Raw genomic sequence first — 115,343 nt, forward strand, 5'->3', positions numbered from 1 at the left:
CATCGCCCCGGCGCTCATGAGCGCGGGCGTCAAGGGCATCCTGGCCGTCGGCACGGACCTCTTTCACATTTTCGCCAAGGCCATCATGGGCAGCGTCCTGCATCGCAAGATGGGCAACGTGTCCGTGCCCCTGGCCTTCGTCTTCCTTATCGGCGCCATCATCGGCACGACAGTGGGCGCAGGCATCAACCGTGCGCTTTACAATATCAATCCGGTTTTGAGCGACGCCTTCATCACCACCGTGTACACGGTCATGCTCGGCTTCCTGGGTTTTTACGGCATGTACGACTACTGGAGCGCCAAGAAGGCCGGTCATTCAGGCGGCGCGCATGATACCAGCGAAGGCACCGGCATGACGGGCATCGCCAAGAAACTGCAGTCCGTCAATTTGCCGCCCATGGTCTCTTTCGACCAGGGCCTCATTCCCGGCGGGCGCAAGATCTCCTGGATATTCCTGGTCCTGTCCGGCATCCTGGTGGGCATGGCCGCCGGTATCATGGGCGTTGGCGGCGGCTTCCTGACCTTCCCCATCTTTGTTTACATCCTGGGCGTCTCTTCGCTCACCACCGTCGGCACGGACATCTTCCAGATCGTGTTCACGGCCGGTTACGGCGCCATCACCCAGTACGCCATCTACGGCTTCATCTTCTACACCCTGGCCATGGGCATGCTGCTCGGTTCCCTGATCGGCATCCAGGTCGGCGCGCTGGTGACCAAGGTCGTTCCCGGCATCACCATTCGCGGCTTCTTCGCCCTTTCGGTCATGGCCGGTTTCGTCAACCGGTTCTTCGCCCTGCCCAAGAAGATGGTCGCCATGGGCTATCTGCCCGAATCCATGGCCGGTTTTACCAAGGTCATGGACACGGTGGGCATGTACCTGTTCTTCATCGTCATTGCCCTGTTCGGCGTCTGGGTATTCGGGGCTTTCTTCAAGAACATCAAGACACTGAAGTACGAGGACTGATCTTATGATTCACAATAAAAAGGAATTCACCGGGGGACTTGTCCTGATCGTGGCCTTCTTCATAGTCCTTATCGCCATGTTCCAGCCCCTTTTCGACGGGCACAACGCCATGGGCTATCTGGACAACCTGTACAACTCCATCTCCAAGGGTTCGGCCTACTATGTCGACAACCTGAAGGAAGAGGCCAAGACCGTGTCCGGCTACCAGGTCAACGTGACCATGAAGATGGAAAGCGAGACGCAGGCCGCCGACAGCGTTGCGCTGATCACCACCGCCGGGGCCACGGCTTCCGCCCAGGGCAAGGAGCTGACCGTGAGCGGCGACTACCTCGCCATTCTGAGCGCCAGCCTTGAGGACGCGGACAAGATGTATCATAATGACGGCGCTGCCTTGAAGGCCAAGTACCCCATCTATGAATCCAAGGATGACCGCCAGGCTCTCTACAATTGGAACAAGATCCTGTCCGGTTTAGACAAGGGGTTGACGGAGCAGGAAGCTTTCGCGGAAGCCAAGGTTGCCTTCAACATCAACGCCAAGGTCGTTGAGACCGCCTACAATTACTACAGCATCGTGCCTGAGCAGATCAGAGACAAGGCCGGAATAGTTATCTTTTCCCTGGTTTTCTATGTCTTCTACACCATGTGGTACGGCTTCGGCATCCTCTTCATGTTCGAAGGATGGGGGCTGAAGATCAGCGGTCATTAATGTGCAATGCCTGCAGGGGCTTGCCCTGCACGTGATTCATCATTTTCGGCGTGGCCTCTTAGGGGCCGCGCCGAATTTTTTTGGGCCGGGCGAATGTCCTTTGCCAGGTGAGCCGGCTCAAGGTACGGGAGCGGTTATGAATCTTTCCGAGTATTACAATACGGTCATGGAGCTCAGCCACGGTATCGTCATCACCCTGGACGAAAAGGGGCTGATCATCCATGGAAATTCGCGCTTCGAGGCGCTTTCCGGTTACGAGATAGGTTCCATCGCAGGCAAAGACTGGTTTGAGCTTTGCGTGGATGCCAAGCGCGCGGACACGTCCAGGGAGATTTTCGCCGCGATCGTCGAGGCGGGGACGCTGGCGTTCATGAAAGGCTCACTCATGGCCAGGGATGGGCGCAAGATTTATATAGATTGGAACATGAAGCCTCTGTTCGATTCCCATCACAGTCTGGTCAGCGTGCTTTGCGTCGGCCAGGACGTCACGGCCCATGTGCTGCGCCAGCATGAACTGCTGCACGAACACGGCCGGCTGGTGGCCCTCAACAAGGAATTGTCCTGCCTGCACGCCATGAATCGCATCGTCTCGAACATGGACAGCGAGCTGCCGGACATCCTGCGCGAGATACTGGCCATCATCCCCCCTTCGTTCCAGCATCCCGAGTCCACGGGCGTGCGTCTGCAGCTTGACGGCCAGGTGATCATCAGCGGAAAGTTCACGCCCGATGCCTCGTGCCGCCTGGAGCAGGAGGTGGTGGTGCAGAGGGTGAAGCGCGGGCATCTCAGCGTCAGCCTGTCGGGCAGCGCCGAGGATGGAACGGCCTATGCCTTTTTGCCTACCGAATCCGAACTTCTTGGCGCCCTGGCCAAGCATGTGGGCTGGATCATCGCCAAGCGCGAAGCCCTGTCGACCAAGAGGAACCTCGAACGCCAATTGCAGCATGCCGACCGGCTGGCCAAGATCGGCCAGTTCGCGGCCGGAGTGGCCCATGAATTGAACGAGCCCCTGGCCAACATCCTCGGGTTCGCGCAGCTGGCCGAACAGACCCCGGGCCTTCCGGCGCAGGCCATGAAGGATCTGGACAGCATCATCAAGGCGGCCCTGCACAGCCGCGAGGTGATCAAGAAGCTGATGATCTTCGGTCGTCAGGTGCCGCTGCGAAAAACGCTCATCGATTTGAATCAGGTCATCCGTGATTCCCTGTACTTCATCGAGATGAGCGCATCCCGGGGCAAGGTCGAGGTGCGCATGAACCTGGCCGAAGGTCTGCCGACGATCATGGCCGACCCGCAGCATCTGAAGCAGGTCATCGTCAATCTGGTGGTCAACGGCATCCACGCCATGCCCGGGGGCGGGGTCTTGACCATAGAAACCCTGTCCTTCAAGGATGACGTCTACCTCCTGGTCAGCGACAGCGGAGTGGGCATGACCCCGGACGTTTTACGGCAGATTTTCAATCCGTTCTTCACGACCAAGGACGTGGATCAAGGCACGGGCCTTGGCCTTGCGGTGGTGCACGGGATCGTCCATGCACACGGCGGGGTCATCGAAGTGGAGAGCGAACCGGGCCGCGGCACGCGCTTCGAGATCACTTTTCCCTGCGGCGGGAGCGGGCGTGAAATGAATCCGGCCATGGACGACAAATAAGGACGAAAAAGCATGCAGGACAAGGCTACGACAATTTTGGCCGTGGACGACAGCCCCGCCACCCTTGAAGTCATCTCGCGCAACCTGACCGGGGCGGGATATGTGGTCCATACCTGCGGCAGCGTCGAGGAGGCCGGAGCCTTTCTGGACGAGACGCCCGTGGACCTGATCATCACCGATTACAAGATGCCTCGGGCAAACGGTCTGGAGCTCATCAAATATGTGCGGGACAATTTCAAGGATACCGAGATCATGATGATCACGGGCTATCCGACGATCAGCGGGGCCGTGGAGGCCATGCGCGACGGAGCCGGAGAGTACCTGGCCAAGCCTTTCACCGGCGAGGAGCTCTTGGCCGTGGTCCGGCGGATTCTTGAAAAACAGGTCAGGAGGCGCGCCGCCCATGCAGGCGGCCAGGAACTCAGCGCTTTCGGGATCATCGGCAACTGTCCGGAGATGCAGGCCGTTTACGGGCTTATCCGCAAGGCCGCGCAGACCAGCGCCAATGTATTCATTTCCGGGGAATCGGGCACCGGCAAGGAAGTGGTGGCCCGCGCCGTGCACTATAACAGCGACCGCAGGGCTTCGGCCTTTGTGCCGGTCAATTGCTCGGCCATTCCCGACACCCTGCTTGAGAGCGAACTCTTCGGCCATGTCAAGGGCGCCTTCACCGGCGCCAAGGACAGCCGGGCCGGTTTTTTCGAGATCGCCAACGGCGGGACCATCTTTCTGGACGAAATCGGAGACGCCAGCCCGAGCTTGCAGGCCAAGCTGCTCCGGGTCATGCAGAGCAAGGAATTTTGCATGGTCGGGTCGTCACGCACCCGCACCGTAGACACCCGCATCATCGCAGCCACGCACAAGGATTTGAAACGGCTGGTGGCGCAGGGCCTTTTTCGGGAGGACCTCTTTTACCGCATTCACGTCGTGGAGATCCGCCTGCCGTCCCTGGCCGAACGCGGGGACGACATCCTCATGCTGGCCAATCATTTCCTGCGCAAATTCTCCGCGGACATGAATCGCGAGACCCCGCGCATGACCGACGAGGCTCTGGACGCCATGGCCCAGTACGCCTGGCCCGGCAATGTCCGGGAATTGGAGAACCTGTTGCAGCGTCTGGTCATCGTCGGTGACGGGCCGGTCATCGACATCACCGACCTGCCCGAGTCCATGCGCTTTTCCATCACCCGTGGCCGGCACGGAGACAAGACCCTGGCCGAGGTGGAAGCGGACCACATCCGCGCGGTCCTGGCCCGCACCGGCGACAACAAAACCCGCGCCGCCGAGATCCTGGGCATCGACCGCAAGACATTGCGGGAGAAGTTGAAGCGTCTGGGGTTGGGGTGATTTTTTTTCCGACCCAACCCGGCCCGCTCGTGCGGGCAGGTCAGTCAACGGGGAAATACCCCCTCCCCCTGCGGGTACTCCCCCTTGGCAGGGGGAGAATGAGATAGCGCTTTGAGCTCCAACTCCCCTCCTGCCAAGGAGGGGTGCCCGCAGGGCGGGGTGGTCGCCTCCTGTTTCATGTCTTTAATTCTTTAAGGCGGTGCCGCTCGGCAATATCCGCCAGTAGCCGCTCCGACTCCCCTCCTGCCAAGGAGGGGTGCCCGAAGGGCGGGGTGGTTGCCTCTTAATCCATGTCTTCCTACAAGAACTTCTTGAACACCGCCTGCAAACTTTCCGCCGTGAAGGGCTTGCGCAGGATGTCGTTGACCCCGGCTTCCAGGGCGGCCTTGTTGTCGTTGGCTTCGTCCTGGGTGGTGACCATGACCACAGGCAGGTCCTTCTTGGAGAAGGATTTGCGGATCGCCCGGGTCAGGTCGATGCCGGTGATGTCCGGCATGTTCAGGTCCGTAAGCACCATCTCCGGGGTGTTCGATTGCAGCCATTCCAGGGCGCTGGCCGGGAATTCGAAGAGCACGGGCTCGAAGCCCAGTTCGTGCAGGGTCGATTTGTAGATGCTCAAAATCATGCGCGAGTCGTCCACGGCGCAGATGCGTTTGCGGGCCGCCGTCTTTTTTTCTTCCGGGGCCAGGAGTTTCAATGCCAGCCCAGAGTAGCCGTGCTCTTTCAGAATGGCGTAAAAGAAGTCGCGGATGTCCTGATGGGCCCGGCCAAGGTGGCTTAACGCCATGGGCTGGAAGCTTTCCTCTTCCATGAGACTTAAGAATATCTCTTTGGCCTGGGCGTTGATGGCTGTCTTTATGATGCGGTGGGCATCCTCGTCCCTTTCGCTGGCCAGGTTCTTGATTCCGGCGGCCATGATCTCGTTGAAATTGCGGTCGATGGCCTTGGCCGCGGCGATGCAGACATGGTCCACCGGATCGCTGAGACCCTGAGTCAGCACGTACGCCCCCCGGTCCAGCGGCAAGAGGCCCAGGGCTTCGTAGGCGGCGAAACGCACGTTGGCGTTGGCGGGGTGGGTGTGCAGCAGTTTGCGGATAGGCGAGATGGCGGCCGGGTCGCCGATGTCGCCCAGCACATTTAATGTATGGATGCGCAGGTCGGCGTCGTCGAAGAGCAGATTCTCGGTCAGGATGGGCACGGCCTTTGGGCCGATACCGACCAGGGTCTTTTTGGCGTAGGTGCGCAGATGGGCGTAGTGGGAGCGCATGGCCTCATTGAGTTTGTCCAGGGAGATGGAGTCCTGAACCTTGGCGAAAATGTCGAGGATCAAGAGATCGAGCTGGTTGTCCGTGCCCATGCGTTCGGCCAGCCGCAGCATGGCGGTGGGCGTGGCCAGCTTGCCCAGAGCTTTGGTGGCGCTGATGATAAGAATCCTGTTGCCGGAATAGAGGAACTCGCTGACGGCGTTGGTGGCCTGCGGGTCGCCGATTTCTCCCAGGGTGTCGAGGATCTGGTTGATCTCGCTCACGTCAGAGGCCGCGAGCAGGGCTTCGATCAGATTGTCGACCACTTCTTCCAGACGCAGCTCTCCGGCCATGGCAATGTACATGCTGCGGCAAGGGGTTTGCGGGTCGCTTATGGCCTTGGCAAGCAGCTCCGGCTGGGCGAGAATCTTGACGGCCAGGATTTCCCGGACCAGCGGCAGGCCCGCGACCATGTCCCGGTGTTCGGCAATGAACCTGCACAGGACCGGCACGGCAAACTCGGGCGCAGCCTCCCGGAAAGCGCCAAGCACCTGCTCACGGATTTTTTTATCCATGTTCTCCAGGTATCCCAGTACCAGGCGTGCCTTGATGGGGTCTTTTTGGTGGATGTTGTCCTTGATCTCGGCGAGCAAATGGGCGTGATCAGCCATGGCGGCCTCCCAGGTTGGGGATGAGGGCGGACAGGAGCGAACCCAGGGCGTCGGCGGATGCATTGGCCTGACTTAGGATTTCCGCATGCGATGTTTCGGCCATGCAATCCGGCAGGTTTTTGTTGGTCAGGCAGGAAATTCCCAGCACCTTCAGGCCCATGTGATGGGCGGTGATGGCTTCGGGCGCCGTGGACATGCCGATGGCGTCGGCTCCCATGATGCGATACATACGAGTCTCGGCCGGAGTTTCAAGGCTCGGGCCGGCTACCGCCACGTACACGCCCTGCTCCAGGCGCTGTCCGCAGGCCAGCCCGGCCTGCATGGCCTGCTCCCGCAACGTGGGGCAATACACCTGGGACATATCGGGGAAGCGCGGTCCCCAGGCGTCGACATTGGGGCCGGTCAGCGGGTTGTGCCCGGTCATGTTGATGTGGTCGGTCAGCAGCATGAGCCCGCCGGTGGCAAAGAGGGGATTGAGTGCCCCGGCGGCATTGGTCAGAATCAGGTTGCCGGCCCCGAGCAGGGCCAGGCAGACAATGGGCAGAGTCACTTCCTGCGGACGATAGCCTTCATAGAGGTGAAAGCGGCCGGAAAAGATGAAGACCGGCGTGCCCTTGATCTCGGCCACAAGCAGCGCCCCCGCGTGTCCTTCAACGGTGGAGACCGGGAAGCCGGGGATGTCAGAGTAGGGGATGCTTTTTTGAATCCACGCGGGCTTGATCCATTTCCCCAGGCCGCTGCCGAGCACAAGGCCGGTTTTGGGTGCGGACGGGCAGTTGTTTTTGATCCACTCGGTGGCGGTCAGGGCTCTGGTCTGTATATCGGTCATTGTCGTTATCCTTGTATTTTTAGTCTGGAAGCTCGTCGGCCCGTGAATCTGGACAGTTCTCCAAAGGCTGTTATAGGGTTTCCAGAAGCTGGTTTTTTTGAAATTTTGCAGCGTGTTTCGGGGCTGCCGCGATTTAAAGAAATCATACTCATTTTGTATCTTTCTTGCGGATTGTTTCTGTTTTGGCAAGGATTCCGAAGAGTTTATTTCCATTTTCAGCGAGGATGGCCCCGCCGGCCGGACTTGCCCCGATGCGATTATGGATATAAGCGGGTCCGGCTTTATGAAGGAGTTTCGTCTTTTTTCAACGCCCAACAGTTCATACAAGGAAAGGCTCTTTTAAACATGAAGAACCCTATCGAATTCAAAAAACATAAAGTTCTCATTGCCAACCGGGGTGAGATCGCCATTCGCATCATGCAGGCCTGCCGCAAGCTGGGTCTGGCATTTGTGGCGCTTTTCACCGAGCCGGACAAGGACAGCGAGCACTGCGTCCTGGCGCGCAAGCTCGGCGGGGAAGAGTCCCTGTACCGGGTCAGTTCATATCTCGACGCCAACGAACTCTTTGCCGTGGCGGATGAGGCCAAGGCCACGGCCATTCATCCCGGATACGGCTTCTTTGCCGAAGATTACCGTTTCGCCCGCCGCGTGGCCCAGCGTGAGCATAAGCTCATTTTCATCGGGCCTTCCTGGCAGGTCATCCGCGAGCTTGGCGACAAGATCAACACCAAACGCCTGGCCCGCAAGCTCGGCGTGCCCACGGTGCCAGGATCGGACAAGCCCGTGACCGACGATCTCGAAGCCGAGCACATCGCCAAGTCCCTGTTCGATTTTCAGAAGGAACAGGGGGTGGCCAAGCCCGTCATCCTGGTCAAGGCTTCGGCCGGAGGCGGCGGCATGGGCATCGAGGAAGTGGAGGATCTGGACAAGTTCCGCAGCGTCCTGCGCCGCATCAAGAGCTACTCCAAGCGCCAGTTCCGTGATGAAGGCGTGCTCATCGAGCAGCGCATCTTCGACTTCAACCATCTGGAAGTGCAGGTCGTGTCCGACCGCACGGGCCAGAATCCAGTCCATTTCGGCACCCGCAACTGCTCGGTGCAGTCCCCCGGGCACCAGAAGCGCATCGAGGTCGCGCCCGGATTCGACCCGTCCTCCCTGCGCTACGCCTTCGACGCCAAAAAGGTGCTCGAAGACATCACCGAATACTCCCTGCGCATGGCCCGCGAAGCCGGCTACGACAACGTCGGGACCTGGGAATGGATCGTCAGCCCCACGGGCCAGCCGTTCCTGATGGAGGTCAACACCCGCATCCAGGTCGAGAACGGGGTTTCGGCCCGCATCGCCGCCATCAAGGGCAAGGGCGACGTGGACCTCATCGCCGAGCAGATCCGGGTGGGTTTGGGCGCGCCGCTCGGGTACACCCAGAAGGACATCACCCTGAACGGCGTCGGCATCGAATACCGCATCATCGCCGAGGACACGGACAACAAGTTCTCTCCCTGGGTCGGCCGCATCACCTCCTTTGGCTGGCCGGGGCAGGATTGGCTCAAGCTGCACAGTCAGGTCCCCACGGATCGGGAATACGAGATCCCGACGGATTTCGACCCCAACCTGGCCCTGGCCATCATCTGGGGCAAGGACCTGGCCGAGGCCAAGGCTCGTGGCGTGGAATTTTTGAATTCTCTGAACCTGCAGGGCGTGAACGCTTCCGGCGAGGCCTTGAAGTCCAATGTCGAATTCCTGAAGCGCAAGACAGAGGGCATCCTGGCTTTCTAGAATTTGAGCCGGCTTCGGGATCAATTCCGCGCCGGGTATTGATTAAGCGCTCAAGCTACGCCGGTTCGTCCGGTATGATAGTGAATAATTACCAATGTTCAGGCTGTTCAAAAATGGTGAAATGCGAGAAACAAAGAAAATCCAGGACCGAAGCGTACGTGTGCCCGCAAGGGTATTTTACAGACGCGAGGGTCCGGGTTTTCTGCAGTGACGAAGCAGATCTCCGTTTCGGGGCAGCCTGATAACCCAAGCCTGCGAGGCAATCGCGAACTCTTATGGATATCGAAAAACGCATACAAGAACTTCGGGACCGTCTGAAATATATTCTGGACATCTTCGGGCCCGATGAAAATACCAATGTCATCATGCTGGAGGCCAAGCTCGGCGAGTACGTCGCCCGCGAGCCCGGCCTGCCCAAGCAGGAAGCCGTCCGGCAACTGGAAACCCTGGAAGAGCTGTTCCGTTTTCTGGAGAAGAAGCTCGAACGCGAACTGACCCCCATGAACAAGGTGCGCATCGTCCGGCATCCGCAGCGTATCTGTCTCAAGGATATTCTTGAGAACGTGTACGACAACTACACCGAGATCGGCGGCCAGGACGACTACAGCATCGACCCGAGCATGCTCATTGCGCGGGCGTACATCACCCGCAGACGGGGCAACAAGGTCCACAACCAGGCGGTTATGGTCATCGGCCAGGAAAAGGGCCACGGCCAGGAGTTCCGCAACGGCGGCTCGGTCAAGCCCTGGGGCAACGCCAAGGCCTTGCACTATATGAAGGTCGCGGAGACGGAAAACATCCCCATCCATACATATATCTTCACCCCCGGCTCCTACCCCATCGAGGATTATCCCGGAGCGGCCCAACAGATCGCCAAGAATCTCTATGAGATGGCCGGTCTCAAGGTGCCCATCGTGGCCGTCATCTCCGAAGGCGGCTCCGGCGGAGCCGAGGCCATCGGCCTCGCCGACACGCGCATCATGATGTCGCACGGCTACTACTCGGTCATTTCCCCTGAGGGCGCGGCCGCCATCGAAGGCCGCCTGCGCGGCGGGCAACGGGCCGAACCCAAACTCATCGAGCACTGCGCCAAGCAGCTCAAGATGACCGCTGACGACAACCGCGCCATGGGTTTCGTGGACTGGAAGATCAACGAACCCGAGCTTGGCGCCAGACCCGAGCATTACGATTTCTTCCGCAAGCTGCGCAAATCCGTGATTTCGTCCACCGACGAGATTGTATTGAACGTCCGGGGCATGCGTCTTTTCCGGTCGTTCGCATTGCGGCGACACAAGGGCGCGGACGTGTACGTGCGCTGGAGTCTCGACAGCCGGGCCAAGGAGCGCCTGCTCTGGACCCGCTACATGAAATTCCGCCGCATGGCCCAGGACGCCTACCTGGACAAGCGCCACTGGTTCAGCCGGGGCAGCGAGTGGACCAGCGAGTTCTTTTCCTCCCTGTACTCCTATTTCCGCTACGACCTCTTCGGCAAACAGCACAAGAAGGTCACGGAGCTGGCCGAGGACGTGCACGCGGAGATGCAGGTCGTGGTCGGCCGTTCGACGAGGTATTGGAAGAACGTCATGTCCAAGCTGTCGTTCGGCAAGGCCAAGAAGGACGTGGACAAGGCCGGGCTGACCTCCCTGTCCGCTTGGGACGACGGTGCGCAGAACAGCGGCAAGTGGCAGTACGTCAGCCCCCAGGCCAAGTCCGACCGGGCCGTGGTCTGCCCCAACACCGCCGTGCATGGCTGCCTGGACCAGTGGGCTCCGGATCTCTTCGGGGAATGGGCCGGGGTATGCAGCTTCTGCGGACACCATTTTTCCATGGAATATCAGTGGTATCTGCACAACATCTTTGATCCGGGTTCCATCTACGAGGTCTTTAGCGAGATCGAGTCCACCAACCCCCTCAAGTTCGACGGGTTCGACCTGAAACTCGACGAAGCCAAGCGCAAGACCGGCCACAAGTGCGGGTGCATGACCTTCGAAGCCCGCATCGAGGGCACGTCGGTCATGGTCGCCATGTTCATGGGCGCTTTTCGCGGCGGCAGCGTGGGCGCGGCCGAGGGCGAGAAGTTCATGCGTGCCATGGAGCGTGCGCGTAAAAAACAGCTGCCTTTCCTGTCCTATGTGCACGGCACCGCGGGCATCCGCATCCAGGAAGGCGTCAACGGCGTCATCCAGATGCCGCGTTGCACCATGGCCGTGCGCCGCTACACGGAAGCCGGCGGCCTGTACCTGGTGCTCTACGACACCAATTCCTACGCCGGTCCGGTGGCCAGTTTTCTGGGGTGCTCGCCGTACCAGTTCGCGGTGCGTTCGGCCAATATCGGTTTCGCCGGTCCCGGGGTCATCAAGGAGACCACGGGCATGGATATCCCGCCCAATTACCACAACGCCTATCAGGCGCTGTCTCGCGGGCATATCCAGGGCATCTGGGATCGCCGGGAAATCCGGGGCAACCTGGTCCAGTCCCTGCAGACCATGGGCGGCCGCAACCTTTATTACCGTTAGGAGTCACCAGTGATCGACGTTAAAGAATTGTTGCGGGAGCTGCGCGAGGAGCCTTACGAGAAAATCTCCATCCGGGCTCCCCATAGCGGAAAAGTGGAATTCGTGGCCAAAGAGCCGGGAGTGCGGGTCGTCGGCCCCAGCGGCACGTGGAAAGAGGTGCCCGGGACGCTGCTGGTCCGCATGGAACGCGAGAATGTGAAAAAACCCCTCTTTGCCCCGCAGAAGGGCGAGGTCATGTCTCTGGGCGAGGTTAAGGACGGCCAGTTCGTGCAGGCCGGTCAGGAGCTCATGACCATCCGGCATTATCTGACCCGCGAAGAGGTCATCGCCCGCATCCTGCGCCGCTCCCTGTCCCTGTTTTTGGCTCCGGAGAAGGGGAAGTATTATTTTTTTCCCGACGTGGACATCAAGGTGAAGACCAAGGGCAGCCAGAGCGTGCATATCGAGGACGGGATGGAGCTCTTTATCCTTTCGCGCATGAAGCGCGAGACCTCGATCCGTTACAGCGGTCCGGCCGGCATCATCTATGCCGTCTATTTCGAGACCAACGATTCCGTGGACCGGGACAGCCCGCTTATCGGCGTTTGTCCTGAAAATCAGCTTGGCCAGATTCAGGAAGTCGTCAGCCGCGTGCAGAGCGACTGGGAGGAGAGAGACTGATGGGCAAGGTCCTGCAAGTTCGAGTGTACGCCTACACCTACAACGAGGAAGATGTCCGCAAGACATGGCCACGGCTCTGGAGCCTGGCCTTCGAGGAGACCAAACCCGGATTTCCGTACGAGATGGCGGGGGTGCTCGAGCTTGTCAGGGCGCTTGATGACCTGTATCAGTTCGGAGTCATGCCTGAGGCCTTTCGCGCGGTTGTGGCCTCGGGACTTCCCAAGGTCGTGAAGGCGGTGGAGGACTTGCAGCGGCACCTTGCCGATTGGAATCCGCAGGCAGCCAACCAGGCCTCCGACCGGATCGAAGAGGGGCTTGGCGAGCTGGAAAGGCAGGTGGCCAATCCATGACCGAATCAACATACACGAGGAGACGACATGGCAGGTAGTCTGAACAAAGCAATCTTGATCGGCCGTTTGGGCCGTGATCCGGAGATGCGCTACACTCCGTCCGGGCAGCCGGTGGCCAATTTTTCCATCGCCACGGATGAGACATACACGGGCAAAGACGGCCAGAAGGTCGAGAAGACCGAATGGCACCGCATCGTTGTTTGGGGCAAGCAGGCGGAATTTTGCGGAAACTATCTCGCCAAGGGCCGACTGGTCTACATCGAGGGCAAGATCGAGACCCGCAAGTGGACCGACAAGGACGGCGTGGAAAAATACACCACCGAGATCAAGGCCGACCGCGTGCAGGGGCTTGATTCCCGTCCAAACGAAGGTGGCTACGCCGCAGCCCCGCAGTACCAGCAGCGGCCCCAGGCAGGACCCCAGAGCGGCAGCGCGAACGCAGGCTACGACGACGACATGGGCCCAGCCTTTCCCTCCGAGGCCAGCGGGATGGACGACGCGCCGTTCTGAGTTGGAACGGTTTTAACTGTGTTAATAATGAAGGCGAAGCCACTGAAATGGTTTCGCTTTTTTGTTATTGACACTTTTTTGTAGATGGGAGGCTCTTCTAGAGCTCTGAGTTAGAGCTTTTTAAAAAAAGTAACATACTAATATAAAACAGTTTTTCAATTTTGCACTTTCTGCACGAGAAATAGTATTATGACTGCTGTGTACCTAAAAATATGTCAACAAAGGTGATCCGATACATCATCTTTTACTTTACTGTGAAAGGACGGATTGGTTTGGCCCGATTCGTCCTTAATCGTTCATTTGGCCTAATCCGCCAGTGCAGGTCACATGTATAGCTGTTTCCTTGTGCGAAAATAATTCAGGCAATAAGTATTCTCAGAAATCCTCCGAGAGTTCAATATCATTCACGTTTCTTTTTCAAAGAAGATGTCATTGCAAAAAAGCGTCATCCGTTTCGCCCGGCTCGTAGAGAATGACGTTGGTGATAAGGGGGAGGGAAGGAATTGTTCCCGCACGCCACATCAATAATCCGATGCGGCGTGCGGTTCGTAAGAGCTGATTGAAATCAATGCGGCGCTGATGTTATTTGCGTATCTCGGATATCGTTTGTGCAATAGCCTCGCCCAGTTTTTCGACATTGAGCTGCTGGGCCGCGACCCACTGGGCCACGTCCGGCCCGGCCGAAACTTCGCGCAGGTCGATGCGACGGGTGCTGGACCCCTCTTTTCCGGCCTTGTTTATGATGTTCCAGCGGGCGCTCAGTATTGCCTCTCCGCCTGGTTCGCCGCCCATGAAAAGCACGTCGACCAGCACCTGATACGTCGGCGTGAAGTCCTGGTCCCAGGGGAACACGGACACTCTCTGGGTTCCAAGCGCTTGGGCCAGATGCTCGGCCAAGGCCCGGGCCAGGTCCCGGTCCACATCCCCGCTCCAGCGGTGGTACTCGGTCAGGTCGTAGCTCCCGTCCGCTCCGCCCGTGGCAATGCGCGTCTGCTTGAGGATGTCCGGGATGATCACCGGGCCAACGCTCACGGAGATGTCGCCGTCCGTCATGGAGGCCTCCGCGCCGTGAAGCGTCGGTGCGTAGAGGCTGTAGTAGACTGTCGGCGTCTTTGAACCGGCGCATCCCGCCAAAAGCGTCGCGCATGCCAAGGCGAGCAATGCCGTGAATCGGAACCGGCTATTTTTTCGTGTCATCTTTGTCATCTCCTTTTCCGAACAAGAAGGATTGCGGATGCCGATCGATGGCTCCGCTCAGTTCGCGCATGGCCCGCAAGGTCAGGGTCAATTCCTCAAGCGTCTTCTTGGCGTTGTAATTGAGCGCGGAATCCTGCCCAAGGGTTTTCTGCAGCTCTTCCAGGGTCTTTTGCAAGGCGATCAGGTTGGACTGCAAGAGGGGCGACGTCTCGCTGGTGAGGCTGCGGGCAAATCCTCCGGCCTCCTTGACCGCGACGGTGATTTCCCTGATCGCGCCGGTAGTCTCCTTGAGCAGCGAATCAAGATTGTTCCCGATTTTCTCCAGCGGCACCTTTTCCAGGTTGCGAGTGATCTTGGCGATGCTGTCCTGGATCTGGTCAAGAGAACCGGGGACACTGGGGATGACCGCAAAGCCGTTTTCATATCCCATCACGGCTTTGGGCTCCTGGGGATAAAATCCCAAATCGACGAGCATCTGTCCGGTCAACAGATTGCCGGATTTGAGCTGTGCCTTCATGTTGCGCTCTTCCACGAACCATTTGAGCACCGGCTCCCCTTTCATCGATTCAAGGTTGGGAACGGCAGTGAGAATGTTGGCGATTCGTTCCGGTTCGATGGACACGATCACCGGAACACGCATTTCCTTGCGAGTCGTGTCATAGATCAGATCGATCTTGGCCACCTCGCCGATCTTGATCCCGTAGACTTCCACTGGTGCTCCAATGCTGAGCCCCCGGACCGACTGGTCGAAATAGATCAGCCAGTTCTTGCGCACGGTATAGAGCTGTTCATGAATACTGTCGAAGTCCTGATACAGCGAGAAGACGTGATCCTCGTCGACATCGCCGCCTGGCTCCGCACCTTCCGGAACATCAAAGGCCAGAGCCCCGGAAACGATGGAGATCAGCGACTGGGTGTCGACTTTGAGTCCCTCGGCGGACAGGGAGACATCTACCCCGCTGGCGTTCCAGAACCGGGTGTTTTGGGTGACCTTGGCATGGTGCGGGGCCTCGATGAAGATCTGGACGTCGATGGCCTGCCCGTCCGGGGCAAAACCGAAGCTGACCACCTGTCCGACCTGAATCTGGCGGTAGTAGACCGGCATGCCGATGCTTAGAGAGCCGCGCTGCATGGAGCGCAGCCAGAAGTGGCGTCCCGGCAGACCCGTGGTCACGACCGGAGGAACCTCAAGACCGGTAAAATCCTTCGTTTGCGCTCCGCCGAGGGCGGGATCGACGCCGATGAAGGCACCCGAGAGCAGGGTGTCAAGGCCCGAGGCCGTGCCGCCCCGTATCTGCGCCCGCGTGATCCAGAAGCGGGTCTTGTCGTTCAAAAAGCGCTCGAAATCCTTGGACAGATCCGCTGTGACCACCACGTGCTGGAGATCGTCGCCAAGGCGGATCTCGGTGACCTGACCCACGATCACATCCTTGAACTTGATCTTGGTCTTCCCGGCCTCCAGGCCGTCGGCCGAGGGGAAGGAGATGCTGATCACCGGCCCCTTCTCGCTGTAGGCCTTGAAAACCAGCCACCCGCCGATGACCAGGGCCACGAGAGGGACGATCCATACCAGGGGGATGCCGCTTTTTTTTCTGATCTGTGCCGGGGCCGCATACTGCTCGGCCTGATTGATATCGGTCATGAATCCTCCTCGATGACATCCCAGATGATGCGCGGGTCGAAACTCTCTGCCGCGAGCATGGTCAGCACCACCACGCAGGCGAAATATACCGCGGCCGGTCCGGCCTCGATGCTGGCCACAGCGCCCAGCTTGACCAGGGCCACCAGGATGGTGACCACGTAAACATCGACCATGGACCAGCGTCCAGCCAGTTCCGTGATGCGGTACAGCACGGTGCGGTCCCTGGGTCGCCAGTGGGAGCGCAGCTGCACGCTCACCAGCAGGAAAATCAGAATGGCAAGCTTGGCTATGGGCACGAAAATGCTGGCAATGAAGATGACGGCCGCGATTTCCCACGATCCGCTGTGCATGAAATAGATGACCCCGCTCATGATGGTGTCGGCCTGTACGGAGCCGAGAGCCGAGGTGATGGTCATGGGCAGGACGTTGGCCGGAATGTACAAAATGGCCGCCGCCAGCAGCAGGGCCCAGGCCCGGGCGATGCTGCCGGGCTTGCGCGGGTGCAGGCTCGCGCCGCACCTCGGGCAACGGGCAGCGCCCGGGGCCGGCGGGTCTCCCTTAACAAGCAGATGGCAGTCGTGGCAGCTGACCAGACCAACGCTTTTCGCCGATGTCAGGCGGGCGGTCATCGGCGCGGGTCCAGCCGCTCCCACATGAGGGGCGGGTCGAGGGTGGTCATGGCGGCGGTCATGACAATGGTCAGAAGACCCAGCGCCACGACCGCGATTCCGGGGATGATGGTCGCCATCTTGGCGAGTTTGACCAGCGCCACCAGAATGCCGATGAGAAAAACCTCCATCATGGCCCACGAATCAAGATGGCGGATGACGCGGAAGATGAGTATGGAACCGGGCGCGCAAAGCTGCAATCGCAACGGAACGAGAATATACATGAGCCCCACCAGCTGGGCCAGCGGAATGGCCACACAGGTCAGCAGCACCAGACCGCCAAGACCGTAGAGGTGCTGCTTCCAGAGTTCGAGGATGCCGGTCAGCAGCGTGCTCTCCTGCACGAACCCGCCGCTCTTCATGGCCAGGAAGGGGTTGGTCAGGGCGATGGCAAAGAGCACCACCCCGCACAGGGCGAAGGCCAAGGGCCGGTCGATGCAGTTTCTTTTCCGCCGGTACAGTACGGCCCCGCAGCGCGGACACAGCGAGGTCGATCCGGGCGGACCCGAGACCTCGGTCAGGAGGTCGCAATTGTGGCAGGCCAGCACGCGTTTCGGTGCTTCACACAGCGCCTCGGCATGCGTCACGTTGCCGTGGTCTTCTGTTTCTCCCCGCAGAGGATTTCCGTTTTCAAGGGTCATTTGTCATCCTTGTTGCCAGCCATGCGTCAGTCGATGATTTCGGCGTCCCGGATGACCCCGTCCGGAAGGACATCCGGTTGCGGAGTGACCTGGATGTACTTGATGCTCGAAACAGGCATGACGATCAGGCTGCCTGCCGTCTCGACGACGATCTTGTCCTGCTCCAACGCCTTCTTGACCTTGGTGGCCAGGGTGGCGGTGTCCGTGACCTTCGGGTACCTGAAGGCGATTTTCGACCCGTCCGTGAAATGAACGTTCATAGTTGCCATTTGAGTCATGATGCTTTTCCTCCGGTGGAACGTTCACATCCCCGGCCTGACGGAATACGCCGGCAGGCCGGGGATGAAAAGTCAGGGTTTCTCGACGCTGAGGGTCGGCCTACCGGCCGGCGTTGTATCCGATCTGAGGCGGCTTCCTTACTCCACATCGGCTGCTGCGCATAGAGCTGTACTCCAGCCTCCACAAATTGCATACCATGCCGAACAGGCTAACGCCAATGTCCGCGCTGTGCCGCATCGTCCCCTTTTTCGACGACACTGGACCCATGAAACCCGGCGCACGTTTGACCCCGGGACGAAATATCGTCTCGGATTACGCACTGGAGTTCCGGGGAAACGTTTGCCACATTCGATCATGCGTCGACCTGTCATGGGTCATGGTGCCGGTGTATGGGGTTGAATGTGAGAATTTTTCACTTTGCCAATAGTCGAAGCCACCGTGTTGATTCAGCTCCGCTTTCAAACGTATTGAAGTGAGATGTCGCGGACGTCTCCACGGACATGGTGATCCGGCTCGGCCACTTGTCCTGTTTCATTCAGTTCGGTGGCAAGGGCGACGGTCAGTCTTCTGGCGCTTTTGCCTTGTCGGCAGCAGCGGCCGCGATACGGGCCTTCTCCTCTTCGTCCAGGAGCACGGCGGCAGCGGCGCCGCTGATGGCGGATCCGGCAGCGTTCTTTGGGCCGTCACTCATGGCCAGGATAGACTGGACTTCAGGCGGTAGATATACGGTCACGTTGCGGTGCGCGAACTCGATCCCGTTCTTGTGGAAAGCTTCCTGGATGCGACGATAGACTTCCTTGCGCGTCACGAACTGGCGTCCGGGAACGGTCTTGAACTTGACTCGCAAGATCATGGCCGAGTCTTCCATGCCACGCACGCCGTTGGACTTGATGTCGCTCAGCATCCCGCCTTTCAGTTCCTCGTTGGCCTGGATTTCCTTGTTCACGCGTTTGATGACCTTGCGTATTTTTTCGATATCGGCGTCATAGCGGATTCGGAAGTCGAGTTTGGTGATGATGTAGTCCCGGCTGAAGTTCTGCAGGATTTTGAGCCCACCGAAGGGCACCGTGTAGATCATGCCCCTGGGGTGTCGAAGTCTCATGGAACGCAACGAGATGCGCTCCACGGTTCCCTTGGCCGAACCGGTCTCAACGTAGTCTCCAACACGGAAGGCGTCGTCGATGAGAAAGAAGATTCCGGAGAGGATGTCTTTGACCAGGGTCTGGGCCCCGAAACCGATGGCCAGCCCAATCACTCCTGCACCGGCGATAAGGGGTGCGATGTCGACTCCCAGCGCGGAAAGGGCCATGAGCGTGCCCATGATCACCAGGACGGCCATGAGGAATTTGCGCAAGAGTACGAGTAGCGTCGCTTTGCGCGACCCCCCGGCGCCTCCGCCTTCGTCCATTTCCTCGAGATTGGCGCCCGACAGGGCCAACTCCTCCTGCAAGTGACGGTCGATCCTGATGCTGATGATTTCCCAGATGAGAAGGCAGGCCACGCCCACAAACAGTATGCCAAGCAGATCGCGCGCGAAAAGCCAGCCCATGGGGATGTTGACCCCCCATATCTTGAACATGAAAAAGACTGGGAAGACGATTAAAACCACCCGCAACATCTTGTGGACGACCGGATAGTATTCCTTGATGCCCTGCTTTTTCGGCAAGGGTTGAAATGCGGTCCGGGACAGCGCCGCGCCTGCATCGTCAGCGTCGCCGTTCAGGGAAAACGACACGCGTTCGTCCCGGGAGGCCATTTCGAGCAGTTTGCGGCCCCAGAGATCCAGGCCGATGCACACGGGGATCAGAAAAATTCCGAGGACCAGACGCACAAGGGATTCCTTGACCGTCAACGCTCGGATGCTCCAGAACACTCCTAAAAACAGGGCATACGCCAAGGCCGGATAGTGCCAATGACGGACCAGCAGCGACTGTAACGAATGGGTGGAGGCAATTGTCGGCATGGCTTCCACAACGCGCCGCCTGTTGAAGAGGATCATGGCGCAGAGGAGAAGGCTTATCGTGATTCCGGCCGAAGCGTGCAGGATCGTACCCAGGGCTGCCGCTCCTCCGACATGCTCCAGGATCATGCTGAATACGCCGAGAACGGCCGCCAGCCAGGTCATCGCCATCAGCCAGCGGTACAGGCTTGATGCAGCGGCATCGGTCAAGGGAACCGGGCGCACCTCAGGCGAATCGGGGGCGAGAAGGATCTTGGCAAAAATTTGCAGGATGAGAGCGTATGTGAGTCCGATGAAGAAAATACTTCCCATGATCCGCTCTGGACCGGATCCTGGAAACGCAACAAGCAGAAGAATGAAGAAAATCCCGAAATAAACTCCAAGGGAGAACACGTTGAGAATGATTCTCAAAATGAAGACGTTGATTACTCCAAACCCTTGCACAGGATTTGAGCACATTTTCAGTTTCATTTTCTTATCAAAAAAAAGTCTAAGAATCAGAAGAATGAAAAGCGAAAATATTGTAATTCCCATTAAAGTGAACGTGACGCTAAATAAATGCTCACGTCCTTGATTATTGCATAGGCGATTTTCGATTTCGCGCGAATTCGAAATTTCACGCAATGCTTCTGTTTTGAGGGACTCTATACTCGATATGAAACCAAGGCTTTTATTTTCCATGGAGGAAAGCAGCATCTGGAGAGCATTGTTTTGAGCGGGAATGCGCTTGAGGCCTTGGAGCGTTTGCTCCGTTACGGGCAAGGACGAGGATGGGTTGGGATTAACACCCGTGAGCGTGCCGGCACGTCCTGCCGCATGGCTTTCCTGCACCACTGCGGCCTCTTCCGCTCCGTAACCGCATGAAAGGGACAGCAGCAGAAGAAAGACCGGCAGGAACCATCTGAAGCATAGGGACGGCATGTCGACTCCATTATTGTTTGAGGTAACGGGACCTCTCCTGATCACGACGTCACGCCGGGTCTATCATACTTCCCCCGCTCCAGTGCTCACTGCGTGGGAACATACCCGTAAAAATCGGGCATCCAGAGAGGTTCGTGACCAGGACAAACCGCCAAGGGGGACCGCAGGGCGATCTTGTCTACACGGGAATTAATGACTTCGAACGCGGTCATGGGGAACGTGGCGAGCCGCTGTTCATACTGCGAACTGTTTTCCAGCAGGTGCACAAGTTTGTCGCGCATATCCTCGGCCGTGACCGTCTCCTGCGGAATGTATTCGAGAAGACCCTGCGCCGCGAAAATCTGCGCCCGCATGAGCTGCTCCCTGCGAGGGATGCTGCGGGGGATGATAAGCATGGGGCGCGCCGCGCAGATGAGTTCGCACATGGTGTTGTATCCGCCCATGGAGACCACGCAGTCGGACGCGAGCATGATCTTCTCGATTTTGCGGTGGAACTTGACGATGCGTATTTTGAGTCTGCGGGCCCGGGAAGCCAGCTCATCGTAAAGGTTCGCTTTCAGCATCGGGCCGGTGACGATCATGGATTTGAAACCGCAGTCCGGCCTAGCCTCCAGCATGGACAGATACGTATCGATGACCTTGAAACCGTCGCCTCCACCGCCCGCCGTGACGAGGACGAATTTTTCCCCGTTGCAGAGCCCGAGTTCACGGCGGATGCCCGGACGGTTTCTCAATCGTGGAATCTGCCTCGGGATGTATCCCGTGAAATGGGTTTTCGATTCGATGTTCTCCGGCATGGCGTATTGTCGGACGGCGTCGAAGATATGCTGGCTCCCATATACCCATATTTCGGAGTAAAGTTGCTCAAAGACTGCGTACATCTTGCGCTCCTTCCACTCCTGGATGGTGCTTTCCGGAGTGTCCATGATGTCGCGCAAACCCAGTACGACCTTGGTTTTCGGAGAGTTTTCACGCAACCAGATCAGCGTGGCCGTGATCTCAAGCTTGAGGCCGAGGGGCGCCTTGTCGACCAGAAACAGGTCCGGTCTGAATGTCTGGGCTGTAGCCAGGATGATGTTTTGACGGATGGCCAGGATCAGTTGCGGGGCTATCTCCATGGAATGCGGAACGTAGACCTCGTTGCTCTGCTTGATCATGCCCGGGATTCGCACGAAATCGATGCCCTTGGGGATGTCGAACCGCCCCACAATGGGCGAACCGGTCAGGATGAGAACCTGATGACCTTTGGCCAGCAGAGTCTGGGCCAACGTCATGGTTCGCCGGATGTGGCCCAAGCCATAGGTATCGTGTGAGTACATGAGTATTTTCATACGTATCTTGGATCAGGTATCATTAATAGCAACCGCTAGAAACAACAAACCGAGCAGCATGATACGGACAAATCAAATCCCACACCAAAAATGCGCACAAAGCGATGATGTCAAAATATACTGAAGTTATTATTTTTTTCTATCTAGTCCCCTCTTGGAATGACTAGTCCCAACAAAATGTGGGTGAAATATAAAATCCGGGTCGCAATATCGACCATTTCCTGTTCTTTTCACCGCTCAAAGTAACCTCATCCGAAACATTGACCACCAGATTGATCCGCTTGGTCTCCTGAAACGAACACATCGCCACGGAGCAAAATGCGGCATAAGCAAGAACATCCTGAAAGCCCGAGAAACGGCGGCATTTTTTTGGGCTTTGATTTTTTCAGCTCCGTGAGTGAAGAGAACAGGTATGTGATCGAGTGAAGGCGGGACAAGGACGTGATATATCCAGCAGATGCGCGTAGCGTCTTGTGCAATCAATACATTGGGAAGCAAAGGTGAGAGAAAATGGAGAAAGCAAAGGTTTATTTTACCGATTTCCGCACTGTGGCTTTCGGAGACGGGCTGCCCACCAAGCTCAAGAAGATGATCAGGAAGGCCGGGATCGGGGAGATCGACATGGATGGGAAGTTCGTGGCCATCAAGCTGCATTTCGGCGAGTTGGGCAACGTCAGCTATCTTCGTCCCAATTACGCGAGGGCCGTGGCAGACCTGGTCAAGGAGCTGGGCGGCAAGCCCTTCCTGACCGACTGCAACACCATGTATCCGGGCAAGCGCAAGAACGCCCTGGAGCACCTGGAGTGCGCCTGGGAAAACGGGTTCTCGCCGCTGTCGGTCGGGTGCCCCATCCTGATCGGGGATGGGCTGAAGGGGACCGATGATATCGCGGTGCCTGTCGTGGGCGGGGAATATGTGAAGGAAGCCAAGATCGGGCGGGCCGTCATGGATGCGGACGTGTTCATCAGTCTGACCCATTTCAAGGGGCACGAGATGACCGGTTTCGGCGGGACCATCAAGAATATCGGCATGGGCTGCGGCTCCCGTGCCGGCAAGACGGAGCAGCACAGCGGCGGCAAGGCCTCCATCGACGAGGCCAAATGCCGGGGCTGCATGGCCTGCCTGAAGGAATGCGCCAACGAGGGGCTCTTCTTCGATGAGGAAGCGGGGAAAATGCGCGTCAACGTCGACAATTGCGTCGGTTGTGGCCGTTGCCTCGGGGCCTGTAATTTCGACGCCATCGCGTTCAAAAACTTTGCGGCCAATGAGCTCCTGAACAAGCGCATGGCGGAATACACCAAAGCGGTTGTGGACGGTCGACCACACTTCCACATCTCGCTTATCGTCGATGTCTCTCCCAACTGCGACTGCCACGGGGAAAACGACGCGCCCATTCTGCCCGATCTGGGCATGTTCGCCTCCTTCGACCCGCTGGCCCTGGACCAAGCCTGCGTGGACGCCTGCATGAAGGCGAGTCCCCTTCCGGGTAGCCAGCTCTTCGAAAACCTGTCGAAGCCGGATTTCCTTGACCAGCACGACCACTTCAAGAACTCCACGCCCCAGTCGGAATGGCGTTCCTGCCTCGATCATGCGGAGAAAATCGGCTTGGGCACCCGGGACTATGAGCTGATTTTCGTCAAATAAGCCATGCGCATGAAGCGCAGGCACCTGTCGACAGCTGACCGCATAGCCGAAAAGATTTTTTTTCGGCTATGTTTTTTTTACCCCGCCCCGAAACACGGCGCGAAATGCTCGAAGGTGCGCATCCGATGCCTCGGCCTGTTGGCCACGGCATGTTCCGGGCCCGACACGTGCGGTCATTATTCCGGTTGGCGCGGGCTCTCTTGACAGTCCCCGGATGATGATGCCTAGTCCACTGCATGCTCGGAGCAGAGTGCTCCTGGATTGCCATGGGTTTGTAATGTGTGCTGCTGTGCTTGAGCTTCGCTTTAAAAAAATGATGGAACCACCATGAACGAGCTGAAAATTTTAATTGTCGATGACGAAACCAACATTCGCAAAACCCTTTCCTATTGCCTGGCGGCGGAGGGCCATACGGTCATAGCCGTGAGCAATCCAGCCGATGCCATGGAGGAGAGTCGTTTGCGTGTCTTTGACATGGCCTTCGTCGATCTCAAATTGGGCGAAGAAGACGGAATGGATCTCATCCCTGCCTTGCTCGCGGATTCTCCGTGGATCAAGGTTGTCGTCATCACGGCTCATGCCTCAATCGAAAGCGTTGTCGATGCCATGCGGCGAGGGGCCGCTGATTATCTGGCCAAGCCGTTCACGCCGAGCCAGGTCAAGTTTCTCACGGGCCGGATTGCCAAGGTTCGCGAATTGGAAACGCAGATCGTTGCCCTCAAGGAGAACATGCAGCGTCTTGGGCCGGAAGATAGGCTCCAGAGCAACAATGTCGGCATGCAGCGGGTCATGGAACTGGCCAGGAAGGCGGCGCCTTCGGAGGCGACCGTTTTGCTTCAGGGCGAAAGCGGGACCGGCAAAACCGTCTTTGCCAGAGCCATTCACAACTGGAGCGCCAGGGCCTTGAAACCGATGGCGGTTGTGCCGTGTCCGGCCATTCCGTCGGAGCTGCTTGAAAGTGAACTCTTCGGACATGCAAAGGGGGCTTTTACCGGAGCCGTTCGGGATAACCCCGGACGGATTGCCGCCTGTGAGAGAGGGACTCTCTTCCTGGATGAAATCGGAGATATGCCTCCAGCCGTTCAGGCCAAGTTGCTGCGCTTCATTCAGGACAAGGAATATGAGAGGCTGGGAGAATCGGTTTCCAGAAAGGCGGATGTGCGCATCATAGCGGCAACCAACGCCGAGTTGAAAGACCGGGTCGCGGATGGACGATTTCGGGAAGACCTTTTCTATAGACTGAACGTGATCAGCCTGACCGTTCCTCCGTTGCGAGAGCGTCCAGAGGACATCCTCGCTCTTTCGCTGGATTTTCTTTCCTACTTCAGTCGCGTCAATCGCAAAACGATCCTCGGATTCACGGACGAGGCCACGCACGCGCTCACGCAATATGTCTGGCCCGGAAACGTTCGCGAATTGCGCAATGCCATCGAACGCGCCGTAATACTGGGCAGCGGCGACAAGCTCGATAAAAATGATCTGCCCGAAAGCATCATCCCCGCCACCAGCACGCTGAAAATCGGTGACGCGGTATCACTCGCCACGATCGAGGAGCTGCATATTCGTAGAGTCCTGGCCACGTCATCGTCGCTACAGGTCGCTGCCGATATCCTGGGTATCGACCAGGCAACGCTGTGGCGCCGAAGAAAGACCTACGGAATCTGATTAGAGTTCCATCGCGCCTCTTGCATTTTGCAAGGCGGCAGTTCCGCCCTCCTTTCAGTTTTCAAGCCTCGCATGTGTCGCTCCTTTGTAATATCCTGAAATATATATACATATAAATGGTCCAGCACTTGCTGTCCTGCTTGTGTGTGCACACCGCGTGGAGAGGTTCGCGATTATGACTTTGAAAAAGAAAATCCTGATCGGCTATGGGCTGTCGTTTGCTTTCATGGGCCTTGTCGTGGCTTTGGCCGTGATCAATCTGGTTGCCCTGGGCAAGGCGACAGATGCCATTCTCAGCGAGAACTACAGAAGCATTCTCGCAGCGGAAAACATGGTCGATGCGCTTGAGCGTCAGGATAGCGGCACTCTTCTTGTTCTCATGGGAGAAGTGGAAGAGGGCACGGCTCTTTTCCAAAAAAACGAAGCGATTTTTCTCGAATGGCTGGGCCGCGCCAAAGACAACATCACCATCAGCGGGGAAGCTGACCTGCTGTCTGCCATAGAGGTGGACTATGCATCCTATCAGCAGGTCGCCGCAAGTCTGGCCGCGCTGCAGGCAGATTCCGGCGGGTTGACCTACAGACGGATGATATTCCCGATGTTCATGCAGGTACGCGAGGCCTGCATCAGCCTGCGCAATATCAATGAAGAGACGATGTATGCGGCCAGTGTGGATGCGAAGAAAGTTGCCCATAACGCCATCGGGTCCACTGTGCTGGTTGCATCCTTGGCATTGGTGGTCGCCTTGATTTTCAGCATGATCCTGGCGGAACGGATAGTTCACCCGATCCGTCGCTTCATGGAGGCTTCGCGCCACATTTCCGCAGGCGACTATGATGTTCAGGTCCCAGTGGGAGGGTCCGACGAGTTGAGCCGTCTTGCAAGCGAGTTCAACCAGATGGCCACTCAGGTCGGTCGATACAACGCCATGAACATCGAAAAGGTCATTGCCGAAAAGAACAAGAGCGAAGCGGTGCTTGAAAGCATCGAGGACGGCCTGGTGATCTTCGATCTCGAACTCAAGGTCGCAGGCATCAATCCAGCGGCATGGAGGATTTTCGATCTGCCGCCGGTTGAAGATCCCGGTTTGCGTTGCGGCGACATAATTCCCGACTCCAGACTGTGCGACTTGATTCGAGACACCGTCGAGACGGGCTGGCCTCCGACCATGCCGGACGAACAGCGCGTTATCAGTTTTCAGCACGCTGAGGGCGCGGCACACTACCTGTTCTCGATCACGGTCATACGCGGGATTGAGCGCGACCTGTCAGGTGTTGTGTTGCTCCTGAAGGATATTACCCGCTTGAAGCAGGTCGAGCAGCTCAAGAGCGACTTCGTCATGGCGGCATCTCACGAATTGCGCACTCCGCTGACGAGTCTGGGGATGAGTGTGGACCTGCTGCTCGAACATGCCTCCCACAATCTTGCCGAGAAGGATCGCGAGCTGTTGCTGGCAGCGCACGAGGAAGTGCATCGGATGAAGTCCCTGGTCAGTGATCTGCTTGATCTTTCCAAAATCGAAGCCGGCAGGATCGAGATGGAATTCGAGGACGTCCCGGTGGCAACCTTTTTTGAACACATGCAGTCAGTTTTCAAAAGCCAGATGGAATTGAAGGAGGTCGCGTTTGTATCGGGAATCCAGGGGGATTTGCCGCTTGTCCGAGCGGACGCCAACAAGATCGCCTGGGTACTCAGCAATCTGGTTTCCAATGCGTTGCGCTACGTGAACAGGGGCGGTTGCGTGGCGCTTATGGCGCAGCAGTTCGGGGCGCATGTCCATTTGTCGGTCAAGGATGATGGTTTGGGCATCCCGGAGGAATATCAGGCCAGGATTTTTCATAAATTCGTGCAGGTAAAAGGGCAGGAAGCAGGCGGTTCGGGTCTGGGCCTTGCGATTTGCAAGGAAATCGTCCGCGCCCACGGCGGAACGATTTGGGTCGAATCAGTTCCCGGTCGGGGGAGCACCTTCACGTTCACACTGCCTGTGGTAGGCGCGGGGAATTTAATGACATGACAGTTCAAATACGAAACGACGCAGGGTCGAGCACTGCACAAAAGGGTCGATGTCTGCTTTTGGATCCAAGTGGCGGGGCGGGGCGGAAATGTCAGAACGAGGAACGTGTGCTGACTCCCGCCCGCTGTCTGGAACGAGTGGGCGAGGGTGATGTGCGCGCCGTCGCGATAGTGTTCGGCAGCGGTTCCGATACGCGACGAGCGATCTTGCTGGAGTTCGTCTCCATCTTGAAAAATAACGCCAAGACCGGCGATTTGACTGTTGTGGCCGTGGTACCCGCGCGTCATCGCCTTCTGCTTGAGGCACTCAAGCGTGAAGGAGCTGATTTTGTTTTTATTTTTTCTGAGAGCACAGCTAATTCATTTTGTGTTGACGATATGCTGGGCGGGTTGACGGCCAAAAATCGTCCGGAACATATTCTGAAAGAAATTTGTCCGCATCTCAATTACAGCGCGATTGATTCCCGTCGTGAAATTTCACTTTGCGGCGCGTACAGAAACAGAATGGTGCTGGGAGGATCACGGTTGCATAATATATGTGAAACAAATGAGCATATCGGATGCGAATACTATCTCAATCCGAGGCCAAGTGCATGACGTTTCAGTCCAAGGTTCTAAAAATGCACCCTGCAACCCTCGTGCTTGCCAGTTTTCTATTGGTCATTTCTGCCGGGACAATACTGCTCATGCTTCCTGTGTCCACGCATGACGGGCACATACCCTTCATCGATGCACTCTTTACCGCTACATCCGCAGTTTGCGTGACAGGACTTGTTGTTGTGGACACGGGAAGTTATTACACATTGTTCGGGCAGTGTGTGATTCTTGCTCTCATTCAGATAGGCGGACTTGGTTTAATGACAATCTCTGTTGCCCTTTTTCAATGGCTTGGGCGCAGTGTTTCTTTTCGGCATCGAATGGCCATGCAAGATCTCTTTGCGCATACTCCGCGCGAAGACATTTTTGTTCTCGTCAAGAGTATAATTTTGTTTACACTTGCAGCTGAATCAGTAGGCGCGATTTTTTTAACTTTGCATTGGATGAATGAATATTCAATAAAAGAAGCATTATATATGGGGTTATTTCATTCTGTTTCAGCATTTTGCAATGCTGGTTTCGCATTGTTTTCTGACAGCATGGTTCGGTACAGTGATAGTATAATTTTGAATTCCACGATATGTTTCCTCATTGTGTTGGGAGGGATCGGATTTCCAGTGCTTTATGATATTCAAATTTGGAGTGCCGGACGCAAGGGAGCCAGAGGCCGCTTGTCGATACAGAGCAAAACAGTGCTGCTGACCACGGTAGTGCTGATATTGTTTGGTGCAATCATGTTCGCATTTCTCGAACAGAGTGGTGAAAATTTGCAAACCTCGCTTGTACACAGAATTCTATCTCCGTTATTTCAGTCGATCACGTGCAGGACGGCGGGGTTTAACACTGTGGATATAGGATCTCTCAAGGATGCCACGTTGACCATGATGATTTTTTTGATGTTCTTTGGTGCATCCCCTGGGTCGTGTGGAGGAGGAGTCAAAACCACGACTCTTGCACTATTGCTCGCTTTCACCATTGGTCGGATTAAAAAAAGACGGCGAGTGAACATGTTCAAAAAAAGTATCCCCAATGAAACTGTTACTCGCAGTGTCTCGCTTGTGCTTGTTTCTCTCGTAGTGATTGGCGTCGCGCTTTTTTTGCTCCTCATTGGTGATGCAGTGGGCGGGCATGAAACAGGTGGGTCGAATGGAGCGTTTTTGTCCTATTTGTTCGAAACTGTTTCCGCTTTCGGCACGGTGGGGCTATCCATGGGTATCACTGCGGACCTTACCACTTGGGGAAAAATTATCATTATACTCATGATGGTGGTTGGCCGCGTTGGAGTTCTGACGTTTTCGTACATAATTGTAGGGTCCGTGGCGACGAAAGGTTTTGAATATTCTGAAGAAAATCTCATGATCGGATAGATTTGCGGGGTGATTATATGAAGCGTTTCGCGGTAATAGGCTTGGGCAATTTTGGTTTTCATGCAGCCAAAGCCCTCTTTGAAGAGGGTAACGAAGTGCTCGCCATGGATACAGACAGGGTAAGGGTTCAAGCCATTGATCCGTATTCTACCGAAGCAATGGTGATCGATGCTACCGACAAGGAGGTTTTGAAATCATTATGCTTGGAAGAGATGGATGCAGTGATTGTTTCAACAGGAACGAAAATAAGCAACAGCATTCTCATTTGCCTTCATTTGCTGGAGTCTGGAGTGAAGAAAATATTGGCCAAGGCTCTTGATGATGACCATGCCAAGATTCTCAAACGAATGGGAGCCACCGAAATCATTCATCCGGAAAGGGATATGGCGATCAGGGTCTCCCGTAACCTTTCAAGACCGAATGTTCTGGATTTCATTCCGCTGGCTGAAGAGTTCGACATGATTCAAGTGGGCGCCCCCAGAGATTTCGTTGGGAAATCCTTGATCGATCTGAACTTACGGGCGCGGTATAATGTTCACGTCATTGCGATAAAAGAAGTGGTTCCGGAAAATTTCATCCTCGTCCCCCCGGCGGATTACGTTCTCAAAGATAGCGATATCCTGGTCATGCTTGGCAGATCTGCGGATATAAGGAAGATCAAGGAGCTAAAATGAGACTCGTCATGCCTTGCAATACGCCACCATTTTAGAAATAACTGGAAGCGCAGGGGCCGTATCTTGCCGGACGGCAATGGGCCGCTGTGCGCGAAGACAATCCCGCCGAGGGCGAGATCTGGACATTCTTTCCAACAACCATGCAGGCAGCCGGGAAAAGGTTTCCAGCGGGTTATTTGGCCAGCAACGGCAGCAAAAATCTGGCCTTTTCGGATACGCTCGATGCTGATAATCTGTTTGGCCGGGAGACGGTCAACACACGCGGCCGTTGGTCAGGTCAGGTTTTTTGAATCAAGGCATCGAGCAGGACGCCCCGGCGGTGATCAGCAATCTTCTCTACAGTATCGACGCCAGGCGGGCCAAACACGAAATCGAAAGCCGGAGGGCAGATGAGCAGCGATACATTGGCGGACATCGGAATGGTCGGACTGGCGGTCATGGGCGAAAATCTTGTGCTCAACATGGAGGGCAAGGGCTTCACCGTGGCCTGCTTCAATAGGACCGTGGCCAAGGTTGATGCGTTCATCGAGGGACGCGGCGCGAATAAAAACATCATCGGCTGCCATAGCCTGGAGGAGCTGGTCGGGACGCTCTCCAGACCGCGCAAGGTCATGTGCATGATCAAGGCCGGTGAGGCGGTGGACGCGCTGATGGCATCCCTTATGCCCCTGCTTGAACCCGGCGACATCATCATCGACGGGGGAAATTCGCATTATCTGGATACCAGCCGCCGCGTCCGGGAAGCGCGGGCCCACCAAATACTGTTCGTCGGGACCGGCATTTCAGGTGGAGAGGAAGGCGCCTTGATCGGCCCTTCGATCATGCCCGGAGGGGCCATCGAAGCCTGGGACAGCATCCGGCCCATTTTTCAGAGTATCTGCGCGGTGACCCCGGACGGGGCGCCCTGCTGCGAATGGGTCGGCCCGGACGGGGCCGGGCACTTCGTCAAGATGGTGCACAACGGCATCGAATACGCCGACATGCAGCTCATCTGCGAAGTCTATCAGATGATGAAGGAGGGATTAAAGCTCTCGAACGAGGAGATGCACGGGATCTTCTCCCGCTGGAATAAAGGCCGGCTTGATTCATATCTTATTGAAATCACTTCTGAAATTCTCGGATTTCGCGACGAGGACGGTTCGTACGTGCTCGACTTGATTCTTGACTCCGCGCAGCAGAAGGGGACGGGAAAATGGACTGTGAACGCCGCCCTGGAGGCAGGTCAGCCCCTGACCCTGATCGGCGAGGCGGTTTTTGCGCGCAGTCTGTCCGCGCTCAAGGATGAGCGCGTCCTGGCATCGCGGGTTCTGGAGGGGCCGGTTCAGCCCGCAGGCGAAGCTGGCGGCATGGTCGATGATCTTCAGGAGGCGCTCTATGCCTCGAAAATCGTTTCCTACGCGCAGGGTTTCCAGATCCTTAGCGCCGTGAGCCATGAAGAGGGCTGGGACCTGGATCATGGTGGCATCGCCAGGATGTGGAGAAACGGGTGCATCATCCGCTCCGTGTTTCTCGGCGACATCGAGAAGGCTTTCATCCGCGATCCAAAGCTTGCCAGCCTTCTGCTGGACCAGTTCTTCAAGGATGCGGTTCATCATGCCCAGGCGGGCTGGCGGCGGGTCGTCGCGGCGGGTGCGCTGCGGGGCATTCCCATGCCGACGCTTTCCGCAGGCCTGGCCTATTTCGACGGCTATCGCTCGGCCAGGCTGCCTGCCAATCTGCTGCAGGCGCAGCGGGATTATTTCGGCGCGCATACCTACGAGAGAATCGACCGGCCCCGAGGCCGGCATTTTCATACCAACTGGACTGGCCACGGAGGCTCCACGTCTTCCACCGCCTACGAGGTTTAGGCAAGGAACCGACACGTTTCACATTTCATTACACGCGTTGCGCCACAGGCGCCTGCCGGAAAAAATTTCATCGCAAGGAGCTTCAACGTGTCCGAAAAATCAGGTCATTCCACCACGATCGAGCCGTGGGATGTGCACAACAAGACCCTCGTGTCCCATGTCCGCCCGTCGCAGTGGCCCAACCCCAGGCCGCAGCCCCGCTACAACCTGGTGGTCATCGGCGCGGGTACGGCCGGGCTTGTCTGCGCGGCCGGGGCTGCCGGGCTGGGGGCCAAGGTGGCCCTCATCGAACGGGATTTTCTCGGGGGCGACTGCCTGAACTTCGGGTGCGTCCCCTCCAAGGCGCTGCTGCGGGCAGGACGCGCCGCGGCGGCGGTGCGTGATGCCGGGGAGTTCGGCGTGCACGTGCCGGACGGGACCCGCGTCGACTTCGGGCAGGTCATGGAGCGCATGCGCAGGCTGCGGGCCTCCATCGCGCCCAACGATTCTGCGCAGCGCTTCCGGGACCTCGGGGTGGACGTGTTTTTGGGCGCGGGCCGTTTTGTGGATGCGCATACCGTGGAGGTCGGCGGTGAACGCCTGAATTTCGTCAAGGCGGTCATCGCGACCGGCGCGCGCGCCGCCGCGCCGCCCATGGAGGGGCTAGAGCAGGTCCGCTATCTGACCAACGAGACGGTCTTCTCCCTGACCGAACTGCCCCGGCGCCTGGCCGTCGTCGGGACGGGGCCCATCGGTTGCGAGATGGCCCAGGCTTTCGCCCGTTTCGGGTCCGAGGTGCTGCTGATCGAGTCCTCGCGTGGCCTCTTGCCCAAGGAGGACCGGGACGCCGCGGAGTTCGTCCGGCAGGCGCTGCTCAAGGATGGCGTGAAATTCCTGTGCTGCGGCAAGGAGGTCAAGGTCTCGGCTGCCGAAGGTGGCAGGATACGCCTTGTCGCAGGGTCCAAGGCCGGAAGCTACGACGAGGTCGTCGACGAACTGCTCATCGCCGTCGGCCGCAAGCCCAACGTCGAGGGGCTGGGGCTGGAGGAGGCCGGGGTGACGTACTCGGCCAAAGGGGTGCAGGTCGACGACAACCTGCGCACCACAAATCCCGATGTTTTTGCCGCCGGGGACATCTGTTCCCCTTTCCAGTTCACGCACGCGGCGGACTTCATGGCCCGCACGGTCCTGCGCAACGCCCTGTTCAAGGGGCGGGCCAAGGCCAGCGCCCTGACCATCCCCTGGTGCACCTACACGGAGCCGGAGATCGCCCACGTCGGCCTCACCGAGAAGGACGCGGTGGAGAAGGGGATCGCCGTGGACACCTTCACCCGTGAATTGCGCGAGGTCGACCGGGCCATCCTCGAAGGCCACACCGACGGCTTGGTGCGCGTGCATGTGCGCAAGGGCACCGACACGATCGTGGGCGCGACGGTCGTCGCGGGCAACGCCGGCGACATGATTTCGGAAATCTCCCTGGCCATGACCAGCGGCCTCGGCCTCGGCAAGATCGCAAGCACCATCCACCCCTATCCGACCCAGGGCGAGGCCATCCGGCAGGTCGCCGACGCCTACAACAGGAGCCGGCTGACCCCGCTGGTGAAGACCTTGTTTAAATACTGGCTTTCCTGGCAGCGCCGGGGGAAGTGAAGCCAAGGCAAGGGGCATGCCCTGTCCGAATTTTTCATTTTTTAAAATCCGGTAACAGTAATCTTTTACGCCTCTGTTCAGAAATTCCGTGGCATTTTGAGGAAAATATGGCTTTATGAAGCATGCATTGGCCCGCACGGACGTGCGGGTCCGTGCGGGCGCTGCAGGTTCGGAAAGCATGAAAAGGGGGGCGGGATCAATGAAACGAACGCAGATGGAGAGCGGTGGAAAATCGTCCGAAAACGTTCCGGTGCCGCGATGAAGTGGAGCCTGATCGGCGTGTTGCCGCTCATGGTTCTTTTTTTCGGGTGCGCCGCGCACGGGGAGCCGCTCAGGCTGGGCACGCTCGAATGGCCTCCTTTTGTTGGCCTGGAGCTTCCAGACCAGGGAACGGTCAGCGCCCGTGTGCGCAGCATCTGCGCCGCCGCAGGAATGGACCTTGACGTGTCCTTTCTGCCCTGGAAGCGGGTGCTCATGGAGGCACGCACCGGGATCGTCCAGGGCTACTTTCCCGAATATCGATCGGCGGAGAGGGAAAAGGAATTTTACTTCTCGCAGGCGGTCGGATGCAGTGTGGTGGGGTTGGTGCATCGGCGTGATATGACGCTGGACTGGACCCGTCTTGAGGATCTGGCCTCCTACCGGATCGGCGTCGTGGACGGGTACGTGAATACCGAGGAATTCGACCGCCTGGTGGATATGGGCGTCCTGTATCCCGTCAAGTGCAACTCCGATGAACTGGCCTTGCGTATGATCGAAGCAGGGCGGATCGACGCGGCCGTCATGGACCGGGCCGTGTTCAGGCATCTTTCAGGCAGGGCGGCATCGTCGCAAACGTCATCCGGGCTGGTCTTCGGCGCAAACATCCTCGCCGTGCATTCGCTGCATGTCTGTTTTCCCCGGACTCCCGCCGGAAAGGCGCTGGTGGAACGCTTCAATCGCGCAATCGTGTCCGGTGGTCTTGCGCTGCTATGCGCCTCCGAGTTTGAGGCGGCTCCCTGAATTCCTGCCGCGCATCCTGCCCTGTACATGGTTTTTTCCGGATCGATGTAACGCGGAATTCGGCGGCTGTGTCAGCGCAGCCCCAGGATGCCGCGTTGTCCGAGTTGGCGGATGAACATGGCCACGGCTTGCTGCGCCTCTGCCGGAAGGCAGGAGTAGTGCTCCGCGACCTGATGCGCCAGATCGTCCACCGTGGCCGTGCCGTCGATGTTGTTCCAGACGAAGGTGCCCATGGCGTCAAGCTCCAGGGTGCGCAGGGGCAGCGCGACCGAGGCGGGCAAGAGGCGGGCCAGCCAGGGCTTCAAGGTGGCCGGATGGCTGATGCGGACCAGCCCCTGGTCCGAGACGGTGGCCCGTATGCCGGGCATGGGCACGGGCACGGCGCAGAGGGCGTCAGCCTTGGATTGCGGTTGTTGCATACGCCGAAAATGTCCTTTCAAAGTCCGGTGCCGGGATGAGGCGGCCGCGTTCGGTGAGAATCAGGATCCTGTTCCCGGCTTCGTCATGCCGGACGCCGCCCCGGACCTGCCCCGGGTTGAAGGGGAGCCTGGCCAGGATGCGCCGCCATGGCGAGACCGGGTCGGCAAAGCGCGCCTCCGTGGATCCGCTTGAGGTGATGCCAAGCTCGCGGCCGTGACCACGCAGGACATTTTTTTCAAGCCACGCTTCAAGCTTTGTTTCGGCCAGGAGCACGCTGGCCGGTGCCAGACGTTCAAAGACAAGAGTTGTGTGGCCGAGGCTGAACTCCAGCTTGAATGCCCCCGGCCGAAATGAAGCCTTGCCCAGGACCGCATGTGGCGGAGTTTCAAAACGCAGGTCGTAGCAGCGCCAGCTTCGCCATGAGTCGGGGGGCATCCAGTCCAGTGACGTTACGATCGTGCGGAGCAGCGTTGCCGGCGGCGGAGCGGAAAAGAGTGCGGCGAAAACCGCCTTTTTTTCCGTCGAACGGAGCACGAAAAGCCTGGCTTCGGCTGATGGGGCGGCCCAGATGTCGTCTCCCAGCCTGCCGGTCCAGGGAGCGCGAAAGGGAACCAGTCTGGCACCGCCGATCCCCGAGGCCTTGAGCAGCCGCGGTCCGTCCTTGTCCGGAGTGAAGGGCGCCTTTTCCGGTCCGAAGCGCAGATCAAGGACCGGGAGGTCCGGTCCGGCAATCCTCACAAAACCCCGATCCAGGATCATCGGCTCCATGTTGGCCGGGATATCCACCCGCAGTCCATCCCAACCGAGCGATTCGGTCATTGCGGGACGAGCAGGCGGTAGTCGAGCTTGTTCGCGGGAGTCGGAGCGCGATCGTTTTGAGCTCCGGAATCATTCTTGGCGTCCTGACAGGCGTCTTCGCGCAGCCACAGGGAGCGCAGGGTGATCTTCACGAAATTGCCGGTCTTGTAGTCTTCGTCCCTGCTGTGGGTCAGTTCTAGATTGACCTGCTCGCCTTCGGGGTTGAGGAAGCTCCATTTCCAGGACATGACCGTCTGAAAGGGATCGCCGCGCCATTCGAGAGGCTTGCCGAACCGCGCCCGGTAACGTTGCAGCAGTTCGTCGAAGAACTCTTTGGTATTGTTGTCGAATTTGAGCTTGATGCGCACGATCCGCCCGATCTGGTCGCAGTTGGCGTAGGCCACGGTGCCGCTTTTGATGCCGGGGGCGTGATGGGGGATGAGTTGGACCTCCAGCAGATGACGCTCCTGGGAGAGAGGAATTTCCGTGTGCATGCGGCATATGTTGTGGATGCTCGAAATGTCTTCGCCCAGGGTGATGCCTCCAAGGGAGGTCGGAAAAACTTGGGCCTGGACAGAGGAGGCCATGAAAAGCCAAAGAAGAAACATGCAGTATTTCATCTGGACATACTATTCCACCCGCAAGCCGATTGTCCAGTTTTACCGCCACGCGCAAGGAGTCTGAAATGACTCGAATCCTGCTTTACTATTTTTTCATGCTGGTGGTGCTGACCTTTTACGGGGGCGAGGTCTGACCTCTGATCGCCACGCTTCCGGTCTGGAAGTTTTTCTTGGTGCTCGGCGCACATCTGGTCGGGGCCCTTTTTTTGCGGCACGTCCTTGTGCGCCTCTTCGTCCGCCCTTTGCCTGTCCAGCGTCAAGCCACGCGTCTGCTGTTCCTTGATTTCATCGTCTTTGTGGGCACGGGCCTCGGCGTTGGAGTGTATCACAATCTGGTTTGGGGCTTTCCGGTTTCAAGCGGTCTGGAGGTCGTCATCGGTTTTGCCACCATCGGCCTTTTTGCCGCCCTGGATCTGAGCCTCGAATGGGAATATCGGATCATCAAACAGGCGCATTTTCTGGAACAAAGCCTTCCGGACTCGAAGGCGTTCTTCCCGCAGACCCGCAGGTTTGCGCTGCTGGCTTCCGGGATCATCATCTTTGTGACCATTGTCCTGCTTCTGCTTCTGGTGCGCGACATCTCCTGGCTCAAGGCGCAGGATCAGGCCGCTGCCCTGGGTTTGTCCTTTCTGCTGCGGTCCGTGGTGCTGGAGGTTCTGTTTGTCATGGGCGTCCTCTTGGTGCTGACCATGCTGCTCGTTTTTTCCTACGCCAGAAACCTGGACATCCTCTTCGAGAATCAGACCAAGGTTCTGGAGCGGGTCAGTCAGGGGCGCCTGGACAGCAAGGTTCCGGTGGTCACCAATGACGAGTTCGCGGTCATCGCCGGGCACACCAACTTCATGATCGATCGCCTCGTGGAGCGAGAGCAGATGGCGCAGGGACTTGAATTGGCCAGGCAGATTCAGACCAGCCTGCTGCCGACGTTCACCCCCTTTCTGCCCGGGGCGCGGATTTTCGGGACCAGCCTTTTCTGCGACGAGACCGGGGGGGATTTTTACGACTACATGGTGCGCGACGGCGAACATGGCCCGCAGCTTGTGATCATGATCGGGGATGTCACCGGGCATGGAGTGGGATCGGCCCTGCTCATGGCTTCAGTCAGGGCGTACATGAAAGCTCATTTGTTGCAGACGAGCGATCTGGCCGAGGTCATGAACCGGACAAACACGCTCATTTCCAGGGATGTCGCAGGCAGCGGTCATTTCGTAACGGTCTTCCTGCTGTCTTTCTGCCCGATCGGCCGCAGGGTCGAGTGGGTGGGCGCGGGGCATGACCCGGCGATCTTTCAGCCTTTTGACGGCGGCGAAGTCCGCAGCCTTGCGGGTCGGGATATACCGCTCGGCGTGGACCCGACCTGGCGGTATGGGGTAACCGAGGACCGGCTTGGCGAGGGCGTCCTGCTGATGGGAACGGACGGAATCTGGGAGGCGGTCGACGCGCGGAAGACCATGTTCGGCAAGGAGCGCATGCTCAAAGTGCTGCGTGAAAACGTCATGGCTTCGCCGCAGGAGATCGCGGAGCGGATCTTGACGGCGGTGGATTCGTTCACGGGCAATGCCCGTGTCGAGGATGACCGGACCGTCGTTATTGCCCGTTTGACGGAGAGTTGATGGACTCCAGCGCCTGCGCCGCATCGTGGCACATGATGAAAATGCGGTTGTAGCCGGAGATTTCAAAAATTTCGGCAATGTAGTCCCGGACTCCGCAGACCATGACCTGGCCGCCTCGGGAGTGCAGGCGCTGGTAGCTCATGACCAGGATGCGCAGTCCGGCGCTGTTGATGTATTCGAGTTCCGAAAAATCCATGATCAGGTGCGTAACCCCTCGATCCAGTCTGAGCAGGACCTTTTGCTCCAGTTCTGTGGTGGAGGTGGCATCGAGACGTCCCTTGATGCGGAAAACGGTGGCCGTGGGGTGGTCTATTTCCTGGAGTTGCATTCCGGCTCCTGTGAGGCTTTGGCGAGGGTGATGCGGAGATGGTTGGACGACTGTCCGCGTGTGTAGACAAAGTCGGCAGCCAGATTGCGCACCAGGCACAGGCCCATTCCGCCGATGGCGGCGGGTCCTTTTTCGGGGCATCTGGAGATTGGATGCGTGCTTGGATCGAACCGTGGCCCGGTATCGATGATCTCGATCACGACTTTGTCTTCAAGGTCGGTGATGAAGACCCGGATGGTCGTATCCAGACCTGGAACGGTGCCGTGGGCTATGCAGTTGGAGATCAGTTCGTCCACCACCAGCCCCAGCCGGTAGCGCAGCGGCGGCAACAGCTTTCTCTTCTCGCCGAATCGTTCGAGGGCGGCAAGCAGCGCAGCCTGCTCTTCGGCCGGACGGGCTAGGGTAAAATCGAATGAAGCTGTCATGGCGTCCTTTTCTCTTTTCATAGAGTAGGGTAGGCGGGAGGTCAAACTGCGACAGGTGGGAAAGGATCAGTTCATGGTGACCAGGCGGACCCTCTATTCATGGGTTTTGAAAAAAAACGTGCGCTGGCAGCTCCTTCTCGTGCTGCTGGTCGTGGTCACCGTGGGCATCCGCGTCGCTCCGCTGGAGTTGCAGAAGCGCATCGTCAACCAGGCCATCGGCCTCGGCGACATGGATCTGCTGGTTTTCTACTGCCTGCTCTTTCTCGCTTCCGTGCTTACGGCCAGCACCCTCAAGTTCTGCATCAACCTTCTCCAGGCCTACATCGGGCAGCGCACCCTCAAGCGCATGCGCACCAGTCTTTACGAGCACATCCTGAGCCTTCCGCTGTCCTTTTTTCGTACCATCCAGCCCGGCCAGGTCATCAACTCCCTCATCAATGAGCTGGCGTCCATTTCGGGCTTCGTCGGCAGCGCGGTGTCCGTCCCGCTCATCAACGTCTGTACTCTTTTGGCCATGGGCGGATACCTCTTCTACCTCAATCCCCTTCTGGCGGGCCTGAGTTTCGTCATCTACCCTTTGCAGATCGTCGTCGTGCCGCGTCTCCAGAAGCGCGCCAACGAGGCCAACCGGCATCGGGTCAATGTCAGCCGCGCCATCTCCGGCAGCATCGGCGAGGTCATCACCGGTGTGCACGAGGTGCACGGGCACGCCGGTTTCGGCCTGGAAAACGAGAAGTTCTCCGGCCAGGCCGGGCAATTGCTGCAGGCCAACGTGCGCATGAACGCCTACCGCTACGGCATCAAGTTTGCCAACAACTTCTTCGAGCACCTTGGCCCCTTCATTCTCTTCCTGGTCGGCGGCAGCATGACCATTCGCGGCCTCTTCGACCTCGGCGCCCTGGTGGCCTTTCTGTCGGCCTATTCGAGCCTGAGCGAACCCTGGCGGGAGATGATGGATTTCTACCAGCTCAAGGAGGACAGCCAGGTCCGCTACAAAAACGTCATGGCGGCCTTCGATCTGGCCCCGGAGCATCGCCTCGTACCCGTGGACCGTGACCTCTACCGCTTTCGCGGAGAAATCGAGCTGCGGAACGTGTCTTTCCGCACCCCCGAAGGCGCGAGGCTGATCGAGGACATTAACCTGCACGTCAGGCCGGGGGAAATGGTCGCCCTGGTCGGCTATTCGGGCAGCGGCAAATCGACTCTGGCCAAGGTCGTGGCCCAGCTCATGCCGTACACCGAGGGGCAGGCGCAGCTCGACGGTCACGATATCCGCGACCTGACCAAGCTCGACGTGGCCGAGAACCTGGGCATGGTTCCCCAGCACCCCTTCATCTTCAGCGGCACGGTCCACGACAATCTCTTGTATGCGAGCCATTCCAGCGTAATGAACCGCGTCCCGGGCTTCACGCCGCCTGACCTGGACCGCGTCATTGAGGTCGTGCAGCAGGTGGGGCTTTTCGCGGACATCCTCAAGTTCGGAAGCCAGGCCGTGATCTCGCCCGCCGAAAGGCCGGAACTGGCCGAACGCTTCCTGGCCATGCGTCGCCTGTTCCGTGAGCGTTTCGAGGCCGGCTTCGAGGGCGACATCGAGTTTTTCGATCCCAAACGTTACCTGGATTTCGGATCCATTGCCCAGAACATCGTCTTCGGGGATTTCACGGACCGCCTGGCCAGATTCGAGGATGCCTTTCGCAACAAGCGCTTTCTGGCCTTTCTGAACCAAACGGGCCTGGACCGGATCCTGGTCGATTTCGGGGCGGTTGTCGCCGCCGCCACGATTCCCATCCTGCGCTATGCGGCGCAGACGCCGGAACTCTACGCCGATAGCCCCATCGCCCGAGAGGACATGGATGCGTACACGCAGGTCGTGGCCGAAATGACAACCCGCAGTGAGACGGAATTTAAAGCCGCGTCCCGGAGCCTGCTTCTGCGCCTGGCCCTGAAATTCGTCCCCGGCCGTCACAAGACCGTGCGCATGCCGGAGCAGCTCAAGGAGAGAATCCTTTTGGCCCGGGCGGAATTTCCCGAGCATCTTGCGCGTTCGGGGCCGTCGACGCTGCAGTTCTACAAAGAAGACCGCTACATCGAGTCGCGCAGCATCCGCGACAACATCCTTTTCGGTCAGCCCCGGCCGGGCCGCGGCGGAGCGCTGGAGCGCATCAGCCAGCAGTTGATTCAACTGCTCATCGAGGAGGGGGTGCTGGAGAGCATCGTCGAGCTTGGCCTTGGCTTCCAGGTCGGGAGCATGGGCGAGTATCTCTCGGGCGGCCAGCGTCAGAAGATCGCCCTGGCCCGTGTCTTTCTCAAGCAGCCCGCCATATATGTCCTCGACGAAGCCACGTCCGCCCTGGACAACGCCTCCCAGGCCCGGGTCCAGAATTTCCTGAGGACCGTGCGCGGCAAGCACACGGTCATCTCCGTGGTCCATCGACTGGACACGGTGTCACACTACGACCGCATCGTGGTCATGAAAGCCGGTAAGATCGTGGAGAGCGGTCCGTACGACGAACTCATGGCCGCCAAGGGGGTGCTCCATGATCTCGTCGGAACAGTCTGAAAACCACGAATGCGAACTGGATTGCAATCTGCGCGTGCTGCGGGACCTGCCGTTTTTCTCCGGTCTGCCTCAGGAGCTGCTGCGGGTCATGGCCTACCTGTGCGAACGGGAGACATTTGCCACGGGGCAGGCCGTATTCGAGGAAGGCCAACTGGCCGAAGGGGCGGTGGCCGTCATCGGCGGGTCCATGGCCATCGAGCGCGAGGGGCGCAAAGTGGGCGCCGTGACCACGGGGATGTGCGCGGGCGGCCTTGCGCTTCTCGGCCATTACCGCTGGCTCTATACCCTGCGGGCCGAAAGCGAGACCGATTGCCTGTTCTTGCACCGGCGCAGACTCCTGCCCCAGCTCGTGGCACAGCCCGCGTCTTTGTCTGCCGTGGCCCGGGAGCTTGTGGAGAGCGTCGTCTTCTGGGATTTGCAACGCCTTGAACGTGGCCTCGACGGGAACGTGCATGGACCCGGGGTGTTGTGAGGACACGAGCTAGTACGGCAGCCTGTTCAAAGACTTGAGTATCAGCGTGCATCCCATGGCGAACATTCCTGCCAATCCCATGCCGCAGGAAAATCCCGCCAGCAGGACCGGGGCGTACTGACGCCACTTGGTCCCGAATTTTTTCAGGAAATAGTACCGCCCCAAGAGGGCTCCCGCCAGTTCCAGGATCAGCCCGTGGGGCGTCGACTGTCCCAATCCCCGTACCACTCCGTAGATGAGGAGCACCGGCAGCCCGGCAACGCTGAGCAGGCCGTAGATCACCACGCCGAAAAACACCCCGCACGACACGTACAGCGAATTCAGGGCCTGAAAGAAGAGGGAATTGCCTTCCAGGGTGGCCGTCTGCATGAGCAGCGAGTTGAGCGCCTGCAGATGCCAGAGTTCCTGGGCATAGGGGTAGCTGGCCGAGGGGATGGGCGCGAGCTGCCACAGGAACTGCGAAAAGAGCAGGGAGGCGATGAGCACGATGGGCAGGGTCACGAACTCGGCCTTGATGATGCCGCGCAGGCTGGTGCCGGTCAGCTCGATCTGGCGGAAGCTGACCGTGGCCTCTCCGTAGTTGTGGATGGGGATGGGGGCGTACCAGATTTCGATGCCGTGGTAGCCGAAGTATTTGGCCCCGGCGATGAAGCTGGCCTCGCGCACCAGGGGCAGGCTGACGTACTGTCCGGCGATGCCCTCCATGCGGGCCGTGATGTAGGACAGGATCGGCGTGTAGATGAATCCGTAGATCAGGAAGAATATCCACGGAAAGCTGGGCACCAGCCACGCGCAAAACGCCACGTAGGACAGGGTGGAGAACACGTAGATGCCGAGCGACAGCCAGATGGAGATGTCTCCCCGGCCAGGCGGCGGGTTGAAGAGGACGCTGAAGTCCAGGCGATGGCCGGTTTGTTTGCGGAAGGATTGCCCAACGTGCCAGAAGCCGATCAGCCCGATGGCTAGGCCCAGGCCGATGCCGAAGCTCATGTAGAAGTCGAAGCTGTTGGAAAAGACCGTGTCCACCGTGCCCATGCCCGGATGCCAGCGGTGCAGGATGCCGTTCTCGTACAGGATGGGGTTGGCCACGATGGTGATCAGAAGCCCGACGAAGCCGCCGATGACGGCCCAGAAGGGCAGAACCATGCCGATGAAGATGAGCCCCAGATCAAGCTGGATGCCCGTGGCCACGGCGGGCAGAAAGCTCTCCGTGTTGCGGGTCAGGTCGAGCCAGGGAATGGGGATGAGGCGGATGGATTCGGTGAAGAAGAGGCCGGACAGCGCCGGCAGCAGGACGTACACAAAGCCGAAGGCCAACCCGATCATGGCCCCGATGGAGAAGACCCGCCATTTCCAGCTTTCCTTTTTGTCCTCGGTGGATTCGGCCAGGGCCATGGTCCCGAGCGCGGCGACGGGGGCCATGGGGAAGGGCAGCTTCTCCACGTCCGAGGTCAGGCGGTACAGGGCGTATCCCAGCCCGAACTGGTCGATGCGCTGGATGATCATGGCCCCGCACATGAGCAGGATGGGGATGAGCCAGTCCCGGTGCAGGAAGGTGCGCTCGACATAGGACGCGGAATCCAGTGCCGGGGCCACCCAGGAGGGTATGAGCTCGGTCAGTCCGAGCATCTGCGCCGCGTCGGACTGGATCAGGTACTGGCTCCAGAGCAATCCCTGAAAGGGCGAGGCCAGAGCCGCTCCGGCCATGTAATAGAGCAGGAATATCTCCTGCTGCTTGAGTTCGGTGTACGAGCGTTTGGCGATCTCCGCGAAGAGGATGATGGTCACCCATCGCGCGGCAGGGCCGATGCCCGTGCCCAGCACGAGTTGCAGGTACATGGACCCCGGCATCATCAGGAAGCCTATGAATATGGCTCCGACAACGGTTTTCCAGTCAAAGCCTTCCTCGAATTTGGCCGGGGGCTTCAGGAGGTCCCGATATTCTTTGAGTTCGCGATCGTCGTACATGGCTTTCTCAGGATGGCAGAACCAGGTAGCTGATTCCTGTTTTAAGGCTGACCAGCGCCCAGAAGGCACCCATGCAGAAGTCTCCGATGATCAGCCCGATGAAGATGAGGCGAACGCGACGGTACAAAAAGGTGCCTCCGTAACGCAGACAGACGGCGTTGCAGGCCCATCCCACCAGAAAACTGAACCACAGCACGCGCATGGAGGCGCTGTAGGCCAGCAGATACCCGATGGGATGGATCGGCCACCAGGGAAAAAGATAGTAACACATGACCAGCATGAGCATGACCGCGGCGCCTGCCAGAACAAAGAAGAGAACCCAGTTGTCGGGAGTCTGTACCGTTTCGAGCAGGCGCTGGGAATTTGCGTAGACGGTCTGGGTCGTGCGCGTGGCCCAGTCCATGTCAAGCTCCTGGATGCCGTAGCGGTAGCACAGGTAGAGCATGCTCAGAAACGATACGGCCACGGCCAGGACCAGGCTTGCCCCGATGGTCAGGGCCATGAGTTTGCGTGCGCGCATGCGCTCCGTGATTTTTCCGGCATGCAGCAGCGACGGCAGCAGGGCTTCGCGCACATCGACAAAGAGCATCTTCTGTAGGCTCATGCCCAGCACCAGCCCGATGCTGCCGAAGGGCTTTGATCCGAAGAGGCTTAAAGCCGCGTCGGAGGGTGCCGCGTTCAGGGACGCAAAGGGAATTCCGCCCTGGCAGATCAGCTTGGCCACGACCAGCATGGCCGCAAAGAAACAGGCGTAGAGCAGAACCGCGGTGCCGAGCCCCATGCCCCAGAAGGTGGACCAGGCGCACAGGGCCGCAAGGCCGAAGATGGCTCCCAGCATGGAGGCGCGGGCCGATATCCAGCCGGCTTCCTGAAAGTTCGGGTCGGGGCTCAGGCACTGCCGGGCGACACCAACGATGTATTCACGGGCCAGCCAGATCATGAATCCGAAAAAGACCAGACTCGCTCCGATGCTCTGGGTTTCCTCGGGCCGGGAAATGACCGGGCCGAAGAGCGTGCCGAGGGCCGAGTCGGGAATCTGCAGTCCCGATGTCTGCAGCACTCCGGCCAGCAGTCCGGCCAGCAGGAAAAAAAGCCAGAAGCTTAAAGACACCTGCCGGGTGGTGATGAAGGCAAAGCCGATGAAGGCAGGATACAGGAAGATTTTGAGCTTCTGGAAGCCGGACAGAAAGCCCGTGGACGGAAAGTAGGAGCCGGCCAGGATTTCTGTCGGCAGGGCCGGGATGGACGGGATGTGCGCGGAGAGTCCGCCCAGCAGATGGAGCACCACGGGGATGCACAGGCCGCAAAGCAGGAAGGGGTCCGCCAGAAAGGAGAAGAGCCTCTGTTCGTCATAGGCCTCGGCCAGGAGCTTCGGCATCTGCAACAGGGGGAAATTGATGCGTTCGTTGACCACCCATTGGGCGGTGAAGAGATTGGCCAGACAGAAAAGCGTCGCATACGTCAGCAGGATGAAGACGCTCCATGCTCCGAGCACTGGCAGCCAGAAGGACCACGGGATGAGTTCCCAGGCCTGTACGAAGGACAGTCCGGATTTTCCGGACAGCCCGTTGTAGAGCGCTTCCAGGATCGCCGGGTCGCGCGGGTACAGGGCCTCGGGCAGGAGCGGCAGCAGGCTGTCCGCCCAGCCGTTGGTGCTGTCCGCGAACTGGGCCGGGGCCGTGATGTTGATGAAGAAGGTCCGCACCAATCCGGTGAAGCTGATCCCGGAGACCACGATCATGAGCGCCCAGGCCGTGAGCAGCTCCATGCCGCTCAAAAGCGGCGCTCGCCGGGAAACCCTGGCCACCAGGGTCAGCACCACGGCCGATGCGAAAAAGACGAAAAAGGCCGCCAGGGGGAAATGCCCTCCGGCCAGGGGCGTGGTCTTCAGGTAGCTGTTGGCGAAAGGGGTCACGGCGCAGATGGCCAGGCCGGACAGCATGCCGCTCAGAAGCGCCCTGGGGCGTATGGAATGCATCATGTCCGGGCTCCCTGTTTGGCGCTAAGCCGCGTCTGCATGCTGGTGGCGAAGAGTTCCTTGTCCGTGGAGTCGAGGGATCGCCAGATGAGCAGCTGCTTGCGCAGGTCGTTCAGGAAGGACCGGCACAGCCGCTGCCACGCGTTCTTTTCTCCGGCTTCCCGGGTCAGGGTGATGCGCATCTCCAGAAATTTGGGATAGTCCGGCGACGGGCACGACATGATGTGCACCCGCTGGCGGATGCCGAAGTCAAAGGGCGCGAGCCAGGCCCGAAAGGAAATGTTGAAGCAATCCGGATGCTCCTTGCTTGGCGCGTCCAGCGGGCAGGCATATTCCACGTCAAGCTCGTCGGTGGAGAAGAGTCCGTGGGAGATGTCCGCGTGGGCCTGGTAATACTCGGCCAGAAAGCCTCCGGCGCAGTCCTGTTCGTGAAACTTGATCAGGAAGGGCAGGGTCACGACCATGGTCGCGCCGTCGGTTTTGGGCAGATTCCAGGTCCGGGTCACGTCGGGGATGGCGATGCGGGAGGCCACCCGTGAGGGGTAGATGACCGACAGAAGCACCACGACCATGACCATGAGCATGGCCCCGACTCCGGCCAGGGAGGAATAGTTGGCGGTCATCCCGGCCCACAGCGCCGTCCCTGCCAGGAAATGCGAGGCGATCTGGGCTGCAAGATAGCCGGTCACGGCGCTGATGACTCCAAAGGCCAGGGCTTCGGCGATGAAAAGGGAGGACACGTGCGGCGGGGCCAGTCCGACCGAGGTGTAGACCGCGATCTCGCGTTTGCGCTCGACCACGCTGCCGACCATGGTGTTCAGGACGATGAGGATGGCGATGACCGACGGGATGAGCACGTTGCCCATGCCGCTGTAGGACAGGGCGCTGGACGAATAGTGCAGCCATGTACTGTTGCCGCTGCCGTGGAAGAGAAGCAGCTGGTAGCGGTCGGCGAGCTGGGCCGAGATATTGCCGTGATGCAGTTCCGTGCCGGGGACCAGGGCCAGGCTTTTCAGGCTCCCGCCCATCTGCAGGAGGGTCTGGGCCGGGATGACGAGGGTCTGGTCTCCGCCGACATGCTGGTAGCGGCTCGACATGCTTGCGATGTCCTGACCCGATTCCGCGGCTTCGGCTTCGGCTTCGCTGAGTTCCGAGGACGTCTCGTTGGGGTAGACCACGGGCGTAAGCGGTTCTCCGTCCAGGTCCAGGGACTGGTCATGCGCATTGCCCCGAAATATTCCCTGCACCCTGAAGGGGATGCCCCAGATGAGCACGCGCGGGGACTCGTCCAGGGTCCGTATGCCCAATTCGGCGGCAGTCTTTTCCGATAGCAGGACCTGATGGGCCTCGGCGCCGTCCAGCCAGGCCCCTGCCAAAAGCTCGGTCCCGTGCGCTGCGAGCCGTATCTCTTCGGCATCCAGGCCGATCATGCCCGAAGCCACGGCGAGCTTGTTTTCGAAGGTGACGGTTATGGCCGGGGGGCGCGTGCGGTCCTGGGTTTCCCACCACACGCGGCGGGTCAGCAGTCGGCTGTCTGGATGGGTGGTGAGGATCTCCGTGCCGAGCCCCACGGGCAGGGATTTCCATTCCAGGGCCTTGAGCATGACGCCCTGATAAGGGGCGTGGGACGTGTAGCGGGTCGCTCCCTGGTCCAGGGAGTGCCGGACCGATGTGAAATTGAGCAGGGTGTAGGTCAGGATGACCAGCGTGGTGCAGGTCAGGGCCGTGCGCACCTTGCGTCGCCGCAGGTTGGTCACGCCGATGGAAAAGGCGGCCACAAAGGCGCCCCAGAGGGAGATGGACTGATCGCGGGTGATACGGGCGCGACGCTGCAGGTTCTTCATTTCCTGCTCGAAGCGCGTGAACAGAATGAGCGAGACCAGCACGGACAGGCCGAGGATGAAGAAGGCCAGGACCACGACCATGGGGCTGTAGGTCAGCTCGAAGGCCGGATGCACGTTGTAGATGATGCCGATGACCACGGCCAGGAGGCCGAGAAAGGCCGCGATGCGCTTGTGGATGGAGACGTAGGCGAAAAAAAGCCGCTCCAGGCAGTAGGCAAAGGGCACAAACAGGGCGATGTAGAAAAGCACTCCGCCGAGCACGTCCTTCTGGGTGCGTTCGACGTCGTTGTAGACCCGGGCGATGACGGACAGACTGGCCCTGGCGTGCTGGTCCGCCACGCTGTGGTTCAACGCGTCGCGGGCTTCAAGGGACTGGCGCAGATGGTCCTGGCCCTGTTGCAGCAGGACCCGGATGCGCTGGTTGATGATGGAGTGTTCTTCGAGGTTTTCCACGCGCGGCACGACTAGGTGCATCATGTCCTGCGCCGCCTGGATGGACGTGTTCAGTATGGCCGGCGTGGCCGAGGCCAGATATCCCTGCCCGAGCATGTCGTCTTCGCTGTTGCCGAGCAGAAGCAGTTTTCTTTGCAGAACGGTGTCGGACAGGGTCACCTTGACCGGCGTCTCCGGCTCCAGAAAGAGGCTGCACAGGGTCGATTCCCTGGTGTCGATACGGCTGTACCAATAGCGTAGCGGATCGGTCTCGGTTCGCGCGTCGATGAGGCTGATGCGGGTCAGGTGATTGAGGCTGCGCGCGTCCCGCAACTGAAACAGGGTGGTCTGGGTGCATCCGAACATGATCAGATCCGTTTCCGCCGTGTCCCGGTTGAGCTTGACCCGGTAGCGGTCCTTGCCCGTAGCGGGTTTGTCGATGGCCCAGCTGGCGCTGTTGGCGCCGGGTTCGAAACGGTAGCCTTCGATGATGGCCTTGCCGAAGGAGTTTTTCTTGTTGGCCAGGCCCGGCAGGCGGAACTCGCCCAGGCTGTCCACCCAGGTCAGGGAGAATTGCTGGTCCTGATAAACCTGCAGCAGGGCGTTTTCGGCTTTTTGCTCCGGAAACAGCTCTCCCTGTCGCAAAAAATTGGCCCGTCCGGACAGGGTGGAGAAGCCGCTGACGGCCTTGTAGGGCGCGTTTGGCAACTCGGCGCGGTCCAGGGCGCGAAGCATGGTCGTGACCAGATCGGCCTGAACCCGGACCCGTTCCATGTCGACCCTGTCCAGGGTGTCGTAGGGGGTGCCCCAGGCGGAACGCATGTCGTTCAAGGTCGCGAGGGTGAACCCGGGCATCGCGGCCAGAGCCGTCAGCTCTCCGCCCATGGCCGGTTGATCCGGAAAATGGTTGAACCATTGCTGCCGCCCAGTGCCGCCGAGCAGGTCGTCGTAGGGCAGGCTGTGGCCCCTGGCCGCCGCATTCAGGACAGGGCGGATGTGCGTGTATAGCTTGGCTCGGTTCAAGGTCGGGATGAGCTTGAACATCCAGCCGTCACCCACGCTGCCCACGGCATTGCCATGGGAGGAGAGGTGCAGGGAGACGGCGGCGGCCATGCGCCTGCCCTCTGCCAGCGCGTTCACGTGCAGGGCTGATTCGAGACTTTCCACCCGCTCCGCGATGTCCGCCTCGATCCGTTTGGCCCGGGTCAGGGCCAGGGGCACAACCCGTTTCACGGCCTCCAGGGCATCCGCGTCCAGGGCGTCGTAAGCGGGTTCCCAGCCCACGCGCCGCAACAAGAGCTTCTTTTGCGCCAGTTCCTTGATGCTCGAGGCATTGGCTTTGGCGTCCTTGCGGGCCAGACGCAGGGCGGTGTTTATGGTCTCGATTTCATTGCGCAGTTCGGTCTGTATGGCCTGCAGGATGAGCTTGTCGTGCTCCGGATTCTGCGTGGCGAGGTCGCCTTTGTTCAGCAGTTCCAACGTCATTCGGGCAGCCTGACCCCGTTCGCGCATGTCGCCAAGTTCCTCGGTCAGATCCTTTTTTTTGCTACTGAGCGCCCAGACGGCTTCGCGCATTCCCGCCAGGTTATTGCCTCGGCCGGTGCTGGCCAGAAGCAGGATGGAACGCTCCGGAGGCGCTGTCGCGAAGCCTTGCGCCAGATGCAGCAGTGTCGCCAGGGATGTGCCTTCATCGGCACCGGGGGCATGTTGCGGCACATAGCGGCTGGTATCCAGAAAGGCCTCCACCAGGAGCAATTCGTCGGCACGCTTCGGGTTTTGCCCGGGAATGAAGCAGTAGACATTGCTGGCCACATGCTTGGCCCATTCCGTCCGTCCTTCCAGACGCGCGGCGCGGCCCTGGATTTCTTCAACCGGCGCGATGCGGGACTCGAATTTGTCAAGGGGGACCCAATATCTGGGGAAGTCGACGGGGGTGAGCTCTTCCTTGTCCCGGAAGCGCAGCCTGGGCGCGGCCGTGTCGCCCCGGTCAAGATAGACGAGGGCCCGTGCGCCGAGATTGGCCGCGTTTTGCCAGCCTCGGCCGGAGTCCAGGTTCATGAGTACGATGTTTCCGGCGATGCGCTTGCCGTCGAAGTCTTCGAGCCGTCCTTCGCCAACATAGATCAGTTCGCCGCTCAGCCCTTCGGGCGGGACGGTTTCAGGAGAGAGTGCGTTGGCATAGAATGGATGAAGGGGGGTTTCGCGCCCGTCCATGGTCAGGGACGCGGAGGTGAATTTCCGGACCGGCGTGGTGAACTGCTGGCGTCCGGTCACGGCGTGCAGTTCCTCCGGCAGGGCTGCAAAGACCGACTGGACATAGTCGGCCGTGAGCGTTTCTCCGGCAGCGCCCAGAGCCCTGTCGGCAGTGCTGCCGATGGTCTGCATATGCTCCTCGATTCCTGCCTGGGCGGCGCTGCAGGTCAGTACCAGACAGAGCAGCAGCGCGGAGCGCAGAAGCTTATGAATGCGCGGACTCATGACGCTCCTGGATGGTGCCGATGGAGATGCTGAGTTCGTCACGGTGTTCGATCTTGTCGATGCGTCCGTCCCGGATCCAGACCACCCGGTCGGATACGTTGAGCATCTTGAAGTCGTGGGTGGCGGAGATGACCGTGACCTGCCGCTGCTGACTCATTTTCTGAAGCAGGGCGATGATCTCCCCGCCCGTGGAGGAATCGAGATTGCCTGTTGGTTCGTCGGCCAGGATGATGGCCGGGTCGTTGGCCAGGGCGCGGGCAATGGCCACCCGCTGCTGCTGGCCGCCGGAGAGCTCCGAAGGCTTATGCTGAAACCGCTCTCCAAGCCCGACCAAGTCTAAAAGCCCTCGCCCCTTTTCCACCGCGTCATCGCCGGACATGCCGGCGAAAATCATCGGCAGGGTGACGTTTTCCAGCGCGCTCATGACCGGGATGAGATTGAAGGTCTGAAAAATATAGCCGATCTTGCGGTTCCTGAGCCAGGCCAGTTCGTAGGCGTCAAGCTGGGAGATATCGACCTCGTCGATGAACACGCGGCCGCTGGTGGGCTTGTCCAGTCCGCCGATCATGTTGAAGAGGGTGCTTTTTCCAGAACCGGAAGGGCCCATGATGGACAGGTATTCCCCGGCCTCGACCTCAAGGTCCACCCCTTTTAAAACCTGCACCGGCATCTTGCCCAGAGAGAAGGTCTTGGTCACTGCGACCACGCGGACGATATGGTGGATATCCATCAATATTCTTCCTTCATGACAATGATCGGTTGCAGCTTCGCAGCCAGGATAGCCGGATACAACACGCCCAGGATCGAGAGCCCGATGCCCGTTCCCCAAGCCTTGGCCGCCTCGGCAAGCAAAGGCAAGATATTCATCTGGCCGTAGTCCAGTGCCCCGAAATGCAGAAAAGAGCTGGCCCAGGCCACGACCAGGCCGAGCACGGCGCCTGCCCCGGCGCCGAACAGGCCCAGAGCCAGGGCTTCAAGCAGAAAGAGACGCAGGATCATGCGATCCAGGGCGCCAAGGCATTTCATGATCCCGATTTCACGGAAACGCTCGGTCACGGACATGAGCTGGGCGTTGACGATGCCGACAGTGCAGACCAGCAGCGAGAGGACCATGAGCCACAGCTCCTTGGGACCGGCCGTGATGCCGGTGCCGGTGGAATCAAGGGAATAGCCGGCTTCGATCAAAAGGGGCATGGCCGCGTCACCGTGGATGCGGAAAAGTTCCCGGGCGATGGCCGAGCCGGTCAGGGTGTATCCGAGAAAGGCGATGGCCAGCACCAGACTGAAGGTGGTGATGAGTGAACGGAAGAATCGAATGCGCAGGCTGTTCATGGCCATGCTCAGGGATTTGCTCCAGGGCAGTACGATCTGCCGCGAGATTGCCAACCCTTTGGAGCGGCCTGCCGGTTCAGTCATGGGACTCCTGCGCATGGCGCGGGGATGAGGACGCAGTTGATAATAATTCTTGTCTACAGATCCGTCCTAGCTTCATACGGCCTGAAAAATCAAGGAAGAACAGGGTGCGTCATCTCCGCGACACGAATTTTCCGATCCGGAGGCAGGCGCTTCGCTCAGGGCCGCGCGGCGGCAAGGCGGCGGATGATGTCCGCGCTCTCATTGTCGCCCTGCAGGCGCAGACGTCCGAGCGGCCCGCGTTGCTCTCGAAGGGCCTGTTCCATGACGTCGGCCAACCGGGACGGCTCCAGGTCGCGGTCCTCCAGCAGGCCGATATGGCCGAGGGTCTCCAGGGCCTCCAGGCGCATGCGTTGTTCGCGGTCGTGGCCGTAGGGGTGCATGAGTCCTCTGGCTCCGCAGGCCAGCAGGTTCATGGTCGTGTTGTAGCCTCCCCGGCTGACGGACAGGTCGCAGGCCAGGACGTGGTCGGGGAAACGCGGGGTGAACTCCTGGACCGTGGCGTCGGGATGGGCCCGGCTGCGGTCCTCCAGGCGTCGCCGCTCCTCAAGGGGGGCATTGGGGCCCGTGAACATGATGAGCTTGTGGGGCAGACGGTCGCCAAGGAGGATGGCGGCCTCCATGATGGGGTCCAGGAGGTCGCGGATGATGGTCCCGCTGCCCGCGCTGGCCAGGATGATGGTCCCGTCGGGGGGCAGTCCCAGTGCTTCCCGCGCTGCGGCCCTGTCCGGCAGGGTCGGCCCCTCGGCCACATAGCCCGTGTACCAGACGGGGCACGCGATGTCGGCCACGCGCGAGAACGTCAGGTCCAGCCGGATGAGGTCCGGGTCGGAGTGGACCAGGACTCCGTCGAACCAGGGGTTGAGCCAGCCCAGGACGCGCTTTTCGAATTTGGCCTGGTCCTTCTTCTCCACGAGGATGTCGCGAACGCTGCACAGGACCGCGGCCGGGCGCGGACGGCGGCGGTTGCATTCAAGCAGCGGCAAAAGTTCCCGGGCGAAGACCCGGCGGCCGAAGGGGAACATCTCGATGAGCAGCACGTCGGGTTCCAGATCGCGGAAGAGGTCCAGGAGCATGGCCTCCCGTTCCCGCCACGTGTTTTCGAGTTCGCCGTCCACGGCCAGGACGCTGCCGTAGTTTTCGTCCATGCGGATGGCCGGCATGGCATGATGGCGCACGTTGTCCGGCATGGGGATGGGCACGTCCGCGCCGCCCGTGACCAGGTCCACGGTCAGGGGGGCCAGGGCACGGTCGATGGCCATGCTGCGGAAGAGGTGACCGATACCGAAAACGTATTGCGTATAGTGCAGGATTTTCACGAAAGCCTCACATTGGTGCAATGGACGCGCAGGCCCACGCCGTCCAGGATCAGCAGGTGCAGCGCCCGCTTGGCCACGTCGGCCGAAGCGCCCGGCAGGAAGGGGGAGCCCTCAAGATGGTTCAGCAGAATTTTGATGACGCCCAGGTGGGTGATCATGAGGATGCGCTCGCCGTCGCGGCCGCGGACCGTCTCATCGATTGTGGCCAGGGCCCTTTTCAGGACCAGGCGGCGGCTTTCACCGCCTGGAGGCGTGAAATCCCAGCCCAGGGCCTCCTGGGCTTCGATCAGGCCTGGGTGGTCCCGGCGCAGGCCCGCCACCGTGAGTCCCGTCCATGCGCCCCAGTCCTGCTCGCGCAGGCCCGGGGCGATTTTGGGGGTGTGCTCGGAAAAGAGCAGCCGAGCCGTTTCCCGCGCCCGCAGCAGAGGGCTGGTCACGACACGGTCCCACGGGCCGTGGGCGGCCAGGGCGTCATGCCAGCTGCGCGGGTCGAAGTCCGGGTCCAGGGGTGTGTCGCTCACTCCCTGGATGCGCTTCTCCCGGTTCCAGGCCGTGGGGCCGTGGCGCAGCAGGCCGATGACGTTCATGGCCGCCTCCCGGCGCAGACCTTTTCCATGACGGCGAGCATCTCCCGGTAATTGGCGGCGATGTCGTGAACGCGCAGCACGCGTTCGCGGGCCTGCCTGCCCAGCCGCCTGCGCCGGTCCGCGTCGCGCAGCAGTTCGCTCACTGCCGAGACGAAGGCCTCGGGGGAAAAGGGCGGGACGATGATCCCGGCCTCTCCGTCGGCCACGACCTCGGGGGCGCCGTCATGGCTGGTGGCCACCACGGGCAGGCCGCAGCACTGCGCCTCCAGATAGACCATGCCCAGGGCCTCGCCGATGCCGGGGAAGGCAAAGAGGTCGCCGGCCTGGTACCAGGCGTGCATGTCCTGCGGCGCGATGCGGCCGGCGAAGGTGTGCGCCTCCGGCAGGGCCCGTAGCGCCCGATCTTCGAGGCGGGCGCGCCCGGCGCCATCGCCAAGGATCAGCAGGTGCAGTTCCGGGAACTCCGGCTTCAGAGCCGCGCAGGCGTCGATGACGAAGGCGACGCCGTCCTCCTTCAGGCCGGGCCGCATCATCGCCGCCGTGACAATGATCAGTTTTCCTTCCAGCCCCAGGCGCGCACGGGTGGCGGCAGCCAGGTCCGAGTTCAGGGGGAAATTCTCCGTGCGAATGCCGGGGCGGATGTAGACAATGCGCTCCGGCGGCAGCAGCCGTCCGAGGTTCTCCACGTCGCGCAGCTTGTTGACGAAGACCACGTCGGCCCGCTCCAGGGCCATGCGGTTCAGGTGGAACCCGGCCCAGGTTTTCAGGCGCTTGCGGTACTTAGTGGCGTAGGAGCCCGCCAGGATGAAATAGGGCAGGCGGTGGCGGGCGGCGATGAACGGCCCGAAGGGGTCCGGGCCGCGATAGTAGGTGTGGTAGGTGAACCAGCAGTCCGGGCGGGCGCGTCGCACGGCCCTGTCGGCCTTCCAGACTTCAGCGAAGGCCCCGGGCCACTCTTGCGGGCGCAGGAAGATCCATTCCGTTGTCCGGCTCAAGGGCACCATGACCTCGTGTCCCTCGGCCTCCATGGCCGCGACAACGTCCCGGGCGATGGACACCAGGCCCGACGACCGGGGGTGGTCCAGGGCACGGAATGTAGGGTAATAGGCGATGCGCATAACGCCTACAGGTTCGTCAGATTGCGGTACAGGGCGACGAGTTCGACAATGAGCTTTTGGTTGTCGAAGACCTCGGTCACTTTCCGCCTGGCCGCCGGGATGATTTTCGCGCGCAGCGCCTGGTCCGTGACAATTCGTTTAAGGGCTGCGGCCATTTCTTCGGGCCGCGTGGCGTCGACCAGGAGCCCCGTCTCCTCGTGCTCGACCAGTTCGGGAATGCCCGAAACCCGCGTGCCGATGACCGGTACGCCCAGCGCCATGCTCTCGGCCAGGACGTTGGGGATGCCGTCGCGGTCGCCGCTTTTGGCGATGCGGCAGCCGAGCACGAAGCAGTCGGCGGCCTGGAAGCGCTCCAGGACCTGTTCGTGGGCCATGGTGCCCGGCATCTCCACATGCCCTTCCAGCCCCAGTTCGCGCACGCGCGCCTTGACGGCATCCTTTTCGTCGCCGCTGCCGATGAGCACGTAGCGGAAGGGGAAATCCTCCCTGGCCAGCAGCGCCAGGGCTTCGAGGATGTCGGGGATGCCCTTCTTCTCGACGATGCGGGCGATGGTCAGGAAGGTGTAGGGCGGCTCGGGCGTGCGCGTCACCGCGTGGGCGAAAAAGAGCTCAAGGTCGATGCCGTGGTATACGCAGTGCACTTCGCGACGCCCCTGCACGAGATTTTCCAGGAAGGCCTTGTTGAATTTCGTGCAGGTCACCACGAAGCGGGCCTTGTCTATCTTCTCGGCCAGCTGCGTGGCGTCGGAGGTGTAGATGTCCTTGGCGTGGGCCGTGAAGCTGAAGGGCACGCCGCAGATCTCCGAGGCGAACATGGCCACGGAGGTCGGGCTGTGGGCGAAGTGGGCGTGCAGGTGGGCCAGGTTCAGGCCACTGGCGTGGTGCACCAGATAGCCGGCCTGGAAAAAGTGCTTGAAGGTCATGAAGTTGCGGTTGTGCAGGAATCGCTTGCACGCCAGCCGGAAACTTTTCGCGTACCCTGCGGGGTGGGACAGCAGGGTGCGCAGGTTCGGCCACACGAAGCGGTGCAGACTGATCCAGAACTCGGACGGCAGGTAGGTCACGCGGGCCCGTATGGCCTCCACGGACTTGTGGGTGAAGCTCTCGCGGGGCTGGCGCATGGAGAATATGTGCACCGTGAGGCCCTGCTCTTCGAGGAGGCGGATCTCGTTGGAGATGAAGGTCTCTGAAATGCGGGGATAGCCCTTGAGGACCATGCCCATGACGGGTGTGTTCATGCCTGTGCTCCGAAGCTCTGGATTCGCTGGTTGATGATCTCAAAGGCGGTCATGGGGAAGTCGGCCAGGGCCGCTTCGTAGGGGCCCGGCTCGTGCAGGAGTTTTACGATGCGTTCGAGCATGGGGGCCGGTTCGACGGTCTCCCATGGGATGTATTCCAGCAGCCCCCTGGCGGCGAAGAGCCTGGCCCGGATGAGCTGCTCCTCGCGCGGGACGCTGCGCGGGATGATGAGCGACGGGCGGGCCGCGCAGACGATTTCGCACATGGTGTTGTAGCCGCCCATGGATACGACGCAATCGGCGGCCAGGATGGCCTTTTCCATCTTGCGATAGAATTTGCAAATGCGCACCTTGAGCTTGCGAGCCCTGGCCGCAAGTTGATCATAAAGGTTTTCCGCCAGCATCGGGCCGGTCACGATCATGGATTTGAACGGCGGGTGGGGCAGGGTCTCAAGCATGGTCAGGTAGGTGTCCACGACCTTGTATCCGTCTCCCCCTCCGCCGGCAGTGACCAGCACGAGTTTTTCACCCGGCGCTATGTTCATGCCGTGGCGGAGGCGCGGACGATGCTGGAAGCGCGGGATCTGCCGGGGGATGTATCCGGTGAAATGCATTTTTGGGGCGATGTGGGCAGGAATGTCGTATTCCCGGACAGGATCGTATATGTCCCGGCTCCCGTAGACCCAGATCTCTGAATAGAGGGTGTCCAGGGCTTCGTAGATATTTTTTTTGCGCCACTCCGTGATGGTGCTCTCGGGACTGTCCATGATGTCGCGCAGGCCGAGCACGACGTGAGTTTGCGGACAGTGTTCGCGCAGCCAGCGCAGCGTCGGGACCACCTCGCGCTTGAGACCCAGCGGTGCCTTGTCGACCAGAAAGAGGGATGGCTTGAAGGCCTTGGCCGTGGCCAGGATGATGTTCTGACGAATGGCCAGGGCCATTTCGGGAGCGACCTTTATCGAATGGGGGACGTAGAGGTCGTTATTCTGTTTGATCATGCCCGGAATGCGCACGAAATCGATGCCGTGAGGAAAATCGAAACGACCGACAATGGGTGAACCCGTCAGGATGAGGATGTTGTGTTCCTCGGCCAGGATGTTCTGCGCCAGCGCCATGCTCCGGCGGATATGTCCCAGGCCGTAGGTGTCGTGGGAGTACATGAGAATGTTCACGGGAGGTCCTGCTGGGGATGACGCGTTTTAAGAGGGCTGCCCCGAAAAAAGGTGGAGTGGAAAAGGACTGGCATTATGCGCAAAAGATTTCCTTGTTGATCATAAATCCTAATTGATGCAGCCAGAGTGTGCAATTCAAATAGTGGGCTTTCGAAAGGATCTGCATGAGAACTCCTGAAGTATGTCCGGTTCCGCCTGAATTGACAAACATGACTCCATTGGTTTTGATGCGCCCGCCTGCGCAGGAGTAAACGTCGGATGCGCGGATGGCTTTGCCAAACGGTCCCGTGGCGCGGGACAAACATGGGTGGTGCGGGATATGATTATCGGAGTGGGTGTCGACATTGCGGAGCTGGAGAGAATCGCGCGATCGTATTCGCGGTTCGGCGATAAATTCAGCTCACGAATTCTGACTCCGGCGGAGATGGCCCTTGTCCCGGCCAATGCGGTCCCTTTTCTGGCCTCCCGCTTCGCGGCCAAGGAGGCGGCGGTCAAGGCCCTAGGTACGGGCTTCAGCGGGGGAATCACGTTCCAGGATATCGAGATTCGTTCCGATGCGCTCGGCAAGCCGCTGATCTTTTTTCACAACCAGGCCCAGCTCAGATGCCGGGACCTGAAGGTTCGGACCGCGCACATCACCCTGTCCCACAGCCGTGAAAACGCCGTGGCCATGGTCATCCTCGAAGGATGAGATTCAAGCCGAGGCCCATCCCGTTCACGACCGCGCCGATGCATGCGGGTCTGCCGTTTGAGGGCGCCCCGCAAGGTTGCTACTGCTGAATTTCAACCGTCGCCTCGTGCGCGCCGGACAGGGCCTGGGGCCCGCTTTTGCCCAGAAAGATGCGGCCGGCATCCACTCCGAGCTCCTGCACAAGGTGATTCTTCACAAACTCCGCCCGGGTGGCGGCCAGCCGCACGAGATCGTCGTCGGTGATGCGGATGAGCTCCCTGAGCTTGGCTTCCTGCACTTCCCGGGGGACTTCCTTGTGCATGCCGAAGGCGCCTTTTTCCTTTTCCACCGGTTCTTCCTTGTAGGCGTCCCAGAGCAGTTCCGGGTATTCCTCGTCCGTGATTTCGAGCTCTTCAAGGTTTGTTTTTTCCCGTTCCCTGCGTGGCAGGTCATCAAATTTGATGACCTGCAGCTTACGCATGAACTGTCTCTCGGCCAGGGCCTGCCGGTCGGCGGCAGTATCGGAGTGTCCATGGATGGATATCTTGATCCCCGGGCGCTGGGCCAGAATGTCGGCCAGGGCCTGCATGTTCGGCATGGTCTCGGGCGCGGGCACGGCTAGGCCGGGCGGGAAGGGGAGCTTGTTCAAGTCTTCGCCGCCCCCGTCAGGGACCAGGCTTGCCAGCAGCGAGAAGGGGGAGGCGATGGCCTTGACGATGAGGCCCAGGAAGGCCTGCATGACAATGCCGCCGATGCTGAATTTCGGATCGGTCAAATCGCCCTTGACCGGAAGGTTGATGGTGATGTTGCCGGACATGTCCCGTAAGAGGGCCAGGCCCAGCTTGATCGGGACGTCGGCTGCGTCCGGGGACTCGACCTTGTCGCCCAGTTCGAGCTGGCGGGCTTTTATGGCGTTGCCCATGGACAGTTTGTTTTCCGAGGTGTCCACGCTTATTTCCCAGTCCAGCTGACCGCTCGCGACAGGGTAGGCGATGAATTTCGAGGAGTACGACGACAGCGCGACCAGATCCAGATTGCGCAGGGTCACGATGCTGCTGGCCTCCACAGGGCTCTTGAGCGGCGAGACCCATCCTTTGGCGGTGATGGGCGCGGAGCCGTCGATGATGGCGGTCAGGTCCAGCTCCGTGCGTTTTGCCGGGTCCAGGGAGAATCCGGTCACGGTCAGATCCAGCGGGAATACGATTGACTCGAACTGCGGCGAAAGTGATTTGTCCGCAAAGGAGAATCGGCCTTTTTTGAGGTTCACCGCGCCTATTTCAAGGGCTGTGAGCCCCTCGGATTTTGCGGATGTTTTTGTCGGAGTCTTTTTCTTGGCGGTCGGAGCAATGCGTTCCAGACTGGTTTTGCCCTGCCCGTCGATGACGAAATTGCCTCGCGGTTCGTCCAGGTCGACCTGCGCGATTTTCAAGGCAAGGGGGGAGAGTTGCAGCGCAAGCCTGTTTACGTCCAGGGTTTTGAAGCCGAACAGTTCGGTTCGTGACCTGCCTTCCGTGACCCGCAATCCGTCAACCTGCAGGGAGCCGGAGATCTGGTCCGGGGTTTTGCCGCCCATCCTCCAGTCCAGCTTGCCGCCGAGCCTGCCTGCGGGAATGTCGATGAGGGCAACGTCCGCGGCATAGGCCGAGGCGACGGCCAGGGGTATCCTGGACAGCGTGAGGCTACCCTTGCTGCTCATGGTGGCCGGAACGATATCACCGGAGGCTTTCACTGTCCCCGTTTCCTCCACGCGGCAGGACAGGGTCAGGGGGACGGCCTTGCCGAGGTCAGAGGACAGGCTCTTGGCTGTGAGGGTGATCTGGTCCAGGTCCAGGCGCACGGGTTTTGCCAGAGTCTGGTCTGTGATCGAGACACTGGTTCCGGCCAGGGAAAACTGCTCCACGGCCACCGTCCAGGCTGGCGCCGTAGCTTTGGCCGGGGCTGCCGTCTTGGCAGGCGCTGTCTGTCCGGGCGCAAACAGTTTGGCCAGGTTCAGGTCGCCGTTTGCTTGCCTGACCAGATCAACGGCCAGGTTCAGTTCCACAGGGCCGACCTGTACGGATTGTGCTTTTGTGTCCGCCGTCACCGGTCCCACCTGCAGAGAGGAGATTCTGATCGGAGTCGGAGCGGCCTTGTCCCCGGTCGCCAGGTCAACGCCTTTGAGCGACGCCCCTGCCATGGCGATATTCCAGGCGGCGGGATCGGATTTCGTCTGGCCGGACGAGTCGCTTTTTTTCTTGGCGGGAGCGCCCATGGCGTCCAGCAGTCTTGCCCTGCCCGCCTTGTCGAGGGCGGTGGAGAAGGTCGCTCCGTCCAGGGTCAGCATGCCCGTGCGCATGCTGTTGTCGGCCAGGTTCAGGAAAATATTGTCCAGAGCCGCGCGGCCGAGCTTGATTTCCCCGGCCCCGTCCGCCGCCTTCAGACTCAGGTCGCGAATTTCAAGGGACGAATCTTCAAGGCGCAAAGCCCTGTCCTCGCCATCGATGGCAAAGCGGATACCGGCGTCGGCCTTGGCCGTGGCCAGGGTCAGGGGCAGCGCATCCTTGAAATAGGATGCATAGGAAGGAATATCCAGGTCCCGGACTTCGATCAGGGCCAGCACACGGAAGGGTGAAACGGAAAAAGTCGCGTTGGTGTCGATGGCCTCTCCGTCAGCAGTGCGCATCTGCAGTCCGGCCACAGAGGTTGCATTGAGCGAGGTGTCCAGATCTGTGATGGTCAGGTCCAGCGACTCGATCTCCTTGGTGAAAGAGGTGGTTTCGTCCCTGAAGTGGACGCGGCCGTCCACGAGGCGGATTGTGGGTACCTGCAACAGCAGGGTCCTGGCAGTGTCGCGTCTGGCGGCCGTGGCGTTGTCGATCTCCAGGGCTTCGTTCATGGATGCGTTGCCGGTCACGGCGGCAACTGTCGTGTTGGCGTTAGCGGCGCTGGCATTAGCCGCGTTGGGATCGCCCCCTGCGATGTTGCCGTCCTCCACAGTGATTGGGGCGGACGCGTTTTGCGCTATCGGCGTGCTTGGGGCCGTGGCGTTGGCTGGTGAATCCACCGGGGCATCCGGGGGCACGAAGTAGTGCATCCAGTTCAGGCTCCCGTCCTTGTGGCGCACGACGCGCAGATACGGTTGCTCCAGGACCACGGAGCTCAGCCCGAGCCGCAGATTCAGGATGGAGATGTCGTCCATGACGGCCTCGGTCCTGGCGGCGGTGAGCACGGGTTCCCCGTCGTCGACCAATTCGATGTCGCGTCCCGTGATGGTGCCCTGCAGGGAAAAGGTGGGCAGCGCGTCTTCGAACTGTTCAAAAGCCAGTTTGCTCTCCAGGTTGAGAAAGCCTTTGGAAAGCTGGAGATTTTCTCTGGCCATGGCATAGGCCCAGTATTGGGGCAGCGCGAGGTCGATGACGTTCAAGTCAAATTCGGTTTTGAGAGAGTTGGAAAAGGGGGTGGTCCGCCCTTCGAGGTTGAACGGCGCGCCGTTGGCCCTGAAGGACAGGGTCGGCGTCATGAAGGTTTCCCAGTCTTTTTTGCGTGAGGAAAAGCGGGGCAGGTTGAACTGGATCTGATCCACGACATGGCTCACCCCCCTGGCCTGGTCTTCGAAGGTCAGGGTGCCGTTGCCGATGGTGAAGGGTTCAACGATAAGGGGCAGGAGCATGGGTTCGCCCGTTCTTTCGGGCCCCGGTTCTGCGGATCCGACGGTCAGGTCGGAAAAATTGGTTTGCCCGTCCTGGCCGAGGCGGATATGAATGCGCGGACCATCCACCCGCGCCTCGCGCACGACCAGGGCCAGACGCGGGATGGAACTGAGTTCCAGGTTGGCGTGCAACCTGTCAAAAGCGACAAATTCGCCGGATTCGTCAGGTTCGCGGATGACAAAATCGCTGACATCCGCGGTCATGGCAAAAGGATTGACGCGAATCTCCCCGACGCTGATCTGACGGCTCAAAGCCGGAGCCACTTTCTCGACAAGAACATAGCTGGCGATGCGCGGCAGAAGGAGAAATCCGATGGCGGCATAAAGGGCGACGCAGCATGTTGTTATGGCGAGGGTTTTTTGCCACCAGATTAGATTTTTCCAGGATTCGCGTATGATTTTCATATCGTTCTCCTTTTTGCTATGTCGATACATTTTTATCTAGGCTTTTGGCAAGGACAGGTCGATATAGTAGTAAAGTATGTCTAGATAACCCGGCGCAGAGAAATATTGGAAGTAACAATAAACGAGTAATTTTTAGGTATTCTGTATTATGTTTAGAAATATGCCATTTTTGTATTTGAAAAGAAAAGAGTTTCAAGTGATGTTAAAGGCTCATTTCCTCGCATACGTGCACGATGTGAACACGATTGATAAATTAGATATTAAAAGATATAAAACTTCAGATACAATATTTATTTTAGGATCAGGAAGTTCTATAAATAATATTTCTGATAAGCAGTGGGATTTAATTTCTAAGAATGATAGTTTGGGGTTAAATTTTTGGATTATTCATGATTTTATTTCAACATTTTATTGTTATGAAGAACCGAATAGTTCCGGTGATCGGAAAAATATTTTTTACGATATCTTAAATAAAAAAAAGGATTTGTTGTCTGAAAGGCCATTTATCATCAAAGATTTACTGCCATCTAAAATTTCTTTTGACCGCATTCCTGAAGAATTGAAAAAAAATATTTATTTATCTTTTGATTTTGATATTCCAGCTAAAGGTGATGATGCAGTCATGATGAAATATTTATGGGTTTTGAAAAGTTTGGGGCGACTTCGATACACAGGGAAGATTCGTTGTATTTATAGTATAACTGCATCTCTTTCCTATGCAGTATTTTTTTCTTTATTTATGGGATATAAGAAAGTCGTTTTTTGTGGGATTGATCTTTCTGACTCTTTGTATTTTTATGAAGAAAAAGAAGATTACTATAAAAATAAGGGGATAATTGTTCCGAAAAGCATGCAAAATCCAGGTGTTCATTCGACGGAGGCTAGGAGCCATAAAAAAATTCCGATTTCACATGTTCTTAAGGCTATATACGATTTAGTATCCAAGGAAAATGATATTGAATTGTACGTTGCACAAAATGTTGGGAAACTTTCCAAATATTTTAAAGTTTTTTTTTAATGTGGTGTATAGATATATTTTTTAAACGTGATTATTGGTATCTGATTAGGTTTAGAGGTCTTACAAAATTGCGGTGTGGCAGCCAAAGAATGGGCTAATGCTGGCTCCGATATGGGGTAGCTTGAACAATTTAGCGATTTTTAATCGCAGTTGATGTTAAAAAAAATTCCGCTAACATCCAATCATTCTCCGTATCAATATCCAGGGCCTCATATATCGACTCCATGACGAAGGGTACTGTGCGTTCGGGCAAAAAGCTGTGTCCACTTCTCAACATTTGCGGTGATATCAGGTAAATGGCTCCGTTAAGGGCGTACGCCGCTTCAAGGTCTTGAGATCGCCTTTCGATGCCTTCCCGGCCGAGATAGGGTTCCATACCGGACTTCTTGAGTCGAAAGCACCACGCTGGGTGGACAGGCGCTTTACTGACGCTGACCACCGCGTTGTGCCCCTTCGTCATTTCGTAAAGGGTGACGGCTTTCTTTATGCTTTCGGCAGTACGAAAGGGAGACGTGGGTTGTAGAAGCAGCAATCCGTCCACAGCTCCATATGCCTCTTCATGTCTGTCCAGTTCGTAGAGCGCGACGTCCACGCTGGTTGCTACATCTGTAGCCAGTTGTGGGGGCCGCAAGCCGGGAACGGTTGCTCCGAATTTTTCAGCAGTTGCTGCTATGTTCACATCATCCGTTGAGACGACAATATGAGAACATGCGTTGCTGACGAGTGCCGCACGAATAGTCCAGGCAATGAGGGGTAAGCTGCCAAGAAGCTTTACATTTTTTCCATGGATTCGCTTGGATCCGCCGCGGGCCGGAATGAGTCCCAGAATTTTCATGACAGTGTAAGAAAGCTCCATAGTAGAATTTTCATCATCGTCGGGTGAGTGAACAGCTTCAGGTCGTCTGCCACGGCTTAGTCCTCTTTATCGTGTTTTATTCGCCGGATTCAGGACGCATCTCATTGCGCACTTTTTTGAGATCATCCGGGCGGCCTACGTCCGTCCAGATTTCATGCATAGGATAGGCAATAATCCGCTCGTCGCGGAGTCGGAGCAACTCGAAGATGTCCGGCATGTCGCTGGGTTTTCCGGACGGCACGAGTCGCAGTGCTTCCGCACCAAGAACATAGATGCCTGCATTGACATGAGTTCTGAATACGGGTTTTTCCTCGAAGCCAACAATACTCACGCCATTGGTCTGCACCACTCCAAAAGGGTGCTGCCATTCATGCATGCGAACGGCCATGGTGGCCGCAGCCTGATGGTATATGTGGAAATCGACGATTTCTCCGTAGCGTACATCGGTCAGTACATCTCCGTTGGTGACAACGACGGGTTCCATGGGTTTGGGGTCGAGCAAACCCAAAGCGCCTGCTGTGCCGAGAGGCGTATCCTCGTGCAGGTAGCTTATGCGCACGTCCCATTTTGCCCCATCGCCAAAATAGTCTTCGACCACATGCGCCAGATAGCGGACTGCGAGGACGAAATGCCTGAAACCTTCGTTTTTGGCCCGCTCGATGATGTGTTCGAGCATGGGCTTGCCGGCCACGGGAAGCATTGGCTTAGGGCAGTCTTCCGTGTAGGGAAGCAGTCGGGTACCCATGCCTCCGGCCATGATTACCATGAGGTTTTTCCGCTCCGGTTGCGCGATGATATCGTTCCAGAGGTGCAGCCCCACCACTTTGTGCTGACCGTCGACAACAGGCATTTGTAGCAGTCGGTTCACCCGCATCAGGTGCAGGATCATTTCCCGGCTCATTTCCGGAGGGGCTACCAGCGGGTTGGTGAAGAGAATTTGTTCGATCCCGGTGCGCAGGTCCAGGCCGCGTAGCAGGCCTCGCCGGATGTCGCCGTCGGTGACGGTTCCAAGCAATTTTCCGTGTTCGTCAACAACCATAACTATTTGCAGGGTTGATGCATTCAGGCTCTGGATGGCGTCCTGGATGGTGGAATTTATTGAGAGCAGGGCACTGGACCATGCATGTTTATCCGGATTGGGCATAGGCAGGTCACTTCCTGTCGGGGTGTCGGGTGTTTTTGCGGATCGGGGCGGCCATGACGCATTCGTTGGCGGCCAAGTTTCGTACCAAGGCTGTGCAGGCAGCGACCACAGAGCGTCTGCCTATGCGGATGTTTTGAATGACGGTCGCGCCGCTGCCGACAAAGGCCTGGTCTTCGATGACCACTCCCCCGCATACGGTTGCTCCAGGCGCGATATGCACATGGGCTCCCAGATTGCAGTCATGGTCTACGCTGGCGTTGGTGTTGATCACTGTATTTTCGCCAACGCGGCAGCCTGGTTGTATGACTGCGCCCGCCATGACCTGTACGCCTTCAGAGAGGGTGACGCTTTCGTCGACCCAGGCTCGTGGATGGACCAGCGCTGGGAAACGATAGCCTCTCCGGCGAAGCGACATATGCAGCTGCAAGCGGATTTCGTCATCAAGGCTTGGCCCCACTCCGTTCAGAAGCAGACAACCCTCAGGGCTCCAGTGGCGCAGGATTTCGTCTCCTCCCAGCACGTTCAGCCCGTGCCTCGTCCTGATCTTTTGTTCCGCCAAAACGGGGTCACACAGGCCATGGACCATCAGGCCCAGGGCCCTGGCCAGGGACAGCACGACCTTGGCATGGCCACCAGCCCCAAGCAGGATGTGGGGCCTAAGTTTACTCATGAGCGAGCGCCTCCCCTGCTGTAAAGTGTCTTTTAGCCCGAGTTCCGACGAGACTCCAGAGCTCGTTGGCCTCAATTCCGTGTCCACATCGTGCCGTGGCCAGATCTTCGCGGGTGATGATGGATTCTGCGGGAATGTCCCTGGCTGCGATGACTTGTTGCCTGGCGGCGCGCCGGGTGTCCCACTCGCCAGGTTGAGGAGTCTTGCGGCCACTGCCCATGGCGAGTTCAAGGGCCCGGATGTTCGAAATCATTTGCGTGAGCTCGCTAGGCTCTAGCGAAGCCTTGTGGTCCGGCCCGGGCAAGGTCCGATCAAGAGTGAAGTGTTTCTCGATGATGCACGCTCCCCGGGCCACCGCCGCGACGGGGATGAGCCAGCCTTCGGTATGGTCCGAGTAGCCCACTGGCAGGCCGAAAGAGGTTGCAAGGGTGTCCATCGCCCGCAGATTAACCTCTTCAGGTGGAGTGGGGTATTGAGATGTGCAGTGCAAAAGGCGGATGTGTCCTTCAAGCACCTGTCTGCTCTCCGGTCTACTCCAGTTTTGCCAGATTTCTTCCAGGCTGGATGGCTCCGTCGCATGCATCAGCCCGTGCGCTATGATGGCCAGCGCCCCTTCCACCTCGGCCAGAGTGCCCATGCCTGTGGAAACGACAAGTGGTTTGCCGGTGCGGGCGAAGCGCCAGAGCAGGGGCCCGTTGGTGAGTTCGCCTGAAGGGATCTTGTACAGAGGCAGATCCAGGGTGGTAAGAAAATCGAGGCTTCCGGCATCAAAGGCCGTGGAGAGGAATTGAATGCCTCTGCTCTTGGCATGTGCGTGCAATTCCACGTGCCACTCGCAGGGCAACTCGAGCTTCTTCAGCATCTCGACCTGGGTTTCCGTGGTTCCGGTATTCGCCTTCTGGTAGCCAGCCTTGGGCGCAGAGGACGAAGCCAATTTTTCGGCCTTGAAGGTCTGAAATTTAACGGCATCAGCCCCGGCATCGGCAGCGGCATCGACCAGGGCAAGGGCAAAGTCGCGTCTGCCGTTATGGTTAACTCCGGCTTCCGCAATGATGTATACGTGTTCAGTATGCATGTTCAAGATTGAAAAAGGCTTTCGGTTTAAAGAGGTCTGCGCGTTTGAGCACCTGGGCAATTTGCCGGGCCGTGCGGCCTTGTCCGTAGGGGTTGGACTTTTTGGCGGAAAGCGAGATGTGTTCGGCGGAAAGCGCCTGACTGATGCAAGCGGTGATGGATTGAGCCTGCGGTGCGCAGTGCAGCACCGAGTTTGCCGCCAGCCTGCCCTGCTGCCGTGTTCCGATGTTGACTGTAGGCACGCCAAACGAAGGCGCTTCAATGATGCCGCTGGATGAATTTCCGATAACCGCTGCGGACTCCGCCAATGCGGAAAGGTAGCGCTTGGAGCCCATGGATTGGATGGCCACAACTCTTTCGGGATTGTTGCGGGCATACTCGTTGAGCATGGGGATGAGTGCGCGCCCACCGTTGTCGGCGTTGGGGTATGTCAGAATCGCCTGATGCTCCGGGAAGTGATTGAGGGCGGCCAGGATTTCACCCATGCTCTGCCGAGGGTCCTCATCCAGCAGCGTGACCGGATGGTAGGTGACCATAAAGAAAGGCTTGAGCAGCGGGAAGGAGAGTTCCCGCGCCAGTTCGTCCAGGGAAAGGCGGGGGGTGCGCAGCACGTGCTCAAGTCCCAGCGCACCGACATTGAATACGGTGGAGGGTGCTTCGCCCATCTGAATCACGCGCTTGCGGTATGGCTCCGCAGCCACGAAGTGCAGACTGGACATTTTTGTGATGGCATGGCGAATGGTGTCGTCATAAGCGCCTTCCGTGATCTCACCCCCGTGCAGATGAGCGATGGGGATGCCCAGAATCATCGCGGCTTGCGCTGCGGCCAGCGCTTCAAAACGGTCTCCGAGTATGACCAGAATGTCCGGATTGAGGTTTTGCAGCGAGTCGGCAAGGCCGATGGTGCCGAGTCCCACTGACTTGGCGGTGCCCACCGGGGTGTCCGATGACAGGAGCATTTCCACCTTCGAGTCGATGGAAAAGCCGTCGGCCTCAATATGCCGCCATGTGTCCCCGAATTCTTTGGAAAGATGCATTCCACTGACAATAAGCTGAAGCGTGACAGCCCGGCATCCTTTGAGCTCTTTCAAGAGCCAGTAGAGCAGGCCGTATTCGGCTCTGGAACCGGTGAAAACGGCGATGGTGCGTTTCATGGTATTCTATCCAGTGGCGCGCTGCTCGGCAGGTTGACGATTCTGGCCGAGAGCCATTGCGTCATAGTCAGGTCGTCACGGGGACATTCCTTGAACATGGGTAGCAGGTGCATCGGTTGCCAGACGGGCCGCGTCATGACCCCGGCTGCGGCAGTGGCGTCAAGCAGTGAGTTCCGCTCTTTCTCATCCTCGCAGACAACAGCATTGAGCCAGTAATTCGATCTACAGCCTTCTGGTTCGGTGACAAAGATCAGGCCACTGTTGCTGCTTAGATATGCTGCGTACCGACCAGCCAGTGCCCGTTTGGCGTCCACGAATTGTTCCAGTTGTTCAAGTTGGGCGCAGCCAAGGGCGGCATTGATGTTGGGCAGGCGATAGTTGAACCCTACCTCGTCGTGGAAGAACGCAACGGGGTGGGGCAGCTTGGCTGTTGTGGTCAGATGCTTGGCTCTGGCACCCAACCCCGTTCCGGCCAGAATCATTCCGCCACCGCCTGTGGTGATGATTTTGTTGCCGTTGAAACTCAATGTCCCCAGCAGGCCAAAGGTGCCGGTATGACGCTCATGGTAAAGGCTGCCCAGCGATTCCGCAGCGTCTTCCACGAGGGCAAGACCCCATTGCGCGCAGATGGAGCTCAATCCGTCCAGATCGCACGGATGCCCGAAGGTATGCATGGGCACGCAGGCCCGGATGACGCGCTGCCCGTGTTTTGTTCTGCAGACGCCGTCGCTGTCGAGTCTGGCGTGTTCATCCAGCCAGTTCCCCAAAGCCTTGGGGGAGAGCCCCAAGGTATGTCGATCCACGTCCACAAAGACCGGCTGAGCTCCGCAGTAGCTGATGGCGTTGCAGGTCGCGACAAAAGTAAGCGCCTGCGTGACAACAAGATCGCCCTCAAGGACCCCGGCCAGAATCAGGGCGGCGTGCAGGGCCGCCGTGCCGTTGACCGTGGCCACGGCTTTAGGGCTCCCGGTGTACGAGGCGATATCGTCTTCGAACCGGTTCACAAAAGCGCCGACACTGGAGACAAAGGTCGATTCGATGGTCTCGCTGACGTACTCCTTCTCACGGCCATGAAAAATGGGCGCGTGCAAGGGGATGAAGTCTTTGGATCGATACTGATCGCGGATGAATGTGATGAGTCCGCGAAAAGCCAGGCTGTCAGACATTGTAGATGTTCGCCTTGTATTTCGCCAGGTTTCCGGTTTTTTCAAACCAGTTGATGGTTTCCTGCAGGCCTTCGCGCAGGGAATGCCGGGGCGTGAAGCCGGTCAGTTCCCTGATTCGGGAGTTGTCGCAACAAAGGCGGAAAACCTCGGATTTCTCCGGTCGGATGCGTTTGCCGTCCGTGATGAACTCCACGTCGCTACGCATCAGTTCCTTGATCAGATTGAGGGTTTCCTCAACGGACACTTCAGTGCCGGACCCGATGTTCACGGTTTGCCCAATGGTTTTTTCGCTCCGGGCCAGCGCAAGAAAACCCAGGCACGTGTCTGTCACAAAATTGAAATCGCGCGTCGGGGTCACGTCACCCAGCTTGATTTTTTGAACGCCGTTCGCGATCTGCGTGATGATGGTGGGAATGACGGCCCGGGCCGATTGTCTGGGCCCATAAGTGTTGAACGGGCGCGCAATGGTCACTGGGAGGCTGAAGGCGTTGAAAAAACTCATGGCCATGGCGTCTGCCGCGATTTTGGTCGCGCTGTAGGGGGATTGCGCCTGCAAGGGATGATTTTCGTCGATGGGGACATACTGGGCAGTACCGTATACCTCGCTGGTCGATGTGTGCACCACTCTGCCAACGCTGTTTTCCAGCGCGGCCTGGCAAATATTGAGAGTCCCCTTGATGTTGGTATCGACGTAGCTGTCCGGAGCGACATAGGAATAGGGGATGGCAATCAGCGCGGCCAGATGGAAAACCGTATCGACGCCTTGGGTTATTTTTTTGCAAAAGTGGGGATCGCGGACATCTCCGCTCAATACTTCGATGTCGTTGCGGCAGGCGACATCTTCAAGCCAGCCCCAGTAATTGAAGGAGTTGTATTGCGAGAGGGCTTTGACCTTGTAGCCTTCATGGACAAGCAACTCCACAAGGTGAGAACCTATGAAGCCGTCAGCACCGGTGACAAGAATGGTGTTCATGATAATTCGCTTAAAAAGAAGTTTACGTATGGCAGGTGGCAAAAAGCAACCGCCTGCCCAATTTTGTTGGAAACATTGTTTTTCTTATTGCCTGCGAAGTCAACACGTTCGTTTGCTTCATGTCCTTTTTTGGTTTGAGGGATGGCTTCAGGTACTTGTCAGCATCTCCCCTAGCCCCGAATCGCGGCGGGCCGGGCTCTCTATGGCATCCTTGACCTGCTCAGCCGTGCCCAACAGCGTGAAGCGTTTCTTGGCGCGGGTCAGGGCCGTGTACAGAAGTTCGCGACCCAGGACCGGGCAGGGTTCTTCCGGCAGGATCAGCACGGTGTGTCCGAACTCCGAGCCCTGGCTCTTGTGCACGGTCATGGCGTAACATGTCTCGTGCCTGGGCAGTCGGGCCGGGGAATGGGACTCCAGTCCTTCGGTTCCGGCGAAAAACACCCGCAGGGTCCCCTCCACATGCAAGGCGATGCCCACATCTCCGTTGAACAGTCCCAGATTGTAGTCGTTCTCCAGGATCATGACGGGTCGGCCTGGATACCAGTAGTTGCTGGCCGATTCGTGCAGGGCTTCGCGGGCCAGGCGGTTGAGGGCTTCGGTGCCGCGCGGTCCTTTGCGGACCGGCGAGAGCAGGCGCAGGGTCCCGAAAATCTCGAACGCCCGCGTGGGGTCGGTTGTCCCTCCGAGGCCCCTGAATGCTTCACGCAGAAGCGGCGTCAGCGTGGCCGTCAGGTTCGCTTGCCCAGTGCAGGGCAACATCTCCAGATCAGTCCGTCCTTCAACCAGCAGTTCGCCGGCCATCTGGGCCTGACCGTCGCGAATGAGCGTGCTCAAGGCTGCGATGCCGCTGTGCTGGCCGAAGCGCCAGCTTTTCTTCAGTTCCACTACATGGTCGGTCAACGGGACTGGAATCCCAGTCGCAGTCAGTCCCTGAGCGCCGGCTTTGGCGGCGTAAGCTGTAAAATCCGGCGAGAAGGCGTTTACGATGTCCTCCCGGCAGAGATTGGCCAGGACGGCTCCGGCCTCCACCGAGGCCAATTGGTTGCGGTCCCCTAGGAGCACCAGACTCGCCTCGTCTGGCAAGGCATCCATGAGCCGCGCGGCCAGTTCCAAGTCCAGCATGGAGGCTTCGTCCACGACAAGCATATCGAGCGGCAAGGGGTTGCCTTGGCAGTGGCGGAAGCCTCCGGAACTCCAGCCCAGCAAGCGGTGCACTGTCTGGGCGCCTTGTGCGAGGCACGCATTCAGTTCAGGCAGCTGGCTGCCCTCGGGAAAGGCTTCGGCCAGAGCTTCGGTCATGCGCGAGGCCGCCTTGCCCGTGGGCGCGGCCAGGCGGATGCGAAAATTCGCGCCAGTGTGCATGCGGGACGCCAAGGCCAGGATGCGGGCTACGGTTGTGGTTTTGCCCGTGCCGGGGCCGCCGGAGATGACGCAGAGGCGGCTGCGCAGGGCCGCAAAGCAGGCCACGTCCTGCCAGTCGGTTTCGTCGCCCTTGGTCTTGAAGATGTCGGGCAGCAGGTCTGCCGGGATGTCCCGGGGCGGCGCGCCAGCCAGACGCATGAAGGCGCGGGCCAGGGCCTCTTCGTCGCGGAAGAAGCGGGAGAAATACAGGCGCTCGCCGTCCAGAATGAGCGGCAGCCCGGAACCCGGCGCACCGACAACACCCGTCAACTGGCAGGCGTGCGTCCCGTCCAGGCCCAGGGCGGCCAGCCGTTCGCGGACGCCCTCGTCGCCGAGGTGCAGGCAGACGTGCCCCTCGCGCACGGCCAGGGAAACGAGGGCGGTCAAACCGGCCACGAGGTTGGCGTGTCCTTCCCGGGCCAGGGAGGCGGCAAAGCGGGCCTGGTAAAGGTCGGCCTCGGAAAAGAGGGTGCTGGCCGCAAGTCGGGGCAGGATGGCGGGGCTGGCGAACATCAGCGTTTCTCCGTGTCGATGAGGGCCTTGTCCAGCGCATCCAGAAAGCGCGGATCTGGACGGTTCGCGTGAACACCCTGGCCCGGCGTTTGCGGATCTATGCCGCGCAGGAAGACGTACCGCACGCCGCCGAATTCCTTTTCATAGTCGAACCCGGGCTTGCGCAGAGCGAGGTGGCGCTTCAGGGCCAGGCAGTAGAGGTGGTACTGCAGGAAGTAGTGACTGCCGGCCATGGCCGCGTGCAGGGCGTCCGGGGTGTAGTGGCCGGGAGTGGGGCCGAGCCAGTTGGATTTCCAGTCGAGGAGATAAAACTTCCGGCCGCTGCGCACGACCAGATCCATGAACCCGGTCATGAAACCACGGCGCGGCTCGAAGCGCAGATTGCCCATGCGTTCCGGCAGGTCCGGCGGCAGAAGTCCGGCCGAATCCCGGTACACGGCTGCCAGGGTCTCGCGGGTCACGGGGCGCAGGGGGAAGAGGAACTCCATCTCGACCAGCTTGTCCTTCTGTTCGATGCCTCCCAGCTGCAACCCTTCTCCCAGATCCGCGTGCAGGACCCGTTTGACCATGTCATGGACAGTTTGATGCCAGGCCGGGTCGAAGCCGTACGCGGCCAGCGCCTCGGTCACGGCGGCGGGGATGGTGATCTCGTCCGCGAAATCGATGCGCTCGAAAATCCTGTGCAGGCACGAGCCGGCGGCGGCGCCGCACGGAAAATTCGCCATGGACCATTCGTCCGCGGCCTGGCCGGACGCATCAACCTCGTCCAGGCCTGGCCGCGCCCCGTGCTCCATGCCGCGGGTCAGGCCGGTGAAGCTCGCCAGCCCGAAGCCGGAGCCCAGGACGCGATCCCAGTTGCGGCATCGCAGGTCAGGGGCATGGGTGAACTGCGGCGGTCCCTGCTTGGGTTCGGCGTCGGGCAGTTCCGCGACCTCGATGTCGTCGTTGGCCAGTACACGCAGGTCCGCGCAGACCATGTCCTCATCGACGGTTTCCCAGCTCAGGGTGCTATTTTCGTCGGCGCGATGCCCGTGGAACAACCATGCCGCGCCCGAGGTCTCGGCCTCGTTGATGCGTCCCCAGATCGCGTAGCAGCGGCACTTGGCGCGGGTCAGGGCCACGTACAGCAGCCGCACGCGCTCGGCCTGCGCCTCGGACAGGGCCTGGCCTATCCGCCTTGGCAGTTCCTCCGTGCCCAGGTCCAGGAGCAGTCCGTCTTCGTGGACCAGTGCCCGGTCCTCGGGGCATCTGGCCCGGCCAAAGATGAAGGGGCAGAAGACCACTGGGTATTGCAGCCCCTTGCTCTTGTGAATGGTCACTATCTGGACCGCGTCGCGGTCCGTGTCCAGTCGCAGCTGGGACTCCTCGGTGCCTTCGGTGCCAAGACGGCGGGCGAACCAGGTCAGCAGCGCGTGCATGGCCGCGCCCGACTCGCGTTCCCGGCTGTGGAGCAGCTCCAGACAGTGCAGGACGTTGGTCATGCGCCTCTCTCCGTCAGGCAGGGAGACAAGGCGTTTCCGCACATCTTGGCCTGCGAAGAGGCGGCGCACGGCGGCCATGACGCCCCGGCGGTCCCACAACTCCCGACAGGCGAGGAAGCGTTCGAACCACTCCTCGAGTTTTTCGCCGTCCTCGTCGATGAGCGCGAGATCCGGGGCCGTAAGGCCGATCATGGGCGCGGCCAGGGCCGTGCGCAGGGCCGCCGGGCGCTGGCATTCGGCCATGCCGCGCAGCACGGACAGAAGCTCCGACGCCTCGGGGCTGGCGAAGACCGACGAGGTGTGGGTCACAACGCTCGGGATGCGAAGCGCGCCAAGGGCCTGGTGGATGGCCTCGCCCTGGGCGTGGGTCTCGACCAGGACGGCGATGTCTCCGGGCAGGAGCGGCGCGTCGCCGATGCGGATGCGCCCCTCGGCCGCGCCCCGCAGCAGGCGGCTGATCTCGGCGGCCACGGCCCGGCAGATACGCGGCGCGAGCGCCCCTTTGGCCAGGGGCTTGTCCGCGCTTTTGACCTGCCAGAGGACCATGGGCGCGGGTGTTTGTCCGTCTTCACGGAAGCGGTCCCGCTCTTTGTCCGGGGCGCTCACAGGCTGATAGGCGATTTTCGGGTCCAGGAAGGGCCGTGGATTGTCAGGTCTGAAAAACAGGCGGTTCACGGCCGCGATGAGCTCCGGCGTGGAGCGGTAGTTGACGCCCAGCGTCATGCCTCGCTCGCAGCTGTCGGCCGCGGTAAGGTAAGTGTGCAGGTCCGCGCCCCGGAAGGAGTAGATGGCCTGCTTGGGGTCGCCGATGAGGAACAGGCTGTTCTCCCCGTCGCCGGTGGCGAAGAGGGTGCGGAATATGTCGTACTGCAGTCCGTCGGTGTCCTGGAACTCGTCGATGAGGGCCGCTCGGTACTGGGTCCGCGCCGCAGCGACCAGCTCGGGGCTGGCCAGGGCGGCGTGCATGTTCCGCAGCAGGTCGTCGAAACCCAGCACGTTGCGACGCCGCTTGAGCTCGTCCAGTCGCGCCGTCACGCCCGAGAGGAACGCATGGCGCAGATGGACCACGAAGGGTCCCAGCAGGTGCCGCAAGGCCTCGACTTGGTCCAGGATATTCTGGATCTCGTCGAACAGCCGGTGCTCCGGGGCGGTGAAGGCCTTCTTGGTCATGCCCTGCACGTAGGTCGAGGTCAGTTCGCCGAGGGCCTTGAGCTGCTCCTTGGCATCGAGCCTCGGGTCGTTAAGGAAATCGCGCGTTGCTTTCAGACGCTGATCCAGCTTCTGCGGCGAGAATTGGCGTGCGTTGAAGTTGTCCGCCCGGGCCAGCAGGAGCGTTCGGACTTCAGGTTCCATGACTGACCAGGACGCTTTGAGCCTTTCGCATGCCTCCCGCACTGCCCGGTCCAGGGGCGCGGGGTCCGGCGCGAGGGTGCCCGGCACAATGCGGATGCGCTGGCCCAGGAAGGGCAGGCCGGACATTTCCGTGAGATGGTCCGGGGTCAGCTGCTTGCGTACTTCCGTGCCGGTTAGACCGCCAAGGGGCAGGATGTGACTGCGCCAGAAATCCACGCAGACTTGGCGGCGCAGGTCCGAGAGGTCCGGCTCGAGCTGCGTGTCGAAGAGGGCCGAGCACTCGAAGCCGTTGCGTCCCAGCATGCGCTGGCAGAAGCCGTGGATGGTGAAGATCTGGGCCAGGTCGAAGTTGCGCAGGGCGAGTTCCAGGCGTCGGGCGGCATCAGTGCCGCCAAAACGGGCCAGGAGATCCCATTCCAGTTCTTCGTCGGCCTCCAGTTCACCGGCCAGCACCCCGGCCACGTCGGACAGCCGTTTGCGAATCCGCCCGCGCAGTTCCTCGGTGGCCGCGTCCGTGAAGGTAACCACCAGGATCTGGTCTACGGTCAGGTTCTTCTCCAGCAGTAGGCGCACGAAGAGGCCGGTCAGGGTGTAGGTCTTGCCGGTGCCGGCGCTGGCCTCGATGAGGGTCGTGCCGTCCAGGGGAGCGGTGCAGAGGTCCATGGGCTCCATCACTCGGCACCTCCCAGAATGGGGCCGTAAATTTCTTCGGCCACGTCCGCGAAACGCTCCCAGTCCGGTTCGGTGTCGCGGAAGAGGAAGGCCAGATGCGGGTCGTCGCGTTCGGGACTGACCATGTAGCCGCCTTCCCACTGGCGCATGGCCTGCATCAATGCCTCGGGGCGCTCCTTGGGCTTGCGGCCCGTAAAGCGGGCCTCGGCGAAGGCCAGGGAGGTCCGTGGGAAGAGATGGATGGGGGCGCGCATGCCCCGCGTGTAGAGTCGCAGTAACCCTTCGAGGAGGTTCCGGGCGTTCGGGGCCTCTGGTGCGGGGAAGCAGTCATCGGTGCCGATGTGCATGGACTGGACGGCATGGCCCGTGGCCGAGGCGGCCAGATGGCGGACCCACAGGCGGAGCATGTCCGAGCTTTTGGTCTTGGCCGGGCGGCAGGTCACGAAGCGGTCGCCGTGGAGGTCGATGCGGCCCGTCAGGGTGATGCGGCCCAAGGGCAGCTTCAGGTCGAGGCGCAAGGGTTTTTCGTCGCCGATGACGGCCCGTGCCTGATCGGCCAGGGCGCGGATTTGGGAGCAGAGCTTGCGGCTCGCGTCTGTCCCGGCCTGGCCCGGAGGCAGGAGCTGCCAGGCCAGGAGCAGCCCCTCCAGATTGGCGGCGGGCTCGTCCAGGGCCGTGCGCAGAAGGTCCTGCAGGGGACCGTAGGCTTCAAGGCCCGTGGGCGTGGCCAGGGGTTCCTCGTCCAGAAAATCGTCCTCGCCTCCGGTCGGGTCGATGCGCAGGGCGCGCAGCAGGTGGCGGCAGGGGTGGGTCAGGAAGCGCGTCAGCTCTTCGATGTCGATCTCGATCTCCTGCTCTGCATGTGCACCTTCAAGAGTACTGGCTTCGGGGAAGAATTGCCTGGACTGATGCTCGGCAAACAGCGCCTGCGCCGCGTCACGGTTTTGGGCCGAATAGGAAAAGATGGGCGACCCTGCGCTGAAATAGTCAGGATGGAAGGCCTGGAGCTTGTGCTTGAAAACAATGGCCTCCGACGGCGTTAGGCCATCAACCGTGCAGCCCCTGTCCAGGAAATCGAGCAGTTCCGAGACCAGGACCGAGGGTGGGGCCTCAAGGTTGTCGGACTGGGACAGGCCGGGGTAGGTCAGGATGAGGTTGTCCCGGGCCGAGATGATGCTCTCCAGGAACAGGTAGCGGTCGTCTTCGCGATGGCTGCGGTCGCCGGGACGGGGGCGGGCGGCCATGAGGTCGAAGCCCAGGGGTATGTCCTGGCGTGGGAAGGCCGTGCTGGTCAGGCCCGTCAGGCAGATGACCCGAAAGGGGATGGAGCGCATTGGTTTCAGGCCGCAGAAGGTCAGGCCCGAGGCCAGGAAGCCCGACTCGCCGCCGCTCTCGTCCAGGCGCTTGCGGATGAGGTAGAGCATGGTTCGTGCGTCGGCCTCGAAATCGCCCATGTCGCGGGTCAGGTCGGTCACGGCCTTGCGGATGGCCAGCAGGTGCTCGGCCTGGGCGGGGTCCTGGGGGAAGAAGGCATCCAGGATCCACAGCAGGCAGTCCTGCCAGTCGGCTGGCGTACGCGTGTCCCGCAGCCTGGACCACAGGGTGGCGAGTTCGTCGATCCAGGCTGTCACGCGGCCCAGCAGCTCCTGCTCGGCCGAGCCGCGCAGCGCCAGAGGGGCGATGCCGCCCAGCGGGTCCGCCGCGCCGGTCATGTACCCGAGGTACAGGCGGGACAGGCCGCTCTCCCAAGTGTTCTGACCGAAATCCCCCAGGCCCGCCTTCCTGCGGAAATCCAGGTCCAGCCCCCAGCGCACGCCCGATGCGCGCACCCATTCCAACACTCGCTGCGTATCGGACGCATCCAGGCCCAGTCGTTGCCGCACTGGCGGGGCTTCGAGCAGGGCGCAGACGCGCGATGCTTCGAAACGGTGCTGTCCGAACTCAAGCAACTCCAGAAAGAGGCGGATGGTTTCGGCGGCCTTGGTGGGTTTGCGGTCGGAGATGGAGAATGGGATGCCGTCCTCGCCGGCAGTCCCGAACACGGCCTGGATGACCGGAGCGTACCTCTCGATGTCCGGGTTCATGACAAGGATGTCCTGTGGCGAGAGGGACGTGTCTTTGGCCAGGAGGTCGAGGATCAGGTCTTTGAGGATCTCCATCTCGCGCAAGGGACTGTGGCAGCAGTGGACCTGGATGGAGGTGTCGGAGAAGTCCGTCTTTTCCTCGCGAACGTCCAGATCAAGAAGGTCGGCCTGGAGTTGTCCGAGCATGGTATCCCCGACTGGCTCCTCGTACAGCCCCGTTTCCAGCGCGTCCCGTTCCATCAGCAGTTCCAGAAATTCTTTTCCCACCGCGCCGAGACCTGCCAGCGGCATTGCGTCCTCGGGTCGTTCCGGGGAGGCGTGTTCTCCGGCACGGTAGGCGCGCCGACGTTCCCGATGAGTCAGAAGATCGCCCCAGTATTTTTGGCAAGGGCTGAGTAGGAAGACATGCACTTGGCTGTGCCTGGACAAGGCTTTCAGAAGATCCAGATAGACCGGCGGCAGGGTCGGTATTCCGAAGACGCAGACGCGCGACGGAAGATCGGGCAGGGAAGTGCCCTTTTCCAGACTGGCGATAGCCCGCCGCAGCAGCGCCGCGCGATGCTCTCCGCCCATGTCCCGGATCAGTTCCCTCCAAAGTCTGGCCTGCCAGGCTTCGCTGGCGACGTGACCGGGCAGGAGAAAATTCCCGCTCGGTTCATGGTTCTCCCAGCGTGCGGCCCATTCCGGGCGGAAGATGAGGTACTGGTCGAAATGATAGGCGATGCGCTCGGCCAACTGCACGGACCTGAGCTCCGAATCCTCCTGTACGTAACGCGCCAGCGGCGCGAACTCCGGCTCGTCCAGCAGCCCGCGCAGCAGGTGCGTGATGCGCCACAGCATGCGTTCCTGACTGAGCGGGTATTCACGTGGCAGGTCGGCCCGCAGTTCTCGGCAGAGCGCATAGGCGAAGCCAACGGGAAAGGGGAAGCGGGTATTGGCACAGACCCCGTGCCGGCGGGCCAGCTGCATGGAGACCCAGCGCTGCATGCCGCCGGACTGGACCAAAATGGTCTCAGGCTCCATGGGGTCCAGCGGAGTTTTCAGGACCTCGGCCAGCAGTTCGGCCAGGTTTTCCAGGCGGTTGGAGGCGTGGAGGAGAAAGCCTTCCATGAGGGTCAGGAAGCCGCCAGTCCCACTTCGCCTTCAATCCCCGTGATAGCCCCAATGGCCAGCGTCAGGAAATCTCCCAGTTCCAGGCCGATCTTTTCGCATTCCTTGATGGTTTCGCGGCAGACCGAGGCGGCAAAGGCCTTGTCCTTCATCTTTTTCTTGAGGCTCTTGGCTTCCATGCCCTGCATGCGCGTGGGGCGGACGAGAGCTGCGGTGTGGATCAGGCCGGTGACGGTTTCGCCGCAACGCAGGGCGAAGTCGAACTGGGTCTCGGGCAGGTTGCCGTTCATCTCGTTGTGGCGGGCGATGGCCTGGACGGCGTCTTCCGGCAGTTTTCTGGCCAGGGTCTCGGCGGTCAGGAGGCCGTGCTTTTCGGGAGTGTCCTTGGTCTGGGGATAGTCGAGGTCGTGCAGCAGACCGGCCAGGCCCCAGGTTTCGGGGTCCTGACCCAGACGGTCGGCCAGGGCGCGCATGACGGCTTCGGTTTCAAGGGCATGTACGAGAAGATGATCGGGAGCGCTCGCCTTGATCATGGCGAGTGCTTCGGTGCGGTCGAGCATGGTGTGGCCTCCTTGGTTTGGAAGGCAAAGAGATCAGCCATTTCGTCGCCGTGGTCAAGGACTCAGCAGCAGGACGTCCCGCGCTTGCCCGGCAGCCAGGTCTGGATGATGTACTGGGCGCAGCCCACGCCTGGAGTGACCGTGATGGCGGCGGTCGGACAGTTGAGGGCGCAGGCCCCGCACTCCATGCAGGCCTCACGGTCCAGCACGTGGGCCTTGCCGTTCCGCACGGCGAAGATGCGGTGCGGACAGACCGTGGCGCAGATGCCGCAGCCTACGCATTTGTCCTCTTCATAGGCCAGGGTGGCCACATTTTTGAGATGGCGGAAAATTTTCATGCGTTCCTCACAAGAAGTTGCCGGTCACGAACAGGATCGCCGCCAGAAGCGTGCCACCGGCCAGGACGGGGATGGCCTTGCGCATTTCCTTCTCTACTCCGGAGGGCGACGTGTACGGCGTGGACCCGGTGAAGTTGAGGGCCAGCCAGGATGCCAGCGACATGGTCCAAAGTCCGGCGCCTGTTACGGCGGCCCAGGAAAGCTGGGGGAAGATGGCCGGCAGCAGCACGGACAGGGCCAGGCCAAGCCCGGCTCCGCCCAGGGAAAAGAGGCGCGTGCGCAGCACGGGCAGGAGCAGGGGGAATAAAATCGCGCCTGCGGCCAAGCCAAAGCCTGTGGCGCACGCCGCCAGGATCCAGCGCTGCCGGATGGCCTGCACGGAAAAGTCCGGACCAATGAGGCTGAGCACGGCCGCCACCAAAAAGGAGGCGAGGATGATCTTCCAGCCCAGAACCAGTTCCACGGGAATGACCGCGGCCCGTTCCTTCAGGCTGAAGGTGACTTCGCGCATGGCTTCGTCCTCGCCCCGGTCCAGGTAGCGGGGCAGATCCTCGGCGCGAACGGGGCCGAAAACCGCCTCGAATCCGCAGGCTTTGCGCAGGTCACGGACCCGCACCCCGTTGGCCCCGAGCTGGGGCAGGATGAGGCGGCGGTGGGAGACAATGCGTTCAAGGCCGGTCTTGCGCACCTGCTCGGCAATCCCTGCGGCGTTGAAAGTGCCCTTGCCGCCCGCGCACCAGATGTTGATGCCGCGCGTGTCGGTTACCAGCAGCCAGAGGTCCCGCCCGGGCAGGGTGAAGCGGACCGTGTCGAAGGTCAGCTTGTAGTTGGCCGTGACGATGACAGGCGCCTCGGGGCCGGGCTGGCCGATGGCATAGAGGCCGGGGTTGACGGTGTAGTTGTTGCGGTCAAGCCCCAGTCGCGCGCGGCAGGTTCCGAGCCGGTCCCAGGCCGTGGGACTGGTCCGGACGCGCGGAATCCGCCCTGCGGCGGTGGGCAAAAACCCGTCCACGTAAGGCTCGATGCGATATCCGGCAAGGTCGTCCACCCCTGCACCAGGGGCGGGTGGGGGGCCTCAGCACGGGCCGGGAATCTCGCTGTTCGCGTCGGGCGCGGAGCAGGATGGGCCAGGGGCCATGGGAAAGGGCTGGAGTGGTTTCATGTCGCGCCTATAGGGAAGAGATGAGTATTTTGAGTTCGGCCAGTCGGTCCTTGTCCGCGCAGTAACAGATGCGTGGGCCTTCTATCTCGCCACGGATCAGGCCCGCTTCTTTTAGTTGTTTGAGATGCTGACTGACCGTGGACTGGGCCAGGGGCAGGATGCTTACGATCTCGCCGCAGATGCAGCTGTCCACCTGCAAGAGATGCTTGAGAATCGCCACCCGCGCGGGATGCCCGAGGGCCTTGCAGAGGGCGGCCAAGTTCTGGTCATGGGTCATGAAGTGCTCCCGTCGAACGTATCGTATATCGTAGAATTACGATAATGCTGAATTCGTGTCAATGTGTGGTCCGAGTTGAGTTTTCCCGGTTCCCGGTGCATGATGCCACGATACAAAGATTGAGGAGGTTCATAGTGCGCTGGAAACAATTCTTGACCCCGGTTCAGTCCATGGATGTCGATGAGGTCCGGGCCTATCTGTCCGGCAAGACCCTGCAGGAAGTGACCATTCTCGATGTGCGCCAGCCGGGGGAATACGAGGAAGGGCATATTCCCGGAGCCAGGCTGGTGCCTCTTGCTGCGCTGACCGACTCGCTGGACGAGATCGACCCGTCCAGACCGGTGGTTGTGTATTGCGCCATTGGCGGGCGCAGCCGCGTCGCTGCCCAAACCCTGGCCGGCAAAGGGTATGACCAGGTCATCAACATGAGCGGCGGCTACAAAGCCTGGAACGGTCAGGCTGCCTACGGGGCAGAAGAGGCTGGTGTGGACATTTTTTCCGAACTCGACAGCGCGGAGGCGATTCTGGCCTCTGCCTATTCCCTGGAAGAGGGGTTGCGCGATTTTTATCTGCGCATGCTGGAGCGGGTCAGCGATGAAAAGGTGAAGAGCGTGTTCCGCCTGCTGGCCGACATCGAGATCAAGCACAAGGATCGTCTTTTCGCCGAATACACACGCATCACCGGCAAGGATGATCGCGGGGATTTCGAGTGCAGGTTTGTCACTCCGCTCATGGAAGGCGGGATGACCACCGAGGAATACATGGACCGCTTCAAGCCTGACTTTGACAGCCCGGTGGACGTCATCTCCCTGGCCATGTCCATCGAAGCCCAGGCGCTGGATCTTTACATCCGTTCCGCCGTCTGGACTCAGAACGCCGAGAACCGGGCCATCCTTGAACAGATCGCCAGCGAGGAAAAGACGCATCTGGAACGATTGGGACAGCTGCTGGACGAGTTGGTCGGAAGCGGATCCGGAGCGACAAATTGATCTTTGATACGTACTGCTTGATTTGATAAACATGCTGATATTGTGGAGTTTTTTTGTCTTCAGTGTGGTTATTTTTCGGGAACGAGGAATTCTGAGCGTACGGAGATGAGTGGGTAGTGAGAGAAGTTTTGCGCACGGTGTACGGTCTTTGCGCTGGACGTTTTGGATCGAACTTCTTGCCTTATGGACGGGACTCAGAAAATTCCAAACATGATAACACGTTGCTCAAGGATAATCGCATGGGCACACCCTTTGCTCTATGGAAATACCAAGCGGTCGAAAACAGGGCCGATCATATCCAGAGAATTGGGGGGAATGTCATGAAGCAGTTATGTTACCTTTTCTGGCTTGCCGGGATGGCAACTCTTGTTGCTTATGGCTGGAGCGATACACTTTTGAACCAGGTTTCCGACGTCGTGCATTTCATGGGACAGCTCGTTGCCTTTGTGATCGCTTGAATTCGAACGGTTCCACTTTCGCGTATCCACGATGGGAGTCTGGCATCTTCCCATCGTGGTTTTTTTGTCTTGCGTACCGCTGCTTTGCTTTCGCCGGCTGAACGGCGGCCTGAATACCGCGATGCGCTCGCGCCTGGCCAAAAGTTGGTGGTTTTTTGCCCTGTTGCGTTGCGCCGGAGCGCAAGATAGGGCTTGGCCATGTCCGTCGCAGTCATATATTCCACAGAACATTCGGCCTGGGTACGCTACGAGCGTCCCCGGGCCATTTTTGTGGCCCACCGCCCCGATGAGGTGCCTCAGCTTATCGCCCATGCGGAAGCGGAAGTGGAAGGGCGCGGGCTCCATGCGGTAGGGTTTCTGGCCTATGAAGCGGGCAGCGCCTTTGATCCGGCCATGCCCGATTCGTCCTGTGGCGCATTTCCCCTGGCCTGGTTCGGGCTGTTCGACGCCCCCGCCTTCGTGACGCTGGATGCCGCGTATGCCCCTGCCCTGGACTGGATTTCGGAACTGGACGCCTGCGCCCATGGCCGCGCCCTGGAACGTATCCGCGAGTATCTGGGCCGGGGCGACACCTATCAGGTCAATTTCACGCATCGCCTGCGCGCCCGTTTTGGTGCGGCTCCCTGGGATTTCTTCCAGAGCCTCGTCCGCCGCCAGCCATCACCCCACGCAGCCTTTATCGAGACTGCCGATTTCGCCATCTGCAGCGCATCGCCGGAGATGTTTTTTGAACGGGAGGGAGAGGATGTCTGGTCCCGCCCCATGAAAGGCACGGCTCCGAGAGGGCGCTGGCCCGAAGAGGACGAGGCGCTGGCCCGGGCGCTGGAAGTCTCGGAAAAGGAGCGGGCCGAAAACGTGATGATCGTCGATATGGTCAGAAACGACCTCGGCCGGGTCTGTCTGCCCGGCAGCGTGAATGTGCCCGAACTTTTTCGCGTGGAGCGCTATCCGACGCTCTGGCAGCTCACCTCCCTGGTGCGCGGTCGCACGTTGGAGTCGACGGCGCGGGTCGTGTCGGCCCTGTTTCCGGCCGCGTCCATCACCGGCGCGCCCAAGGTCCGGACCATGCGGATCATTCAGGAACTCGAAGTTTCGCCGCGCCGCATCTATACCGGGAGCATCGGGGTGATGAGCCCTGGCCGCAAGGCGCGTTTCAACGTGGCCATCCGCACGGTGCTGGTCGACAAGCCCTCGGGCACGGCCGAGTACGGGGTGGGCGGCGGCATTGTCTGGGATTCGGACCCTGCGGCGGAGTTCCGCGAGACGCGGATCAAGGCCCGCGTGCTGGCCGCCCCGGAGCCGGAATTCCTGCTGCTTGAAACCATGCGCTGGGAAAAAAACAAGGGGATTTTTCTTCTCGCGGAGCATTTGCGGCGTTTGCAAGATAGCGCCGCATATTTCGATTTCAGGCTCGACCCCAAGGCCGTGCGGGACGCGCTTGAACAGGAAGTGCTGACGGCGGATGGTTTCGAAGGTATGCTGCGCCTGACCTTGGACAGTTCCGGGTCTTGGAACATCGAGCATCGCTCTCTGCCCGGACCGACGCCGTGCCGGGTGTCTTTGGCCCTGTCGGCGGTGGACGCGGCCGATCCGTTTCTTTTCCACAAGACCACGCGGCGAAAGGTTTACGATCGCGCCCGGAGGCAAGCGCCGGAGGTGGACGATGTGCTGCTCTGGAACGAGCGGGGGGAGGTCACGGAATCGACCATCGCCAATCTGGTCGTTGAAATCGCCGGCGAGCTGCTCACTCCGCCCCTTGCCTGCGGACTGCTACCGGGCACAATGCGTGCCCGGCTGCTGCATGAAGGACGGATCAGGGAAGAAGTGGTGCGGGTGGATGATCTGAGCCGTTGCACAAGGCTGTGGCTGATCAATTCCGTGCGCGGATGGCGTGAATGCGTTCTGGTCGATGCAGAGGGGCAGGCCCCCTAGTCGGCGTCGTTTCCGCGCCGGTAGAACCACGCCGCCGTCAGGCCCAGGGCCACGAAGATGACGTCGCGGACAATGTAGAAGACCATGTCGTCCGAGGCCGCAGGGGCGCTTGAGAAGCATCCGCAGTTCAGGTCGATGCCCCGGACGTAGGCGCTGACCACGGCTCCCAGAAAGACGACCAGCATGGCGTTGGCCAGGAACAGGGCCGGACCGGTCCAGGCCCGGCACACGAGCAGAATGGCCACGACGATTTCCAGCCAGGGCAGGGTCAGGGCCGTAAAGTTGACGAGCACGTCCGGCAGGATGAGGTAGCTGGCCACGCTGGCGGCGAATTCGGCCGGAGCCATGATTTTCTGCGGGGCGGCAGCCAGGAAGACGAGGGCCAGGGCCAGGCGCGAACCCCGGGCCAGAGACGCTGCGTTCATGATTTTTCTCCCAGGGTTTCGGGATCAAGAGAGGGGGAGGCCGGAGGCGCCGGTTTTGCGGAAGGTGTTTCAGCTTCCGGTTCAGGCGGCGCCGGATTCGGGGCCAGCGTTTCCTGCGGGTCGGGTTCCAGAGGCTGGCCAAGCGGAGCGGATTCGGGCGCAAAGGAGTCCGCAGGCGCTTCCTTCGGAGGCGCTGGCTGAAGCTGCTGATCCGAGGGGCCGGTCTGCGCAGGCGCCGGTTGATCGGATTCGGGTTCACTCGGCTCCGTTGCATGCGGTGTTTCCCCGGTGCTGGCGTTCACAGACGCTTCTTCAGCCTGCGGCGCCTGGGGCGGTTCCGTTGTCTGGCTGCCCGTGGCAGTAGGCAGGCCTTGGTCGCGCCACAGCGTCCAGCCGTTTTTCAGTACTCGAACATCCTGCAAGCCCATGCCCAGAAGCTGCTGGGCCAGTTCATGGCTCAGTTCGCAGAACTCTCCATCGCAATAGGTGACTATTGTTGTCGCCTCTTCCAAATGCTCCCGCAGCGCTGGAAATTCCTGTCCGAATAGGACGGGATCAAGAGAAAGCGCTCCCTCGATATGTCCAAGGGCGTATTCGCCCGCTTCCCGTGCATCGACAAAAACCGCCTTTCCGGATTCAAAAAGAAGGGCCGCCTCGTCGAGAGATATTTCCCCTCGCTGGGCCGCGGCCTGCGCAGCGCTGTCCGGATCATGGACCAGAGGCAGCCTATCCGGCCGCGTGGCGTTGAAGGCCAGTGCCAATCCGACGGAAATGGCCAGGATGATCGCGGTTTTTATTCCAAAAGAAATGGGTGGTTTCATGTAGTGCTCCTGGGTACGTGGCCGTGTTTCTACGATCTCACGCCCTGCAAGGCAAGAGCGGGGTTGACCTGCCGGGAAACTTCGGACCACTCAATTCTTGAGAGTTTCCCCACGGTTCAGGTTTTTCCCATACTGCCGACAGAAATGTTCTGGCGTCATGTTGTTCAGGCTTGAATGCGGACGAATGGAGTTGTAGTGCCGCCTCCATTCCTCGATCACAACCCGCGCCTCGGACCGACACCGGAACCATTCCATCGACAGACACTCATCGCGAAATTTGCCGTTAAAACTCTCGTTCAAACCGTTCTGCCATGGCTTCCCAGGCTCAATCAGCGCCAGATCCAGAGACTCCTGAGCCGCCCATCTGAGCAGCGCCTTCGACACGAACTCCGGTCCGTTGTCAGAACGCAGGCTCAGAGGGGCTCCACGTTCGCTGATCAGGCGGGACAGCACCTCGATCACCCGGCCCGATCTGATGCTGCCGGCAACGTCTATAGCCAGGCATTCCCGCGTGTATTCGTCTACCACAGTCAGGCATTTGATCTGCTGACCATTGGCGCAGGCGTCATAGACAAAGTCGTACGCCCACAGTTCGTTTGCTCCCATCGGCAGTTGCGGTCTCGGGCGGGACGCCGCCACTCGTTTCCGAGGCCGCTTCCTGGGCACCTGTAACCCGGCCTTGGACCACAGGCGGAACGCCTTGTCGGCGCCCATGACATGCCCCAGACGCTCCATGAACACGTTGATCCGGCGATATCCAAAGCGCGGATACGTCGCAGCCAGATCTGTCATAGCCGCCATCAGTGGCTTGTCCCGGGCCTCCAGCCGTGACTCGTAGTGGAGCGACGACCGGGAAGTGGATAACAGCGCACACGCCCTGCGTTGTGAAAGTCCGCGACTCCTGGCGTATGCCACCTGGAGGCGTCGGGCGGGTGCGCCTACCACTTTTTTGCGGCGATCTCCTTCATGACCTCGATTTCGAGGTCCCGTTCCGCAAGGATCTTCTTCAGTCGCGTGTTCTCTTGTTCCAGCAACCGCAGCCGCTTCACGTCATCGGCGGACATGCCGGCAAACCGCTGTCGCCACGTATAGATCGTCTGCTCGCTGATTCCATGCTTCTTGGCCACCTGGGCCACCGGACTGCGGTCAGCTTCGCGCAGGATGCCCACCATCTGCTCTTCGGAAAATCGTCCCTTTTTCATCAGTTCCCTCGTGGTTGAGGGGGAACCTATCTCAAGTTTCGACTGGTCTGAAAAGTGCCGGGCAGGTCAGGGTGACTCATGTATTCGTCATGGCGCCAAAGCGACGGGAGTATGGGCATGCTCTGAGGAGCATTTCTTGCGCGGCGCAAGTCGAGACGTAAGTTATTATTTGGAGGGAGGGTTCTTAAGTCTCCCGCCGACTTTTCAAGCAGAACGTGCTATCATCAGCAAGTTCATTCAGTTGACCCTTCCAATTAATGTAAATTCTCTTTACATTTTGTCGATTTTTTTTCCATGCGTAATCAAAAAATCTCTTCCTGCGCGGGTTGAAAAGCTTGAATGGTCATCCTGATGGGTGCCATCCCCCACGACCGTGTGCGACCTTCTGAAAAAGCTAGAAATCAATAATTGACCTTCAGGCTTTTTAGATACTTCGTGGCCAATCAACATTCTTTCAAGGTAGGGGAGACATCCTGCACTCTCCCCTGATTTATGCTGATATTGGACAGTTCGGGCTGCACGCGAGTTTGATTATTCCCCGTTGAACTTATTTTTGTGATTTAGTGCTGGCTCATGCCCTTAGTCAGACTTCACAATGACAGCAGTAATTCAGGAATTTTGTTGCGGTCGACAAAAACAGAACGGTTCACGTTCGAAAAACTTTACACTTTGTACCCTCTGGCTGCCATCGTAATCTTCGATTAATTGTTTTATATTAGGCGTCTGCGCCGTTGGATCACTTATTGCTTTTGATGAAACGGATTGTGTTGCGATGTTTGCTGACTATTTTTTGGTGGGGATGTGAAGGGATTGCAATATTTTACTGCGGAGGGTTTTATGAAAAAAAAATTGATATCCGTAGGTCTTGCACTGCTGGCGTCTGCCGGAATTGCCATGAATGCGCATGCGGGATCATTTTTGAGGGCAGCGTACCAGGATGCCGCTTTGGCAATCGACGGTTGGGGAAGTAGTTCTTTAGCGTCAGGATTCCTGCAGACAGGCAACCTCGCCGGTTCTTCCGTTTTGGCCGCCTGGCTCTACAGCGCGGATGTATGGGGGGGGGGAGTTGCTGGGGATGTTACTTTGGAAGAAACTTTTTTACCCAACGATGACGGCATCTTGTTGTCACGCCCTGCCAGCAACCCAGTGAACGTCCGTCTTTATGACGTAACAAGTATCGTAAAAAGCAAAATCGAGTCCGGTCAGACAGATTTTTCCATCACAGAACAGGGCGATTCAGATGGCGAGGTCTTGGTAGTGGCCTATAAAAATCCATCCACGTTAGGTGGGACTGCCATCATTCTTGATGGTGGTTTGGCCCAGGGTGGCGACACGACCCGCCTTGATTTCGCAGCCCCGTACACAGAGGGCGATGCATTTCTTTCCTTGGCGATTAGCTACAGTTACGGAGATTCTCAAAACACGAGGGTCACGGTCAAGACTTCCTCGAACGAGGACGGACGCCTTTTGACCTCTGCCGCTGGTGGAAACGATGATGGCAGTTTCGAAGCGGCAAACGGCGCGTTGATAACAGCAGGCGGTGTAGGCGACAGTCCGTTGAACCCGCCCAACCCCGATCAGATCGGCGCTGCCTATGATGACGAACTCTACAATCTTGCCTTGGGTAACGATGTCAGCGCTGATCCTTTCTTGCGAAATGGAGATACTTGGCTGGAATTGCTCACCAACAATCCCAGCGGCGATGATAACGTATTTGCCACGTTTTTCACGTCAACATTCAGGATTTCAAATGTGAATGACGACGACATCATCGACCCCGACGACCCCAACGTTGTCCCCGAGCCGTCCACAGTGTTACTGCTTGCTACCGGCGCTCTAGGACTGGCCTATCTGCGCAGAAAAAAATAGTTATTACAGACCGGTGCAATGCGGGAAAGATGCCTTCACTGGCATTCTTTCCCGCAGGTCTAAAGGCCTTCGCTCCGAGGTTAGCAATTGTAGAACTCCTATTGAAGCCTTGGATGTCAAACGGCATCGAAAAGTGACCCACAATCGGCTCCAATTTTGACCCCTCTTTGAGTGTGTTTGTACGCATCCTGCCCCGACTGTGCGTGGTGACCACGTCAGCGTTAATGGACGGGAGTCCTTTGCTTTAGTTTCCATCACTCGTTTCCTGTCTCAATGATCTCGCAGTGATGCGCGACGCGGTCCCGGCAAACCAAGAAAATATGCAGCAAAAAGCGCAGGGTCTTTGGGCTCTGGATAGAATAGTTTTTTGTCGCCGGAAAATTGGTGGAAAAGGGGGTGGGTGCTGGGAATAGTGCTGGGAGAGATAGTTTTGAAAAGAAAGAGGGGTTAGACTTTTATATCTAACCCCTTGTTTTCTTATGGTCGGGATGAGAGGATTTGAACCTCCGGTCTCTGCGTCCCGAACGCAGCGCTCTACCAGCCTGAGCCACATCCCGATTGAGGAAATGCTATCTAGCCAAGATGATTTTGGTTGGCAAGGATTATTTTTGTTTTTCCTCGTGTTGTCAGCGTTTCATTTTTTCACTAAAAAGGCGTGTACACAAATATTTACGAACTCTGGAAGATCCTTCGTATTTATGCCCTGCGATCTCTCCGGAGGGGTGAGAAAATGACGACAGCTTTTCATGTGCTTGTGGTGGATGATGAACCCGCGCTCAGGGAAATTTGCGAAGAGGCGCTTACGGGCGCCGGCCATGCCGTGACCCTGGCCTCCAATGGGCAGGACGCTCTCGGCAAGCTCGGGGCGCAGGGCTTTGATCTGGTCATCAGCGATTTGCGCATGCCCGACATGAATGGTCAGGACTTACTCAGTCAGATACGCAAGCGCCAGTTGGACGTGGATTTTCTGGTCATGACCGGCTACGGGACCACGGAGACTGCCGTGGACATCATGAAGAACGGCGCGGCGGATTACATCGCCAAACCGTTCGACATCAAGCATTTGCTTTTGCGGGTGCGCTCCATCCTTGAACAGCGCAGAAGCCGCAAGGAGCAGGAAAAGCTGTCCGCCGTGGTGCGTATGCTGGGCCTGAGCAAGCGGCTCGGCACTCAGCTCAACCGTGTGGCCGTGGTGGACGAGTTTCTGATCCACCTGCGCGAGAATTTCTCTCCGGACGCGATCTGCCTGCTCCTGCCGGAAATGCTGGAGCGTGGGCCCAACCTCATGCAGGGTCGCCTGCTGGAAACCAACGAAGTCCTGCGCGTTTTTGTGATCAAGCTCTGCAACAGGATTCTGCAGCACGGCAAATCCTATCTTCTCGACCATTTCACCCTGCAACAATCATCCTTCAACGCAGCCCTGTTTCCGGGCGGTTTTCCCTACTCGGTCATGGCCGTGCCTCTGGACCTGCCGCAGAAGCGTATCGGGGTCATCACTCTGGTCCGCGACAAGGAGAATCCGTTCTATTGCGAGCAGGACCTGCAGTTGCTGGGTGTTTTCGCGTCCCATACCGCATCGGCCCTGCAGAACGCCCATCTCTACTCGCGTCTGCGGACCATGAACCAGGATGTGATTCGCTCTTTTGCCCAGGCCGTGGAGCTCAAGGATTACTATACCCGTGGTCACTCGGAGCGCGTGGCCGAGTATGCCTGCCGCCTGGGGCGCACGCTGGGGCTTGGGAGCAAGGAGCTTGATCGGTTGCATATAGCCGGAATGCTGCATGATATCGGAAAAATTGGCATCCCGGACCATATCCTGAACAAGCCCGGCGCCCTGACCGATGACGAATACGAAAACATGAAGCGTCACAGCTCCATGGGCCGGGAGATTTTGGGGCAGGTCGGAGCGATGAACGACGTGACGGAGATCATTTATCATCATCATGAGCGGATGGACGGTCAGGGTTATCCCGATGGCCTGGCGGGCGACGCCGTGCCCTTCATGGCCCGGATCATTTGTCTGGTCGACAGTTATGAGGCCATGACCTCCAACCGCGCCTACCGCCAGTCCCTGCCTCTGGGCAAGGTCATGTACGCCCTGGACCGGGGAGCCGGCACGCAGTGGGACAAGGAGCTGACGGCGACCTGGATGTCCATTGTCGAGCAGGAGCAGCCCGGCTTTTTCCCGCAGTGATGCCAGGGCGCGTCACTTCATTATCAAAAATCCAGGAGCCAAGGCCGATGCGTAAGCCTTCGGCGGGCGGCCTGACTCACCGGCACTTTCATGACTGATTCTTTTTTTTATCCTGAAGGCCTTCCGCCAATCCGGCTGGACAGAGTTTTGGCTCTGCAGCTGGGATTTGGCGTCAGACGCTGCCGGGCCTTGATCGAAGCCGGCCGGGTTCTGGTCGATGACCGGCCGTGCGCCAAGGGCGCCCTGATCCGGCCGGGCCAGCATATTCGCGTCTCGCTACCCGAAGATGCCGCTCCTGACTGCCACGATGTCCGCCTTGTCGACCGCAACGAGAGCTTCGCGGCGCTGGCCAAACCTGACGGGTTGCATACGGTGGCCGGACAGGAGGCGGCGTGTCTTGAATCCTGCCTGCCCGGGCTTGGGCTCGAAGGCTGGGAGCTGCTCAACCGCCTGGACTGCCTGACCAGCGGGCTGGTCCTGGCCGCGGCCGAAAAGCGGGATGCGGCGGCATATAAAGTTTGGCAGGACGCCGGCCAGGTCAGCAAATGGTATCTGGCTTTGGCCCGTGGCGAAGTGGCGACTCTGGAATGCCGGGGGCGGATTCTGGACGACAAGCGCAGCGTCGTGCGCGTGACCGCGGATGAGGACGAACCCCTGCGCTGGACCCGGGTCCGCGCGCTGCGCCAAATTGACGGCAATACGCTGCTGCTGGTGAAGATATTTAAAGGGCGCAGGCATCAGATTCGCGCCCACCTCGCGCATGCGGGCCATCCGCTGATCGGCGACCCGGTCTACGGCGTGTGCGAACCCGGCGGGCTGTATCTGCACCACTGGCGTCTTGACATGCCCGGCTTCACGGCCTCGCTTTTGCCGGATTGGCCGTGCGTCGATTCCGTGCAAGTGGAAGGCCTTTTGTCTGCCTTTGATTCCGATTGAGAACCGTGCAGAGCATGCATCACGCTCTGCGCGGATGCCCCAACCTGCGATACCATCAGGGAAAAAAACTATGAAAAAGTCGTGTCTGGCGATCCTGGTCTGTCTTGGCCTTGCCTCCTGCTCCGCAGCTGTCGGTCAAGGCCTTGAGAACGGCCGCCTGCGGCCATGTCCGTCATCACCCAACTGCGTCTCTTCGGAAGTCTCCGACACCGACCTTGCGCCGTTCGAACTGCCGGACAAAGATGGCTGGGAGCGCCTGCGGCTGGCCATAGTCTCCCTGGGCGGGAGCATCGAGCGCGAGGAGGCCGGGTATCTGCATGCGACCTTTCGCTCCCGGCTCTTCGGCTTTGTGGATGATCTGGAGTGCAGGCTGGACGGGCGCACCATCCAGGTCCGCTCGGCGTCTCGGCTCGGCTGGTGGGACATGGGGGCGAATCGGCGCAGGGTGGAGTTGCTGCGCAAGACCATGGCCGCAGAGACTCTGAAGTAGAGGCCTGCGGGCAGGAAGATCCTGCCCGCACAGGTTTAATCGAAAAGGGCGCTGGCGAATTCCTGGCCCGAGAAGGGGCGCAGGTCTTCCATTTTTTCGCCCAGACCCACAAAGCTGATGGGGATCTTGAATTCCAGGGCGATGGCCACGATGATTCCGCCTTTGGCTGTCCCGTCGAGTTTGGTCAGCACGATCTCGTCCACGGGCGATGCCTGGGAAAAGAGTTTGACCTGGGACAGGGCGTTCTGGCCGGTGGTCGAATCCAGCACCAGGATGGTCCGGTGCGGGGCGCCTTCGAGCTTCTTGCCCAGGACCCTGTTAATTTTTTTCAGCTCTTCCATAAGATTGTGCTTGGTCTGCAGGCGTCCGGCCGTGTCCACGAAGACCAGATCATAGCCCTCCTTCATGGCGTACTCCACGGCCTCGAAGGCCACCGCCGCCGGATCGCTGCCATGCGCCTTGGCGTAGAACCCGGCTCCGACCCGCTTGGACCAGACCTGCAACTGCTCGATGGCCGCCGCGCGGAACGTGTCTCCGGCCGCGACCAGGACCTTGCGGCCCTGCATCTGGGCGCGGTGGGCCAGCTTGGCGATGGTGGTGGTCTTGCCGGCGCCGTTGACGCCGATCATGAGCACCACTTCCGGGGGCTGGGACACTTTGGGAGTCTTGGGTTCGATGAAGACCGAAGCCAGCTCTTCCTTCATGAGGGTCTTGAAGGTTGCCGCGTCTCTTTCTCCGGCCTGACGCAGCTTGGGCCTCAGGCGTTTGGAAAGCTCCTGGGTGGCATTAACGCCCACGTCGGCCATGAGCAGGATTTCTTCCAATTCTTCCCAGAACGCGTCGTCGTAGTTGCCGGTCATGGCCAGGAGCTGGTCGATGCGCATGGTAAGCTGTTCACGGGTCTTGCCAAGCCCGGCTGAGAGCTTCAGGAAGAGCCTGTTGCGCTCGTCTTCCTCGTCTTCGAGTTCAAGAGCCAGCGCCATGCGGTATTGCAGCTCGGAGCGGAATTCATCGACATGGTCGTATTCCATGTCCAGGAGCCATTTGTCGAAACGGCGGATGAAGTCCTGCGCTTCCTCGGCCGGCACGTCGAGCTGGGCAAAGAGAAATCTGAGCCTCTCCCACAACACGTCGCCCCGTCTGCTCACTCCGTCCAGGATGTGGACCATCCAGGTCGAGAGTCTGGGCTCCGCTTCGCCCAGGGCCTGCTGCAGTGATTTCTGCCACGGGGCGGGTTCATCCTTGGCGACCGGTTTTTCCTGGAAAAGCATTTCGGCAGGAGGCGGTGATTGCGGCGCTTTCTGCGGCGTCTCTTCTGCCAGGGGCTGCGTTTCTTCGGTTTTACCGCCCAGTCCGAACAGCCTGCGCCATCCGCCTTCCTTGCGCGTTTCAGCCTCCTCGGCGGGCGCATCTGCCGCTGCGCGGGGCTCGGCCACAGCCTTTGACTCGGGCGGTGCGGGAGCAGGAATTTTTTCCTGGTTTTTCGGGGCTGCTTCGGCAGCTCTTTCGTCGATGTCAGGTGTATGTGCCGGCGTTTGTTGCGGCAACGTCGCGTCCTGAGGTTCGCCGTCCGCTCCCCAGAGTTTTTTTATGCGTGAGAAAAAGCCCATTTTCTGGTCCTTTGGTGGAGATGTTCGAAAAAAATCAGCCGTCAAGGTCGGTAAAGATATTTTCCCAGACGATCTTGCCCTGGTCCTTGCGCACCTGGCGCAGCAGCAGGTAGACCGCCCCGCTTCCGCCGTGCCTGGGCAGGGCGGTGGTGAAGGCCAGGACGATGCGCTTCAGCGGAGCCTGGGTCAGCCAGTTGGTCAGCTCCTGCCGCAGCACCCCCTGGCCAAGAGGGGAGTTGCGCCCCCGCCCCGGGATGAGCAGCACGCAGCGCTTGCCTTCCATGTAGCTGCGCCGCAAAAAGTCAATCACCGCGATCTTGGCCTGGTCCGTATTCATGCCATGCAGGTCGAGATGCCCCTGCACGCTGAATTCCCCGCTTTTGAGCTTGCGAAAGATCTTGGCATCCAGTCCGCGGATTTGGCCGGTGATGAATTCGTGGGTGTACTCCATTTCGAATTCGATATTTTCTTCCAGCAGCCGGGCAAAAGACGGCGGCGGCACCGGAACGACTTCCTTGGGCCTGGGCGCTCCGGCGATGTCGCGGCCGCCCTTGGTCAAAGGCTCCACGTCGGAGAAGGCATGCAAAAACAGCTCTGCCTCGGACTCGTGTTCCCGCTCGGTGGCGCCACGGTCCGCAGCTGCGGACGGCGCGGTTTTTCCGCGGCGGGCCTTTTTTTTCAGCCGGGATCGCAGAGACGGGTCTTTGTCAAGTGATTTGAATGGATTATGCATGCATGACTTCCGCAGTGGTCAGGGCTCAATACACAATAATGTGGGCAAGGGCAAAATCTTAAGCCAGGCCCTCCCGCCCGGTTTGTGGACAAGGAGCCCGCTCGTCTGCTACCCGGAAACCTTGTCAAATCCAGGCGCTTCTTCATTCACATCTGCCGGAATCAGAGAAAGCACGCATGAGTACACCCCCTCAGGAAAAAGATCGGTTTCGATTCCTGGTCGTCGAACCGGATGAGGATCTCGCACGGGAAATGATGATCGTGCTTGAGCGGCTTGATGTGCAAGTCGACCATGTGCGCGGACACCTGAGGGCCTTGGCCCTGAGCGAGGACACCGAGTACAATTGCCTGCTGGTGGCATCCCGCGGCATCGACATCTCGGGACTGGAGCTGTGCGCCCTGGTGCGTGCCCGGGAGGCCCGGCGCTCTCTGCCTCCCGTCTACATCATCCTGGTTGGTCCCGAAGAGGACCTGGTCACTGTTTTCACCAGCTCCGACGACATCGACGACTATATGCTCGGGACGTGGATGGATCTGGAGCTTGAGTGGAAGATCAAGCGCGGCCTGCGATCAATGTCGTTGCGCCGCGAGTTCGGGGCCTCCCGGCTCGTGGACGCGGAGACCGGCCTTTTGACCCCGGAAGGGTTGCGCACCTTCCTGCACGAGGAGGTCAACCGCATCGGCCGCCGTGAGGGCTGGCTTTCCATGAGCATCCTTTCCGTGCCCGGCCTTGGCGGCCTGCGAGTCAGCTACGGGGAAGCCTGGCTGGAATGGTTCAAGGGCGGGATATGGTCTTCGCTCAGGAGGCAGCTGCGCAATTATGACCGTCTGGCATCCATGAACAACGGTTTTCTATGCCTCATTTCTCCCGACCTCAATGAGGAGGGAACGCGTTTTTTGCTGGCGCGTCTGGCCTCGGTCATCAGCGAGTATCAATTTCAGGAAAATACGGAACCATCCACTCATGTCTCGCTTGCGGCGCGGTATCTGTGCGTGCGTGTGCGCGGGGACTACAGGCAGTTCGGACGAACCGGAGATGTGCTGTGGGGCTGGCTGTGCGAGAAAATGACGGAGCCCATGCCCCTTGGAATCATGGGCTATACCGGTACCGTGGACCTCAATCTTCAGGTCGCGCAGACTCTTTTTCCGAAGGATTGATCGTCAATCGAAGGCTTGGCTGACAAGCATCTCCACTTTCAGCGCCACTTCCTCGATCACTGGCTGGAAGTCGTTCTCCAGGAGAAAGACGGGGAGCGTCAGGCGTTTGAGCTCAGCTGAAAACATGGGATTGAAGTGATAGCCTGTATCCGTGGCCAGGTAGTCCGCCAGCTTGAGGAGCATGATGGCCGGCGGCGGGGAGTCGTCGGAAATGGCGCGGTGGTGGGCGTATACCGCAAGCTGGACATTTTTCGGGAATTTCCACAATTTAAGGGCCTTGGCGCTTAAGATCGGGTGGCTGACGCCGAAAAGCTCGTCCTCGATCTCAAGAGGCGAATTTCCGCCCGCTTCCCAAAGCCTGGTCATGGTCGTGAATTCTCCCGGCAGCAGCGAGGCCATGACCACATAGCCGATATCGTGGAGCAGGCCGGCCAGGTAGGTGCTGTCCTGTTCCTCCGGGGTCATGGGGAAGAGATGCGGGTAGAACTGTGCGAGTTTCTTGCACAGGAGCGCCGTGCTCAGGCTGTGAGTCCAGAATTTGCGCACAGAGAACGAGGGCGGGAAGGCGTTCTGGCGCACCGAGTCCGAGAGGGTCAAATAGTAGACGATTCCCTTGACCTCGTTTAAGCCCAGCCGGACCAGCGCCTTTTGTGGGCTGTTGATTTCTTCCAACCCCCGGTACAGGGGCGAGTTGGAGATGGCCATGATCCGGGCGCACAGCACAGGCTCCGCGCTCATGGCTTCGACAATTTCCTGCAGTCGGGTATTTTGGGCGTTCAGGAGCTGCCAAAGCCTTAAGACCATGGGTTTTAAAGGGGGCAGATCGCGGTCGCTGAGTTTGTCCAGGTTGATCATGATTTGGTCTTTGTGTGGAAAAGGGTTGTTTCACGGCCATGGGCCTTGATGCGTTCTTATCCGTGAGGGGCTAGCACAACCGGATGGAGCAGGGCAATGGGCTGATATTTTGGCTTGTGTTTATCTATCTGAAATACAGGGAGAAATTTATGAAGATAACTTTTCTTGGCGCGGCGCGCACCGTGACCGGTTCATGCTATGTGCTCGAATGCGAGCAGACCCGTTTCGCCATTGATTGCGGCATGCATCAAGGCAACAGGGACATTGATGGACGCAACTGGGACGAGAACGGCATGTATCGTCCCGAATCCCTGGATTTCATCCTGCTGACGCACGCGCATATCGACCACTCCGGCCTGCTCCCGCGCCTGGTGTCCCAGGGCTTCAAGGGTCCGGTCTACACCACGGCTCCGACCAAGGATCTGCTTGGGATCATGCTCGAGGACAGCGCCCGCATCCAGGAGACCGAAGCGCAGTGGCGCAGCACCAAGAAGCAGCGGGTCGGCGCTCCGCCTGTGGAGCCCCTCTACACGGTGGAGGATGCCCAGAAGGCGCTGACGCAGCTCAAGACTCAGGAATACAATCAGGTCTTTGAACCGAAACCGGGCGTGCGGGTGATTTTCAACAACGCCGGGCATATTTTGGGTTCGGCGTTCATCGAGCTGTGGGTCAAGGAAGGGGACGAAGAGACCAAGCTGGTTTTTTCCGGGGATCTCGGGCGCCCCAATCAGCTGCTGGTTCCCAACCCCCAGACCGTGGAAACGGCCGATTTTCTTTTTCTGGAGTCAACCTACGGTTCGCGCAACCACAAGAATGAGACCCAGAGCCGACAGGAACTGGCCGAGGCCATCGCCTACAGCTACAAGCGCGGAGAAAAGGTCATCATCCCGGCATTTGCCGTGGAGCGCACCCAGGAGCTGCTCTACACACTCCATCTCCTGCTTCAGGAAGGGCTGCTGCCGGCGGACATGCCCGTTTATTTGGACAGTCCGCTGGCCATCAAGGCTACGGAAATCTTCAGGCGCCATTGGGACTATTATGACCAGCAGACCAAGGAATTGGTCAAGAACGGCCAGAATCCCCTGGATTTGCCCAACCTGCGCTTTACGCTGACCCCCGACGAGTCGCGGGCCATCAACGTGTCCCAGGAGTCGGCCATCGTCATCGCGGGCAGCGGCATGGCCAATGCGGGGCGCATAAAGCACCATCTGCGGCACAATATCTGGAAAACCGGCGCATCCATTGTCTTTGTCGGCTTCCAGGCCGAAGGAACCCCTGGCCGCCGCATTGTCGACGGGGCCAAGAGCATCCGGATTCTGGGCGAGGAACTGTCGGTCAAGGCCAAGGTATTCACCATCGGCGGCTTTTCGGGCCACGCCGGTCAGACCCAGATTCTGGACTGGCTGTCCCATTTGCGCAATCCCGAGATGCAGGTCTATCTGATTCATGGCGAGCATTCGGGGCAAAAGGTCCTGGCCGATCTGATCCGGGAGAAGTTTAAACTGACCGTGCACATACCGGACTATCTGGATGAATGCCTGCTCGAAAAGGGCGGCCGTTTCGAGCTGACCGCCCGGCCGACGCTGGCCGCGCCGCGCATCGACTGGGACTACCTGCTGGAGGAGACCTCTGGAAAGCTGGTCCAGGTGCGGGAGCGGGTCGATTACCTGCAGCGCATGGGCCAGACCAATCAGGTCGAGATCCGCGGCAGCCTGCTGGCCATCAACTCGCGTTTGAGCTCCATCATGTCGGAGCTGATGTTTGAACAAAAGCAAAAGCCCAAGCAGGACTAGGCGTGCGCATCATCGCCGGGGAGTACAGGGGCAGACAGATCCGCACCACCGAGGGGCCGGGCTACCGGCCCGCCACGGGCAAGGTGCGGGAGTCCCTGTTCTCCATGCTTGAGTCCCTCGGCGTGGATTGGGGGGAGACCCGGGTGGCGGACATCTTCGCGGGCAGCGGCTCTCTGGGCATCGAGGCCCTCAGCCGGGGAGCCCGGGACGCCGTCTTTGTGGAGAAGGCCGCCCAGGCGGCAACCCTGATCCGTTCCAATCTGGAGGCTCTCGGCGTTGAGCGGCCACGCTGCAGCGTGGCCAAGACAGACGCCCTGCGCTGGCTCGGCACCAGCGGCTGCGGACCGTTCGAGCTGGTCTTTATCGATCCGCCCTATGGAAAGGACCTGCTGCTTCCGACCCTGGGGCTGCTGCTGGAACGCGGAGCGCTCGCGCCGGACGGCATTGTGTGCGCCGAAGTGGAAGCGGGGCTCAGGTTCGAGAACCCCCCGAGGCAGGACCTCTTTCTTCTTCGAGACAAACTTTACGGGCAAACGAGGATTTGCGTATGGCGCAGAAACTAGAGCGGGTGGCGGTCTATCCGGGCACCTTCGACCCTTTCACCAATGGGCATCTGAGTCTGGTGCGGCGGGGGCTGGAAGTCTTCGACAGGGTCATCGTGGCCGTGGCCAAGGATTCGGGCAAGAACCCTCTTTTCAACCTTGACGAGCGGGTGGAGATGATCCGCGAGGTTTTTCGCGGACAACTGCGTGTCGAGGTGGAGGGTTTTTCCGGACTTCTGGTCGAGTACGTGCCGAGCAAGGGGGCCAACACGATCCTGCGCGGCCTCCGGGCGGTCTCGGATTTCGAATACGAATTTCAGATGGCCCTCATGAATCGCAAACTCAAGCCCAGCATCCACACAGTCTTCATGATGACGGATTACCGCTGGCTCTACATCAGTTCGACCATCATCAAGGATGTGGCCAGACTCGGCGGAGTGGTCGAAGGGCTGGTGCCCGAAAGTATCCTGGCCCGCGTGGTCGCGCGCATGGATGAACAGCGGAGCGCCAAGGCCCTGTCCGCTTCCGGAGAGCCGCAGCAAACATGACGGACATCTCGCTTCTTTGTCTGGTCGGAGCCACGGGCACGGGCAAGACCGCGGCGGCGCTGGCTCTGGCCCAGGCGCTTCGCGGCGGAGTGGTCAATTTCGATTCCCGTCAGGTCTATGCCGGACTCGGGGTGGTCACGGCCCAGCCCACGGCAGAGGAGCGGGCCGTCTGTCCGCACGCCCTGTACGGATACCTGCCCATAAACACCCCTGTCCGGGCCGGGGCCTTTGCCGGCGAAATCATGGATCAGGCCGGAACCTATCAAACTCAGGGGCTGACACCCATCCTTGTCGGCGGGACCGGCCTTTATCTGAAAAGTCTTGTCGATGGACTGGCTCCCATTCCCGACATTGATCCGCAGATCCGGGAGGACGTGGTCCGCGAGTGCCGTGATCAGGGTTCGCAGGTTCTGCACGGCCGTTTGCAGCTCATCGATCCGGACTATGCCGCCAAAATCCATCCCAACGACCCCCAGCGCATCTGCCGCGCCCTGGAAGTGTTCACCGCCACGGGCCAGACCCTGACCTGGTGGCACGGCCGGACTTGCCGTCCCGCGGGCCTGCGGGTGCTCAAGATCGGGCTTTCCGCCGACCTGGCCTCGCTGACGCCGCGTCTGGCGCGGCGTATCGATCTGATGCTTGAGGCCGGAGCCCAGGACGAAGTGCGGCTGGCCTATGCAGGCTGTCCGGACCGCTTCGCGCCGGGGTTTTCCGGCATCGGCTGTCCGGAGCTTCTGGCCGTCATGCTCGACGGAGTGAGCCTTGACCAGGCCCGCCGTGACTGGCTGCGCAGCACCCGGGCCTACGCCAAGCGCCAGCTGACCTGGTTCAATAAGGATAGCGAGATTTTCTGGCACCATCCCGAAGACGTGGATGGTATCGTAACCCGGGCCAGGCAGTTCCTGGAGTCGGCTTCCGCCGGTTGAACCTGTTTGTGTCCAGGTTGCGGCCCGGCGGGGCTCGCGGTAGAATTTTTGTTAGAAGGAGAGACCAATGCTCAGATGCGTGTTGTGTTTGATGCTGGCGCTGTGCGGCGCTTTTACGGCCGCTGCGGACCAGCAGGTGCGCGTGCCCGTGGAGAGCGCCGAAGGCCAGGCTTCGTTCGTGGACCGGGCGTTCGATGCGGCTTTGACGCAGGAGATTGAGGCCGTTCTTGGGACGCAGCTCGCGCAGTCGCGGATGGAGACGCTTATGGGGATTCTGTCCAAGGAGCGCGATTCACTTATTCTGGGCTACAGCGAGGTCCAGGCCGCCGGCGACGCCGTCAATGCCACGGAAGCCTACCGCACGCTGACGGTACGTATTCACGGACCCGGCCTCAAAACCCGGCTGCAGGGCCTTGGGGTCATGTTCACGGCTCGGGACCAGTGGCCGTACGTGTTGCAGCTGTCCGGCGTGGAACCTTCGCGCACCAAGCGCCTTGGAGCGTTGCAGGAATTGTCCGGCCTGAGGCCGACCGTGACCCAGGCCCCGGACGTGCCGGTCCTTGCGCTGTCCCAGCTGGGAGCCTGGACCGGGGTGCTGACTCTTGGCGAATGGAGATCCACCCACACGGCCAAGACCCTGGACGAGGTCTGGCTCGCGGTGTGGAAAGACTATTTTTCCCGCTCCGGGCTTAACGTGCGGGGCGAGTCGGGTCTGCTGGTTCGTGTTTCGGGCTGGCTGTCCAGCATGGGACCCATGGAATTCGACCGGCTTATGGATTCCTGGAGCGAGGAAGTCCAGCGCAAGACGCTGATTGGCGTTGAGATGGACGGGTCCGGCATGGTCGGTGTCTGGCGGGTTCAGACCCGCTCCAGGGATGCATTGGCCAGACGCCTCGGGGACGCTGCCAAGACTCAGGGGCTGACCGTGGAGGTCCGTTAGCGCCCACAAAAAATCCCGGTCGGGCCGGGATTTTTTGTGGAAAAACAGGGGAGCTTATTCTTTTTTGTCGGATGCGTCCTTGGACTCGGACTTGGGTGTGACGTCGATTTCTTCAGGCTCGCCAGTGGCTTTCTTGAAGTTTTTTATGGCCCGGCCCATTCCTGAACCGATTTCAGGCAACTTGTTGGCCCCGAAAATGACCAGGACGATGACCAGTATTATTAGAAGCTCAGGGATACCAATGCCAAACATGTATGCCTCCTCGGAAATGATTGCGCCTCATATACACATAGCGCTTCGGGCAGGTCAACTCTTCCTTGTGGAAGAAAAACCTTGGTTTCCGAAGGGATGGAATGTATTTGTCAAATAGCCGTCTCCTGATTTTTCGTGCTGCGGCCTGCCGTTTTGCGGAGTTTTCGTGAACCCGCTGCTGCACATGCCCGGCGATGCTTGCCGTTTCTGGGTCGCCGGGAGTTGCCTGTATGAAGAATCGATGAACCCGGGGCTGCGCGCAGAATTTTCCTGCACCGTGCTGAGCGCTCTGGAAGGCCGTTTCGACGAATTTGTGGTGCGGGGTGAGATTTTGGGCTTGACCTCCGAGGAGGCCGGGCGAATTTGGGAGCATCGCATGGCGCAAGCCTTGAACATTGACTGGGACTGTGCAAATTTTACGGCCCTGCAGGATGATGCCGGGGAAATTCTGTGCCGTCATTTCATCGAAGGAGTCTGCGTGTTGCGTCTGCCCCCTTGCGCGGGCCGTTGTCGTCGCTTTGAGCTCTCTCATGACGAATGATTGCATCTAAGGAGATTGATAAATGACCGATATGATAGTGCATTTTCCATGGCTGCATCCGAATCTGGGCCACGGCCCCCTGCCGGACGGTGTTGTTTTTTTTGATCCGGGCGTGGACATGGCCACGGAACTGCCTCGATGGCGTCCGGCCGAGCTGCCGTGCCCTCCCGCGGAGGTCCGCAGCATGCTCAGAAGCTACATGGAATTCGGCGAGCGTTTTCCGAGGTCTTCGGACATGCAGGCCTACCAGGCCGCAGGGCTCGATAATTTTTACACCGACACGACAATGGACATTAAGTCGCAGCTGACCGGGAGGGATGCTCCCAAAGAGCCGACCCTCGGGGATCTGCGGCGCCAAGCCCAGCTTTTGCTGGCCATGGCCCTGTACCGCGAAGAGCAGTTCGTGGGCATCCGTGAGCAGGAAGGCCGCTTTGAAGCCGCGCGGGACGGCTTTGCCGCGGTGCTCGGCCTTGACGACGAGGAAAGTTTCACCCAGCCCGGCGTTTCGGATGAGGCCCTTTTCCCCAGGGCCTGCGTGGAGTTGCCGTGGAAGAGCCTTTTGCCTTCACTGCTTCTGTTTCTGCCTCTGGGCGCGCGGCTTTTTATTTCCGACGAAGACGTGGTGCGCGAGCTTGTGTCCATGGATCTGAGTTTTTCGCCTTGCGAAGGCAACCTAGCTGGGCTGGTCTGCTGCGTAGTGGACGCAGAAGCGGCGGAACGCGTCTGCGGCCGCAGGATCGACCTGCCCGAGCCCGTCATTTTAACGGCCCGTCCTCTGAACCTTTAACCAGCGAGAACGGTTTATGAGCAAAGAGCAACTCGGCAAGCGTGTCAAACGATTCCGGGAAATGAACGAGATCAGTCTTGAAGACCTGGCCCAGCGCACGGGACTTGAAGTTGCGTTTTTAAAATCTCTGGAAGACGATTCCGTCTATCCTTCCCTTGGGCCGCTGCTCAAGGTCGCGCGGGGGCTGGGTGTGCGCATGGGCACTTTTCTGGATGACGAGTTGGGTCAGGACCCGCTCATCGTGCGTCTGGGAGAACGGGAAGAGGGTCTGAGCATGCTCGGCGGCAAGGGCTGTTCCGTGGACATGAAGTTCTATTCTCTTGGCAAGGGCAAGACCGATCGGCACATGGAGCCTTTCTTTGTCGAACTCATGCCCGCAGCGTGCGGGGAGCCAAAGCTGTCCAGCCATGAAGGCGAGGAGTTCATTGTCGTGCACGAAGGTTCCATCGAGATCACGTACGGCAAGGACGTGCTGACCCTCGGCAAGGGGGATTCCATTTATCTCAATTCCATCGTTCCGCATCATGTGGCGGCTGGCGGGAATGCTCCGGCCTCCATTTATGCGGTGCTCTATTTTCCGGAATAGTCCGGTGTCATCCAAAGGGGGAGTCATGGACAAGCCTGCGTTGCGAGAAATTACCCTGGGGCAGATGCTTGATGAAGCCATCATGCAGCACCCGGACAATGAAGCCGTGGTCTACGTGGACCGGAATTTTCGGATGACCTACCGGGAATTCGGGGAACTGGTCGACAACCTGGCCAAGGGTCTCATGGCCATGGGCGTGCAGAAAGGCGAGAAGGTGGCCATCTGGGCGACCAACGTGCCGTACTGGGTCGCTTTTCAGTTCGCCACGGCCAAGATCGGGGCTGTTTTGCTGACGGTCAACACCTTCTATAAAACGGCCGAGCTGGAATACCTGCTCAAGCAGTCCGAGTGCGAGAACCTGCTGCTCATCGATTCCTTTCGGGACACCGATTACGTGCAGACCGTGTATGAACTGGTTCCGGAGCTCAAAACCCAGGAGCGGGGATATCTGCGCAGCGAAAAATTCCCGGATTTGAAGCGGGTGTTCTTTCTGGGGCAGGAGAAACATCGGGGCATGTACTCCATGCCCGAGCTGCTGGCGCTGAGCCGGGTCACCACCGAAGAGGATTACCGCGCCCGGCAGGCCTCCCTTGATCCGCACGACGTGGTCAACATGCAGTACACGTCGGGCACCACCGGCTTCCCCAAAGGCGTCATGCTGACCCACTACAACATCGGCAACAACGGGTTCTGGATCGGCGAAAACCAGAAATTCACCCATAATGACCGGGTCTGTCTGCCTGTGCCGCTCTTTCACTGCTTCGGCTGCGTGCTGGGAGTCCTGGCCGCGATCAGCCACGCCGCCACCCTGGTCATCCTCGAGGGGTTCAATCCGCTCATGGTCCTGGCCGCCGTCGAGGAGGAAAAGTGCACCGCTCTTTACGGCGTGCCCACCATGTTCATCAGCGTGCTCGAGCATCGCTCCTTTTCGCGTTATGATCTTTCATCGCTTCGTACGGGCATCATGGCTGGTTCACCGTGTCCGGCGCCGGTCATGGAAAAGGTCATGGACGTCATGAATATGAAGGAGATCACCATCTGCTACGGCCTGACCGAAACCTCCCCGGTCATGACCCAGACCCGGGTCAACGACTCCATCGAGCAGCGCACCACGTCCGTGGGCCGGGCCATGCCCGAGATCGAGGTACGCGTGGTCGACCCCGAAACGGGCGAGCCCGTCGCTCCCGGCGTGCAGGGTGAGGTCTGTTGCCGTGGGTACAACGTCATGAAGGGCTACTACAACAACCCCGACGCCACGGCCCAGGCCATCGACCCCGACGGCTGGATGCATTCCGGAGACCTCGGCACCATGGACGAGGACGGCTACCTGAGCATCACCGGCCGCCTGAAGGACATGATCATTCGCGGCGGCGAGAACGTGTATCCGCGCGAAATCGAGGAATTCCTGTACCGCATGGAAGGCATCAAGGACGTGCAGGTCGTCGGCGTCCCGAGCCGCAAGTACGGCGAGGAAGTGGGGGCGTTCGTCATCCTGAAGGAAGGCTTCGACTACGCCACCGAGGATATCCGCGACTTCTGCCGTGGTCAGATCTCGCGCTACAAGATTCCGAAATACGTGGTCTTCCTGGATGAATATCCCATGACCGCGAGCGGCAAGATTCAAAAATTCAAGCTCCGCGACCTGGCCGGGCAGTACTTTCCGGAGGCCATGGAGTAGACATGACAGCTGCTGCGGGCCAGTCCCGCCGTTTCGATTTGCGCCGGATTCGCGGCGTGGTCTTTGACTGTGACGGGGTGCTTTTCGATTCCAGGGATGTGAACCGTCATTATTACAACCACATCCTCCTGGCCCTGGGACTTGCGCCCATGAGCCGGGAAGATGAGGACTACGCCTTCATGCATACCGTGGACAAGGCCATGGCACGGATCATCCCGGCGGACCTCATGCCCAAGGCGGTAGAGGTGCAGGGACACATGACCTATGACGATTTCATCGACCGCATGGTGCCGGAGCCGGGGCTTTTTGAGCTGCTTCATACCCTGGAGAAGCTGGGAGTGCGCATGGCCGTCAACACCAATCGCAAGAATTCCATGGAAAAGGTGCTGGAGCGGTTCGATCTGACCCGCTTCTTCCATCCTGTCATGACCGCCGCCAAGGTGGCCCTGCCAAAACCCGACCCCGAGGGCCTGCGGCGCATCGTCGAAACCTGGGGCCTGCCAGCGCAGGAGATGTCCTATCTTGGGGATTCTTCCGTTGACCAGGAGACCACGAACCGGGCCGGGGTCCCGTTCTGGGCTTATCGGAACCCGGATTTGAGGGCCCAACTGCATGTGGACAGTTTTCATGAACTGCGGCAATGGTTTGAGACGGGTTTTTGCGAGATAATCGATTAGCCTGAAAACATGACGCCTGCGCATAGCGTCAGCGTCTTTTGAGAGGAATGTTACATGCCTGTTTTTTCGAGTCTTTTTGCGGCTGTTTACTATGTGGCCGACAGCGTGTTGTCTTTATATTTCTGGGTGGTCATCGCCTCCGTGGTCATGAGCTGGGTCAACCCCGATCCGTATAATCCCATCGTGCGCGGGATCAGGAGCCTGACCGAGCCTGTTTTCTACCGTATTCGCAAATGGTTGCCGTTCACGTATATCAGCGGAATTGATTTCTCGCCGTTTGTCGTGGTCCTGGGCATCAAATTCGTGCAGGTTTTTTTGGCTCGACTGATGTCGCAGATGATGTTTTAGTACTCATGTGTACGGACCACCCGGTTTTCGCCGGACCGGCCAAGAATGGAGGCTGGAGGCTTGGGATCTGGGTCCAGCCCGGGGCAAGGAAAACTGAAGTTGCGGGCCTGCATGGAGACTTTTTGAAGATCCGGGTGCAGGCCAGGGCCGTCGATAACAAGGCCAACAGCGCGTTGACCGTGTTTGTGTCCAAAATTTTGGGAATCAAGGCTTCGCAGGTGGTCATCGAGTCCGGGCATGCGTCCCGGCAAAAGAACCTGCTGCTGGATGTGGAGGAAGAGCCTGACTGGAAGGTATTTTCGGAAAAGGCATTGGGCAAACCATAACGCTAAGGAGACATCCTATGGAACAGCAAGACCTCGAACTGATTGCGGCGAACTTGGGTCACGACGAGGAACTCAAGAGTCTGTGGGAGGAACATGTGGGTTTTGAAAAACTTTTGGAGCGCTACTCGGGCAAAGCCGTGCTTTCCCCTGCTGAAGATCTGGAAGTGAAAGAATACAAAAAGAAAAAGCTGGCCGGCAAGACCCGGATCCAGGCTTTGCTTGAGAAATACAAACGTCAGGAGGGATAGGAAACCATGGTCCTCACCGGTGCCCAGATTCTAATGGAGTGTTTGAAGCGGGAAGGGGTTGATCTCATTTTCGGATTTCCCGGGGGTGCGGTCATCGACATTTATGACGAACTCCCCAAGCACCCGATCAAACATATTCTGGTCCGTCACGAGCAGGCCGCAGTCCACGCAGCCGACGGGTTCGCCAGGGCATCGGGCAAGGTGGGCGTGTGCCTGGTCACTTCCGGGCCCGGTGCGACCAACACCGTGACCGGAATCGCCACGGCCTACATGGATTCCATTCCCTTGGTTGTGATCACGGGGCAGGTGCCCACGCACCTGATCGGCAACGATGCCTTTCAGGAAGCCGACATCGTGGGCATCACCCGGCCCTGCACCAAGCACAACTATCTGGTCAAGAATGTCGCCGACTTGGCCACGACCATCAAGCAGGCTTTTTATATTGCGAGGACCGGCAGGCCGGGGCCTGTCCTCATTGACCTGCCCAAGGATGTAGTCAATTCCAAGACCAAATTTTCCTATCCCGAGACCATAAGCCTTCGCAGTTACAATCCCAACGTGAATCCGAACCGCAAACAATTGCGCAAGGCCGCGGAGCTTATCGCCCAGAGCAAGCAGCCCGTGATCTACGCCGGAGGCGGTGTCATCTCCTCCGACAGCGCCGAGGAGCTGACCCGGTTGGCGGAAACGTTCCATCTGCCGGTCACCACCACGCTCATGGGCCTTGGCGCGTTTCCCGGAGACCACCCTCAGTGGCTTGGGATGCTTGGCATGCACGGGACCTACACGGCCAACATGGCCATCAACAATTGCGACGTGCTCATTTCCGTGGGCGCGCGCTTTGACGACCGGGTCACGGGCCGGGTCAATTCCTTTGCCGCACGGGCCAAAATCATTCACATCGACATCGACCCCACCTCCATCAGCAAGAACGTGGTCGTGGATGTGCCCATTGTCGCGGACTGCAAGCAGGCCCTGGCCGGACTGATCGAAGAGGCGGCCAAGATCAAAGACGTGGACTGGCAGGCCAAGCACGAGACCTGGAACACCTCCCTGACCGAGATGCGCGCTTCCCATCCGCTGGGCTATGCAAAGAATGGCGGGTCCATCAAGCCGCAGTGGGTAGTGGAGAAAATTCATGAGCTCTCCAAAGGGGAGGCCATCATCGCCACCGAGGTGGGGCAGAACCAGATGTGGGCCGCGCAGTTCTATACCTACCGCAAACCGCGCACCCTCTTGACCTCCGGCGGCCTTGGAACCATGGGCTACGGCTTTCCGGCGGCCATCGGAGCCCAGTTCGCTTTTCCGGACAAGCTGGTGGTCGATATCGCCGGCGACGGCTCCATCCAGATGAATATCCAGGAACTGGCCACGGCGGTCAGCTACCAGGTGCCGGTCAAGATCGTCATCCTGAACAACGGGTATCTGGGCATGGTCCGGCAGTGGCAGGAACTTTTCTATAAGAAGAATTACTGCGCCACCTGCCTGCACACCAACCCCGATTTCGTGGCCCTGGCCAAGGCCTACGGGGCCGGAGGATTTCTGGTCGAAAGACCCGAGGATCTGGAGGCGACCCTGAAAGAGGCCTTCGCCTATCCGGGTCCGGTCATCGTCGATGTGCGCGTGGAGCCCGAGGAAAACGTCGCGCCCATGGTCCCGGCAGGCGCGGCCCTGTCGGAAATGTTGCTGGTTTAGGAGGCCGCCATGAGACATGTCTTATCCATACTTGTCGAGAACGAACCCGGAGTCCTGTCCCGCGTGGTCGGCCTGTTCAGCGGCCGGGGATTCAACATCGAATCCCTGAACGTCGGCCCGACCCTGGAAATGGGAGTTTCCCATATAACCATCTGCACCAGCGGCGACGAACAGATCATCGAGCAGATCATGAAGCAGCTGCACAAGCTCATCACCGTCATCAAGGTCGTCGATCTGACGCACCTGCAGGCTGTGGAGCGCGAGATCGTGCTCATGAAGGTCGGCGCGGAGGATGCCAAGCGCGCGGAAGTGCTGCGCATAGCGGATATTTTCAGGTGCAAGGTGGTCGACGTCAGCCCTGACGAGCTGACCCTTGAAATCACCGGTGATCAGGGCAAGATAAAGGCCGTGGTGGCCCTCTTGCAGCGTTTCGGCGTCAAGGAGTTCATCCGCGCCGGGACAGTGGCCATGCGCCGCAGCATGCAGCTTGCCGACTGAAGATCAATTGGCTGAGGACCCGTTTTTGCGGGTATTAATATTCACGAGAGAAGGAGATACTATGAAAGTTTATTATGACAAGGATGCTGATCTGAATATACTCAAAGACAAGGTCGTGGCCATCATCGGGTATGGCAGCCAGGGTCACGCCCATGCGCAGAATCTGCGCGACTCCGGCGTGCAGGTCATCATCGGCCAGCGTCCGGGCGGCCCCAACTGGCAGCTGGCCCGTGAGCACGGCTTCGAGCCGGTCAGCGCGGCCGAAGCGGCCAAGAAGGCCGACCTGATCCAGATTCTGGTTCAGGATCAGTACCAGCCCAAGGTCTACGAAGAAGAAATCCTGCCGAATCTGGCTCCGGGCAAGACCCTGGTCTTCGGTCACGGATTCAACATCCACTACAACCAGATCGTCCCGCCCAAGGATGTGGACGTGGTCATGATCGCGCCCAAGGGCCCGGGACATCTGGTGCGCCGCGAATTCGAGAAGGGCGGCGGAGTGCCGTGCCTGGTGGCTGTGTATCAGGACGCCACGGGTCAGGCCCTGGGCAAGGCCCTGGCCTATGCCGCCGGCGTCGGCGGAACGCGTTCCGGCGTGCTTGAAACCACATTCGCCGAAGAGACCGAGACCGATCTGTTCGGTGAGCAGGCAGTGCTCTGCGGTGGCGTGAGCGAGCTCATCCGCGCCGGGTTCGAAACCCTGACCAAGGCCGGTTACCAGCCTGAGATAGCCTTTTTCGAGTGCATGCACGAACTCAAGCTCATCGTGGACCTGCTCTACGAGGGTGGATTCAAGAAGATGCACCACTCCATCAGCGACACGGCCGAATACGGCGACTACGTGACCGGCCCGCGGGTCATCAACGAAGAGTCCCGCAAGGCCATGCAGAAGGTGCTCGAAGAGATTCAGGACGGCACCTTTGCCCGCAACTGGATTCTGGAAAACAAGGCCAACCTGCCTTTCTTCCTGGCCAGAAGGCGTCAGAGTCACGAGCATCAGGTGGAGAAGGTCGGAGACAGCCTGCGCGAAATGATGGCTTGGCTTCAGAAATAATCCTTTCGGGCGACCGGTTCCCGGTCGCCCGAATCCGGACCAACGCGTGAGCACGATGCATGGATAATCCGCAGAGTGAAGAGCAACTTCTCTCCCAGGCCTGGAACCTGTTTGCCAAGGATGACTATGCCGGAGTCCTGAGCATTTGCCGGAGCGGCTATTCCCATGGCGTGCGCAGCTACGACATGGTTCGGCTCATGCTCGACAGCCTGAACAAGCTCGGCAAGGTCCAGGAGCAGGCCGAGGTCACTCTCAAGATCCTGGGCGAAAACGATTATCCCCCCAAGGTCGCTGCCAAACTCTATTTCCGTGCCGGACTCATTTACCTGCATCAGGACGACCACAAGGAAGCGCGGTCCATTTTTGAAAAAGTGCGCATTCTCGATCCCGATTTTCCGGGCATCGAGCAGCGCATCAAGGCTTTGACCCCCCGCCCCGTTACATCGAGCAGCAGCCGGTATTCCCATCTTCTCGAAAAGAACCTCATCAGCGCCGACCAGCTCTCGACGGTCATGTCCATGGAAGGCAAGGATTCGGATGCCTTGCTGCTGAAGGAATACAAGATCGCCAAGAAGGATCTGGGCGAGAGCCTGTCCCGGTTTTACGGCACCGAGTTCGTGCCCTTCTCCGCGGGCAAAGAGCCGCCTTTTGAACTGTTCGAAAAGCGTCGCCTTGATCCGGATTTTCTCAAACGGTATGGCTGGCTTCCCTTTTCCCAGGAAGGCAACACCATCACCGTGCTCATGACCAATCCCTTCGACCTTGGGCGTCTGGACGAGATCCGTTTCATATACGGCACGTCCAACGTTGAGGCCAAGGTCACTCTGGCCGGGGATATCGAGCAGTACATCGAGCACTTCTACAAGCAGTTCAGCTCGGGCGAGGATCTGGCCGCGGCTTTTGACGAGGATGTCGAGTCCGCCGACATAGTCACGGCGGGAGATGAGACCGAGGCCGAGGTGAGCGACCAGGACAGCGAGGTTGTGCGCATGGTCAACGCCCTGCTGGTGGAGGCCTGGCGCAAGAACGTGTCCGATATCCACATCGAGCCCAACCCGCAGTCCCGCTACTGCATGTTCCGTTTCCGGCTGGACGGAACCTGCTATGAATTTCGCAAGGTTCGCCTGCCCCTGGCGCGACCCATCGTCTCGCGTCTGAAGATCATGGCCAGCCTGGACATCGCCGAGCGCCGCCTGCCCCAGGACGGCAAGATCAAGATCAAGCTGCCCGACCGCAACAAGATCGTGGAATACCGCATGGCGACCATCCCCACCCTGGAGGGCATGGAGGACGTGGTGCTGCGCGTGCTGGCCTCGGGCAAGCCCTTGCCGCTGGACAAGCTCGGCCTGCTGCCGCAGAACAAGGCGGCCTTCGAGAAGCTCATCTACAAGCCGTACGGGCTTATCCTCGTGGTCGGTCCCACGGGTTCGGGCAAGACCACGACCCTGCATTCGGCGGTGAGCTACATCAACACTCCCGAGCGCAAGATCTGGACTGCCGAGGATCCGGTGGAAATCACCCAGGAGGGGCTCAGGCAGGTTCAGGTCAACCCCAAGATCGGGCTGACCTTCGCCTCGGCCCTGCGCTCGTTCCTGCGAGCCGATCCGGACGTGATCATGATCGGTGAGATGCGCGACAAGGAAACAGCGCATATCGGCGTTGAATCGTCCCTGACCGGCCATCTGGTTTTTTCGACCCTGCACACCAACTCCGCCCCCGAAACAGTGACCCGCCTGCTGGACATGGATCTGGATCCGTTCAACTTCGCGGATTCGCTGCTCTGCGTTCTGGCCCAGAGGCTGGTCAAGACTCTGTGCCCGAGCTGCAAGAAAGCCTACACCCCTGATGCCAAGGAACTTGAGGAGATGGCCCTTGAGTTCGGGCAGGGCTGGGAGATCCATGCCAAGGAATTTCTGCAGGGCAAGCCGACCCTCTTCCGCAAGGTCGGGTGTGGGCAGTGCGTGGGCGGCTACAAGGGCCGGGTGGGCGTGCATGAGCTCATGGTCAATTCATCCGGCATCAAGAACCAGATCAAGCACCGCAAGCCCACGGAGGAGATCCGGGCCCAGGCTGTGACCGAAGGTATGCTGAGCCTCAAGCAGGACGGCATGATGAAGGTCATGATGGGCCTGACCGACATGGACCAGGTCCGGGCCGCGAGCGGTTAGCCATGATACTTTCCTCAAGCCAACTCAGGGCATTGAAAGAGCGCAACGACGAAGAATTGCGCAAGGGCAAGCATGGCAAGTACGGGTATCCCGCCCATACCATTCAAGACCTGCTTATGACCATTGAGGCCATGAAAAAGGAAAAGAAGAAGTGGAAACAGTTGGCTCAGGAGCGGGGCAAGGTCCTGCATGATGTGCTGACCCTGACCATCAAGGCCGCTCCCGCCGCTTCCGATCCCGACGACGAGCTTTAGTCAGCCCCGGCCGCCTTTTTTTTTGACCTTCGCCGGATTCAATAATCGTGTTTCCACATCACCCCTCCGCCCTGCCGGGAATCTGATCCCACTTCGGTCTCCACGCTGATTTTCGGAGTGATCTGCACTTCGACCTTGGTCCGATCCTGTCCTGAAACGCTACGTTGGGTGCGAATGTAATATTTGCCCCCGAAGTAACCTCCCACGCCGACGGCGGTGTTGTCCTCCTCGTCTTTGGTCACGTCCACTTCCTGTAGCCCGAGGCTTGATTTGATGGAGTCCAGAAAATCCGGACTCGCCCCAAAGCCGGTTATTTCCGCGGCAGCCTGGGCAAGGCGTACCGCTTGCAGCGGGGATATCTGTCGTAGCGAGCGGCCGAAAAGGATCAGGGCCAGCAGTTCGTCCTGGGGCAGGCTTGGAACGGAAGACAGGCTCACCCGAAAATCCCTGGCGGGACCGCTGATGCGCACCTGGACGAGATTTTCCAGGATCCGGGTTTCGCCGAGCACTTCCAGGAAGGGGTTGGGCGGGGTCTCGCCCCCGAGGGCCAGGGAGCCTTTATTCAAGGTGAAGGTGCGGTCGAGAAAATCGAACTTGCCGCGCAACAGGTTCATTTCGCCAGTGATCACGGGCTGGATCTGGTTGCCGCCGATGTGCAGGTTTCCGGACCATTCCGAGTCCAGGCCCCGGCCCTGGACGCTCAGACGGGCCGGGATGGCCACCCGCAGATCAAAGCCGAGCAGAAAATTTCCGGTTTTGCCTTCCGCTCGTGGCGAAGGATTTTCAACATTGATTTCCTGGACTTCAATATGCGCCAGATCGGCCTGGGTTTTCGCCGGAAGACGGACTGTGGTCGGGTCGAGGGTGATGTTTCCGCGCAGCTCGGTTCCGTCCGGATTTCCCTGCAGGCGCAGGCCGCCCTTTGCCGTGCTTTGCATCAGGTCCTGGCGCAGCAGTTGAAAGTTGCTGAAAAGCACATCGACAATGTGTTTGAGCGTCAAAAGGTCCACCTGGCCCGTGGCCTCGGCCGTGCCCGCTGCGCCGTCCGTGGCGGAGAGGGTTGCCGTCAGGACGGACCCGTCGGCCTTGGCGTCCATGTCCAGGTCCTGGATAATGGTCCCGCTGCGGTAATTCTCGTAGCGCGCATCGCGCACCTGGGCAGTGCCCGAGAGTTTCGGATCGGCCCAGGTGCCGCTGATGCGAAAATCGAGAGCGCAATCTCCTTCCAGGGTCTGATCATCAAGGCGCAGAAGGTGCGGCAGCAGCATGAGCCTGGTGTGGCCCGTGAGTTGTCCGGAAATGGGCGCTCCTAAGGGGAGAGCAGGCGCATAGAGGTCGATCTGCATTGGGCTTGAAAGGTTTGCGCTTATTTCGAGGGTGTCTTTTGAGGCCAGGGATGCCTGCGCTTCCAGCATATTTTGGCGCAGGCGCACCTCGGCCGTGGCGTCGAGATTGGGCAGACTCTCAAGGCCCGAAGATTTCAGGCTGATATCCCTGGCCTGCACCCAGAGCTGCGCGTCCGGTTCCGAAGGTGCGCCTTTGACGCCAAGCCGGGCATTGACGCTGGCGCTCGGCAGCTCAGGGAAAAGAGGCTGCAACAGCGCAGGGTCGAAGCCGGTCAGGTCGGCGGTGATATTCGTGATTTCGCCCGAAATGGTGCCCTGAGAGCGCAGCCGCGCCGGACCAAAACTCAAGCTGGTCTCCCGCCAGCTTGTCCCGGTGGGCGAGACGGTCATGCTGAAGGGGGACTCAAGCTTGAGCTCCTGGTGCAGCAGGATTCCGCGAAGATGTTCAAGGGCAAGGCCGCTTAGGTCCGAAGACAGTACCCCCTTGGCCGAAAGGTCGGTGCGGGAAGAAGCGTGGACGATCCCGATGTCGAATCCGTAGCCTGACTCCACTCCGCGCAGTCTCGCGTTTATCGTGTCGGCCTTGATATCGTTCAGGCTCGCCGATGTCAGCTTCAGCTCGATATCCGTTTCGCCCGGCAGTCCGGGATCGGCCAGCGTGCCGCTCAAGGACGCTCCGTCGATGCGGGCCCCGATGGCGGACAAGGATTTTCCCTGCCCCTGCAGGGTGACTTTTTGTTTTCCTTTGAGTGTATCGAGGCGGGCCTGCACGGAAAGTTCGCCTCCGATTTCCTTTTTCAGGATGCGGCCCAGAGAGCGTAAATCAGTGCTTTGAAAATCTGCATCGCCGATGAAAAAAAGCGGGTCCGGATGAATGTCGCCGTTGAAACGCAGGACTGTTTCCGGGAGATGCAGGGCGGATTCCGTGATACGCAGCAGGTTTTTGGCGGATTCGATTTTCAGCTCAAGGCTGACGGGCTCCTGTTCGGCCATGGCCGTCGCCTTCACGGTGGCGCTGGGCCGGGCAGGCAAGCCGAGCACTGTGGCTGTCGCGTTGGCAGAGGAAAGGGACAGCTCCTGCACGCCGATATTCTCTGTTGCGGCGGAAAGGTTCAGCCCAAAGGCGTCCGGGCTGCCCGAGGCCGAGGCGCGTAGGGTTGCCCCCTGCGCGATGCGCACGGCCGCATTGCTGATTTCCGGGAAGGCGGCGCTGAGCCTGGCCTGAAACGTGTTCTTTTCCAGGTCGTACGCGCCGCTGGCTTTTGCCGATGTCCGCGCCTGCAGCTGCGCTTCGTGCACGCTGAAGAGCTGCGGAGACAGGCTGAAGTTGGCCAGCACGCGACTGTTTGGTCCCAGCAGCTGTTCAAGCTCCGGGGGCAAGCCGTCGATCCGGACGGCCGTGGCTTCGAGGCTGGCATTCATACTCGAGGTCGCACGGTTCACCCGCCCTTCAAGCGTTGTGTCCAGAATTGCCGACAAGGGTTTTTGCGTGGACCCCGCAGGCGGCTCACGCAGATCAAGCCGTGCATGTATGTTCACGAGGGAGTCGAGGGTGCCGTTGGCCGACAGCCCCAGGCGGTCTGATTCCAGACGCAGCTCTTTGGCATAAAAGGAT

97 protein-coding genes and 1 tRNA gene (2 of these 98 only partly in view) are annotated in these 115,343 nt (G+C 59.5%); 50 read left to right on the forward strand and 48 right to left on the reverse strand.

What is annotated here, in order from left to right; genetic code table 11:
- The 4 genes from DBAC_RS01650 to DBAC_RS01665 form a co-directional block, all read left to right on the forward strand.
- On the forward strand, positions 1–964 hold the 3' portion of the coding sequence (locus tag DBAC_RS01650; protein WP_043810219.1) for a sulfite exporter TauE/SafE family protein. 314 nt of this gene lie to the left of the window's left edge; the window shows 964 of its 1,278 coding nt (coding positions 315–1,278); the start codon falls outside the window, past its left edge; its stop codon occupies positions 962–964.
- Between the two features lie 4 nt (positions 965–968).
- The gene (locus DBAC_RS01655) at positions 969–1,670 is read left to right on the forward strand and encodes a hypothetical protein (protein WP_012805528.1); all 702 of its coding nucleotides are present in this window, start codon (positions 969–971) and stop codon (positions 1,668–1,670) included.
- Positions 1,671–1,806: 136 nt separating this feature from the next.
- On the forward strand, positions 1,807–3,321 hold the full coding sequence (locus DBAC_RS01660; protein ID WP_012805529.1) for a PAS domain-containing sensor histidine kinase: 1,515 nt from the start codon (positions 1,807–1,809) through the stop codon (positions 3,319–3,321).
- Between the two features lie 12 nt (positions 3,322–3,333).
- The gene (locus tag DBAC_RS01665; RefSeq protein ID WP_012805530.1) at positions 3,334–4,668 is read left to right on the forward strand and encodes a sigma-54-dependent transcriptional regulator; all 1,335 of its coding nucleotides are present in this window, start codon (positions 3,334–3,336) and stop codon (positions 4,666–4,668) included.
- Positions 4,669–4,966: 298 nt separating this feature from the next.
- Here the strand turns inward: DBAC_RS01665 and DBAC_RS01670 are convergent, their stop codons facing one another.
- Both DBAC_RS01670 and DBAC_RS01675 read right to left on the reverse strand, forming a co-directional pair.
- On the reverse strand, positions 4,967–6,583 hold the full coding sequence (locus DBAC_RS01670) for a response regulator (protein ID WP_012805531.1): 1,617 nt from the start codon (positions 6,581–6,583) through the stop codon (positions 4,967–4,969).
- Entirely contained in the window at positions 6,576–7,412 is an 837-nt protein-coding gene (locus DBAC_RS01675; RefSeq protein WP_012805532.1) for a purine-nucleoside phosphorylase, read from the reverse strand. The genes DBAC_RS01670 and DBAC_RS01675 overlap by 8 nt, the downstream gene beginning before the upstream one ends.
- Before the next feature lie 345 nt (positions 7,413–7,757).
- Between DBAC_RS01675 and DBAC_RS01680 the strand changes: the two genes are divergently transcribed.
- From DBAC_RS01680 to DBAC_RS01700, 5 genes are all read left to right on the forward strand, one after another.
- Entirely contained in the window at positions 7,758–9,188 is a 1,431-nt protein-coding gene (locus tag DBAC_RS01680; RefSeq protein ID WP_012805533.1) for an ATP-binding protein, read from the forward strand.
- A gap of 275 nt (positions 9,189–9,463) precedes the next feature.
- Positions 9,464–11,704, forward strand: a complete 2,241-nt coding sequence (locus DBAC_RS01685) for a carboxyl transferase domain-containing protein (RefSeq protein ID WP_012805534.1) — start codon at positions 9,464–9,466, stop codon at positions 11,702–11,704.
- Between the two features lie 9 nt (positions 11,705–11,713).
- Positions 11,714–12,364 carry a biotin/lipoyl attachment domain-containing protein gene (locus DBAC_RS01690; protein ID WP_012805535.1) on the forward strand — a complete coding sequence of 217 codons (651 nt, stop codon included), beginning with the start codon at positions 11,714–11,716 and terminating at the stop codon, positions 12,362–12,364.
- A complete protein-coding gene (locus tag DBAC_RS01695) occupies positions 12,364–12,714 on the forward strand; it encodes a hypothetical protein (protein WP_012805536.1) in 351 nt (116 codons plus the stop codon). The genes DBAC_RS01690 and DBAC_RS01695 overlap by 1 nt, the downstream gene beginning before the upstream one ends.
- A 27-nt stretch (positions 12,715–12,741) precedes the next feature.
- Positions 12,742–13,224: a single-stranded DNA-binding protein gene (locus DBAC_RS01700; RefSeq protein WP_012805537.1), complete on the forward strand. Its 483-nt coding sequence runs from the start codon at positions 12,742–12,744 to the stop codon at positions 13,222–13,224.
- A gap of 582 nt (positions 13,225–13,806) precedes the next feature.
- On the opposite strand, the gene DBAC_RS01705 is transcribed toward DBAC_RS01700, so the two are convergent.
- The 7 genes from DBAC_RS01705 to DBAC_RS01735 all read right to left on the reverse strand — a co-directional run bounded on the left by DBAC_RS01705 (position 13,807) and on the right by DBAC_RS01735 (position 21,851).
- Positions 13,807–14,421: a PqiC family protein gene (locus DBAC_RS01705; RefSeq protein WP_012805539.1), complete on the reverse strand. Its 615-nt coding sequence runs from the start codon at positions 14,419–14,421 to the stop codon at positions 13,807–13,809.
- On the reverse strand, positions 14,405–16,063 hold the full coding sequence (locus DBAC_RS01710; protein ID WP_012805540.1) for a PqiB family protein: 1,659 nt from the start codon (positions 16,061–16,063) through the stop codon (positions 14,405–14,407). Before DBAC_RS01710 ends, DBAC_RS01705 begins: the two co-directional genes overlap by 17 nt.
- Entirely contained in the window at positions 16,060–16,692 is a 633-nt protein-coding gene (locus tag DBAC_RS01715; protein WP_012805541.1) for a paraquat-inducible protein A, read from the reverse strand. The genes DBAC_RS01710 and DBAC_RS01715 overlap by 4 nt, the downstream gene beginning before the upstream one ends.
- Positions 16,689–17,372, reverse strand: coding sequence for a paraquat-inducible protein A (locus DBAC_RS01720; protein ID WP_012805542.1), 684 nt, complete (start codon positions 17,370–17,372; stop codon positions 16,689–16,691). Before DBAC_RS01720 ends, DBAC_RS01715 begins: the two co-directional genes overlap by 4 nt.
- Before the next feature lie 26 nt (positions 17,373–17,398).
- Entirely contained in the window at positions 17,399–17,650 is a 252-nt protein-coding gene (locus tag DBAC_RS01725; protein ID WP_012805543.1) for a hypothetical protein, read from the reverse strand.
- Positions 17,651–18,210: 560 nt separating this feature from the next.
- Positions 18,211–19,923: a mechanosensitive ion channel family protein gene (locus tag DBAC_RS01730; protein WP_167320907.1), complete on the reverse strand. Its 1,713-nt coding sequence runs from the start codon at positions 19,921–19,923 to the stop codon at positions 18,211–18,213.
- 695 nt (positions 19,924–20,618) lie between these two features.
- On the reverse strand, positions 20,619–21,851 hold the full coding sequence (locus DBAC_RS01735; RefSeq protein ID WP_228644922.1) for a glycosyltransferase family protein: 1,233 nt from the start codon (positions 21,849–21,851) through the stop codon (positions 20,619–20,621).
- Between the two features lie 522 nt (positions 21,852–22,373).
- Between DBAC_RS01735 and DBAC_RS01740 the strand changes: the two genes are divergently transcribed.
- From DBAC_RS01740 to DBAC_RS01780, 10 genes are all read left to right on the forward strand, one after another.
- On the forward strand, positions 22,374–23,507 hold the full coding sequence (locus DBAC_RS01740; RefSeq protein ID WP_012805546.1) for a DUF362 domain-containing protein: 1,134 nt from the start codon (positions 22,374–22,376) through the stop codon (positions 23,505–23,507).
- Positions 23,508–23,834: 327 nt separating this feature from the next.
- Positions 23,835–25,172, forward strand: a complete 1,338-nt coding sequence (locus tag DBAC_RS01745) for a sigma-54-dependent transcriptional regulator (RefSeq protein ID WP_012805547.1) — start codon at positions 23,835–23,837, stop codon at positions 25,170–25,172.
- A 175-nt stretch (positions 25,173–25,347) separates the two neighbouring features.
- Positions 25,348–27,186, forward strand: coding sequence for a sensor histidine kinase (locus tag DBAC_RS01750; RefSeq protein ID WP_012805548.1), 1,839 nt, complete (start codon positions 25,348–25,350; stop codon positions 27,184–27,186).
- A 107-nt stretch (positions 27,187–27,293) separates the two neighbouring features.
- Positions 27,294–27,782, forward strand: a complete 489-nt coding sequence (locus DBAC_RS18665; RefSeq protein ID WP_012805549.1) for a hypothetical protein — start codon at positions 27,294–27,296, stop codon at positions 27,780–27,782.
- Complete coding sequence (locus DBAC_RS01755) at positions 27,779–29,149, forward strand: TrkH family potassium uptake protein (protein WP_012805550.1); 1,371 nt, start codon at positions 27,779–27,781, stop codon at positions 29,147–29,149. Before DBAC_RS18665 ends, DBAC_RS01755 begins: the two co-directional genes overlap by 4 nt.
- A 17-nt stretch (positions 29,150–29,166) precedes the next feature.
- Positions 29,167–29,823 carry a potassium channel family protein gene (locus tag DBAC_RS01760; protein ID WP_012805551.1) on the forward strand — a complete coding sequence of 219 codons (657 nt, stop codon included), beginning with the start codon at positions 29,167–29,169 and terminating at the stop codon, positions 29,821–29,823.
- A gap of 86 nt (positions 29,824–29,909) precedes the next feature.
- Entirely contained in the window at positions 29,910–30,113 is a 204-nt protein-coding gene (locus DBAC_RS01765; protein WP_043810225.1) for a hypothetical protein, read from the forward strand.
- Positions 30,114–30,212: 99 nt separating this feature from the next.
- On the forward strand, positions 30,213–31,670 hold the full coding sequence (gnd, locus tag DBAC_RS01770; protein WP_012805552.1) for a decarboxylating NADP(+)-dependent phosphogluconate dehydrogenase: 1,458 nt from the start codon (positions 30,213–30,215) through the stop codon (positions 31,668–31,670).
- A gap of 87 nt (positions 31,671–31,757) precedes the next feature.
- Entirely contained in the window at positions 31,758–33,299 is a 1,542-nt protein-coding gene (locus DBAC_RS01775) for a mercuric reductase (RefSeq protein WP_012805553.1), read from the forward strand.
- A gap of 258 nt (positions 33,300–33,557) precedes the next feature.
- Complete coding sequence (locus DBAC_RS01780; RefSeq protein ID WP_012805554.1) at positions 33,558–34,301, forward strand: substrate-binding periplasmic protein; 744 nt, start codon at positions 33,558–33,560, stop codon at positions 34,299–34,301.
- Between the two features lie 71 nt (positions 34,302–34,372).
- On the opposite strand, the gene DBAC_RS01785 is transcribed toward DBAC_RS01780, so the two are convergent.
- Genes DBAC_RS01785 through DBAC_RS01795 form a run of 3 tightly spaced genes read right to left on the reverse strand, consistent with a single transcriptional unit; the run spans position 34,373 to position 36,127 of the window.
- Positions 34,373–34,720 (reverse strand): PqqD family protein, encoded by a 348-nt coding sequence (locus DBAC_RS01785; RefSeq protein WP_012805555.1) that lies wholly within the window; start codon positions 34,718–34,720, stop codon positions 34,373–34,375.
- Positions 34,695–35,540 (reverse strand): hypothetical protein, encoded by an 846-nt coding sequence (locus tag DBAC_RS01790; RefSeq protein WP_012805556.1) that lies wholly within the window; start codon positions 35,538–35,540, stop codon positions 34,695–34,697. Before DBAC_RS01790 ends, DBAC_RS01785 begins: the two co-directional genes overlap by 26 nt.
- Positions 35,537–36,127 (reverse strand): hypothetical protein, encoded by a 591-nt coding sequence (locus DBAC_RS01795; protein WP_043810226.1) that lies wholly within the window; start codon positions 36,125–36,127, stop codon positions 35,537–35,539. Before DBAC_RS01795 ends, DBAC_RS01790 begins: the two co-directional genes overlap by 4 nt.
- A gap of 152 nt (positions 36,128–36,279) precedes the next feature.
- Here DBAC_RS01795 and DBAC_RS01800 point away from each other — a divergent pair, with 152 nt between their 5' ends.
- The gene (locus DBAC_RS01800) at positions 36,280–37,752 is read left to right on the forward strand and encodes a PP2C family protein-serine/threonine phosphatase (RefSeq protein WP_323740361.1); all 1,473 of its coding nucleotides are present in this window, start codon (positions 36,280–36,282) and stop codon (positions 37,750–37,752) included.
- Here DBAC_RS01800 and DBAC_RS01805 read toward each other — a convergent pair.
- Both DBAC_RS01805 and DBAC_RS01810 read right to left on the reverse strand, forming a co-directional pair.
- The gene (locus DBAC_RS01805; RefSeq protein WP_012805559.1) at positions 37,727–38,080 is read right to left on the reverse strand and encodes an STAS domain-containing protein; all 354 of its coding nucleotides are present in this window, start codon (positions 38,078–38,080) and stop codon (positions 37,727–37,729) included. The two genes, DBAC_RS01800 and DBAC_RS01805, sit on opposite strands and share 26 nt — an antisense overlap.
- Entirely contained in the window at positions 38,062–38,505 is a 444-nt protein-coding gene (locus DBAC_RS01810) for an ATP-binding protein (RefSeq protein WP_012805560.1), read from the reverse strand. The genes DBAC_RS01805 and DBAC_RS01810 overlap by 19 nt, the downstream gene beginning before the upstream one ends.
- 73 nt (positions 38,506–38,578) lie before the next feature.
- On the opposite strand from DBAC_RS01810, the gene DBAC_RS01815 reads away from it, so the two are divergent.
- Positions 38,579–41,065 (forward strand): ABC transporter ATP-binding protein/permease, encoded by a 2,487-nt coding sequence (locus DBAC_RS01815; protein ID WP_012805561.1) that lies wholly within the window; start codon positions 38,579–38,581, stop codon positions 41,063–41,065.
- Positions 41,043–41,537 carry a cyclic nucleotide-binding domain-containing protein gene (locus DBAC_RS01820; RefSeq protein ID WP_012805562.1) on the forward strand — a complete coding sequence of 165 codons (495 nt, stop codon included), beginning with the start codon at positions 41,043–41,045 and terminating at the stop codon, positions 41,535–41,537. Before DBAC_RS01815 ends, DBAC_RS01820 begins: the two co-directional genes overlap by 23 nt.
- Positions 41,538–41,546: 9 nt before the next feature.
- Here the strand turns inward: DBAC_RS01820 and DBAC_RS01825 are convergent, their stop codons facing one another.
- The 10 genes from DBAC_RS01825 to DBAC_RS01870 all read right to left on the reverse strand — a co-directional run bounded on the left by DBAC_RS01825 (position 41,547) and on the right by DBAC_RS01870 (position 57,084).
- Positions 41,547–43,505, reverse strand: a complete 1,959-nt coding sequence (locus DBAC_RS01825; RefSeq protein ID WP_012805563.1) for an OPT family oligopeptide transporter — start codon at positions 43,503–43,505, stop codon at positions 41,547–41,549.
- 7 nt (positions 43,506–43,512) lie between these two features.
- Positions 43,513–45,486 carry a DUF6785 family protein gene (locus DBAC_RS01830; protein ID WP_012805564.1) on the reverse strand — a complete coding sequence of 658 codons (1,974 nt, stop codon included), beginning with the start codon at positions 45,484–45,486 and terminating at the stop codon, positions 43,513–43,515.
- Complete coding sequence (locus DBAC_RS01835) at positions 45,483–50,237, reverse strand: FtsX-like permease family protein (RefSeq protein ID WP_012805565.1); 4,755 nt, start codon at positions 50,235–50,237, stop codon at positions 45,483–45,485. Before DBAC_RS01835 ends, DBAC_RS01830 begins: the two co-directional genes overlap by 4 nt.
- Positions 50,218–50,967 (reverse strand): ABC transporter ATP-binding protein, encoded by a 750-nt coding sequence (locus tag DBAC_RS01840; protein WP_012805566.1) that lies wholly within the window; start codon positions 50,965–50,967, stop codon positions 50,218–50,220. The genes DBAC_RS01835 and DBAC_RS01840 overlap by 20 nt, the downstream gene beginning before the upstream one ends.
- Positions 50,967–51,653, reverse strand: coding sequence for an ABC transporter permease (locus tag DBAC_RS01845; protein WP_012805567.1), 687 nt, complete (start codon positions 51,651–51,653; stop codon positions 50,967–50,969). Before DBAC_RS01845 ends, DBAC_RS01840 begins: the two co-directional genes overlap by 1 nt.
- Positions 51,654–51,808: 155 nt before the next feature.
- Positions 51,809–52,969, reverse strand: a complete 1,161-nt coding sequence (locus DBAC_RS01850) for a glycosyltransferase family protein (protein ID WP_012805568.1) — start codon at positions 52,967–52,969, stop codon at positions 51,809–51,811.
- Positions 52,966–53,556 (reverse strand): histidine phosphatase family protein, encoded by a 591-nt coding sequence (locus tag DBAC_RS01855; RefSeq protein ID WP_012805569.1) that lies wholly within the window; start codon positions 53,554–53,556, stop codon positions 52,966–52,968. The genes DBAC_RS01850 and DBAC_RS01855 overlap by 4 nt, the downstream gene beginning before the upstream one ends.
- Entirely contained in the window at positions 53,553–54,674 is a 1,122-nt protein-coding gene (locus tag DBAC_RS01860) for a glycosyltransferase family 4 protein (RefSeq protein WP_012805570.1), read from the reverse strand. The genes DBAC_RS01855 and DBAC_RS01860 overlap by 4 nt, the downstream gene beginning before the upstream one ends.
- A 5-nt stretch (positions 54,675–54,679) precedes the next feature.
- Positions 54,680–55,912: a glycosyltransferase gene (locus DBAC_RS01865; RefSeq protein ID WP_012805571.1), complete on the reverse strand. Its 1,233-nt coding sequence runs from the start codon at positions 55,910–55,912 to the stop codon at positions 54,680–54,682.
- Positions 55,909–57,084 (reverse strand): glycosyltransferase family protein, encoded by a 1,176-nt coding sequence (locus DBAC_RS01870; RefSeq protein ID WP_012805572.1) that lies wholly within the window; start codon positions 57,082–57,084, stop codon positions 55,909–55,911. The genes DBAC_RS01865 and DBAC_RS01870 overlap by 4 nt, the downstream gene beginning before the upstream one ends.
- Before the next feature lie 319 nt (positions 57,085–57,403).
- Between DBAC_RS01870 and DBAC_RS01875 the strand changes: the two genes are divergently transcribed.
- Entirely contained in the window at positions 57,404–57,775 is a 372-nt protein-coding gene (locus DBAC_RS01875; protein ID WP_012805573.1) for a holo-[acyl-carrier-protein] synthase, read from the forward strand.
- A 79-nt stretch (positions 57,776–57,854) separates the two neighbouring features.
- On the opposite strand, the gene DBAC_RS01880 is transcribed toward DBAC_RS01875, so the two are convergent.
- Entirely contained in the window at positions 57,855–61,847 is a 3,993-nt protein-coding gene (locus DBAC_RS01880) for a DUF748 domain-containing protein (RefSeq protein WP_012805574.1), read from the reverse strand.
- A 235-nt stretch (positions 61,848–62,082) separates the two neighbouring features.
- Here DBAC_RS01880 and DBAC_RS01885 point away from each other — a divergent pair, with 235 nt between their 5' ends.
- On the forward strand, positions 62,083–62,865 hold the full coding sequence (locus DBAC_RS01885; protein WP_143890748.1) for a hypothetical protein: 783 nt from the start codon (positions 62,083–62,085) through the stop codon (positions 62,863–62,865).
- 130 nt (positions 62,866–62,995) lie between these two features.
- Here the strand turns inward: DBAC_RS01885 and DBAC_RS01890 are convergent, their stop codons facing one another.
- The 14 genes from DBAC_RS01890 to DBAC_RS01955 form a co-directional block, all read right to left on the reverse strand.
- Positions 62,996–63,700 (reverse strand): acylneuraminate cytidylyltransferase family protein, encoded by a 705-nt coding sequence (locus tag DBAC_RS01890; RefSeq protein WP_012805576.1) that lies wholly within the window; start codon positions 63,698–63,700, stop codon positions 62,996–62,998.
- Positions 63,701–63,797: 97 nt separating this feature from the next.
- On the reverse strand, positions 63,798–64,865 hold the full coding sequence (locus tag DBAC_RS01895; protein ID WP_012805577.1) for a nucleotidyltransferase family protein: 1,068 nt from the start codon (positions 64,863–64,865) through the stop codon (positions 63,798–63,800).
- A gap of 7 nt (positions 64,866–64,872) precedes the next feature.
- On the reverse strand, positions 64,873–65,535 hold the full coding sequence (locus tag DBAC_RS01900; RefSeq protein ID WP_012805578.1) for an acetyltransferase: 663 nt from the start codon (positions 65,533–65,535) through the stop codon (positions 64,873–64,875).
- Positions 65,528–66,610, reverse strand: coding sequence for an N-acetylneuraminate synthase (gene neuB / locus DBAC_RS01905; RefSeq protein ID WP_012805579.1), 1,083 nt, complete (start codon positions 66,608–66,610; stop codon positions 65,528–65,530). Before neuB ends, DBAC_RS01900 begins: the two co-directional genes overlap by 8 nt.
- A complete protein-coding gene (neuC, locus tag DBAC_RS01910) occupies positions 66,600–67,763 on the reverse strand; it encodes a UDP-N-acetylglucosamine 2-epimerase (protein WP_012805580.1) in 1,164 nt (387 codons plus the stop codon). The genes neuB and neuC overlap by 11 nt, the downstream gene beginning before the upstream one ends.
- Positions 67,760–68,929, reverse strand: coding sequence for a LegC family aminotransferase (locus DBAC_RS01915; protein ID WP_012805581.1), 1,170 nt, complete (start codon positions 68,927–68,929; stop codon positions 67,760–67,762). Before DBAC_RS01915 ends, neuC begins: the two co-directional genes overlap by 4 nt.
- Positions 68,922–69,902 (reverse strand): NAD-dependent 4,6-dehydratase LegB, encoded by a 981-nt coding sequence (locus tag DBAC_RS01920; protein ID WP_012805582.1) that lies wholly within the window; start codon positions 69,900–69,902, stop codon positions 68,922–68,924. The genes DBAC_RS01915 and DBAC_RS01920 overlap by 8 nt, the downstream gene beginning before the upstream one ends.
- Before the next feature lie 147 nt (positions 69,903–70,049).
- Positions 70,050–71,816, reverse strand: coding sequence for an exodeoxyribonuclease V subunit alpha (gene recD, locus DBAC_RS01925; protein WP_012805583.1), 1,767 nt, complete (start codon positions 71,814–71,816; stop codon positions 70,050–70,052).
- Positions 71,816–75,322 carry an exodeoxyribonuclease V subunit beta gene (gene recB, locus DBAC_RS01930; RefSeq protein ID WP_012805584.1) on the reverse strand — a complete coding sequence of 1,169 codons (3,507 nt, stop codon included), beginning with the start codon at positions 75,320–75,322 and terminating at the stop codon, positions 71,816–71,818. Before recB ends, recD begins: the two co-directional genes overlap by 1 nt.
- Positions 75,322–78,516 (reverse strand): exodeoxyribonuclease V subunit gamma, encoded by a 3,195-nt coding sequence (recC, locus tag DBAC_RS01935; protein ID WP_012805585.1) that lies wholly within the window; start codon positions 78,514–78,516, stop codon positions 75,322–75,324. The genes recB and recC overlap by 1 nt, the downstream gene beginning before the upstream one ends.
- A gap of 5 nt (positions 78,517–78,521) precedes the next feature.
- Positions 78,522–79,076, reverse strand: a complete 555-nt coding sequence (locus DBAC_RS01940; protein ID WP_012805586.1) for an HDIG domain-containing metalloprotein — start codon at positions 79,074–79,076, stop codon at positions 78,522–78,524.
- A 62-nt stretch (positions 79,077–79,138) separates the two neighbouring features.
- Positions 79,139–79,414 carry a mercury methylation ferredoxin HgcB gene (gene hgcB, locus DBAC_RS01945; protein ID WP_012805587.1) on the reverse strand — a complete coding sequence of 92 codons (276 nt, stop codon included), beginning with the start codon at positions 79,412–79,414 and terminating at the stop codon, positions 79,139–79,141.
- A 7-nt stretch (positions 79,415–79,421) separates the two neighbouring features.
- Positions 79,422–80,576, reverse strand: coding sequence for a mercury methylation corrinoid protein HgcA (hgcA, locus tag DBAC_RS01950; RefSeq protein WP_267195241.1), 1,155 nt, complete (start codon positions 80,574–80,576; stop codon positions 79,422–79,424).
- 7 nt (positions 80,577–80,583) lie between these two features.
- Positions 80,584–80,853 (reverse strand): ArsR/SmtB family transcription factor, encoded by a 270-nt coding sequence (locus DBAC_RS01955; RefSeq protein WP_012805589.1) that lies wholly within the window; start codon positions 80,851–80,853, stop codon positions 80,584–80,586.
- Between the two features lie 134 nt (positions 80,854–80,987).
- Here DBAC_RS01955 and DBAC_RS01960 point away from each other — a divergent pair, with 134 nt between their 5' ends.
- From DBAC_RS01960 to pabB, 3 genes are all read left to right on the forward strand, one after another.
- Positions 80,988–81,842: a rhodanese-like domain-containing protein gene (locus DBAC_RS01960; protein WP_012805590.1), complete on the forward strand. Its 855-nt coding sequence runs from the start codon at positions 80,988–80,990 to the stop codon at positions 81,840–81,842.
- 239 nt (positions 81,843–82,081) lie between these two features.
- Positions 82,082–82,300 carry a hypothetical protein gene (locus tag DBAC_RS01965; protein ID WP_012805591.1) on the forward strand — a complete coding sequence of 73 codons (219 nt, stop codon included), beginning with the start codon at positions 82,082–82,084 and terminating at the stop codon, positions 82,298–82,300.
- 198 nt (positions 82,301–82,498) lie between these two features.
- Positions 82,499–84,232 carry an aminodeoxychorismate synthase component I gene (pabB, locus tag DBAC_RS01970; RefSeq protein ID WP_012805592.1) on the forward strand — a complete coding sequence of 578 codons (1,734 nt, stop codon included), beginning with the start codon at positions 82,499–82,501 and terminating at the stop codon, positions 84,230–84,232.
- On the opposite strand, the gene DBAC_RS01975 is transcribed toward pabB, so the two are convergent.
- The 3 genes from DBAC_RS01975 to DBAC_RS01985 all read right to left on the reverse strand — a co-directional run bounded on the left by DBAC_RS01975 (position 84,229) and on the right by DBAC_RS01985 (position 86,680).
- On the reverse strand, positions 84,229–84,657 hold the full coding sequence (locus tag DBAC_RS01975; protein ID WP_012805593.1) for a MauE/DoxX family redox-associated membrane protein: 429 nt from the start codon (positions 84,655–84,657) through the stop codon (positions 84,229–84,231). The genes pabB and DBAC_RS01975 overlap by 4 nt on opposite strands.
- Positions 84,654–85,478, reverse strand: coding sequence for a rhodanese-like domain-containing protein (locus DBAC_RS17540; RefSeq protein ID WP_012805594.1), 825 nt, complete (start codon positions 85,476–85,478; stop codon positions 84,654–84,656). The genes DBAC_RS01975 and DBAC_RS17540 overlap by 4 nt, the downstream gene beginning before the upstream one ends.
- 90 nt (positions 85,479–85,568) lie before the next feature.
- Positions 85,569–86,680 (reverse strand): IS3-like element ISDba1 family transposase gene (locus tag DBAC_RS01985; RefSeq protein ID WP_092194752.1). Its coding sequence is split into 2 segments (ribosomal slippage): positions 85,569–86,431 and positions 86,431–86,680, totalling 1,113 coding nucleotides; the frame shifts between segments, so codons are not numbered across the junction.
- 837 nt (positions 86,681–87,517) lie between these two features.
- On the opposite strand from DBAC_RS01985, the gene DBAC_RS01995 reads away from it, so the two are divergent.
- The gene (locus DBAC_RS01995; RefSeq protein ID WP_012805596.1) at positions 87,518–88,549 is read left to right on the forward strand and encodes a PEP-CTERM sorting domain-containing protein; all 1,032 of its coding nucleotides are present in this window, start codon (positions 87,518–87,520) and stop codon (positions 88,547–88,549) included.
- A 480-nt stretch (positions 88,550–89,029) separates the two neighbouring features.
- Here the strand turns inward: DBAC_RS01995 and DBAC_RS02000 are convergent.
- Positions 89,030–89,106 (reverse strand) — tRNA-Pro (locus tag DBAC_RS02000).
- A 173-nt stretch (positions 89,107–89,279) separates the two neighbouring features.
- Between DBAC_RS02000 and DBAC_RS02005 the strand changes: the two genes are divergently transcribed.
- From DBAC_RS02005 to DBAC_RS02015, 3 genes are all read left to right on the forward strand, one after another.
- Positions 89,280–90,743, forward strand: a complete 1,464-nt coding sequence (locus DBAC_RS02005) for an HD domain-containing phosphohydrolase (RefSeq protein WP_012805597.1) — start codon at positions 89,280–89,282, stop codon at positions 90,741–90,743.
- 90 nt (positions 90,744–90,833) lie between these two features.
- Complete coding sequence (locus DBAC_RS02010) at positions 90,834–91,679, forward strand: pseudouridine synthase (RefSeq protein WP_012805598.1); 846 nt, start codon at positions 90,834–90,836, stop codon at positions 91,677–91,679.
- Positions 91,680–91,749: 70 nt separating this feature from the next.
- Positions 91,750–92,169, forward strand: a complete 420-nt coding sequence (locus tag DBAC_RS02015) for a DUF1499 domain-containing protein (protein ID WP_012805599.1) — start codon at positions 91,750–91,752, stop codon at positions 92,167–92,169.
- A 35-nt stretch (positions 92,170–92,204) separates the two neighbouring features.
- On the opposite strand, the gene ftsY is transcribed toward DBAC_RS02015, so the two are convergent.
- Together ftsY and DBAC_RS02025 are read right to left on the reverse strand one after the other, a co-directional pair.
- Complete coding sequence (gene ftsY, locus DBAC_RS02020; RefSeq protein WP_012805600.1) at positions 92,205–93,779, reverse strand: signal recognition particle-docking protein FtsY; 1,575 nt, start codon at positions 93,777–93,779, stop codon at positions 92,205–92,207.
- Between the two features lie 34 nt (positions 93,780–93,813).
- Entirely contained in the window at positions 93,814–94,512 is a 699-nt protein-coding gene (locus DBAC_RS02025) for a Smr/MutS family protein (protein ID WP_012805601.1), read from the reverse strand.
- 176 nt (positions 94,513–94,688) lie between these two features.
- On the opposite strand from DBAC_RS02025, the gene DBAC_RS02030 reads away from it, so the two are divergent.
- On the forward strand, positions 94,689–95,669 hold the full coding sequence (locus DBAC_RS02030) for a response regulator (RefSeq protein WP_012805602.1): 981 nt from the start codon (positions 94,689–94,691) through the stop codon (positions 95,667–95,669).
- A 3-nt stretch (positions 95,670–95,672) separates the two neighbouring features.
- On the opposite strand, the gene DBAC_RS02035 is transcribed toward DBAC_RS02030, so the two are convergent.
- Positions 95,673–96,524, reverse strand: coding sequence for an HDOD domain-containing protein (locus tag DBAC_RS02035; protein ID WP_012805603.1), 852 nt, complete (start codon positions 96,522–96,524; stop codon positions 95,673–95,675).
- Between the two features lie 149 nt (positions 96,525–96,673).
- Between DBAC_RS02035 and DBAC_RS02040 the strand changes: the two genes are divergently transcribed.
- From DBAC_RS02040 to DBAC_RS02060, 5 genes are all read left to right on the forward strand, one after another.
- On the forward strand, positions 96,674–98,317 hold the full coding sequence (locus DBAC_RS02040; protein WP_012805604.1) for an MBL fold metallo-hydrolase RNA specificity domain-containing protein: 1,644 nt from the start codon (positions 96,674–96,676) through the stop codon (positions 98,315–98,317).
- A 2-nt stretch (positions 98,318–98,319) separates the two neighbouring features.
- Positions 98,320–98,880, forward strand: a complete 561-nt coding sequence (rsmD, locus tag DBAC_RS02045) for a 16S rRNA (guanine(966)-N(2))-methyltransferase RsmD (protein ID WP_012805605.1) — start codon at positions 98,320–98,322, stop codon at positions 98,878–98,880.
- Positions 98,865–99,407, forward strand: a complete 543-nt coding sequence (coaD, locus tag DBAC_RS02050; protein WP_012805606.1) for a pantetheine-phosphate adenylyltransferase — start codon at positions 98,865–98,867, stop codon at positions 99,405–99,407. Before rsmD ends, coaD begins: the two co-directional genes overlap by 16 nt.
- Positions 99,404–100,333, forward strand: coding sequence for a tRNA (adenosine(37)-N6)-dimethylallyltransferase MiaA (gene miaA / locus DBAC_RS02055; RefSeq protein ID WP_012805607.1), 930 nt, complete (start codon positions 99,404–99,406; stop codon positions 100,331–100,333). Before coaD ends, miaA begins: the two co-directional genes overlap by 4 nt.
- 67 nt (positions 100,334–100,400) lie before the next feature.
- The gene (locus DBAC_RS02060; RefSeq protein ID WP_012805608.1) at positions 100,401–101,273 is read left to right on the forward strand and encodes a hypothetical protein; all 873 of its coding nucleotides are present in this window, start codon (positions 100,401–100,403) and stop codon (positions 101,271–101,273) included.
- A gap of 54 nt (positions 101,274–101,327) precedes the next feature.
- Here DBAC_RS02060 and DBAC_RS02065 read toward each other — a convergent pair whose 3' ends face one another.
- Positions 101,328–101,525 (reverse strand): twin-arginine translocase TatA/TatE family subunit, encoded by a 198-nt coding sequence (locus DBAC_RS02065; protein ID WP_012805609.1) that lies wholly within the window; start codon positions 101,523–101,525, stop codon positions 101,328–101,330.
- 166 nt (positions 101,526–101,691) lie between these two features.
- Between DBAC_RS02065 and DBAC_RS02070 the strand changes: the two genes are divergently transcribed.
- The 13 genes from DBAC_RS02070 (at position 101,692) to DBAC_RS02130 (ending at position 112,382) form a co-directional block, all read left to right on the forward strand.
- Entirely contained in the window at positions 101,692–102,066 is a 375-nt protein-coding gene (locus DBAC_RS02070; protein WP_012805610.1) for a hypothetical protein, read from the forward strand.
- A gap of 22 nt (positions 102,067–102,088) precedes the next feature.
- Positions 102,089–102,853 (forward strand): hypothetical protein, encoded by a 765-nt coding sequence (locus tag DBAC_RS02075; RefSeq protein ID WP_012805611.1) that lies wholly within the window; start codon positions 102,089–102,091, stop codon positions 102,851–102,853.
- Between the two features lie 16 nt (positions 102,854–102,869).
- Entirely contained in the window at positions 102,870–103,439 is a 570-nt protein-coding gene (locus tag DBAC_RS02080) for a helix-turn-helix domain-containing protein (protein ID WP_012805612.1), read from the forward strand.
- 25 nt (positions 103,440–103,464) lie between these two features.
- Entirely contained in the window at positions 103,465–105,117 is a 1,653-nt protein-coding gene (locus DBAC_RS02085) for an AMP-binding protein (RefSeq protein WP_012805613.1), read from the forward strand.
- 2 nt (positions 105,118–105,119) lie between these two features.
- Complete coding sequence (locus tag DBAC_RS02090; RefSeq protein ID WP_012805614.1) at positions 105,120–105,794, forward strand: HAD family hydrolase; 675 nt, start codon at positions 105,120–105,122, stop codon at positions 105,792–105,794.
- 54 nt (positions 105,795–105,848) lie between these two features.
- The gene (locus DBAC_RS02095) at positions 105,849–106,142 is read left to right on the forward strand and encodes a YggT family protein (protein ID WP_012805615.1); all 294 of its coding nucleotides are present in this window, start codon (positions 105,849–105,851) and stop codon (positions 106,140–106,142) included.
- 5 nt (positions 106,143–106,147) lie between these two features.
- On the forward strand, positions 106,148–106,468 hold the full coding sequence (locus DBAC_RS02100) for a DUF167 domain-containing protein (protein ID WP_012805616.1): 321 nt from the start codon (positions 106,148–106,150) through the stop codon (positions 106,466–106,468).
- Positions 106,469–106,485: 17 nt separating this feature from the next.
- The gene (locus tag DBAC_RS02105; RefSeq protein ID WP_012805617.1) at positions 106,486–106,716 is read left to right on the forward strand and encodes a DUF465 domain-containing protein; all 231 of its coding nucleotides are present in this window, start codon (positions 106,486–106,488) and stop codon (positions 106,714–106,716) included.
- A 6-nt stretch (positions 106,717–106,722) separates the two neighbouring features.
- Positions 106,723–108,411 (forward strand): biosynthetic-type acetolactate synthase large subunit, encoded by a 1,689-nt coding sequence (gene ilvB, locus DBAC_RS02110; protein WP_012805618.1) that lies wholly within the window; start codon positions 106,723–106,725, stop codon positions 108,409–108,411.
- Positions 108,412–108,420: 9 nt separating this feature from the next.
- Complete coding sequence (gene ilvN, locus DBAC_RS02115) at positions 108,421–108,909, forward strand: acetolactate synthase small subunit (RefSeq protein WP_012805619.1); 489 nt, start codon at positions 108,421–108,423, stop codon at positions 108,907–108,909.
- 61 nt (positions 108,910–108,970) lie between these two features.
- Positions 108,971–109,960, forward strand: a complete 990-nt coding sequence (gene ilvC / locus DBAC_RS02120) for a ketol-acid reductoisomerase (protein ID WP_012805620.1) — start codon at positions 108,971–108,973, stop codon at positions 109,958–109,960.
- A gap of 59 nt (positions 109,961–110,019) precedes the next feature.
- Positions 110,020–112,128 carry an ATPase, T2SS/T4P/T4SS family gene (locus tag DBAC_RS02125; protein WP_012805621.1) on the forward strand — a complete coding sequence of 703 codons (2,109 nt, stop codon included), beginning with the start codon at positions 110,020–110,022 and terminating at the stop codon, positions 112,126–112,128.
- A 2-nt stretch (positions 112,129–112,130) separates the two neighbouring features.
- On the forward strand, positions 112,131–112,382 hold the full coding sequence (locus tag DBAC_RS02130; protein WP_012805622.1) for a hypothetical protein: 252 nt from the start codon (positions 112,131–112,133) through the stop codon (positions 112,380–112,382).
- 38 nt (positions 112,383–112,420) lie between these two features.
- On the opposite strand, the gene DBAC_RS02135 is transcribed toward DBAC_RS02130, so the two are convergent.
- On the reverse strand, positions 112,421–115,343 hold the 3' portion of the coding sequence (locus DBAC_RS02135; protein ID WP_012805623.1) for a translocation/assembly module TamB domain-containing protein. It continues 1,295 nt past the right edge of the window; 2,923 of the gene's 4,218 nt are visible here — the last part of the coding sequence; its start codon lies beyond the right edge, outside the window; the stop codon is at positions 112,421–112,423.

The organism is Desulfomicrobium baculatum DSM 4028 (genome assembly GCF_000023225.1).
Taxonomy (GTDB): domain Bacteria; phylum Desulfobacterota; class Desulfovibrionia; order Desulfovibrionales; family Desulfomicrobiaceae; genus Desulfomicrobium; species Desulfomicrobium baculatum.

Excerpts from the sequence above, each read along its gene's own strand:
- DBAC_RS01760 (WP_012805551.1), top strand. The coding sequence starts at position 29,167 with ATGAAGCGTTTCGCGGTAATAGGCTTGGGCAATTTTGGTTTTCATGCA.
- DBAC_RS02100 (WP_012805616.1), top strand. The coding sequence starts at position 106,148 with ATGTGTACGGACCACCCGGTTTTCGCCGGACCGGCCAAGAATGGAGGC.
- DBAC_RS01915 (WP_012805581.1), bottom strand. The coding sequence starts at position 68,929 with ATGTCTGACAGCCTGGCTTTTCGCGGACTCATCACATTCATCCGCGAT.
- DBAC_RS01700 (WP_012805537.1), top strand. The coding sequence starts at position 12,742 with ATGGCAGGTAGTCTGAACAAAGCAATCTTGATCGGCCGTTTGGGCCGT.
- DBAC_RS01875 (WP_012805573.1), top strand. The coding sequence starts at position 57,404 with ATGATTATCGGAGTGGGTGTCGACATTGCGGAGCTGGAGAGAATCGCG.
- DBAC_RS01920 (WP_012805582.1), bottom strand. The coding sequence starts at position 69,902 with ATGAACACCATTCTTGTCACCGGTGCTGACGGCTTCATAGGTTCTCAC.
- DBAC_RS02015 (WP_012805599.1), top strand. The coding sequence starts at position 91,750 with ATGAAAAAGTCGTGTCTGGCGATCCTGGTCTGTCTTGGCCTTGCCTCC.
- DBAC_RS01720 (WP_012805542.1), bottom strand. The coding sequence starts at position 17,372 with ATGACCCTTGAAAACGGAAATCCTCTGCGGGGAGAAACAGAAGACCAC.
- DBAC_RS01695 (WP_012805536.1), top strand. The coding sequence starts at position 12,364 with ATGGGCAAGGTCCTGCAAGTTCGAGTGTACGCCTACACCTACAACGAG.
- DBAC_RS01750 (WP_012805548.1), top strand. The coding sequence starts at position 25,348 with ATGACTTTGAAAAAGAAAATCCTGATCGGCTATGGGCTGTCGTTTGCT.
- DBAC_RS01670 (WP_012805531.1), bottom strand. The coding sequence starts at position 6,583 with ATGGCTGATCACGCCCATTTGCTCGCCGAGATCAAGGACAACATCCAC.
- DBAC_RS01745 (WP_012805547.1), top strand. The coding sequence starts at position 23,835 with ATGAACGAGCTGAAAATTTTAATTGTCGATGACGAAACCAACATTCGC.
- DBAC_RS01685 (WP_012805534.1), top strand. The coding sequence starts at position 9,464 with ATGGATATCGAAAAACGCATACAAGAACTTCGGGACCGTCTGAAATAT.
- DBAC_RS01900 (WP_012805578.1), bottom strand. The coding sequence starts at position 65,535 with ATGAGTAAACTTAGGCCCCACATCCTGCTTGGGGCTGGTGGCCATGCC.
- DBAC_RS02090 (WP_012805614.1), top strand. The coding sequence starts at position 105,120 with ATGACAGCTGCTGCGGGCCAGTCCCGCCGTTTCGATTTGCGCCGGATT.
- DBAC_RS01955 (WP_012805589.1), bottom strand. The coding sequence starts at position 80,853 with ATGACCCATGACCAGAACTTGGCCGCCCTCTGCAAGGCCCTCGGGCAT.
- ilvB (WP_012805618.1), top strand. The coding sequence starts at position 106,723 with ATGGTCCTCACCGGTGCCCAGATTCTAATGGAGTGTTTGAAGCGGGAA.
- neuC (WP_012805580.1), bottom strand. The coding sequence starts at position 67,763 with ATGAAACGCACCATCGCCGTTTTCACCGGTTCCAGAGCCGAATACGGC.
- DBAC_RS01840 (WP_012805566.1), bottom strand. The coding sequence starts at position 50,967 with ATGGATATCCACCATATCGTCCGCGTGGTCGCAGTGACCAAGACCTTC.
- DBAC_RS02060 (WP_012805608.1), top strand. The coding sequence starts at position 100,401 with ATGCTCAGATGCGTGTTGTGTTTGATGCTGGCGCTGTGCGGCGCTTTT.
- DBAC_RS01730 (WP_167320907.1), bottom strand. The coding sequence starts at position 19,923 with ATGGGAAGTATTTTCTTCATCGGACTCACATACGCTCTCATCCTGCAA.
- DBAC_RS17540 (WP_012805594.1), bottom strand. The coding sequence starts at position 85,478 with ATGAAACCACCCATTTCTTTTGGAATAAAAACCGCGATCATCCTGGCC.
- DBAC_RS02030 (WP_012805602.1), top strand. The coding sequence starts at position 94,689 with ATGAGTACACCCCCTCAGGAAAAAGATCGGTTTCGATTCCTGGTCGTC.
- DBAC_RS01830 (WP_012805564.1), bottom strand. The coding sequence starts at position 45,486 with ATGATGCATTCCATACGCCCCAGGGCGCTTCTGAGCGGCATGCTGTCC.
- hgcB (WP_012805587.1), bottom strand. The coding sequence starts at position 79,414 with ATGAAAATTTTCCGCCATCTCAAAAATGTGGCCACCCTGGCCTATGAA.
- DBAC_RS01715 (WP_012805541.1), bottom strand. The coding sequence starts at position 16,692 with ATGACCGCCCGCCTGACATCGGCGAAAAGCGTTGGTCTGGTCAGCTGC.
- DBAC_RS02040 (WP_012805604.1), top strand. The coding sequence starts at position 96,674 with ATGAAGATAACTTTTCTTGGCGCGGCGCGCACCGTGACCGGTTCATGC.
- DBAC_RS01680 (WP_012805533.1), top strand. The coding sequence starts at position 7,758 with ATGAAGAACCCTATCGAATTCAAAAAACATAAAGTTCTCATTGCCAAC.
- DBAC_RS01815 (WP_012805561.1), top strand. The coding sequence starts at position 38,579 with ATGGTGACCAGGCGGACCCTCTATTCATGGGTTTTGAAAAAAAACGTG.
- DBAC_RS01880 (WP_012805574.1), bottom strand. The coding sequence starts at position 61,847 with ATGAAAATCATACGCGAATCCTGGAAAAATCTAATCTGGTGGCAAAAA.
- DBAC_RS01810 (WP_012805560.1), bottom strand. The coding sequence starts at position 38,505 with ATGACAGCTTCATTCGATTTTACCCTAGCCCGTCCGGCCGAAGAGCAG.
- DBAC_RS02105 (WP_012805617.1), top strand. The coding sequence starts at position 106,486 with ATGGAACAGCAAGACCTCGAACTGATTGCGGCGAACTTGGGTCACGAC.
- DBAC_RS01655 (WP_012805528.1), top strand. The coding sequence starts at position 969 with ATGATTCACAATAAAAAGGAATTCACCGGGGGACTTGTCCTGATCGTG.
- recC (WP_012805585.1), bottom strand. The coding sequence starts at position 78,516 with ATGGAAGGCTTTCTCCTCCACGCCTCCAACCGCCTGGAAAACCTGGCC.
- DBAC_RS02125 (WP_012805621.1), top strand. The coding sequence starts at position 110,020 with ATGGATAATCCGCAGAGTGAAGAGCAACTTCTCTCCCAGGCCTGGAAC.
- DBAC_RS01890 (WP_012805576.1), bottom strand. The coding sequence starts at position 63,700 with ATGAAAATTCTGGGACTCATTCCGGCCCGCGGCGGATCCAAGCGAATC.
- ftsY (WP_012805600.1), bottom strand. The coding sequence starts at position 93,779 with ATGGGCTTTTTCTCACGCATAAAAAAACTCTGGGGAGCGGACGGCGAA.
- DBAC_RS01705 (WP_012805539.1), bottom strand. The coding sequence starts at position 14,421 with ATGACACGAAAAAATAGCCGGTTCCGATTCACGGCATTGCTCGCCTTG.
- DBAC_RS01855 (WP_012805569.1), bottom strand. The coding sequence starts at position 53,556 with ATGAACGTCATCGGCCTGCTGCGCCACGGCCCCACGGCCTGGAACCGG.
- recD (WP_012805583.1), bottom strand. The coding sequence starts at position 71,816 with ATGTTCGCCAGCCCCGCCATCCTGCCCCGACTTGCGGCCAGCACCCTC.
- pabB (WP_012805592.1), top strand. The coding sequence starts at position 82,499 with ATGTCCGTCGCAGTCATATATTCCACAGAACATTCGGCCTGGGTACGC.
- DBAC_RS01940 (WP_012805586.1), bottom strand. The coding sequence starts at position 79,076 with ATGCTCGACCGCACCGAAGCACTCGCCATGATCAAGGCGAGCGCTCCC.
- ilvC (WP_012805620.1), top strand. The coding sequence starts at position 108,971 with ATGAAAGTTTATTATGACAAGGATGCTGATCTGAATATACTCAAAGAC.
- DBAC_RS02080 (WP_012805612.1), top strand. The coding sequence starts at position 102,870 with ATGAGCAAAGAGCAACTCGGCAAGCGTGTCAAACGATTCCGGGAAATG.
- DBAC_RS01845 (WP_012805567.1), bottom strand. The coding sequence starts at position 51,653 with ATGACTGAACCGGCAGGCCGCTCCAAAGGGTTGGCAATCTCGCGGCAG.
- DBAC_RS02065 (WP_012805609.1), bottom strand. The coding sequence starts at position 101,525 with ATGTTTGGCATTGGTATCCCTGAGCTTCTAATAATACTGGTCATCGTC.
- DBAC_RS02005 (WP_012805597.1), top strand. The coding sequence starts at position 89,280 with ATGACGACAGCTTTTCATGTGCTTGTGGTGGATGATGAACCCGCGCTC.
- DBAC_RS02025 (WP_012805601.1), bottom strand. The coding sequence starts at position 94,512 with ATGCATAATCCATTCAAATCACTTGACAAAGACCCGTCTCTGCGATCC.
- DBAC_RS01780 (WP_012805554.1), top strand. The coding sequence starts at position 33,558 with ATGAAGTGGAGCCTGATCGGCGTGTTGCCGCTCATGGTTCTTTTTTTC.
- DBAC_RS01820 (WP_012805562.1), top strand. The coding sequence starts at position 41,043 with ATGATCTCGTCGGAACAGTCTGAAAACCACGAATGCGAACTGGATTGC.
- DBAC_RS01725 (WP_012805543.1), bottom strand. The coding sequence starts at position 17,650 with ATGACTCAAATGGCAACTATGAACGTTCATTTCACGGACGGGTCGAAA.
- recB (WP_012805584.1), bottom strand. The coding sequence starts at position 75,322 with ATGGAGCCCATGGACCTCTGCACCGCTCCCCTGGACGGCACGACCCTC.
- DBAC_RS01710 (WP_012805540.1), bottom strand. The coding sequence starts at position 16,063 with ATGACCGATATCAATCAGGCCGAGCAGTATGCGGCCCCGGCACAGATC.
- DBAC_RS02010 (WP_012805598.1), top strand. The coding sequence starts at position 90,834 with ATGACTGATTCTTTTTTTTATCCTGAAGGCCTTCCGCCAATCCGGCTG.
- DBAC_RS01740 (WP_012805546.1), top strand. The coding sequence starts at position 22,374 with ATGGAGAAAGCAAAGGTTTATTTTACCGATTTCCGCACTGTGGCTTTC.
- DBAC_RS01825 (WP_012805563.1), bottom strand. The coding sequence starts at position 43,505 with ATGTACGACGATCGCGAACTCAAAGAATATCGGGACCTCCTGAAGCCC.
- neuB (WP_012805579.1), bottom strand. The coding sequence starts at position 66,610 with ATGCATACTGAACACGTATACATCATTGCGGAAGCCGGAGTTAACCAT.
- DBAC_RS01975 (WP_012805593.1), bottom strand. The coding sequence starts at position 84,657 with ATGAACGCAGCGTCTCTGGCCCGGGGTTCGCGCCTGGCCCTGGCCCTC.
- DBAC_RS01895 (WP_012805577.1), bottom strand. The coding sequence starts at position 64,865 with ATGCCCAATCCGGATAAACATGCATGGTCCAGTGCCCTGCTCTCAATA.
- DBAC_RS02085 (WP_012805613.1), top strand. The coding sequence starts at position 103,465 with ATGGACAAGCCTGCGTTGCGAGAAATTACCCTGGGGCAGATGCTTGAT.
- DBAC_RS02035 (WP_012805603.1), bottom strand. The coding sequence starts at position 96,524 with ATGATCAACCTGGACAAACTCAGCGACCGCGATCTGCCCCCTTTAAAA.
- DBAC_RS01755 (WP_012805550.1), top strand. The coding sequence starts at position 27,779 with ATGACGTTTCAGTCCAAGGTTCTAAAAATGCACCCTGCAACCCTCGTG.
- DBAC_RS01665 (WP_012805530.1), top strand. The coding sequence starts at position 3,334 with ATGCAGGACAAGGCTACGACAATTTTGGCCGTGGACGACAGCCCCGCC.
- DBAC_RS01660 (WP_012805529.1), top strand. The coding sequence starts at position 1,807 with ATGAATCTTTCCGAGTATTACAATACGGTCATGGAGCTCAGCCACGGT.
- DBAC_RS02095 (WP_012805615.1), top strand. The coding sequence starts at position 105,849 with ATGCCTGTTTTTTCGAGTCTTTTTGCGGCTGTTTACTATGTGGCCGAC.
- DBAC_RS01790 (WP_012805556.1), bottom strand. The coding sequence starts at position 35,540 with ATGACCGAATCGCTCGGTTGGGATGGACTGCGGGTGGATATCCCGGCC.
- gnd (WP_012805552.1), top strand. The coding sequence starts at position 30,213 with ATGAGCAGCGATACATTGGCGGACATCGGAATGGTCGGACTGGCGGTC.
- DBAC_RS01965 (WP_012805591.1), top strand. The coding sequence starts at position 82,082 with ATGGGCACACCCTTTGCTCTATGGAAATACCAAGCGGTCGAAAACAGG.
- DBAC_RS02130 (WP_012805622.1), top strand. The coding sequence starts at position 112,131 with ATGATACTTTCCTCAAGCCAACTCAGGGCATTGAAAGAGCGCAACGAC.
- coaD (WP_012805606.1), top strand. The coding sequence starts at position 98,865 with ATGGCGCAGAAACTAGAGCGGGTGGCGGTCTATCCGGGCACCTTCGAC.
- miaA (WP_012805607.1), top strand. The coding sequence starts at position 99,404 with ATGACGGACATCTCGCTTCTTTGTCTGGTCGGAGCCACGGGCACGGGC.
- DBAC_RS01865 (WP_012805571.1), bottom strand. The coding sequence starts at position 55,912 with ATGAACACACCCGTCATGGGCATGGTCCTCAAGGGCTATCCCCGCATT.
- DBAC_RS01805 (WP_012805559.1), bottom strand. The coding sequence starts at position 38,080 with ATGCAACTCCAGGAAATAGACCACCCCACGGCCACCGTTTTCCGCATC.
- DBAC_RS01835 (WP_012805565.1), bottom strand. The coding sequence starts at position 50,237 with ATGAGTCCGCGCATTCATAAGCTTCTGCGCTCCGCGCTGCTGCTCTGT.
- DBAC_RS01675 (WP_012805532.1), bottom strand. The coding sequence starts at position 7,412 with ATGACCGATATACAGACCAGAGCCCTGACCGCCACCGAGTGGATCAAA.
- DBAC_RS01995 (WP_012805596.1), top strand. The coding sequence starts at position 87,518 with ATGAAAAAAAAATTGATATCCGTAGGTCTTGCACTGCTGGCGTCTGCC.
- DBAC_RS01795 (WP_043810226.1), bottom strand. The coding sequence starts at position 36,127 with ATGTTTCTTCTTTGGCTTTTCATGGCCTCCTCTGTCCAGGCCCAAGTT.
- DBAC_RS02075 (WP_012805611.1), top strand. The coding sequence starts at position 102,089 with ATGACCGATATGATAGTGCATTTTCCATGGCTGCATCCGAATCTGGGC.
- ilvN (WP_012805619.1), top strand. The coding sequence starts at position 108,421 with ATGAGACATGTCTTATCCATACTTGTCGAGAACGAACCCGGAGTCCTG.
- DBAC_RS01860 (WP_012805570.1), bottom strand. The coding sequence starts at position 54,674 with ATGCGCATCGCCTATTACCCTACATTCCGTGCCCTGGACCACCCCCGG.
- DBAC_RS01735 (WP_228644922.1), bottom strand. The coding sequence starts at position 21,851 with ATGTACTCACACGATACCTATGGCTTGGGCCACATCCGGCGAACCATG.
- DBAC_RS01785 (WP_012805555.1), bottom strand. The coding sequence starts at position 34,720 with ATGCAACAACCGCAATCCAAGGCTGACGCCCTCTGCGCCGTGCCCGTG.